Source organism: Corynebacterium sp. HMSC074E01 (genome assembly GCF_001808885.1).
Taxonomy (GTDB): Bacteria; Actinomycetota; Actinomycetes; order Mycobacteriales; family Mycobacteriaceae; genus Corynebacterium.
In genome coordinates, this window is record NZ_KV794844.1 from 41183 (window position 1) to 124981 (window position 83799).

Consider the following 83799-nt stretch of genomic DNA (forward strand, 5'->3'; position numbering starts at 1 on the left):
CTCCTCGCCGCACCACATCATGCTCTTCCATTACGGCGAGTACATCGGCACCGCCACCGCCGAGCCCTATGCCTTCTCCCCCGACGTCGAGCAGGTTAACGGCAACGAGATTTCCGTGACCTATCACTGGCCGCAGGAAGGCGACGCCAACGCCGCGCCGACGGGCACGTCAAAGGCTAACTTCCGCTGGGATGAAGCCCAGAACAAAGTCTTCATGAGCGGCGACGTTCCGCCTAGCTAAGATAAAACCAGCCGTGTGCCTCGAGGTGAGGCACACATTCTATGGAAGGAACACCCATGCTCCGGTCTGCTTCTGCCCTTGTGGGCGCTGCACTCATGTGCCTCCCGCTCGCCGCCTGTTCCCAGGAGGAGCAGGGCGAGGCGGACACCCCGATGTTTAGCGCGGTCCGCAACAGCCCGACGAGCGTTGCTGCCGAAAGCCCCACGGAAGAGGCCGCAAGTCCGGAGCCCACGAGCAACCAAGCACCTGCCCCGAATGAACCAGACTCCTGCGAAGACATTGACGCTGAAGAGGCCTATCAATCAGGCATTGGCACCATCGCGCCGTGGAATGGCTTTGGTTGGGGGCGGCCTTCTTCCTCAGAGTTTGAACCCTGCGCGGATTTGAGCTGGCTAATCATCGCCATCGAGGGTGCTACGGCCTCCTCGCCGCACCACATCATGCTCTTCCACAAGGGTGAATACCTCGGCACCGCAACTGCCGAGCCTTATGGCTTCTTCCCCACCATCGAGCGCGTGAATGACGCTGAAATCGCCGTAACCTACCACTGGCCGCGCGAGGGCGAAACCACCGCTGGCCGCACCGGCGAAACGCATGCCGGCTTCCGCTGGGATGAGGGCCAGCAAAAGGTGATCATGAACGGCGACGTCCCGCCCGTATAAAACCCTTTCTCACGGGGACAAGACGGCTAAAGTGTGACACGGCTTCCTGTGGAAGCTGTGTCTGCCGCCCCGTCTTGAAGGAGTTCCCTGCGTGACTGATAACAACCCCTGGGCCCCGCCAAGCAACGAGGGACCGGAACGTCCTGCACGCTCGGGGAGCATCCTTATCATCGCCCTTATCGTGCTCCTTGCGGTCATTGCTGGTGTCACGTGGTTTCTGATGTCACGCTCTTCTTCCGAAACCACGGAGCAGGAGGCGCTCTTTACACAGGTGGCCCCAAGCACCACCACAAGCGCTGAGTCCGGCTCAACAAGCAGTAAAGCCCGCACTACAAGCGTTGAGACGAGCACTGCGAAACCCGTGACGTCAAAGAACAAACCTCAGGACAGGTGCGGTACGGCAGCTGAGAAGACCAGGGACGGTATTCCTCGCCCGATGACGCTGTTTTGTAATGACGACTGGCTCTACCTCGCCTCAGAAAACAGCTCCTCTTTTTATCTCTATTCCTGGGGCGGTGGAGAATGGGTTCCCTATAAGAACGACGATGTCGATGACACCTCGTCGATCAAGTGCTGGGATGCTGACCGCCTCAAGGCCGACAACGTCCCGACACAAATCATCGACGACATCCCTCTCTGCGCAGACAACACTGAGAACGTAGAAGCTCAGGAAACCTGCGATGGCCGCTACATCCTCATCGTGGACTCCCTCCTCGTCCCTTATGGCGAGTCACCGCAATCCGAAATCGACCGCGTGAAGTCCCACTACGCCGGGGTCAACATCATGCCGGGAACGGCGTGCAGCTCGCTGCGTTCGGAACACGATGGAAAGCAAGTTTATGCGGCCTACTACGACGCCGGACACAGCGTGGATGAGGTCTGTAAACTCAAAGCGCGATACGGTGGCAACGCCCGTTCGCTCAACAACAATGCAGATTTCAGCGATCCCTGCTAACCCCTCGAAAGGACTTTTCGCCTCGTGGCACACTACAGCCTCTATAGCTCCCTCAACCTTGACCCTTCCGCTGATTCCGCGACCCTGACCTCGGACATCGAGCGCCGCCTCGCCGCGACTGACCCTTCCAACGCCGCGCTTTACGACGAACTCTCCACCGCCCACAGCATCTTCTCCCGCCAAGACCGCCGCGAGCAGTATGACCGAGCTATCGCGGATCCCTTTGGCCCCGAGGTGGACGTCGCCCGCATCCGCGAGATCGCCACGTCCGGCTCGGGCGTGCAGCTCATGCCGCAGCCTTCGACCGCCCAGGCTTCCGGCTCCTCCAGCTTCAATATTGACTTCTCCTTCCCCGTGGAGCCCTCCCGTCAGCGCGCCCAGTCGATTCAGTGGTGCATCGTGTGGGGTCTGCTGGCCTTCATGTGGATTATCTCCACCATTCGCGGCCTCGGCGCCCTCGCGGAGGTTGGCAACGCCAGCGGCGTCGAACTCCTCTACGGCGCTGATGACTACGTCGACGAGGCCAGCTCCGCCGGTGCCTTCTTCTTCATGGTCGCCGGCGGCACGCCGGTGTACCTGATGATTGCGGAGTTCATCTGGTCCTTGCGCAAGACCTTGGGCCGCAAGCAGGCCGAGAAGAACGCTTAAAACGCCGAAACCCGCGGCCATAAAGCCGCGGGTCAACGGGGGTATTAACGCAGGCGCTGGCCCACAAAGCCGGCGGCAAGGGTGTTGCCGCTGGACTGATCGATGAGCAAGAAATTGCCCACCGCGCCGCGAGCAGCGTAGTTCTCTACCGGCAGCTCCGCTTGTGTTTGGACAGAGATGTAAGCGATGTCATTGAGCGCCGCGGACTCCGGAGCCTCAACATCCGCCACGCCGTCTAGGTCGAGGATGCGGTCCACCGATGCCACGCGCGCCTTGACCAGCGCGGCACCATAGCGCAGCTTCACCATCTGTCCCGCGCGCAGCTCCTTGTCTGTGAGGACCACCGCGGTGGCGGCGAATTCGCGCACCTCCTCCGGGCGCTGCGAACCGGCGATGAGATCACCGCGAGCCAAGTCGATATCGTCGGCCAGCCTAAGTACCACGGAATCCCCGGCGCGCGCTGCCTCATCCGAGCCAAGCGGGCCGTCGGTGCTATCAATCGCGGTGACCGTCGAGGTCCGCCCGCCCGGCAGCGTCACCTCATCCCCCACCGCCACGTGCCCGGCTTTCACGCGCCCGGCATAACCGCGGTAGTCGGTTGCGTGCTCGCGGATGACGTACTGAATGGGAAAACGCAAGTCCAGGTCGTCGGCGCGGCCGGTGGCTACAGGGACGGTCTCCAGCGTTTCGAGGACCGTCGGGCCCTCGTACCAGTCCATCGTGGTGGAGCGTTCCACAACGTTATCGCCCTTGAGCGCGGAGATCGGGATGACGACCGATTCCGTAATGCCCAGGCGCGCCGCAATGTCGTGGAACTCCGTCTCAATCGCGCGGAAGGTGGCCTCGTCATAGTCCACCAGGTCGATCTTGTTCACGCCCAGAATCACGTGGCGCACGCCCAGGAGTGCTGCGACGTTGAGGTGGCGGCGGGTTTGTTCGACGACGCCATTGCGGGCGTCGACAAGCAGCACCACCACCTGGGAGGTGGACATGCCGGTGACCGTGTTGCGCGTGTACTGCACGTGGCCGGGGGTATCGGCGAGGATGAAGGTGCGCTTATCGGTGGCGAAGTAACGGTAGGCCACGTCGATGGTAATGCCTTGCTCGCGCTCGGCGCGGAGGCCGTCGACAAGCAGTGAGAGGTCCATGCCGTCGAAGCCACGGTCGGCAGAGGAACGCTCCATGGACTCCACCTGGTCCGCCAGCACGGACTTGGTGTCGTAGAGCAGGCGGCCCACGAAGGTGGACTTGCCGTCATCGACGGAACCGGCGGTGCACAGGCGCAGGGTATCGCGCTGCTTGAGCGCGCCGACATTCGGTGCGAGGGTAGTCGTCATCAGAAGTAGCCTTCCTTCTTGCGGTCCTCCATGGCGGACTCGGACAGTTTGTCATCGGCGCGGGTGGCTCCGCGCTCGGACAGGGTGGAAATGGAAATTTCCGCGAGCACCTCATCCGGCGAGGCAGCGGTGGATTCCACGGCACCGGTGCAGGACATATCCCCCACGGTGCGGTAGCGCACGGTGCGGGTCTCCAGCGGCTCGTCCTCGCGCGGGCCGCCCCACTCGCCCGGGGTCAGCCACATGCCGTTGCGGTTGAACACCTCGCGCTGGTGCGAGTAGTAGATGGAGGGAAGCTTAAGGTTGCGCGCGCCGATGTACTCCCAAATATCGGACTCGGTCCAGTTAGAAATGGGGAAAACGCGGACGTTTTCGCCGGCCATCTTGCCGCCGTTGTAGAGGTCCCACAGCTCCGGGCGCTGGCGGCGCGGGTCCCAACCGCCGAAGGAATCGCGGATGGAGAAGATGCGCTCCTTGGCGCGGGCGCGTTCCTCGTCGCGGCGCGCGCCACCAAGGACGGCGTCGTAACCGCGCTCCGCGATTGTCTCCACCAGCGGCACGGACTGCAGCGGGTTGCGGGTGCCATCGGGACGCTCCTGGAGGTCGCCGCGGTCGATCCAGTCCTGGACGTGGGCGACGTGCAGGCGCGCGCCGGTCTCCGCGACGAGCTGATCGCGGAAGTCGATGACCTCCGGGAAATTGTGCCCAGTATCGACGTGGATGAGCTCGAAGGGCACGGTGGCCGGCGCAAAGGCGCGGCGGGCCAGCTCGAAGACGACGACGGAGTCCTTGCCGCCGGAAAAGAGCAGGCCTACCTTGTCGAATTGCCCGGCGACTTCGCGCAGGATGTGGAGGGATTCGTTCTCTAAGTCTTTAAGGTGTGGTGAAAGAGTCATTATTCGTGCAACCCGCATTCTGTCTTGCCGTCAGCGAAAACGCGCCCGGAGCGCGCGTCCTCGCCCTCGCCTACCGGGAAGGTCAACGGCGCGCAGCCGATGGAGCGGTAGCCCTGGAGGGTGAGGGGATGGATGATGAGGTCGTGTTCCTTGATATAAGCGTCAGTGTCATCGAGGTCCCAGGTAATAATCGGGGAAATCTTCAGCCGGCCCGTGCGGTCCAGGCTCAGCGCCGGCGCGGTGGCGCGGTGCTCGGAATCGGCGCGGCGCAGGCCGGTAACCCACCCAACATAGGGGTCCATGGCCATGTTGAGCGGCTCCACCTTGCGCATGCGGTTATAGGCCGCAACGTCGCGCGCATACAGGCGCGGGCCGTAAATCTTGTCCTGCTCCTCGGGGCTCAGCAGCGGGCGCACGGTCACCAGCGGCAGGTCCGCATAGCGCTTGGCGACGTCCCCCGCCACCCCCAACGTCTCCGGAAAGTGCCAGCCGGTATCGATAAAGAGTAGGTCGGCGTCTAAGTGGGCGCGGTGCGCGAGCTCGGCCAGCACGGTGTTTTCCATGGACATCGTGACGGCAAGCCGGCCCGGCGCGTATTCGGCGGCCCAGGCGGTAATCGTTTCGGCGGAGGCGTCGTGGAGCTTATCGGCCCACTCCTCGACGAGTTCCTGGTTGCGCTGGGCCACGGCAGGCTCGAGCGGCGCGGTGTCGCGGGTGCCTTCGGGGCTAATGCTGGGGTCACGGTAGTCGCCGCGGTCCAGCAGGTTAATCGGTTCGGTCATGACACCTCACATTAAAGGGAGGCGGGCGTGTGCGCAGCCCCACAGTGGGGTGCGAGGGCTGTGAGCTTGGGTAGTAGGGAGAATAAAAATTGGCCAGAATGAACCGAGCGGACTAGATTTACAGACTGGACAGTCTATTTCTACCGAACTGAAGGGGTTCTCATGCAGCGTGTTGCCATCGTCGGGGACGGCCCCGCAGCACTCTCCACCGCCGAGCGGCTCATCAAAGCCGGGTTGTGCGTGGACCTCTACTGCGAGCGCCCCGCGCCCTTCGGTTTGCTCCGCCGCTTCGCCGGACTCTCCGGCGCGGAATCCGCTGCCGCCCCCTGCCCGAAGGGGACAACGCCGCGCCTGCGGCTCATCGGCAATGTCCGCGTGGGCTATGGCCCGGACGCGGACATCAACCACTCGGATCTCAACCAGCTCTCCGCCTCCGGCGACCGCCACTTGGTTTTATTGGAGCTCATGGCCCGCGGCGTGGCCATTACAACGTGGGAGGGGCTGTGCCACCCCACCGACGACGTCGAGGATTGGGCCGCCGTGACGGCACAGGCGCAGCGGGCGCCGGTCTGCTTCTAGCGCGCGAGCGCGCGAGCTAAACGCGCGAGCTAATCGCTCGCGCATTGATACGGCTGCCAGTCCTCGTGCCACCGCACTCGCTAGACGCGCAAGCTAGACGCTCGCGCAGGGAAACGGATAGACTTGCGCGGTCATTGACCTTTGGCCATCCAGGCCGCTCACACGAAACGTTGGTCTATGGAACTCGTTCGCATCCTTTTATCCCGCTCCAAACCCTATACCGGCTACGTCATCGCGGTACTGCTCCTCCAAGCGCTCTCCACCGCGGCAACGCTCTACCTGCCTTCCCTCAACGCGAAGATCATTGACAAGGGCGTTGCCCAAGTTGACATCGACTACATCTGGCGCACCGGCGGCATCATGCTCGTCGTGGCCTTCGTCCAAGTCCTCGCCGCCATCGCCGCTATCTGGTTTGGATCCCGCACCGCCATGGGTCTCGGCCGCGACCTGCGCTCCGAAGTCTTCCGCCGCGTCACCCGTTACTCCGCCGAAGACATGAGCAACTTCGGCACCGCCACCCTCATTACCCGCGGCACCAACGATGTCCAGCAGATCCAGATGGTCTACATGATGATGCTCAACTTCATGGTTGCCGCACCGATCATGTCCATCGGCGGCATCATCATGGCCATTCGCGAAGACGCCGGCATGTCCTGGCTCGTCGCGGTGTCCGTCATCGTGCTGCTCGCTGCCATTTCCGTCATCATCGTCCGCCTCATGCCGCTCTTCCGCGCCTGGCAGGGCAAGCTCGACGTCATGAACGGCACCCTGCGCGAGCAAATCGCCGGCATCCGCGTCGTCCGCGCCTTCACCCGCGAGGAACACGAATCCGAGCGCTTCCGCACCGCCAACCGCGACCTGACCAACCTCTCCCTCAAGGTAGGCCAGCTGTTCGTCCTCATGTTCCCCATCATCACCGTCATCCTGAACGTGGCCACGGGCGCGGTTCTGTGGTTCGGCGGCCACCGCGTCGACGATGGCCTCGTGGAAGTCGGCTCCCTGACCGCCTTCCTGCAGTACCTGCTGCAGATCCTCGCGGCCGTCATGATGGGCACCTTCATGGCCATGATGCTGCCCCGCGCCGTCATTTGCGCGCGCCGCATCACCGACGTCCTCGAGCACGATCCCTCCATCGTCGAGCCCGCTACCCCGCTCACCCCGGAGCGCTCCGAGGGCGTGGTCGAGTTCGACAACGTCACCTTCCAGTACGCCGGCGCGGAAGCGCCCGTGCTTCACGACGTCTCCTTCACCGCCACCCCCGGCACCACAACCGCTCTCATCGGCGCGACCGGTTCCGGCAAAACCACCGCGCTGTCCCTCATCCCGCGCCTCTACCTCCCAACGAAGGGCCGCGTGCTTCTCGACGGCACCGATATCGCCGATATGGCACGAGGGGACGTCGTCAAGCGAGTGGGCCTCGTGCCGCAGAAACCGTACCTGTTTAGCGGTTCCGTGGCCTCCAACCTGCGCCTGGGTGCGCCGGAGGCCAGCGATGAGGAATTGTGGGCGGCGCTGCGCGTGGCGCAAGCTGACTTCGTTGAGGACCTCGACATGCACATCTCCCAGGGCGGCACCAACGTCTCCGGTGGCCAGCGCCAGCGTCTGTCCATCGCGCGCATGCTGGTGGCGCGACCGCTGGTGTACCTCTTTGATGATTCCTTCTCCGCGCTCGATGTCCTCACGGATGCCGCGGTACGCGACGCCATGCGGGAATACACCGCGGAGGCGACGACCATCATCGTGGCGCAGCGCGTGAGCTCGATTGTGGACGCGGATCAGATCCTGGTCATGGACGCCGGGCGCGTCGTGGCCCGCGGCACGCACGAGGAGTTGCTCGAGTCCTCCGAGACGTACCGCGAGATTGTGGAATCCCAGAAGACCTCGGAGGTGGCCTAAATGACTGAGCAGGATAACGCTACTTTGAATGAGGACACCACCGCCGAGCTCGAGGAGAAGACCGGCGAGAACGCCCCGCGCAAAGCCAAGAACTTCTGGCCCTCCGCCAAGCGCCTCTTTGGCCTGCTCGCGCCGTTCAAGGCGCAGCTTGTCGCGATTGCCGCGATGAATCTCGTGTGCGTGTTCCTCGCCGTGGCCGCGCCCAAGGTTATGGGCAAGGCCACCGACGTCATCTTCTCCGGCGTCATTTCCCGCCACCTGCCCGCCGGTATGACCAAGGAGCAGGCCATCGCCGCTCTGCGCGCGGGCGGGCAGGACAAGTTCGCGGACATGGCCTCCGCCATGGACTTGAACCCCGGCTTCGGCATTGATTTTTCCAAGCTGGGCACGATCATCGGCATCGTGATTGCGATGTACGTGGTGTCCTCGCTCTTCCAGTGGTGGCAGGGCTACCTTCTGAACTCGCTGGTGATGAAGGTCGTCTTCGATCTGCGTGAACGCATCGAGGCGAAGATCAATCGGCTGCCGCTGAACTACTTCGATACGCAGTCGCGCGGCGACCTTCTGTCGCGCACCACCAACGATGCCGACAACGTCCAGACGGCGCTGCAGCAGGCCATTTCGCAGCTGTTTTATAACCTGCTCATGGTCGTCGGCATCACGGTCATGATGTTCACCGTGTCCTGGCAGCTGGCCCTCGTGGCGCTGCTGGCGCTGCCGCTGACCGGTGTGGTCATCGGGGTCGTCGGCTCGCGCGCGCAAAAGCAGTTCAAGGCGCAGTGGAAGGCCACCGGTGACCTCAACGGGCAGGTCGAGGAAGCCTTCTCCGGCCACGACCTGGCGACCGTCTTCGGGCGCATCGACTCCATGACGGAGGACTTTGATAAGCGCAACGAGGAGCTGTTCCGCTCCGCCTCGCTGGCGCAGTTCCTGGCGGGCATGATGATGCCGATCATGCAGTTCATCTCCTACCTGTCCTACGTGGTCATCGCGGTGCTCGGCGCGCTCAAGGTGGCCTCCGGCAACCTCACGCTGGGTGGTGCCCAGGCCTTCATCCAGTACTCCCGCGAGTTCAACCAGCCGCTGGGCCAGCTCGGCGGAATGATGCAGCAGGTGCAATCAGGCGTGGCGTCGGCCGAGCGCGTCTTCGAGTTCCTCGACGCCGAAGAAGAGCCCGCCGAGGAGCCCACCTCCCGCTTGGGTGGGCGTGCGAAGGGGCTCGTGGAGTTCGACGACGTCAACTTCTCTTATGACCCCGACAAGCCGCTCATCCAGGACCTCAACCTGCGCGTGGAGCCGGGCCAAACCGCGGCCATCGTCGGCCCCACGGGCGCTGGCAAGACCACGCTGGTCAACCTCATCATGCGTTTCTACGACATCGATTCCGGCACCATCCGCCTCGACGGCGTGGACACCGCGCAGATCTCGCGCCACGAGCTGCGCTCCCAGGTAGGTATGGTGCTGCAGGACGCCGTCGTCTTTGAGGGCACCATCATGGACAACATCCGCTACGGCCGCCTCGATGCCACCGACGAGGAGGTCATCGCCGCCGCGAAGGCCACCTACGTGGACCGCTTCGTCCATTCCCTCCCCGACGGCTATGACACCAAGATTGACCAGGATGGCGGCGCGATTTCCGCTGGCGAGCGCCAGCTCATCACCATCGCGCGCGCTTTCCTGGCGCAGCCGGCGCTGCTCATCCTCGATGAGGCCACCTCTTCCGTGGATACCCGCACCGAGGTGCTCGTTCAGCAGGCCATGAATGCGCTGCGCGCGGACCGCACGTCCTTCATCATCGCGCACCGCCTGTCCACAATTCGCGACGCCGACCTCATCATCGTCATGGAAGAAGGCCGCATCGTCGAACAAGGCACCCACGCCGAGCTTCTCGACGCCCACGGCGCCTACTGGCGCCTCCACCAGTCCCAGTTCCGCGAGGACTAGCTGAATCCTGACTCACTGATTTCGGGGCTAAGGATTTAAGGTAGGAGGCACGCACAGCAGCAATTAAAGGAGCGCGCATGTTCGGCTGGGTTGCCATCGCCGCATCGATCCCGGTGTGGCTGTACTTCATCTACCGCCTGACGGCACTGTTTCGGTTTATCCGTTCCGGCGGTCCCACGCAGCTGAACCGCACCGACCGCCCCATGGCGCGCCTCGGCCGCGTGCTCATCGAAGTCTTCGGCCATACCCACTTCAAGGGCCGGCCGCTGGTCAATGCCGCGCACTGGCTCGTCATGGTGGGCTTCCTCTTCGGCGCCATCGTCTGGTTCGAGGCCTATATCCAAACCTTCGCGCCCGATAAAGGCTGGCCGTGGCTCAGCGACTGGCCGGTCTACCACTTCATCGAAGAGGTCCTCGCGATCGGCACCGTGCTGGGCATCTGCTTCCTCATTGGCGTGCGCCTGAAACTCGGCCACACCGAGCGCGGCAGCCGCTTCTACAACTCGCAAGTCTTCCCCGCACGCCTGGTGGAGGCCATCGTGCTCCTCGAAGGCCTGGGCATGCTCGCTGTCAAGGCCTCCGCCATCGCCACCTACGGCGGTGGGTCCCCGTGGGCTGATTTCTTGACGATGCGTGTGGCGGGGGTGCTGCCGACGTCGCCAAGCATGGTGCAATTCTTTGCCCTGGTGAAGCTGCTGACGGGCCTGGTGTTCATCGCATGCATCGCGCGCTATTTCCAGTGGGGCGTGATGTGGCACCGCTTCCTGGCGTTCTTCAACATCTTCTTCCAGCGCAACGCCGACGGTGAAAAGGCGCTAGGTGCTCTGCCCACGCCGGACTTGGAAGACCTCGAACCGGGAAGCTGGAAGATGCTTCTCGACGCCTCCTCCTGCACCGAATGCGGCCGCTGCCAGGACCTATGCCCCGCATGGAACACCGGCAAGCCGCTGAGCCCGAAGAAGCTCATGATGGACCTGCGCCAGGGCGCGCTGGATAATTACAACCCGCACGAGGGGCTCAACGTGTTGGCGATGGCGGGCACGATTGATGATGACGTCCTGTGGGCCTGTACCAACTGCGGTGCGTGTGTGGACCAGTGCCCGGTGGATATCGAGCACATCGACCACGTGGCGGACCTGCGCCGCTTCAAGGTTCTGGCGGAGTCCGACTTCCCGTCAGAGCTGACCGGGCTGTTTAAGAACATGGAGACGAAGGGCAACCCGTGGGGCCGCAACGCTTCGGAGCGGCGCACGTGGATTGATGAGGCGCGCGCCGATGGCATTGAGGTGCCGATTGTCGGCGAGGACGCGGAAAATTTTTCGGACCTGGAGTACCTGTTCTGGGTCGGCTGCGCGGGTGCCTACGACGACAAGGGCCGCGCCACGACGCGCGCGGTGGTGGACATGCTGCACACCGCCGGCGTGAAGTTCGGTGTGCTGGCCACGGGCGAGACCTGTACCGGTGACCCGGCGCGCCGTGCCGGCAATGAGTTCCTGTTCCAGGTGATGGCGGAACAGAATGTTGCCACGCTTAACGACGCCTTCGCCGGCGTCCCGAAGGGCCAGCGCAAAATCATCACGACGTGCCCGCACTGCTTCAATACGATCCGCAACGAGTACCCGGACTTCGACGGCCATTTCGATGTGCTGCACCACACGCAGCTGCTCAACCGTTTGGTGCGGGAGAAGCTGCTCGTGCCCGTGCCGCGTTCCCCGGAGAATCGCCGACCCGTTACGTATCACGACCCGTGCTTCCTGGGCCGCCACAACAAGGTCTTCGACCCGCCGCGTGAGCTCGTCGAGGCGACCGGTGCATCGCTTGCGGAGATGGACCACAACCGCGATGCGGCCTTCTGCTGCGGTGCCGGTGGCGCGCGCATGTTCATGGAAGAAAACCAGGGCAAGCGAGTTAATGAATTCCGCTCAGAGCAGGCCGTGGCGACCGGTGCCGAGCAGATTGCGACGGGCTGCCCGTTCTGCAATGTCATGCTGACGGGTGGCGTGAAGTCCATCGCGCCGCAGACACAGGTCAGCGATGTGGCGCTCATGCTGCGCGAAGCCATTGCCCCCTCTGGCGACCTTCCCGCCCCGCGCGAGAAGGCCTTCCTCGACACGCCTCGCCGCCTGCCCGTGGAAGATTCCGACGCGCCTTCCCCGGAAGCACCCGCTGCACAATCTGCCCCGACAAGCTCCCCACAGGCCCCCACCGCTGCGCCGTCCGCACCAAGCGCTCCCTCTGCGCCGCAAACACCTGCAGCGCCGACGCCACCTGCCGCCCCCAGCGCTCCTGCAGCACCCACTGCGCCGCAAGCTCCGTCCGCGCCAACCGTGCCTACTGCTCCAACGGTTCCTTCCTCCCCTGTCGCTCCGATTGCACCGGCGGCTCCGGCTGCCCCCAGCGCACCCGCCGCGCCGTCCGCACCCAGCGCGCCGCAAGCACCGGCAGCGCCTAGTGCCCCGGCTGCTCCTTCGACACCGCAGCCGCCAACCGCGCCCAGCACTCCTGCGGCGCCGTCCGCTCCGACACCACCGGCTGCTCCTTCGGCTCCATCCGCCCCTGGTGCACCAGCAGCGCCCAGCGCGCCGCAAGCACCGGCAGCGCCTAGTGCCCCGGCTGCTCCTTCAGCACCGAAGCCGCCGGCCGCGCCCAGCGCACCCGCGGCACCGAAGGCTCCATCTGTGCCAGACACGCCAGCGGCACCCAGTGCCCCGGCGGCGCCGAAGGCTCCGGGGGCGTCGGCAAGCAAGGGCGACTAGTGCGACGTCGGCCACACCACCAACGCTCGGGGTAGGCGTGCCTGATGACCCACAGGTACGCTCTACCCCATGCAAACTGACGTAACCTACGTCCTCGCCTCGGGCGAGACCAACTACACCAACTCGCTGGTGTCCTTCGCATGGATTATGGCGGTGGCGCTGTTGGCGCCGTTGGTGTCTCATGCCCTGGGCAAGAAGATGCCGGCCGTGGCGCTGTTGATTTTCTTCGGCATGCTCATCGGCCCATCGATGTTGGGCCTGGCCCATGAAGACCCCGGCATCGGGATGCTCAAGGAACTTGGCGTTGGCGCGCTGTTCCTGCTTGCGGGCTTTGAAATCGACCTCGCCAGCTTGAAGTCGAAAGAAGCCGCGACGGGGCTGTCCACGTGGCTCATCTGCATGGTGGTGTGTGGCGTCGGCGCGTACTTCCTCATGGATGACATTCCCGGCGCCATCGTCATGGCAATTGCTTTGACGTCGACGGCCCTGGGCACCATTACGCCGATGCTCAAGCAGGACAAGCTGCTTGGCACGCGGGTGGGCGATTCCGTGGTCATCCACGGCGCCATCGGTGAGGTCGCGCCGATTACCGCGATGGCGCTCCTTTTGGGAACGCGCTCCACGTGGACAACGATGTTGATTCTTCTCGCCTTCATCGCAATCGCGGTGGCCGTGGCCATCATGCCCTTTGCCATTACGACGCTCATGCCGTGGTTCAAGGACGCCTTCATCTCTGGTGCGGGTTCCACTAATCAGACCATCATGCGCCTCATCATTTTGATTCTGGCGATTCTCATGGCGGTCACGGCGGTCTTTGAGCTCGATATCGTGCTGGGTGCCTTCGCGGCGGGTATCATCCTGAACCGCATCGTGCCCGATGAGTTCCATAAGGGCTTGGAGAACCGCCTCGACGTGGTGTTTTATTCCATGCTCATCCCCGTCTTCTTCGTGGTCTCCGGCATGGCGATTGACTGGAAAGTCATCGTGAACGAACCCCTCAAGGTCCTCGGCATTCCGCTGCTCATCTTGGTCACCCGCGGCCTGCCGGTGTTCCTGCGAGAGAACATCCACCAAACCGGCTCCGACGTCGAAACCACCCGCGAGCGCATCCAGGTGGCTCTTTACGCGGCGACCGGCCTGCCCATCATCGTGGCGGTGATGACGCTTGCGGTGGGTTCGGGCATCGTCGATACAGAAATGGCCTCGATCTTCATCGCCGGCGGCGCGCTCACCGTTGCAATCTTCCCGTTCCTCTCCGGCCTCGTGCGCGAAAAGGCAGAGGAATAAGGCTGTTAAAATAGCTAATGTGACTAATCCTTTCAGCATGCGGCTTTCCGACGCCGAACGGACCGACGCCGTCAACGACCTCGCCCAAGCACTGGGTGAAGGCCGCCTCACCATGGATGAGTTCGAAGAGCGCACCGATGCGGTGATGCAGGCAACGACCCGCCGCGAGCTGGCAGAAGTTTTCATGGATATCCCCACCAAGGCCAGCAGCGAACTCAAGATCTACTCCCAAGGTGAGGTGGCCCGCGCCTACCAATCGACACGGAAGCCTCGCTTGGCCACGGCCATGGTGGGCTCCCTTGGCCTCCTTTTTGGCGCCATCGCCTCCTTCGGCGCCCTGTCCGGCGTCACCGCCGCACTGACTGGAACGGGCCTACTTTTCCTTATCCCCGCGTTGTGGATCATGCTCTACGTGGCCAAGGTGGGCCCGGAGTCCTGGCATCAGCCCTCCCCTCGCCAGATCGAGCGCCAGCGCATGCGCGAGCTCAAGGCCGCGGGCGCGGAGGAACGCGCGCAGATGCGGGCGTTGGAGCAGGCGCAGTGGGCGGAGAGGCGTCGCCAAGCAAGTGAAATCACCGGCGATGCGATGAATCTGGCCAAACGCAAGCTGGAGCAGTGGAACCAGAAGTAACATATCCGGCATGACACACAACCGGATTTTTGATCAATCCACCAAACTACAGGGCGTTGCCTACGATATTCGCGGCGAGGTTTCCACGGAGGCCGAGCGCATGGAGCTCGACGGGCATAGCATTCTGAAGCTCAACACCGGCAACCCGGCGGTGTTTGGTTTCGATGCGCCGGACGTGATTATGCGCGACATGATTGCGGCGCTGCCGACCTCCCAGGGCTACTCCACGTCGAAGGGTATTATTCCGGCGCGGCGCGCGATTGTAACGCGCTATGAGCTGGAGGATTTCCCCAGCTTCGACGTCAATGACGTGTACCTGGGCAACGGCGTCTCCGAACTGATTTCTATGGTCACGCAGGCGCTGCTTGACGACGGCGATGAGGTTCTCATCCCCGCCCCTGACTACCCCCTGTGGACGGCGGCGACGTCGCTGGCGGGTGGCACGCCCGTGCACTATTTGTGCGATGAGGAGGATGATTGGAATCCGTCCATTGAAGATATTCGCGCAAAAGTAACGGAGAAGACCAAGGCAATTGTGGTCATTAATCCGAATAACCCGACGGGTGCGGTGTACTCGCGTGAGACGCTGCAGAAAATCGTCGATGTGGCGCGCGAATATAACCTGCTGATTCTGGCGGATGAGATTTATGACCGCATTCTTTATGACGGTGCGAAGCACATTTCGATTGCCTCGCTGGCCCCGGATCTGCTGACGATCACGTTTAATGGCCTGTCGAAGGCCTACCGCGTGGCCGGCTACCGCGCCGGCTGGATGGTGTTGACGGGCCCGAAGTCCCATGCACGTGGCTTCATCGAGGGCTTGGACTTGCTGGCGGGTACGCGCCTGTGCCCGAATGTGCCGGCGCAGCACGCGATTCAGGTGGCGCTGGGTGGGCGGCAGTCCATTTATGAGCTCACTGGTGAGGGCGGGCGCTTGCTCAAGCAGCGCAATATTTCCTACGAGAAGCTCAATGAGATTCCGGGTGTGTCGGTGACGAAGCCGATGGGCGCGCTGTACTGTTTCCCGCGTCTGGATCCGGACGTGTATGAGATTCACGATGACTCAAAGCTCATGCTCGACATCCTGCGCGCCGAGAAAATCCTCATGGTGCAAGGCACCGGCTTCAACTGGCCCACGCCGGATCACTTCCGCGTGGTCACGCTGCCGTGGGCCTCGCAGTTAGAGAACGCGATTGAGCGCCTCGGCAACTTCCTGGTGAGCTACCGCCAGTAGCCCTGCACGCTACTGACGGCCAGGCTTCCCACGATCGGGCAGGCGTAAAGAGGCGCCGCTCGGCACACAAGCGTGCGCGCCCCCTGCCTCAAGCATTAGCGCTCGGGCGGGGCGGGGCTGCCCGGCTCGGAACGTGCCGGCGGCGTCACGAGTTCTGTGGTGCGGGGAGGGGCGTGTCCATAGCCCGCGCTTGCTGTCTCATGCTTGCGGATGCGCTGGGCACGCGGCGCGCGATGCGGGTGGGCCGGTTCACGCGGATCGCGGGGCCCAGCCGGTACCCATTTAATCTTGCCGTTTTCGCGCACGATCCGGCCCCGGCCCGGCAGGCCGTTGATGGCGTTGTGGTACTTGCACAGCGGAGTGAGGTTTTCGGGATTCGTCTCGCCGCCGTTTCTCCATTCTTTGATGTGGTGTATCTGGCAATAGTCGGCGCCGTCCAGGCAGCGATCCCAGGCACAGGTGGGTTGCTCACCGCTGGCCATGATGCGCTGCTTCTCCGAGGCGACGCGCTGGGTGCGGTGGAGTTCCACGGGGCCTTTGACGCGGTCAACGAGCATAACGAGGCCTTCTTCGGCGAACTCCCGCTCGATGAGCTCCTGACCAGTGATCTTGGCGCCGTTCGATAGCTGAATCACGATATCCCCGAGGTCCGGCGCTGCGGGCGCGGCGGAGTCGGGGCGCGGCGTGGACGGGTCGCCCAAGCGGCCCAGGATCTTGGCGTACTCGGGAAGCTCCATGACGGCGAGGGTCTGGGGTACGGGGCGGGCGAGACGGCCCTCGCGAAACGCAGCCGTAAACGAGCCGACCGGATCGTCTTCATCGATGTTGGGGCGCAAGTCCTCGATGAGCGCGGCCGGGGCCGTGAGCGTGAGCTTCGACAGCTCCTTGCCGCGGCGAATTGTCACGCCAGGCTTCGGCGTGGTCGGCGGGCTGAGCTCGCGAATGCGCTTGCGCGCATAGCGGGCCACGGCCTTCTCATCGCCAGTGATTCCGCACAGCTCAATGCGCAGATCCCACGCCTGGCGCTGTTTCTTCAGCCTTCCCGCGAAGCGTTCAATGAGAAGCAACGTGGGAAGGTCGTGCCCATTGGCACGGGCGGCCGCAACCGCACGCGCCTGTTTGCGGGTGAAGGCGGTGGAGGCAAAGTAGACGTCGAAAAGCGCCAGCAGAGAGCGTGCCGCAGACTCCGGACCCCACGCCCGGAGCTGCTCGAAGCTGAGCCCCGCAACGCCGGCGACAAGCTCGATGCCCGCCGCCTGGCTGCGAAGATGCGCTTCCACAAGGTTCATGCCAGCAACGCTAAACGCCCCACCCGCACCGCACAACGGCGCCGCCGCCAGCCTGTGGATAACTTGTTGATCGCGTCATCATTAGTTTTCTTTTTAATGAAACTCATTCACAATGATAGGCATGACTAACCTGAATCCGTGGCGTACTGGGCTCATCAGTTTTCTTAGCCTCACCGCTCTGATAACGCTTGCGGGTTTGTTTCTACTACGCCCCACCACCCCGCCATCCGAGCACACCAGCCCGGACTTTTCCACCACCTACGCCCTCAATCATCCACAAGTCGAAGGCACCGTCGAGACCGTGGATAACCACCTGTGCTCCGATCCCCACACGGGCCGCGCCTTCGATGAGGCCCCGCTCATCCCCGCCGAGGGCGACGACACCTCCTGCTCCCGCGCCCTCATTGACCTGACCTCCGGCGCAGACGCAGGCCGCAAGACGCAGCTCGTATTCTATGGCGTGGCCAGTGACCCGACCCTCCACCCCGGTGACGAGGTAATTCTGACAGTTTCCAGCGACGGCACCTATGCCTTCGCTGATTTTCAGCGCAATGGAAACCTTGCGTTGTGGGCTATCATCGCGGCCCTTGTCATCGTCGGCTTCGCCGCTTGGCACGGACTGCGCGCATTGGTGGGTCTTGTAATCAGCTTGGCAATCGTCTTCTTCTACCTCATCCCCTCTCTCATTGAGGGCCATTCGGCGCTGCCACTAGCGCTCGTGACCTGCGCGGCCATCCTTTTCCTCGCCGTTCCTCTCGTGCACGGCGTGAACTGGAAATCAGCCTCCGCCCTGGGAGGCGCATTGGTGGCGCTAGCGTTGTCGGGGGCGTTGGGGTGGGCGTCGATAAGCAGCACGGCGCTAACAGGCTCGAGCTCGGAAGATAACCTCAAGTTACTGCTCTACATGCCAGGGGTTTCCGTGGTGGGCGTGCTGCTGTGCGGGTTCATCATCGGCGCGCTCGGCAGCCTCAACGACATCGCGGTGGCGCAGGCCTCCACCGTGCGCGAGCTCCACGCCGCCGACCCCGCAGCCGGGCCCGGCGCGCTTTTCATGTCAGCCATGAAGGTGGGCCGCGACCATATCGCTTCCATGGTGTATACCATCGTGCTGACCTATACCGGCGCGGCCCTGCCCCTGCTCATGCTCATCACGGCGGCGCAGCGCCCAGCCCTGCAGATCCTCTCCAGTGACCTCGTCGCCACGGAGGTTCTGCGCTCCCTGCTGGGCGCGATGGCCTTGACACTTGCGGTACCGCTGACCACCGCGATTGCGGCGTTTACTGTGCCGGAAGGACGCGACCAAGCGCCTCGACGGTCCAGCCAGCCTCGCGCCAAGCATCGACGCTGAGCACGTTGCGCCCATCGATGATGTGGCGGCGGGCCACGAGCTCGCCGGCCTCAGCCGGGTCGAGGTCGCGGAATTCCTGCCACTCAGTAGCGAGGATGACCAGCTCGGTGTCCTTGAGCGCCTCGCTTGCCGACGCCACGTAGTTCAACGTCGGGAACACCTTCTTAGCGTTCTCCATACCTTGCGGGTCATAGACCGTCACGGCGGCTCCTGCTAGGGAAAGCGAACCGGCCACGGAGAGCGCCGGCGAATCGCGGACGTCATCGGAGTTGGGCTTGAAAGCGCAGCCCAGAACGGTGACGCGGTGGCCGAGGAGGGATCCGTCGAAAGCCTGCTTGGCCAAGTCCACGACGCGATCGCGGCGGCGCATGTTGATGGCGTCGACCTCACGGAGGAAGGTCAGAGCCTGGTCCGCACCCAGCTCGCCGGCGCGCGCCATGAAGGCGCGGATATCCTTGGGCAGGCAGCCGCCGCCGAAGCCCAAGCCCGCACCGAGGAATTTGCGGCCGATGCGTTCGTCGTAGCCGATGGCGTCGGCAAGCTTGACCACGTCCGCACCGGCAATCTCGCAAATTTCAGAGACCGCGTTGATGAAGGAGATCTTGGTGGCCAGGAAAGCGTTGGCGGAGACTTTCACCAGTTCCGCGGTCTGCAGGTCCGTCACGATGAACGGGGTGTTCTGCGCGAGCGGCTGGGCGTAGACCTCACGGGCAACCTCTTCGGCGTTACTTACACCGTCGGCGAGCCCTGCCTCGCCGACGCCGAGGACGATGCGGTCCGGGGTGATGGTGTCCTTGACGGCATAGCCCTCACGGAGGAACTCCGGGTTCCAGGCAATCTCCACGCTTGTGCCTTCCGGAGCGAGGTCATTAGCCATCTGCTGCAGCTGTGCCGCAGTGCCCACTGGGACGGTGGACTTGCCGAAGATGATGTGCTGGCCTTTGAGGCGCGGCACGAGCTCCGTGATGACGGCTTTCACGTAGGTCAGGTCCGCTGCATAGGATCCATGCGTCTGCGGGGTGCCCACGCCGAGGAAGTGCACGTTGGCGAACTCCGCGGCGTCGTCATAGCTGGTGGAAAAATCTAGGCGGCCGGCCTCGATGTTGCGCTCAAGCACCTCCGGCAGGCCGGGCTCGTAGAAGGGCACGCAGCCGTTCTTGAGAGCTTCAATCTTGTGTTCATCAACATCTACGCCGAGCACCTCGTGGCCGAGCTCCGCCATGCAAGCGGCGTGCGTCGCGCCTAGGTAGCCGGTACCAATCACAGTCATACGCATAACCGGGAATTTTAGGCGCGGTTGACCTGAAGCGCGCGGCGAGAACGAAAAGTTTAACGGAAGTTCAGATAGGATTTCGAGGGTGTTGGCCCGCGCTGCCCCTGATACTTCGAGCCCAACGCTCCGGAACCATATGGCGCTTGAGCCGGCGAAGACATCTGGAAGATAGCCAACTGTCCTACCTTCATGCCCGGCCACAGCGTGATGGGCAGGTTCGCGGTATTAGACAACTCCAGCGTGATGTGGCCACTGAAACCAGGGTCAATGAACCCCGCCGTGGAGTGCGTCAGCAGCCCCAAGCGCCCCAGTGAAGACTTGCCCTCGAGGCGGCCGGCCAGGTGAGCCGGAAGGGTGAACTTCTCCAACGTCGCGCCGAGGACGAATTCGCCCGGGTGCAGCACGAAGGCATCGCCCTCGGCCACCTCCACCTCGCTGGTGAGGTCCGGCATCTCTTCCTTCGGGTCAATGTGCGTGTAGCGCGAGTTATTGAACACGCGGAAGAACTTGTCCAAGCGCACATCGATGGAGGAAGGCTGAATCATCTCGGCGTCATAAGGCTCAACGCTCAAACGCTCTGAATCATCGGCGGAAATGGCGGCACGGATATCACGATCAGAAAGAAGCACGGTTGATAGTCTACCTCCCCACTGGGCCTTTTATGGCCTCGGGCGGCGGCGGTGCTAAGCTTTATGACGATGCACATTCTGCATTGCGCCGACGTAGTTTAATGGTAGAACTGCAGCTTCCCAAGCTGCTGGCGCGGGTTCGATTCCCGTCGTCGGCTCCACGTGTTTTACCAGTTCATGGACTAATTTCATACCTACAGGATGGACCATGACAGCCCCTATCTTCACGCCCAAAACCACAGCGGAGCTTCGCGCTGAACGTGAGCATGTACTTCAAGATCTTGCGCCCCGCACAATCGATGAGCTCCGCGAACAGCGCGCGGTTGATCAAATTTTAGCCATCGACGAGGCCACTCTGAATCGGTATGAAGCCCTGTGCTTCGTTATCGGCGACTAGACAGACACGTTTTCTCTCAGAGCTACATCGTCCCTAGCCTGAGATTCAAAAACTACCCCCACGTCAATACCAGGGCGTGCGGCAACAGACCCCCACACAGGCAGGACACAATGGGCAAGCACGAACCAGCGGAAAACACCGACGCACCCAAGAAAAAGGGCGTCAACCCCAACGCCATCATTGCGTTGATTCTGATCCTCGTCGGCCTCGGCGTCTTGCTCTACCCCGTGGTGGCCACGCAGTGGAACAACCACACCCAATCCCGCGCCGCGGAGGAATACGCCAAGCTGGAGAAGCAAGCCCCGCCTGAGGTCCTGCACACCGCGTGGGACGAGGCACAGACCTACAATGCCCAGCTGGGCCACATCAGTGTGGAAGACGCTTGGACCACCACCGATGACGAAGACTCTCCCGAGTACCAGCACTACCGTCAGTACCTGTCTGTGTTGTCGGAGACCGATGCCATGGGCCGCATCGTTATCCCCTCTATTGATTCCGATCTGCCCATTTATCACGGCACGTCGGAGAAGGCACTCTCCCGCGGCGCTGGCCACCTCTACGGCACGGACCTACCTGTCGGTGGCGTGGGGAACGGCGAGGGCAGGCACGCAGCGCTCTCTGCTCACACGGGTCTACAGAATGCCACGCTGTGGGACAATCTCACCAAGGTCAAGAAAGGTGATGCTTTCTATATTGCCGCCGGCGGCGAGAAGCTCAAGTACGAGGTGCACGATATTCGGGTCGTCGAGCCAGCAGACACCAGCTCGCTTCACCGTGAGTCTGGCCAGGACCTCGTTACGCTCATTACCTGCACTCCCTACGGCGTAAATACCCACCGCTTGCTCGTCACCGGCCACCGAGTGCCGATGGATCCGGAAGACGAGGCCGCATTCAACAGCTCGGGTGTTCACTGGCAGTGGTGGATGTGGGCCATCCTGGCTGCCGCTGCCATCATCGTGCTTCTGCTCATCTACTGGTGGCGCAAATATGTCAGCAACGCCAAGGACACCGCGCTTGACGACGACCCGCAAGACTCCTAACCGCCAATGAACATGCAATAAGGCCCGCCCTTCCCTGGAAGAGCGGGCCTTTTCTAAAAGTAGCCGCAAGCGGTGGTTCTATACCCAGCGGCGTCGCAAAGCGAGGCACCCTGCCGCGACAATAGCGGCACCAGCGAGAGCCCACAGGCCTACGCCCTCACCACCGGTCTTGGGCAGTGCACCCTTGGTGATGTCGGCGACCTGAAGGATGCCGACCTTCTTTACGCAATTGGCAGCAGTGTCGGACTCAGCGCACCTACTACTGGTGATAGCAGTTCCTCCGGAGAGCACCTTGATGACTGCATTGCCATCCTGATCCCACTCCGTCGAGAACTTGATTGGCGCGGGCAGCAGGTTATAGCCGTCCGGCGCCTTGGTCTCGATGAGGTAGTACACGCCAGGGGCATCCAAGCCTTCGAGCTTGACGCGGCCTGTGGTGGTGGTCGTGGACTGCTTCACTACGGGGTTAGCATCAGTATTGACGGTGCCATCCGCGTTGAGCTTCAAGTTGCCGTCAGCGTCACCACGGTGGACGGTGAACTGCGCGCCGTCGAGCAACTCGTCGGTTTGAATCTTGTCCGGCGCGGCTGGATCATAGCTAACCTTTTCAAGCAGGACATCCATCTGCTTGGTCTCCAGCGGGATACAAGAGGTGTCTTTCCAACCGCCCATCTCTGCCTCGTTCATGAGGCCAAAGTTGGGTTCATGTAGGCCATCCTTGGTGTAGCAGCGGGAGTTACCGGCAGGCTGACTCGGGTACCCGGCAGGGACGGATGTGCTATTCAATTTGGTTCGATCCAGCTTGAAGCGCACCGTCACCTCGTAGACGTGCTGCCCGGAGCTTCCATTGACGCCCTTGGGCTTAATGATCTTTGGAGTGTCGTTCTTGTTGAGTTCATACGGACCGGCCCCCTGGTACGACTGCGGCTGGCTGGTCTTGTTGAACTCGTCCTTGAAGACCACAGTGGCCCCAGTAACCGTGGCGGCACCAACGAACTTCGGGGTATCCGTCAGCTTTCCGTAGATCACCTCATTGGTGTCGAAGCCGGGAGCATCCGGGGCGGCTACTACGACGTTGTACTTCGCGGTATATTCATTCGCCGCACCAGGAACAGGTTGCGGTGCACTGTCGACAGCAACCTTGCTGAAGCAGGCTTCAGTAGCAACGTTGTCGCTACCGGCCTCACCATCAGTGGCTTGGAAAGCCACTTTGTTCGGGCTACACACCGTCTTGAGGTTGCCGTATTTATCCGTTCGCACCGGCGCAGAGACGACATACTCTACCTTCGCGTGTCCTGGAAGTGTACCAACATAGCCCTTCATGTATCGGGACTCACCGTCCGCTCCGGACGGGACAGTCATGCCTGCATAAATACCGGCCCCCGGGCCAATCTCGTTAGGCCCTGGATTACGCCCGTTGACGAGTGTGGATCCAGGCCCAAAGCCTTCGAACTTAGCAGTGGGACCGGAAGCATTCACCCCATAGTGAGTATCCGTTGGTAGGTACTCCCAGAACGTGCCTCCCGAGCTGGCGTTAGCTGTGGTGTTTTCCACCGAAATGGTCCAGAAAGTACGGACCTCGCCGTTTACCGCCTTGGTCTCGGAGCGTTGCTTCTTCACTGCAATGTTGGATTGCAGCGCTGGCGGCGGCGGCACCAGATCGGAAGCAGCATCCGTGTTAAATGAAGCAGGCAGGTTGTTCATTATGTTGACCAACTCGAACGTCGGACTTTCGGAGTCCGGGTTACTGATTTTTAGCTCAAAACCCAGCTGATTCGCAGCCGAACTACCCGATCCAAACCCTAGGTTTCCATTGGAATAGGTCCATGCCTTGCCCCACGAGGCGGAGGGGTTGGAGATAGTGCGCCCGTCCAAAGTCTTGATTCCCGTGAGATCCCAGGTCTTGACTGCCCCGGTCTGAGTATCGATGCGTTCAAGAATCAGCTTGTCGCCGGCCTGAGATCTACTCTGGAAGCCCCACATGTACTTCTGGGCTTGAGGGAGCACCGCCCAGTCCTCCGAAAAAGACTGCTGGTTTCCGAACACGCGTTTAGCAGTGACATTATCGACATCGATTCTATAAAGGCGCCGAGTACCAGAGGTAGACGTGTTAGCCACGAAGAAACCCTCGCTGGTATACACGCCCGCGTTAAGCAGATCCCGGTCGCTGCTCGTTTCGAAAGGGGTACCGGTGCTTCCGGACGTAAGGATAGGCCCAAGGTTATGTACCACACCGGTCGCCGGATTAATCTGCAGGAGATTTCCTGCAGGGTAGCAGGGATCACCATTTTGACCGCGAATCTGGCTTACCGCATAAAGCCAGTTATCACTCGAGTTGAAGGCGAGGGCGTTGTAAACCCACCGCGACTTTTCCCCCACCGACCGGAAGTCTTGGCCTTGATTTACTTGCCGGCTCAGGATAGAAGTATCTCGGCGAAGATCCTTTGGCTCACTGGTCACAACGTAGACAGGGCTACCGTCAGCAAATTCAGCTGGGGTGAGATCGCGCTTTGGCTGTCTGCTTGTAACCGGATCTTGGCACTCCTCTTTCGCAGGAACGGTGAAGGAAGCTGTAAACACTGTATCGGCTGGCCCGCGGTGAACACCCTTAAACTGAATCTGTGCGGTGCCGCCAATAGTAATCTGCGGCAGGATGACTTGGTATTCCTTGGCGCTAATCCTTTTGTAGGTCACCTTCGCCTCATACCAACCTCCGTTGGCACCGGTGTAATAGATCGTCAGGTCATCAGGGTTAGTCGATAAATAACTGTTAACGCTGGATTTGAGGGTAACCACCGTGCCTTGCGGAATGGACAGCTGGCCGCCAAAAAGCTCACCGGCCGGAATCTTAAAGTTCGGGATATAGCGGCTTCCCTTGAGCACGTATCCATCGTTTACCATCGTGATGGTGCGGTCGCCTGCAGCGTACGGGGTAATGTTCGGTGCTGCCATCAGGCGAGCTGGAGCCTCGTCAACGTCAGCAATTTCCAGCGGCTCAGTCACTTCCGAAGGAGCTTCTGGGGTTTCGCTGGATTCCGTTGAAGACGTGCTGGGCGTCTCCTCGGCTACTCCCCGCACATCGACGGACATCCCACTAAGTTCGGAATCCTCTGCGACCGCTGGGGTCTTCAATGAGAAAGCTGCTCCTGCTGGCACGTCAGTAGAAAGGCCAGTGATTCGGAAAGTCACTGAAGAGCTGGTTGATTTTACAACGAGGTTGTCTCCTTCGCGGACGGGGATCACTTCGCCGTCGATAGTCAGTGTGTAGGCCGAGCCGTCGAACTCCAGTCCTGCAGTCTCAACAGTGAATTCCAACTCCTCCACGGTTCCGGCGTCAACAAAGTGGCCTGCAAATGTTGCGGAGTCGCCAGCAGTCAGGCTCAGCTGGTCTGCAGAATCGAGCTCGGTGCGCAGAGCCGTGGTTTGTGCTTCGGCGACGGCACCAACGATTCCGGGCAGAGCAGCCGGTGCAGCAACACCAACAACGAGAGCCAGTGCAGCAATGAACGCCGCAAGAGCACGCCAGCGGTACACAACCGGCTCGACCGGATGAGAATCTGTCCAGGACATTAGCGTCCCTCGCTTTCTGAATTCTTCCTACGGCTAAAGGCAATCATCACGAAACCAGTGGCAATCAATGCCAACGCTGCGGCTACTACACCGATTACCTGTGCACCGGTCATCGCCAATGAGCCACCATTGCCCGACGACGTTACTGGGGTTGAGGTCTTACCGGCACTTGGAGTACCCGGCGGCGTTGTCTCGGGTTGGTGAGGTGGCTTCCCTGGTTTAGTCGGTGGATAGTTCGGAGGTGTTTGCGGGGTATCCGGGCGTGACGGCGGAGCGCTCGGAGCAGATGACGACGTGGGTGGCGTCGGCGTTTCACCCGGTTTGTGGGTCTTAGCCACGATTACTCCTGGTACTGGTTTCGGGTTATCTACCACCGTGTGGAATGGAACCGCCACCACAAACGGGTTTATCTCTCGGTAGGAATCATCCGGCGCTGTAGACGTCACCACATAGAAGCCATGAGCTAGACCATCAAACGTCACCTCGCCATTGGCATTGGTGACCAGATCCACGTGCACATCGGTGCGCCAATCACGAACCTCGTCGAGATTCGCGTTCCGTACGCGGGCTGCGTCGTCAGCGTTGGTCGGGTCCAAGCCGGCAAGCCGGTCCAGATGAATTGTGACACCTTGGATTTTTCCCGAGGGCGGCTGGCCATCGTCGTTGGGATTGCCTTGTGTCAGCCGGATTGTCACTGTATCCGTAGCCGAAGTGCGTTCCGCACCAGTGGACTGCTGCCCGGCAACCTGCACCGCTTCTGCAGCAACGACGCCCGGCCCTGCGAACACAACCGCACACGCTACTCCGACGGCAACCACTCGGGCCGACCATGCATTTGTCAACCTCTTCATCGCCTTACTCCCGCACGCTACTTTCCTTATTAATAACTTCTTGCACCCCGGTAGCCGCCTTCTGGCGACGCAGCCACCACACCAGCCAACACCCAATGACAATCACCGCAGCCAACAGCGCGTACATCCACCATTGCCAGCCCGGACCATGGGAGTTTTCAAACACCGACTCCTCCCCAGGCTCCATAGGAACCTGATGGCCACGCACCAGCAAGCGATGCGTGTTGATCCCGTACGGGGTGCACGTAATCAGTGTGACGTAATCCTGATCAGCGACTGGCCGTAGGCCATCTACCTCGCTCGGCAGCACAACTTGAATGTCGTCTACGACGTACTTCAATTTGTGGCCAGCAACCTGGATATAGAACACATCTCCCTCGGTGGCAGAGTCGAGGTGATCAAACATCGTCGAATTTGCCAGACCCGTATGCCCCGTAATGACGGAATGGGTTCCTGATCCACCGACCGGCAGGTCAGAACCATACAAATGCCCCAAACCACGCTGCAGTGTCTTATCTGCGGTGCCATGAAACACCGGAAGATCAACGTCTACTGCTGGGAACACGAGGCGGGCCATCGCTTCGGTCTCACCCAACTGCTTCAAATAAGCCTCATAGTCGGGATTGTCTACCCCGATACGGTTCAGCCACGGATCCAAGATCGGACCCGACGTATGTTCTTCGTTGTATGCATGTGCAGCATCCCACACCGAATCCTGCACCTGCGCCGGTGTCTCTTTATCCAGTCGCGCATATTCCTGCGCCACTCTTGAGGCGTTCCAATTGTTCCATGCGGTCGAGACCACTGGGTACAGCATCACCAACAACCCAACGACAACGATTACCGCCGGAAGGACTAGGCCTCCACGGCGCCTGTGCCGTCGGCCTGCATTTTGGCCTACCACCGTAGTCAACGACCCGCACCACCCAAAAGAATGTCCCACGCGCTAGCGCAGCGCGACCGGGATTACAACGAAAGAGAATGAAGGGGACTGAAGTCTATACCTAGCCCAGTCCCCTCACTGGGTCGAGCACCATATTTTGATTACCCGACCCGCAGCGCAGACCATCATGGACAGTCTGCGCCACCGGAACTATGCCCGGCTATTAGTTGCGCGCGGTACGACGAGCGAACCAAGCACCAGCAGCAACAATCGCTGCGCCAATAGCAGCCAGGATGCCCACACCGGCACCACCAGTATTCGGCAGGTTCGGGGTATCCTGCTTGACGTTGTCAACGTTAGCAACCAGAGTCACCGCGTCGTCACCTTCTCCGGTAGCTGCGATGTCCTTGCGGGTGAAGTTGATCTCCACCGGCTTGTCCAGCTTGGCGTAGCCAGCCGGAGCCTTGGTCTCCTTCAGACAGAACTTCTTGCTTGCCGGAACAACCTCCTTGCCATCCTCGAAGTCGGTGACGTGCAGGCCATCGATGGTGAAGGTACCGTCGGCGCCGGTGGTCCACTTTTTCGCGCCGTTTACCGTCAGCGGGTTCTCGAGCTTATCCTGCGCGGAGGCACATCGGTAGAGCTCGAACTCAGCGCCTTCCAGGACCTTGCCGTCCTTCTTAACAACCTTGAGCTTGCCGTGGTAGGTCACGACCTCGTCGGTCTGGTTCTTGACTTCCTTGCCGGTGTTCGGGTTATTGAAGATGACATCAGCCTGGTTCTTCAGCTCAGTGGTGTCGCCAACCGCCTTGCGCTTAACCTCGAAGGTCAGGGACATCTTGGCACCGGACTTGACCTTGGCAAGGCCCTGGTCGGTCAGCTTAACGACGAGCTTGTTTCCGTTCTCAGCCGGATTGTTGACCTCGTAGTCACCGGCACCCAGATCGGTCTCTCCAGCCTTGACCTCGGTGACCTTCTGGAAGTCCAAACGCTGATCCAGCTGATCCTCGAAGCGGAAGGCCGTCAAGCTCTTGCCCTCGCCCCAGGTCGGAGCATCCGCGTTGATGGTGTAGGTGTACGCGTCCTGGATGTTCTGATCTGCATCCTTGACAGTCTTCTCGGTCTTGGTTTCCGTGTTCTTCGGGTACGCAATGACGTCGTAGTTCCAGGCATCCGATGCCTCGTTAACCATCGGCACCGACACGATGAACGGAGCACCGGCAACGATGCCGGCCGGAGCGTTAGTTTCCTCTACCAAGTAGATGCCCAAAGGCAGATCAGAGAACTTCGCCTCACCCTCGCCGGCGGTGGTTTTCTCGAAGGTGGTATCGGTCTTATCTCCGTCCTTGACATCTGCAGCAGCCTTCGGGAACTTGGACCAGTCACCATTCTGCAGGTCGTAATTCAGCTTGGTGATCTTGTAGGTGACGCCAGCGAGCGGTTCGCCCGGAACGCCTTCCATCTTTTGACCGGTAGCTGCAGTACCAGACTCAGCACCCTTCTTCTTGAAGAGGGTAATAGAGCCCTTTTGGTTGAAATTGATGTTTGCCTTGTTCACGGCGCCCTGCTCAGCAGCAGGCTGTGCATCGACAGCACCGTCTTGCGCCAGGGCCCCCGGAGCGGAGATACCCATAGAGAGGCCAACGACGGCAGCGAAAGTAACCGAACGAGCGGTACGAGAGATCTTGTTCACGGAAACTGGTCCTTTACACGAGTTCTGAAATGAGGCACCGCGCCTCATTGGCTGTGTGCAATCCATTCCCCACGGTTCACGCACCATGACCTGACTCGTTGCTAAGAATCTTTCGCCTGCCGAGAGTAGTTTTCAGGTGGAAACGTCTACGCAGGCGCCAACCTTAACTAACGATAGCCTGTGGATTACATAACTAGATTCTATCCCAGCGTGTTGGGCAAAGTCCCCGACTAAAGCTCCTCCCCCGCAAAACCGGCTAAACTTCTCAAGAATCCGCACGGTCCACCCAAACGTGAAGACTCCTTCTGCAGTTCAACTAATGTTTTCGAGACGTCATCTAGTTTCGTGTGAAATTGAACACATTGCCCATTTAAGGGGGTAAGCCTGCTCGATTTTACACCCGTTACATAGAATGCAAGCTTCACGCAGGAGAGTAGCTTCCCAGAGAGCACCTTCCAACGACGACGAAACGAACCATATATGCTGCCAATACCACCAGATAGAACATCCCCTTTGATGACCCATAAAAGGAAGCGTCACCAAGAGCGCTCAAGGCACCCTGAACTCATTTAGATTCTCAGCCTTCAACAGCCCACGTACCAAAGAGTTAATTGCGTTAAGATTCCTGACAAGAGCTCTCTACGTACTCTGAGCCTCGTCGGCGGCACGAAGGAGCGCGGCGTAGGCGCCGTTGCGCGCGAGGAGTTCGGCGTGGGTGCCGCGTTCGGCGATGCGGCCGGCATCGAGGACGACGATCTGGTCGGCATCGCGGATGGTGGACAGGCGGTGCGCAATGACCAGGCGGGTGGCGTCCGCACCAAGCACTGCATCCTGGATGGCGCGCTCCGTTTCGTTGTCGAGGGCCGAGGTAGCCTCATCCAGGATGAGCACCCGTGGGCGGCGCAGCAGCGTACGCGCCAGCGAGAGGCGCTGTTGCTCACCGCCGGAGAAACGGTAGCCGCGCGAGCCCACGAGAGTATCCAGCCCGTCGGGAAGCGCGGCGATGACCTCGTCCACGCGCGCGGCGTTAAGCGCCGCCCACATCTGTTCCTCTTTGGCATCGGGCTGTGCAAAGAGGAGGTTCTCCCGCACGGTGCCGTGGATGAGGTAGGTCTCCTGGGAAACCACGCCTATGACCGCCGCGCGCTGCGCCGGTGGAATGTCACGCAGATCTACCCCGCCCAGGTGCACGGTGCCTTCGGTGGGATCGGCTAGGCGTGCCAACAGTGCGGCGACAGTGGACTTGCCGGAACCGGTATGCCCCACAAGGGCCGTGGTGGTGTGGGCGGGGATGGAAAGGGAGACGTCGCTCAGCGCGTCGGTGTCGGTGCCGGGGTAGCGGTAGGAGACGTGGTGGAGGGTGAGGGAGGCGTCGGCAAGCTGGGCGGGCCGGGTGGCCTCAGTGAGTTCGGGCTCCAGATCCAGGTACTCGAAGATGCGGCTGAACAGCGCCATCGACGCCACCCACTGCGCACCCACGTTGAGCAGGCCAGTAATGGGCCGGAAAATCTGGGTCTGCAGGGTGGAAAAGGCGATGAGCGTGCCAATCGTAATCCCCGGGCGCAGGCCAGCCACCAGGTAAATCAGGGCCGGCATCACGCCGAAGATGATTTGCGTCAGCGCCATGCGCCAGCGCCCGGCCAACTGCGACTCCAGCTCCAAACGGATGAGGGAACGCGAGGTCTTCTCAAACGAGCCATAGACCCGCTCCTGCGCGCCCAGCGTGGCCGCCAGGCGCATGCCGGAGACCGACAGGTTCTCCGAAATGGTCTGCTGCAACGTTGCCTGCGCGCGGCTGTTTTTCTCCATGAGGCTGCGGCGCAGCACGGCGGCGCGGCGGGTGAGCCACACGGCCGGCGGCAGCACCAGCAAGGACAGCAGCGACAGCGTGGGTGAGAGCGCGACCATCGCCACCAGCGTGGCCACCGTCATGGTGAGGTTGCTGGCCACGGACGTCGCCGTGGTGGTCACCATGCCGCGCATCGCCGCGATGTCATTGGTCAGGCGCGACTGAATCTCCCCACCGCGGTTGTTGGTAAAGAACTGCAGGGATTGGCGCTGCAGGTTGGCAAAGACCTGCGTGCGCAGCTCGTGCATGATGGTGTGCCCCACCCGCGCCGACAGGAAGGACTGAATAACGCCGATGGCCTGGGAGACCACGGTAATGGCCAGCATGCCGCCGACGAGCCACAGCAACAGCGTGGTGTCGTGCTCAGGAATCGCCTCGTCCACGGTGCGGCGCACGAGGAAAGGCTGCACCACGGTCAGCCCAGACGTCGCCATGATGAGCGCGACCACCAGCAGCAGCGTGCCGCGGTGCGCAGCGAAGAGGCCGGCGACGCGGCGGAAGGCAACCGGGTGCTGGGCCAGCTGATCGACGTCCGCCGGGTCCTTCACCGCGGTGTGCATCGGCCGAGTCATGGGCTAGCCACAAGTAACGATGGGCTGCGGGTCGTAGACCGTGGTGGTCGTCTCCCGGGAGATTTCCTTGCCGGACAGGTCCTTAATCACGCGGGTATCGGAGGTGGTAAAGCCTGGCGCGCCGGAGGAGGGCGAACAATCTTCGCTCACAGACTTGCGCTGCGGCTCGGTCTTGGCCCAGCGGCCGTTGTTGATGGACTCCACCTCGACAGTCTTCACGCCCTTGAAGCGCACGGTGATGTCGCTGCCAAAGTCGGTCTCAATGCGCACCGGGTGGTTCGAAGTGTTCTTGAACTGCAGGTCAATCGCGCCTTCATAGACGGTGGCCTCGCGGCCGGCCGGGTAGCGCGAGATGTAGTAGGAGTGCGGGGTGTGCGCGGTATCCTCCATGCCCGCGAAGTACGCGGCGTTGTACAAGGTGGTGGCGAACTGAGAGATGCCGCCGCCCACGGCCTTACCCGCGTGACCGTCGATGATGATGCCGGATTCCACATAGCCCTGCGCGGTTCCGCGCGGGCCGGTGTATCCGTTGAGGGAGAAGGTCTCGCCCGGGTTGACCACGGCACCGTTGACCTGCTGGGCCACCAGACGGATATTGGTGCCGGAGGCCCCGGAGAAGCCACCGGTGGAGAACTCGGACACGGTGTCATCGAAGGTGGCCTTCTCCGCCATCTCCGTGGTGAAGTCCGCGGGGTCCGGCTTGTAATCGGCGTCCCATTCGCGGTCGTCCTCGCTGCTCACACGGTCCTCGAAGCCCTCGAGGGTTTTCTCCCAGTCGATGATGGAGCCATCCACCGAGGGCGTGATCTGCTTGTCATTTCCGCTGAAGGAAATCTTGGCGTTGGTGCCGGGCACCTCGGAGCCTTGCATGCGCTCTTGGAAGAGCTCGCGCGCGCGGTCTTTGTCCACCTTGAGGCGCAGCTCGCCGTCTTCGGCGGCGATGGATACGAACTGGGAAATCTCCGGCTTGCGCAGGGTGCCGGCGGTGTTGTTCTCGCCCTTCAGAGTGAGCGGGTTATCCAGCGCGCGGGCGGCATCCCCGGTGCGCATGGCCTCAATCGCCTCATCATTAATCTGAGGCTCCACCACCATCGGCTCGACGTCTACGCCCTCGGGGTCGAGCCAGTGCTTTACGACGCCCTCGTGCAACTCCCCCTCTCCCACCGCCTGGCCGAGCTTGGGTTTGGTCTCTTTGAGGGAGCCATCGATAAGCTCCAAGTTTCCATCTTCCGGTTCGATCTTCAGATCGTTGCCAACGCGCTCGAGCTCCCCGGAGAGCTGATCTTCATCGACGTCCACGGCCACAGGGATTTCCTGGGTGGGCTTAATGAAGCTGTACAGGCGCGAGAAGGGGTTCAGGGAAGCGTCAGGAATGCCGTCGACGGCTTTCTGATAATTCAGGCTTAGGCCGGAGTCTTGGGGGATAAGCTGCGAGCTTTTCTCCCCGGCACGGATATCCACGGGCTGGGCTGCGACGTCCCCGAGTTCCTGCTCCAGCTTCTCCACTGCGGCAGTGCGCTCCATGCGGGAGATGTCCACGCCGCCAACCGACGTCGCGCGCGGAACCTTGTGCTGGTTGGCCATCACATCCCACGCATAGGCGATGCCGGCGATGAGTATCAGGCCGACGAGCACGCCAAGGGTGACGTGAAGCCCTTTGCGCCGCTGCTGCCTGTGTCCGATTGCCTTTTTCACGTGTACGAGATTAACGTCTGCCAGCTAGTTTTTACTAGTCGCCCTCCTGCTGGGCCACGACTTCCGCGGCCGCGTCGATGACCGCGTTGATGTCCTCGTCGGTGGACCACAGCGGCATATCGGCCCCGGCGGCCAGCGCCGCGGCCACGGCCTCCGGCACGCTGAAGTTCTCCGAGATGGAGGCCATTCCACCCAGGTCATCGGTGTAAATGGTGCCTTCGAAACCCAGTTCCTCGCGGGCTAATTGGTAGGCCCGCGGGTTGAGGGAGGCGGGTTCATCCCCCAACCCAGGCACCACGAGGTGGCCCATCATGAGCGCTGCTTCCGGAGCTTGTGGGAGGGCGGTATGAAAGGACACGAACTCGTGTCCGTACAGTTCTTCCAGTGGCGGGGTCACGGCCTCACCCAGGTGCGTGTCCCCGGAGGCGCGCCCGTGGCCAGGAAAGTGTTTGAACACGGCCTTCACGCCGGCGGCCTGCAGCCCGCGGGCAAAGGCCGCGCCATAATCGCCGGCGGCCTGCGGATCGGTGGAGAAGGCGCGGTCGCCGACGACCTCCAGGTCTCCCCCATCCACGTCGAGCACTGGTGCAAAGTCCACCGTCACGCCGTGGGCTCGCAGGCTGTGCCCGATTTCTGTGGCCAGGGCCTCGACCTCTTCTGGGCTATGCCCCTCCGCCATGGCCTGCGGGGAGGGATAGTCGCCCAAGATGTCGGAGAAGCGCTGCACGCGCCCACCCTCGAAGTCGATGGAGACCTCGAAGTCGCGGCCCATTTCCTCGCGCAAAGCGTTTACTCCCCGCGGGCCATCGCTGAGTAGCTCAGGATCTGCCCAGCTCGGGATAAAGAGCCCGCCCACGCCGGCTTCGAGCTTCGCGCGGGCATCCTCGTAGTTCAGCGCCGGCGGCATGAGTGTGGCGGCGGCGCGGGCGCGGACGTCCTCGGGCGCGGCTTCCTGTGGTGCCGCATCGCCCGACGCGGCGCTCGGGGCCGCGGCGCTGGATTTGCTGGGCGGGGCGTCGGAAAGCTCAGGCTCCGTACTGCACGCGCTTAGCGCACAGATAGCACTCAACAGGAGGGCGGGCATAGCTTTTTTCATGCCCACCAGTGTGCCTGAAGCACCCGCACGGGCAACAACCGGTTGTTAGGATGGCCACATGAATAACGGAGAGACCATGCTCATTGCCTATGACGGCTCCGACCGCGCCGACCGCGCCCTCGAGTACGCCGCGCGGCTTCTGCGCCCCACCGACGTCGAAATCCTCACCGCGTGGGAGCCGTCCGCGCGCCAGGCCGCCCGCGCGGTCAGCCGCACCGGGCTGCACCAATCCACGGTCTCACCGGACAGCGTGGAGGATGACCCGGCCTATGAAGAGGCCCTCGCCATCTGCCACCGCGGTATTGCCAAGGCCGAGTCTCTTGGCCTGCGCGGCCATGCCCACCTGGTGGAATCGGTGACGACGATTCAGAGCGCGATTGTTGACGCCGCCCACGAACTCGACATCGACGTCATCGTCACCGGAACCCGCGCGCTCACGGGCTTCCGCTCACTGTGGAATAACTCCACTGCGGAGTACATCGTGCGCAACGCGGGCCTGCCGGTGTTCATCGTTCCGCCGGAGAACGATGAAGAGGACGACGACGCCGCGGAGAGCCACTCCTAAAAGGCGGCATCGAGCTGCTAGAATCTGGCGCCATGGCATTCGACAGCGATTCACTCAACAAGCGCACCCTGGGCCCGGCCCTGGGCAGCGCGGTCGTTGGCGTAGCGCTGGGGGTCGTGACCATCCTGGGCATCGCGCAGTTCTCGCAGGCAGATGCCGTTCCAAACGATAATTCCGTCAAGGCCTCCGACGCCGTGATGGGCGGGCCGGAGTACGGCTCCCGCGAGTAGCGTGCGTGCACACATCGGGGGGCTTTTCTTTTTAGCCCTCGTGGTTCTGGTGCAGCCATGGGGGCTGACCGCCGCCGATACTAAGCACGACCTGGTGGCCAACCCCGCGCATTTCTTGCGCTGCGCGCTGCATGCTTATACCGATACTTTCACGCTGGGCCAGTTGCAGAACCAGGCCTATGGCTACTTGTTCCCGCAGGGTTTGTTTTTCCTGCTGGCGGACCCACTGCCGGATTGGATAGCGCAACGTGCGTGGTGGTTCCTGGTCTTAGCGGTGGGCTTTCTGGGCTTCTTCCGCGTTGTCCGGACAGTGCTTCCCACCGCGCCGGGCTATGCCGCGCTGATGGGCAGTCTGCTCTATGCGCTCTCCCCGCGCACGCTGACCACGCTGGGTGCGATTTCCTCGGAGACCTGGCCGGTTATGCTCGCGCCCTGGGTGCTGCTGCCTTTCTTGCGAAAGGGCGAACTGAGCTGGCGGGATGCCGCGCCCTCGGTCGTCGCCGTGGCCTGCATGGGTGCGGTCAACGCCACGGCCACGCTGGCGGCCTGCCTGCCGGCGGGTGTGATTCTGCTGTGGCGGCGCGCGGGCAAGGCTGGCCTGGTGTGGCTGGCCGGGTGCGCTGCGGTATCCGCGTGGTGGACTACCCCGCTGCTCATCCTGGGCCGCTATGCCCCGCCTTTTACGGAATTCATCGAGTCCGCCGGCGTGACCACGCGGTGGCTCAACCTGGCAGAAATCCTGCGCGGCACCACCAGTTGGGCGCCGTTTGTGGATACCGAGCGCGTCGCCGGCAATGAGCTGGCCACCGAGCCGGTCTTCGTGCTTGTCACCATCGGCGTTGCCGCCTTAGGCCTCATGGGCCTGGCCCGCCTGCCGCGCGAGTGGGCCTTCATGCTGTTGGTGGGTGTGGCCGTGCTCGGCACGCATGCCGCGTGGTATCTCGACGCGCTCGACGGCCCCTTGGCCGCGCTGCGCAACGTGCACAAGTTCGACCCGCTGGTGCGCATCCCGCTGGTACTCGGCGTGGCCGCGATTGCCGCCCGCGTGAGGTTGCCGCGGACGTTGACCCCGGGGCGTCGTGAAGCAGCGGGCCTTTTAGTGTGCCTCGTGGTGGTGGGCGCGACCGCCCCGGCGTGGGCGGGCCGGCTGCTGCCGAAGGGGGCGTACGAAGAGGTGCCAAGCTATTGGCAGGAGGCCGCTTCTTTCATGAACAGCCTGGATACGCGCGTGCTCATCTACCCCCCGGCCTCCTTTGCGCGGCAGGACTGGGGGTGGACGCGCGATGAGCCGGCGCAGCCGCTTCTCGACGTCCCCTGGGCCGTCCGCGACGCCGTCCCCCTCATCCCGCCCGAGGCGATCCGTGGCCTGGACGGTGTGATGGCGCAGATCGAGCGCGACCCAGCCACGGCACCCGTAGTGTTGCAGCGCCTTGGTATCGGGGCCGTCGCGGTGCGCCACGACCTCATGTCTGGTTCTTCGGAGCACATCCCGGGCGAGGTCCACACCTTCGGGGAGGTCGACGTCGTTGTGTTCGACCGCGACCTCTCCATGAACCTGGCGCCTGCGGATCCGCCGCGCGTGGCGGGCGGCGGGGAGTCTCTCGCGCTCCTCTCCGGTCCCCACGAGCTCGTCTCCTCCAACGCCGATATCGTCACCGACACACCCACCTTGCGCGACCGCAACTACGGCACGCTTTCCGGCCCGGTTTCCGCACCGCTGGCCCCTAGCGACCCATCGACGGTGCGCAACCGGCTGCGCGACTACCCCTCTGCTGGCCCGCTGACCCAGGTGGTGGAGCACGATGGCCGCGTCACCGCGTCCTCGTCTGCCGCGGATGCCTCTTCCTTCGGCGGGGCGAACCCGGCGCGCTCTCTCACGGCGGCCGTCGACGGTGAGAATTCCACCGCCTGGTGGCCAGCGCCAGGCGATTCCGGCTGGCTGGAGCTGCACTCCGATTCCACGTGGACCTCGCCCACGCTGCGGCTGATGACCACGGGCACGACTGAGGTGACCATCCACAACGGCGATTCCAAGGTGACGGTCACCATGGAGGCCTACCGCGCCCGCGATATTCGCGTGCCCGGCGCGCAGGCCTCCACCATCCGCATCGAGCCGCAGCGCCGCACCGGAATTGCGGAAGCCTCCATCGTGGATCAGCCCACCCCGCGGCGCATCGTCACCGTGCCCGATACCTCGCCCGATGCCGAGCAGTTCCTCTTCCAGCAGGACAACGAGCACATCCTCATCCGCTCCTTTACTACCCCGCGCGACATGACGGTGCGGGTCTCCGGTGAGAAGACAGTGCTTATCGACGGCTCCCCCCACGCCCCCAATTCCACCCTCGACCTGCCCGCCGGTCAGCACCTCGTGCGCACCACCGGCGACTGGGCGGCCCTGACCGATACCGCGTCTTCCCTGCCTGCGCCCCTCCCCGCCTCCTCGCGCGCAGCTTCCGAGGACAAAACCGGTTCCTCCGCGGACCTGGCCGCCGCCGCAACCGACCCATCCGACACCGGCTATACCCCGCTCGCTTCCGACGGCAACCACGACTTTGCTCGGCTCACCTCTGGTGAGCCCATCGAGCCCGCCGACCACGACCGCCTCCTCATCACCGGCCGTGCCTTCAACGAGGGCCTGCGCGGCGAGCTGCGCTCCCCCAGCACAGCCGCGGTCTCGACGCCAGGTTCAGCACAAGATTCAGCGCCGGACTCAACGCCTGCCTCCAGCTCGGAACCACTGCCCCTCGAACCGCGCTCCATCGATGCCGACACGCAGGCCTTCCTCATTCCCGCCGGTGCCGGCGGCACCTTCCACATGTCTTTTGCTGCCGACCGTGCCTATCGCGTCGGCCTGGGCCTCGGCGGCGCGCTCGCCGCGCTGACCACCGCGTTGTGCCTGCTCGTCATGGCCCGCAGTCCGCGCCCTCACTCCGCTTCCCCCGCCTCCGCTGCTTACACGGCACACAACACCGCCTCGTCCAGCCCTGCTACCCACTCGTCTTCCTCGGCGCGTGTCCTTCTAGCCCTGCTCATCGCGGCAACGATGGCTCTCGTCGCAGGTCTGCCCGGTGTTGCCGCCGCTGCCGCGGCGTGGGCTATCACCCGCTGGACCACGTTGCGCTCCGACTACTTGGCGGGCGCGCTGACCCTGGCCGCGGGCGCGATGCTCGCCCGCGCACCCTGGCCCACGGACGGCTACGCCGGCGACTCGCTTCTGGTGCAATTGCTCTGCGTCGCGGCTATCACGTGTGCCTGCTTCCCATCCCGCCGCACGTCCTAGGTACCCGGCCCCACCCCAGATGGTTTCCCTCAAAAGGTACTAGTCAAAAGGTGTCTTTGGGGGAAGGAAACCATCTGCGGCGGTGTAAAAGGTTTGTTTGGGGTCAAGTAAACCGTTTGACTAATGCCTTCTGGAAAATGCCATGAGTGAAGTGCCATCTACGGCCCCGCCGAGCCAGCAGAACCAATAAAACCAGCGGCGTTGGCAAGGGATCCTGAACCGCCAGAGCTCGCGGAATCGGCGGCGAGGCGCGGCAGCGAACGCGGAATGGTGATGCGGCCGCGAGCGAAGGAACGGATGAGGTCGCGGCCGGGGACCTCGACAAGCGCGTAGGTCGCAGCAGAAAGCACACAGCTAACCACCACCGTGAAGACCAGCACCACCGCGAAATCCCCGGCAGAGCCGGAGAAGGCAGACACGCCCAACAGCGGGAAGGCAATGGCCAGCACCGCTACGTGCCACATGAAAACACCATAAGACCAGCGGCCCAGCGCTCGCATCACCTCGGAAGAAAGCCAGCTTTCCCGCGGGGCCAGCGCCACCGGCACCACGATGCACGCCCCGCACACCGCCCCCGCCGCAATGCGCCGCGCAAACTCACCCGGTTCTGGATGCACCAAGCCCTGCGGGCCGAACCACTCGCGGCTGGCCAGCCACACGCAGCCCGCCGCCACCGCCCAACAGGCGGGACGCACAATCCGCCCAGCACGCAGGCGCACCTGCGCGGCCTCGGCCTCCGCGGCCAACATTCCCACCGCAAACCACGAGAAATACGCGGGCGGCCAAATCTGCGTATTGACATCGCCGGATTCATACCCGGCCACAAACGGCAGAAAACCCCAGAACAAACTCAGCACGCCAGCTCCAGCAATAAGCGCAACCCGCGGGCGCGCCGAGAGCTTATCCAACAACCACGCCAACAGCGGCAACACCGCATAGAAGGCGAACTCCACACACAGCGACCACAATTGCGTGAGCCCGGGAACCAGGCCATCGGCAATATAGAGCTGCGTACCGGTCAGGTTGGTGATGACTTGCGGGAGGGTTAAGGGGGAAGCGTCGGGAAGCAAGGCGAGCACGACCACCACACACACCAGATACAGCGGCGCCAAGCGCGCCACGCGGGAGAGCACGTACTGCCCCGCCGTGTGCACGTGCCGCCGGCGCCACAACAAGAAACCGCTGAGCACGAAGAAGACCGCCACCCCGTAATCCAGGCGCTCAGCCCAGGCCCAGCCGGTGGCCGTCTGAAAAGACACGTGCGTGACCACGACTGCCAATGCTGCCAGCGCACGCACGCCTTCGAGCTCAGGGAGAAAGCGCATGGCCCACTACGATACTATTTCTGCAGTGAATCCCTCGACCGATCGGAGCTGACGTGTTCCTTCGCTCCCGCCTAGCGCAGGTGACGATTGCCGCCGCGGTATTCCTCATACTCGGGTCCATCCTTCCGCCGCTGTACAACAACCAATCCCGCCCGCTGCCCAGGGACCTCAACCTAGAGATCCACGCGGAGCACGACGGAGCCACGTTCACCCGCCACACCACCACCGCCCCCGCGAAGAAGGATTCCGTGGCCCGCGCGCAGTCCACCGTGGACCTCACCTTCAACGGCGAGACCATCGCGCACATCACCGAGGAATCCCAGCTCAACCGCGAATCTACCTACCCGGTGGCGGGGCCGAACACGACGCAACACATCGAGCTTCCCGCCTTCGACGTGCAGGTGGAAGACCGGGTGGAGCGCGACGGCATCAGCTACTTCTTCCCCTCCGGCGCGGAGCAGCGCTCCTATCCCTTCTTCGATCCGCTCACCCAGGACACGGAGCCCATCGATTTCCTGCGCAATGAGAAGCTCGACAGCATCCCCACCTACGTCTTCCACCAGGATGTCGCGCCGGTCTCGCTCGGGGAGGTCTTCGCCTTCGCAGCCCACCGCTCCGGCCCCGCGGGCGATTTTTACTCCGCGGAGTCCTTGGAGCGCTACAACCTCAAGCCGAAATCACACGTCATCCTCGAGCCTTTCTACGCCGTGAGCCGCACGGTGTGGGTGGAGCCCACAACCGGCACCATCGTCAACGAGGAGGAGCACCCGCGCATCTTCTGGGCCACGGACGCGCGCCAGGCCCAGGCCATGGTCGATGCCGATGACACACACGAGCGTGCGCTTCTCGACGTCCCCCTCTCCTGGTCCGATTCCACCCGCACCGAACGCCTCGACTCTGTTCGCCGAGTCATCGACACGGTCAAGATCTTGAGCATTGTCAGCTGGCTGGGCAAGGCCATCGGCGTGGCGTTGTTGGCGGTGGCGGCCGCGATGTTCATGCGCCGCCATGCAGCGCAGAGCGCGTAGGCGCCCGTGGCTGTGTCCCGAGCATCCCTTGCGGTGCGCACTGCCCTCTGCGCCTGGGGCGTGGTACTCGTGCTCGCGGTGTGCTGGCCCTTCGTGCTGCCCGGCGAGTTCCTGTGGCGCGACATGGTGCTGCTTGACCGCCCAGCCCTGAGCGCCGCCGCCTTCGGCGCCGGTGACCTTCCCGCCCGCAATGCACCGCAGGACGGGGTGCTTGCCCTGCTCGGCGGGGCGTGGCTGGCCAGGGTCTTCATCCTTGCTGCCGCGAGCGCCTCGGCGTGGGTGGCGGGGCGGTGGGTGCGCGAGTCCAGCCCGTGGGCGGCAGCCGCGGCGATGGCGTGCGCGGTGGCCAATCCTTTTATCATCGAGCGCCTCCTGCAGGGCCAGTGGTCGTTGGCGGTCGCCGCCTGGCTGGCGCCCGTGATCGCGTGGGGTTGCCTCCATGCGCGCCCGCGCGTGGCGTGGTTGGCGCTGTGGGCCGCGTCCTTGACGCCCACCGGCGGCCTCTTCGGGGGGCTCATCGCGGTTGTCTGTGAGCGCGAAGGGCGAAGAAGATGGCTCTTCGCGGGCGGCTCAGTCTTGCTGTGGTTGCCGTGGCTAGTTCCAAGCCTCGTGGCCGGTTCGCCTACCACCCACGGCGACCCCGCCGCCCAGGCCGCGGCCTTCGCCCCGCGCGCGGAGGCCTACGTGGGTGCGGTCGGCTCGCTGCTCGGCTTCGGCGGCATCTGGAATGCCGCAGCAGTACCGGCTTCCCGCGCGCAGGGCTTCGCCCTGGCGGGACTTGCCGTCGCCGCCCTCGCTGTCCTGGGCGCTGCCCGCCTTCCCCGGCGCGAGCTGCGCCCGCTCGCGGCCCTGGCGGTTCTCGGCATGGGTCTGGCCATCCTCGGCGCGCTGACACCCGGGCTTACTGCCTTCGCCATCGAGCACATCCCCGGTGCAGGCCTGCTGCGCGATTCCTCCAAGCTCACCTTGCTCGCCCTACCGCTGGCCGTGGCGGGTATCGCGTCCCTGCGCCAGCTTCCCGCAGCACTCGCGCTGTGCGCCTGCCTGCTGCAGGCCCCCGATGCACCGCGGGAGCTCGCCGTGTTACGCCCACGCGAAACGGGCATCGACCGCCAGCTCGTCGAAGAGCTCGACGGCCGCCTGACCTTCTTCGCCGACCGCCCAGCCATGGTGCCGCTTGACGGCGGCATTGCCCTCGACCCCTACTCCAAGGCCGCCAACAAGCTCGACTCCGGCGAGCTCATCGTCGACGGTGTGACAGTGGATGAGCCATCGCCTCGCTACCTAGCGGCCGCCGATGCCTGGAACAACCGCGACCTCGACCGGATGGAGGAGCTCGGTGTGGGCGCGGTCGTCGAGGACGGCCGCATCGTCGCCACCACCAACGCACAACCGGCACCCGCCCCGTGGGGGCTTAGCGCCGCCTGGTGCGCACTTCCGCTTCTAGCAACTCTTCGAAGCGCGCACCGGTTTTCTCCCACGAAAAAGTAGCCGCCAACTCGCGTGCCGCGTTGCCTAAACGGTGGCGGAGGGAGGGGTCGTCGACAAGCATGCGCACCGCCGGCGCGAACTCCTCCTCGCGCCGCACCAGCACACCGGTCTTGCCGTCGATAACACTGTCTTGCAGGCCAAATGCATAACCTACCGTGGGCACCCCATGTTGGGCCGCCTCCATGACTGCCAAACCCCAGCCTTCTTTTCGAGACGGCATGAGGTGGACATCAGCGCGCGCGAGCAGCGCATGCTTATAATCCTCCGTCACCTGACCGCGGAAGCGCACGCGCTCCTCCACCCCGTGGGCGCGCGCATACTCGCGCAGGTGGGATTCCCACCAGCCGGAACCGATGACGTCGAGAAGCGCGCCCGGAATCCGCGCCACGGTGTCCATGGCATGCTCAATTTGCTTGTGCGGCACGAGGCGCGACAGCGTCACCAGGTGGATATCGGCCTCGCGCTCCAAGGTGGGCACGTGTGACGGCAGGGGGTCCACGCCGTTCTCAATGATGTGCGCGCCGTGAATCCCCAGCTTCTCCAGGTCGCGCTTCGAAGCCTCCGAGACCGTCACCCACGTGTTCTCACGGTAGATCCTTGGCACCACGCAGGATTCCAGGAACCACCCCAGCCGCGCCAGCACGGGCCCGGCCACCGGCCACTGCTCGCGGTGACAGTGATGCGTCAGGATGACCACGGGCGCGCGAGTGGCCAGGCGCGCGAAGAAGGGAATGCCGTTGTGGGTATCCACCACGACATCAGCGCCGCGCAAAGCGCGGCGCCCCAATAAAATCGACAACAGCGCGCGCGGATACACGCTGAACTTGGCCCCTGCGCGCGAGTAGAGCACGCCGTTGCGGCGCTCGCGCTTGGCGGCGTTCATGTGGCGCGCGGTGCGGAAGACCACCTCGTGGCCCTGGGCAGCGAGGTAGTGCCCGACGCGCTCGAGGTAGCGCTCGGAGCCGCCACCCTGCGGGTGGGTGGAATCGCGCCAGCACAAAAGAAGGATTTTCATGTCGAGGAACTAGCCTAGTGGGTTATGAAACGCACCCGTAGCTTGGCCACACTGCGCCGCTCCTGGCGGCTGCTGCGCTCCTTCCGTTTTGAGCAGACAGCACCCGCGATCTTTTATGGGGGGCTGGCTGAGGACACCGCCGCGCTTGTCGACGCCCTCTCCCGCGACCAGTCTTTGTCCCTCACCGGCGCGCGCGTGCTCGACGTCGGGGGAGGGCCCGGCTATTTCGCGTCGGCCTTTGCCCAGCGCGGGGCCAGCTATGTGGGGCTGGAGCCGGACGTGGGCGAGATGTCCGCCGCCGGCATCGAGGTGGCCCAGGCTGTGCGCGGCGATGGCACGCGCCTGCCTTTCGCGGATGACACCTTCGACATCACGTATTCCTCCAACGTGGCCGAGCACATCCCCAATCCGTGGGACATGGGCGAGGAGATGCTGCGCGTAACCAAGCCCGGCGGGCTGGTGATCGTGAGCTACACGGTGTGGCTGGGACCCTTCGGCGGGCACGAAACCGGCCTGTGGGAGCACTACGTGGGCGGCGAGTTCGCCCGCGACCGCTACACCCGCCGCCACGGCCACCCACCGAAGAACGTCTTCGGCACCTCGCTCTTTGCGCTCTCCGCCCGCGAGGGCTTGGACTGGGCGCGACGTGAATCGTCGCGTGGTTCGGAGCTCGTCGCAGCTTTCCCGCGCTACCACCCGTGGTGGGCCTGGTGGGTGCTCAAGGTGCCGGTGCTGCGCGAGTTCCTCACCTCTAACCTGGTCCTCGTCCTGCGCGCTTAATCCCCGAAAACGCCGAATGCTCCCCCGCAGGGGAGCATTCTTTAGATGCGAAGACTAGGAGGCAGACTCAACGCGCTCCTTGAGGGCGGAGAACTGGTCCCACACCTCAGACGGAACGCGGGAGCCCAGGAAGGTCAGGTACTCCTTGTTGTCTTCCATGTCGCCAGCCCAATCGGCCGGGTTCACGGCAAGCGCCTCGCGGACGTCCTCGATGTCGAAGTCCAAGCCGGTGAGGTCGATATCCTCTGGGCGGGCGGTGTGGCCCACGACGGTCTCAACGGCGTCGACGTTGCCCTCGATGCGGTCCACGATCCACTTAAGAACGCGGGAGTTCTCGCCGAAGCCCGGCCACAGGAAGCGGCGGTCCTCACCGCGGCGGAACCAGTTCACCAGGAAGATGGCCGGCATGCGGTCGCCGCCCTTTTCGCCCATATCGATCCAGTGCTGCAGGTAGTCACCGGCGTTGTAGCCCATGAACGGCAGCATGGCCATCGGGTCGTGACGCAGGGCGCCGACTTTGCCCTCAGCGGCAGCGGTCTGGCCAGAGGAGAGCAGGGCGCCGATCATGGTGCCGTGGTTCCAGTCGAAGGCCTGGGTCACCAGCGGGACGGTATCCGCGCGGCGGCCACCGAAGAGGATGGCGTCAATCTTGACGCCCTTCCAGTCATCAAACTCCGGAGCAGCAGACGGGCACTGCGTAATCGGCACGCAGTAGCGGGAGTTCGGGTGCGCCGCCTTGGTGGTGGAAGCCGGGGTCCAATCGTTGCCGCGCCAATCGATGAGGTGCTCCGGGGCCTCGCCCATTTCCTCCCACCAGACATCGCCGTCGTCGGTCAGCGCGACGTTGGTGAACAGGGTGTTGCCCGGCTCCATCGTCTTCATGGCAATCGGGTTGGAGTCGTAGTTGGTGCCCGGCGCCACACCGAAGAAGCCGTTCTCCGGGTTGACTGCGTACAGGCCGTCCTCGCGCAGCTTCATCCAGGCGATGTCATCGCCCACAACCTCAGCCTTCCAGCCCGGGATGGTCGGGGCGATCATGGCCAGGTTGGTCTTACCGCAGGCAGACGGGAAGGCGGCCGCGATGTGGTACTTCTTACCCTCCGGGTTGGTGAGCTTGAGGATGAGCATGTGCTCTGCCATCCAGCCCTCTTCCTTCGCCATGACGGAAGCGATACGCAGCGCGTAGCACTTCTTGGCCAGGATGGCATTGCCGCCGTAGCCGGAGCCGTAGGACCAAATCTCCTTGGTCGCCGGGAACTGCGTGATGTACTTCTTCTCGTTGCACGGCCACGCGACATCCTCCTGGCCCGGCTCCAGCGGAGCACCAACGGAGTGCAGGGCGTGGACAAAATCGCCGTTCTCACCAATCTTGTCCAGAGCCTGCTGACCCATGCGGGTCATGATGCGCATGGAGAGCACGACATAAGCGGAATCAGTAAGCTGCACGCCGAGCTTCGGGTCCGGGTCGCTGATGGGGCCCATGCAGAAAGGCACCACATACATGGTGCGGCCCTTCATGGAGCCACGGAAGGCCTCGGTCATCTCTTCCTTCATGGCTGCCGGCGGGGCCCAGTTATTGGTCGGGCCGGCGTCCTCGGCGGTCTCGGTGCAGATGAAGGTGCGGGACTCCACGCGCGCGACATCCGACGGGTTCGAGCGCGCCAGGTAGGAGTTCGGGCGCTTCTCCTCGTTGAGCTTAATCAGGGTGCCCTTCTCCACGAGCTCAGCGGCGAGACGGTCAGCCTCCTCCTGGGAGCCATCTACGAAGACGACCTCTTCCGGCTGGAAGAGCTCGACGCTCTCACTGATCCACGAAATAAGCTTCTCGTTCTTCGTGGGCAGTTCACCTACAAGGCCCTTAATGGTTGCGGTCATCTCACATTCTCCTGTGGTCGGTGTGGCCAGGGTGCTTTATATCGCCGAAGGTTTCCCCTATCGACGTTTCACCAACCAGAGTACGGATACTGGCGATAACAGAATGTGTAATACAGCCCACCCCGGTTATATCCACCCTGGTTAACCCGACTAACCCAAGGACAACGAAGTGTGAAATAGGGCACGCAACCACCAAAGATACCCCCGCACAGGGGTGGATTTTCTTTGGGTTGTCCATCCCGTACGCCCGTCCCGCTACCCCCACGGCGTCCTGTGTGGCCTCCACCTGGACGCCCCTCCGCCCTCCACGGCGCGGCACGTTGCCCCTCACCCCTGCTTAAGGGAACAATGTCAACTGATGAATAGTGCAGACTCCTCCCAGAATCCCGCCGCGCAGATGCCTCATGGCCGCGGCCTCCAGACGGATTTCAACGCCGAGTTCAACAATGATTTGGACTACCCACGCCTCGGCAACGTGACCTTCCGTCGCGGCACCCTCACTGACAACCAGAACGCCCTCTTCGAGGAGCACTGGCCTCAGTTGGGACGCCTGCTTGCCGACGAACCCCTCGACATCCCCGCCTGGTTCGGCCGCGAGGGGGCGAAGACCATCGTCGAGATCGGCTCCGGCACCGGTACCTCCACGGCTGCAATGGCCCCGTTGGAAAAGGACACCAACATAGTTGCCGTCGAGCTCTACAAGCCGGGCCTGGCCAAGCTGCTGGGCTGCATCGTCCGCAACGATATTGAGAACATCCGCATGGTCCGCGGCGATGGCATCGAAGTTCTCATGCGCATGTTCGCGCCCGAGTCCCTCGACGGCATCCGCATCTTCTTCCCGGACCCGTGGCCCAAGGCCCGCCACCACAAGCGCCGCATCATCCAATCCGGCACGCTCAACCTCTTCGCTTCCCGCCTCAAGCCGGGCGGCGTGCTCCACGTGGCCACCGACCACGCCGGCTACGCCGAGTGGATTAACGAGCTCGTCGAGGTCGAGCCTTCCCTCGACTACAAGGGCTGGCCCTGGCCGGAGTGCCCCATCCTCACCGACCGCCAGGTCATCACCAAGTTTGAGGGCAAAGGCCTGGATAAGGAACACGTCATCACCGAGTACCTGTGGGAGAAGAAGTAATGGCCGGAACCTACCTTCTGGTGTGGGACGCACCCAACATGGACATGGGGCTCGGCGCCATCCTCGGGGGGCGCCCCACCGCCGCCTACCGCCCGCGTTTCGACGCCATCGGCCGCTGGCTGGTGGACCTGGCCTTCGATAACGACGCCACCCCTGAGGCCGCCGTTTTCACCAACGTCAGCCCCGGCGGCGCCGACGTCATCCGCCCCTGGGTCGAGGCTATCCGCAACGTCGGCTTCGCCGTGTTTGCCAAGCCAAAGCTCCACGAGGACGATGATGTCGACCCCGACATGGTCGAATACATCAAGGCCAACCGCGAGAACCTCTCCGGTGTCATCGTGGCTTCTGCCGACGGCCAGAACTTCCAGCACCTGCTTGAGCAGCTCTCCGCTTCCGGCCTGCCCACCTGCGTGCTTGGATTCCACGAGCACACCTCCTGGGCGCTGACCCATCCCGATATCGAGTTCGTCGACCTCGAAGACATCGAGGGTGTCTTCCGCGAACCGCTGCCGCGCGTGAACCTGGACAACCTGCCTCCAGGCGGCGCCTGGCTGCAGCCTTTCCGCCCGCTGTCCGCGCTGCTTCCGGAGCGCGCGCCCGAGCACAGTTAGGAGCCGCATGTTTTATTCTTGGGGCCGCTTCTCCTATGCCCACCGCAAGGTCATCCCGCTCATCATCGTGGGTCTCATCCTCGGCCTCTTCTTCGGCTTCGGCACGCGCCTCGAGGAGCGCATGAGTCAGGAAGGCTGGGAGGACCCGGGGGCGGCGTCGACAAGCGCTGCACAGATCGAGCTCGAGACGTTCGGCCGCGATAATTCCGGCGACGTCATCCTGCTTTTCGACGACCCCGAAACCCACGCCGCCGAGGCCAAGGCCTTCCTCGACGAGCTCCAGACCCAGTATCCGGAGCAGATCGACTCCGTCACCAGCTACTTTGATAAGCGCAACCCGAACCTCATCACGCAGGACCACTCCACGGCCTTCGCGGCCATCGGGCTGAAGGGTGACGGCGAGCAGACGCTCAAAGACTTCCGCGCCATCGAGGATTCCCTGCACTCCAGCGGGCTGCCCGTGCAGGTAGCGGGTGCCACCGCGGTGGCTGACGCGCTGGATGAAGGCATGGCCAAGGACATCTCCCGCGCGGAGAAGGCCGCTCTGCCGCTCGTCGGGCTGCTGCTGCTGATCGTCTTCGGCTCCGTCGTCGCGGCCTTCATGCCGCTCGTCGTGGGCGGCCTGTCCATCTTGGGCTCGCTGGGCATCCTCTCGATCCTGGCTGGCTTCCAGCAGGTCAACGTGTTTGCACAGGCCGTCGTCACGCTGCTGGGCTTGGGCCTGGCCATTGACTACGGCCTGTTCATGGTCTCCCGCTTCCGCGAGGAGCTGGACAAGGGCCGCGATACCAAGGAGGCCGTGGCGATCACCACCGCCACCGCCGGCCAGACCGTGGTCTTCTCCGCCGCGATGGTGGCCGTATCCCTCTCTGGACTTTTCCTCTTCCCGCAGGCCTTCCTCAAATCCGTGGCCTATGGCTCCATCTCCGCGGTGGGCCTCGCCGCACTCCTGTCGGTGACGGTGCTGCCCTCGCTATTTGGCATGCTGGGCCCCAACATCGACAAGTGGACCGTGCGCAAGACTTCGCGCCGCGGGCGCCGCATCGAAGACACCTGGTGGTACCGGATGCCGCGCTGGGCCATGGGCCGCGCGGGGCTAATGACCACCGCCATCTGTGCGCTGCTCATCGCGCTGACCCTGCCGGTGCTGGGCGTGAAATTCGGCGGTATCAACGAGACCTACCTGCCACCCAACCAGGACGCGCGCGTGGCGCAGGACCAGTTCAACGAGCAATTCCCGTCCTTCCGCACCGAGCCGGTCAAGCTGGTGGTGAAGAATGCGACGAATGAGCAGCTTGTGGACGTCGTCATGCAGGCCCGCTCCATCCAGGGGCTTACCGAGCCGATGGGCCCGAAGACCGCGACCGTCGACGGCACCACCGTCCTCGGCGCCGGTATTCAGGACCGCGAGGACTACGCGCGGATCGTCCACGAGCTGGAGAACATTGAGGCACCGGAGGGCGTGGAGCTCTACGTCGGCGGCACCCCGGCCATGGAGGTCGAATCCCTCGACGCGCTCTTCGACACGCTGCCCTGGATGGCCCTCTACGTGGTGCTAGCCACCTTCATCCTCATGGCGCTGGTCTTCGGCAGCTTCATCCTGCCGCTGAAGGCCATCATCATGACGCTGCTCTCCCTAGGTGCCACGCTGGGTATCTTGACGCTCATGTTCGTCGATGGCCTCGGTTCCGACCTGCTCAACTTCACCGCCGGCCCGCTCATGAGCCCGATTTTGGTGCTCATCATCGCCATCGTCTTTGGTCTGTCCACGGACTACGAGGTCTTCCTGGTCTCGCGCATGGTCGAGGCCCGCCGCCGCGGCGCTTCCACGGACGAGGCCATCGCCGCGGGTACCGCGCACACGGGCGGCATCATCACGGCAGCCGCGCTCATCATGATTGTGGTGGCGGGGGCCTTCGGTTTCTCCGACATCGTGATGATGAAGTACATCGCCTTCGGCATGATTTTTGCACTGCTTATCGACGCCACCATCGTCCGCATGCTCCTCGTCCCCGCCGTCATGCACCTGCTGCGCGAGGACAACTGGTGGGCACCGCGCTTCCTCACACGCCTGACCCATCGCCTCGGCGGCGAGAACGCTCCGGTTGCCGAACCGGCCCTGTCCACCGCATCCGCTGCTGAGCCGACGCCCAGCGCCCCAGTGCTGAACAACGAAGAGGCCGCACCGACTGAACAGGCTGCGCCGTCCCCCGCCGTTACTACCGAGCGGGACGAGCCGCGTTCTTCGACTGGGTCCACCGAGCAGGCCGACGCGCCCCATTCTCCCGTGACTCCGGCAGAACAGGTTGAGGAGGCGTCGCCAAGCACGGCGAACGAAGCCGCCGTACGCGGGGACCGCAGCGCCGATACTGACGAGGAGCTCATCCCCTTCTCCGAGCTGGTCAAGCGCCTCAATTCCACGGATGGTCGATGAAGAAGAACTGGCTGACCTGGATAATCTCCCTGCTGATTCTGGCCGCGCTGGCGTGGTTCTTCCGCGACCAACTGGACTTCATCTCCGAGGGGCTACAACGCCTGCGCCACGCCGAACCTTTCCCCGTGGTGCTGGTGGTGTTCTTCGCGCTGCTGTCCATCGCGGGCATGGCGGAGGTGATGAAGCGGCTCATCGGCGCGGGCGGCGTCAAGGTGCCGCTGCGCGAGACCTACGCCATCACGCTGGCCTCCAATGCGTGGTCCACGACTCTGCCGGCGGGCCCCGCCTTTTCGGCTTTGCTCACCTTCCAGGTGCAGCGCCGCTGGGGTGCGTCCGTGGCGCTGTGCAGCTACTTCCTGTTTTTATCCTCGATCATTAGCTCGATGTTCCTCGCGCTCATTGGCTTGGGCGGGGTATTTTTCCTCAACGCGGATATGGCTCTGGGATCGCTGATCACCACGGTTGTCCTCATGCTCGCGGCGCTCGGGGGCATCTTCTGGCTGACCTCGCACCCGGTGACCCTTGAGCGCTGGCTGCGCAAGCTGCGGCCCGGCCCGAAGCGGGACCGTGCGATTCAAGAGGTGCGCAACTTGGGCGAGGTCCACCTTTCGCGTGGCCCCTTTGCTGTGGTTGCTGGGACGTCGCTGGTTCACCGCCTGGCCGATATGGCAGCGCTGTGGGCCTCCGTGTGGGCGGTGACCGGGGAGATTCCGTGGCTGCGCGCCGGTGCCGATGACACCACCCTGGCCGGTGTGGCCCTGGCCTTCCTCGCCGCGAAGCTGGCTGGCTCCGCACAGGTCACCCCGGGTGGTGTCGGCACGGTGGAGGCCGCGCTCATCACCCCGCTGGTGGCCACGGGCCTGACCGTGGTGCACGCCACCTCCGCCGCCATCATCTACCGGCTTATTTCCTTTGCGCTCATCACTATCATTGGATGGGTCATCTACTTCGCCCATTACGCCCGCGATGGCTTCTCTTACGCGGCGTTGAACCGGAAGGAATCCTAAATGCGCGTTGCCCCGCTTATCGACGTCCTCGCTCTCGCCCTCTTCGCCATCTTCGCCCGCCTGGCGCACGGGGGTCTGAGTTTTAGCTCCTGGGTTGATGCCTTCTGGCCGTGGACCGTGGGCGCGTTGGTTGGCTGGGTCATCATCATGGCGGCGAAGCTGAGCGGCCTGTGGAAGGAGGGCGTCGTCGTGTGGCTGAGCGCCATCATTGGCGGCATGGCCCTGTGGATGCTGGTCAACGGCCGCCTACCGCACTGGTCCTTCCTCATCGTGGCCACCGTGATGTCCGCGCTGTTCTTCTTTGGCTGGCGGGCCATCGCGGCCTTTGCTTCCCGCTCCCGCGCCTAGAATCTTTGCCATAGTCGGCTACCCGTCGACCTACTTTCACCCCTTTACGCCCTTGCAAATGAGCGTTTGAGCTGGGAGTTTAGCGTTCCGGTTGCGGGTCGGTTCGGGCCGGTTTAGTGTGTGTGGCATGAAGTTGGGGGACTTACTCGGGGTACTCGCTCGCGGCATGCACGTCGTGTCCTTGTGCGCTGGCCACACCCGTGAGGAGATGATGGCGCTGGGTGCGACGCCGCGCGTGGCGCGGCAGCTCGAGGGACTCCACCGCGTGTATTTTGGCCAGACTGCTTTCAGCGCCAAGCAGCGCCGCGCCCGGGAGACCGACCATGCGCTGGATACGCTGCTGCAGATTGAACGACACGTCGCGCGCGTCAAGAATTCGCGCCAGGCTTGGGACCTACGAGTGGAATTGTGCGCTACTCCGGAGAGTGAGATTGCGGACGTGGCGAAGCGCAGGCTCGCGGAGCTCACTCCCGAGCCCACTCCTGGCGTCCGCGTGCGACGCAGCACGGGCGGCATGCACAAGCTCATCATCACGGATCGCCCGCGCGCGATTGCCAATTTAGTGGGTACGCTCAAAGCCACATCAGAGGACCTGCTCAAGGCAGTCCACGAGGTCTTTTCCGGCAGTGGCGCGCCGAAGCCGGCATTGCATGCGCACGTCATTGTGCGTCTTGAGCAGCTGGACAAGATTGTGCGGGGCGAGGGCGATGACATCCTTCTGCAGGCAACCGACGGCGGCACGATGACGGGCGCGGAGTTCCTCCGCACGACGTTTGCCGAGCGCGGCTTCGTCTCCCTCTTTCACCCGGTGGAAGGGCCGGTCAATGTGTATTACGGCAGCCGCTTCGCCAACGATAAACAGCGGCTCCTGCTCTGCGCAGAGCATCCGACGTGCGCCTGGCTCGGCTGCACAAGACCGGCCGCGGAATGCCAGATGCACCACATCAGAAGGTGGCAGGATGGCGGGCCGACGAACCTCGACAATCTCGTGCCGTTATGTAAGTACCACAACGCCATCAATGACGATGACCCCGCCCGCCCCACGTATCGCGGACGCATCGATCGCATCGAGGGACGCATGGCGTGGCTGCCTCCCGACGGTAGACCGCCAGTCCCCCTCCCCAGCCCGGTCTGGGATTAAAAAAAGCCCCTCCGCAAGGAGGGGCTAGAAGCGCTGGCTTACTTCGAGCTCAGTGCGCCAACGTTCACGCCGGCCTGGTTGAGAAGCATGATGACGAGGTTGATGATGTCACCGCTGAGGTCAAGAACGCTAGAGAGCATTGGGTTTCTCCTTTGATTGAATTCCTAGTCTTTAGGCTTATCGGATAAAACAGGCTCACATGTTACGCCGAGACACAAAATTCAGCGCGATCCGCAGGCCTTCTTCGCCCGCCGCCAGGTTTAAACGACGCTAGAGCGGGGAGATGGTGTGCTTCTTGGGCAGGTCCTTCTCCTGCTTATCGGCAAGCTGGCGCAGCGCGCGGCGCAGGGCCAAGCGCGACTCGGAGGGCTTAATCATGCCATCGAGGTAACCGCGCTCCGCGGCGACATAGGGCGCGGTCATGGTCTCGTCGTAGAAGTCCATGAACATCTTCTTCGTCATGGCGCGCTGCTCCGGGGTCTCGGCAGCCTCGAGCTGCTTGCCTGCAATCATGACCACGGCGGCGGCCGAGCCCATCACTGCAATCTGGGCCGTCGGCCACGCCAGGTTGATGTCACCCGTCAGGTTCTTCGAACCCATCACGGCATACGCGCCGCCATAAGCCTTGCGCACAATGAGCGAGACCTTCGGCACGGTGGCCTCGACCACCGCAAACGCGAACTTCGCGCCGCGGTGAATCAAGCCCGCCTTCTCCTGGTCCACGCCCGGCAGGTAACCCGGCGTATCCACCACGAAGACCAGCGGGATGTTGTAGGCATCGCAAATACGGATAAAGCGCGCGCCCTTATCGGCGGCATCCGCATCGATACAGCCCGCTGAATGCATCGGGTTATTGGCCACAAAACCCACGGCCTTGCCATCAATACGGCCAAAGGCGGTAATGACGTTAGGGGCGTAGTTTTCTTGGATCTCGATGAGATCGTCATCGTCGCCAAGCTGCGTGAGCAGGTCCATCATGTCGTAGCCGGCGTTCGTGTCATCCGGCATGAAGGAATCTAGCTCAGTGTCTTCAGCCACCTCGTCATCAGAAGGTGCGTCGAAGACCGGGGACTCGTCGAAGCAGGTCAGTGGCAGGTGGTCGAGCAAATCGCGCACCATGTCGAAGGCCTCGTCCTCGGAGGGCACCACCACGGACACGTTGCCGTTGAGCTCCTGCTGGCGTGCGGAACCCAAGTCGTGGGAAGAGATCTCCTCGCCCGTGACCTCCTTGATCACGTTCGGGCCCGTCACGTACATCTCCGCCTCACCATCGACAGCGATGATGAAGTCCGTGGTCACCGGCGCATACACCGCGCCACCAGCGGACTTGCCCATCATGATGGAAATCTGCGGGCTGCGGCCACTAAGCGGCAGCTGGCGGCGGGCAATCTCCGAGTACATGGCCAGCGACGTCACCGCGTCCTGAATACGCGCACCGCCGGAATCCTGGATGCCGATGACCGGGCAGCCAATCTTGATGGCCAAATCCATGATGTCCGTGACCTTCTTGCCAAAGGTCACACCCACGGAACCGCCATAGACCGTCTTATCGTGCGCATAAATGCACACCGGGCGGCCATTGATGCGCCCGTGACCGGTGACCACGCCATCGGAGTAAATCGCATCCGGATCACCGGGGGTCTTGCCCAAGGCGCCGGTTTCGACGAAGGAGCCTTCGTCGAGAAGCGCGGCGATGCGTTGGCGCGGAGTCGAGCGCCCAGCCTCGTCGCGGCGCGCCCGGGAGCGCTCACTGCCGGGGTCCTGGGCGCGCTCGAGGCGCTCGCGTAGGTCCGCTAGCTTGTCAGCGGTACTAGTCACTTCCGAATCTTCTCCTCGATCCATTCCTCCATGTGCTTGCCCACGATACCGATTGCCGGCTCGTCGGGAACCGCCAGGTGGTCGCCCGGCAGCTGCACAATCTCCAGATCCTTCACGATAACGCCCCAACCGCCGTCCGGGTTAACTTCGGCATAGGCAGGCTCGAGTTCGATGGCGCCATCATGCATGCGCTCGGAGCGGAAGAGGATAACGGGCACGCTTACCGACGCCCACCTTCCCATATCCAGCGAGCCCAGAATCTGGTTGTCCACGAAGGAGGCGCGCTGGTGCTCCAGCACGCCCGCGGACAGGCCGTGTTCGGAGGCGTCGGTGGAGCTGAGGAATTCCGCGAGCATGGCCATGAGAGCGTCTTCGCCCACGGTCTCCAGCATCTCGTAGGGCGGCTCGAAGTCCAGGCCATAGGTCTTCTTGGCAAAGGCGGCGTAGCGGCCCCAGCGGGCCTTGGTCTCCTCCAGCGTCTTCGGGGCCGGATGCGCTGGCTGGGTGGTATCCAGCAGAGCGATGAAGGCGACCTCGGCAGTGTCCTCGCCGCGGGCTGCGCGCTCCTGCAGCTGGTAGGCCACCTCATAGGCCAGCGCGCCGCCGAAGGACCAGCCGCCGAGCACGACCTTGCGCCCACGCGCGTAGTGCAGGATGTCCTCGATATAGGCGGCGGCGCGATCCTCCAGGCTGCCCTCAATGCGCTCCACGCCGTAGACCGCGACATCCGCCGGCAAACGACGAGTCAGCGGCTGGTAGACCACGGTGGTGCCGCCGGCCGGGTGGAACATGAAGACGGCGGGGCCATCGGCCTCGCGCAGGACACGGATATTGCCCTCGACCTCAGTTTCCAGGCCCTCGCGGACGAGGTCCGCCAGGTTCTCCAGCGCTTCAGCTTCCTGAACCTGCTGCGCGGTGACCTCGATGCCGGCGCGCTCGGTGAGGCGCTCGGCAATCTTCTCAGCCACCTCATCGCTGACCTGCGGCAGCGCGGAGGTCACGCCGGCCGCGGCCTTGCCGGTGAAGGTGGCCCAGGTGCCGAAGACCATGCGCTCCGAGGCATCGCGCGGGGCGACGCCGACGCCCACGGTCGCTTCCTCGGCTGATTCCGCAGCGTCCTTCGCGCTCACCGCGGACGAGTCGGCGGGCGCGGAAGGTGCGTCGGCGGCTGCATCGGCCGGTGCCTGTGCGGCAGAACCGGGCTGCTCGGACACGGCCTCTTCAACCATGGTGATGACGTCGGCGAGGGAGGCGTCGCGAAGCGCCTGCACCTGCAGCGGCGGAATCTGGAAGTCATTCTCCACGCGGTTCTTGATGCGCATGCCCATGAGCGAATCCAGGCCCAGGTCAATGAGCGGCAGCTCGCGCGGGAGATCGGAGACGTCGTAGCCCATGGACTCCGACACGATGAGTGCCAAGCGCTCCTCCACGCTCTCCGTCGCCGGGTCCCAGCGCACGGCATCGGCGCCCACGTCGGGGTCCGCGAACTGCGGCGCGGTCACAGCCTGCGGCAGGCTCGGCTCCGGGGCCGCAGCGGGTTCGGCAAGGTTGAGAGTCGAGGCAAAGCCCTCCGCGACAAGCTTGGTGCTTGCTCCGTCCACGTAGTGCACCGCCAGCGACAGCCCGCCCAGCGTGCGGCGGACAATCGTGGTGACCTCGCCCTTCGCGGGCAGATCCAGGTGCTCCTCGCTTGCCGCGATGTGAGCGCCCGGGGTCACGGCCTCGGCTGCAGCCTCCAGGATGGCCAGCGCGCTCGGCGCCTGGTCGGCGTTCGTGGAGAACGCCACCGCGCCTTCCGGCAGGCTCACGCGCGCGCCCGGCAGACCAGACACACCAGAGGATGGCCGAGCGTTTGTCCAGAAACGCTGGCGACGGAAGCGGGTGTCCGGGGCGGCGACAAGCGCGCCGGAACCAAAGACCTTGGTGTAGGTCACCGGAGTTCCCGCGACGTAGAGCTTGCCCAGCAGGTCCAGCAGCGACTCGGTGGGGTCCACCTTGCGCTTCAGGCTGTAGAGCAGCTGCGCATCCGCCTTGCCCGCAGCAAAAGCGGTGGACATCAGGCCCATGAGTGCAATCGGGTTCGGGGAAATCTCAACGATCTGCATGTGGCCCGCCGCAAAGGCTGCCTCCGCCGCGTCCTGCAGGTAGACGGGCTTGCGGGTCATGCGGATCCAGTAGTCCTCATCGTGCAGCGCCGTACCGGGGCGGTAGACCTTGCCGCGGTCCACGGAGGAGAAGAGCGTCGTGTGTAGCGGACGGGTCTCGATACCAGCGATTTCCGCGTAGAGCTCACCCAGGAGCGGGTCGACGGCGGAGGTGTGGCCCGCGCCCTTGACGTTGAGCGCACGGGCGAACTTGCCCTCGCCCTCGAGGCGCTCCACCAGCGTGAGGACCTCCTCGCGCGGGCCGCCGACGGTGGTCATGCCGGGGCCGGTGTACACGGCAGGTTCGATGGAACCCGGAAGGGCGTCAATCTCCTCGGCGGAGAGCTCGACGACGGCCATGGCGCCCTGCTGATCGTCGGGAAGCGAGGCCTCGCCCTCTCCCATGAGGCGCGCGCGGTGGCAGGCGATGAGCATGGCGTCGGCCGCCGTGATTCCGCCCGCAGCATAGGCCGCGCCGATCTCACCCATGGACATGCCGATAACGCCGGCCGGGCGCACGCCGAAGGTGGCGAGCAGGTCCGTCAGCGCGATCTGGATGGCGGTGATGGCTACCTGCGCGGTTTCGGTGTTATAGGTCTGGGCGTCGTCGTGCACCAGCTCCAGAATGGACCAGCCGGATTCGCGCTGGACGATGGCGTCAAGCTCCTCCAAGCGCTCCTTGAACAGCGGCGAGATCTCGATCATGTCCTTGGCCATCTTGCGGTGCTGGGAGCCGAAACCGGAGTACATGAAGACTGGTCCGTGCACCGTCGGGGAATCCGCCGCGGCGATCCCGACGGAGACGGTCCCCTCGGAGACCTGACGCAGGCGCTTGACAGCTTCCTCGCTTGACGACGCCGTTACTACCGCACGCGAACGCCCATGGTTGCGGCGCGCGAGGGTGCGGGCCAGGGAGAGCAGGTTCGGGTTCTCCGCTTCGATGTAGTCCGCCAGGTGAGCCGCTGCCGCGGCGCGGCGGGATGGCAGCAAACCGGAGACCGGCAGGGCTACTGGCTGGCCCTCGCCGATGGCGACTTGCGGGGCATCCTGGTGGGTCAGCCCGCGGTAATCCGTAAGAACGACGTGTGCATTGGTGCCGCCGAAACCAAAGCCGGAAACACCGGCGATTTTCTGGCCGGAGTATTCAGGCCACTCGCGCGGATCCTCGACCACTTCGAGGTGCTCTGCGTCAAAATCGATATAGCGGTTGGGGCCCGCGTAGTTGATATTCGGCGGGATGACGCCGTGGCGCATGCCTTCGATGACCTTGATGAGGCCCACCACGCCGGCGGCGGACTCGGAGTGGCCGATGTTGGTCTTGGCAGAACCCAGCAGGGTCGGGTTCGCGGCCTGGCGGCCCGGGCCCAGAACGCGGCCGAGCGCGGTGGCCTCGATGGGGTCACCGAGGATGGTGCCGGTGCCGTGGGCCTCGACGTAGTCCACGTCCTGCGGGCGGATGCCGGCGTCGGCATAGGCGCGCTCGAGGACGTCGACCTGTGCCTCCGGGTTGGGGGCGGTCAGGCCGTTGGAGTGGCCGTCGGAGTTGACCGCGGTGCCCTTGATGACGGCATGGATGGTGTCGCCATCGCGCTCGGCGTCCTCGAGGCGCTTGAGCACGAGCACGCCCGCGGCATCCGCGCGGACGATGCCATCGGCATCATCGGAGAAGGCGTGGATGGCGCTGGTGGGCGAGGTAACTCCCAGTTCGCTAAAGCCGATGGAGGCGTGCGGCGAGGCCAGGATGTTCACGCCGCCGGCGAGTGCCGTATCAGCCGCACCCACGCGCAGGTCCTTAACCGCCTGATTGACCGCCACGAGGGAGGCGGAGCACGCGGTATCCACGTTGATGGAAGGGCCGCGCAGATCAAAAGCGTAGGACAAGCGGTTGGCAATGATCGCCGAGGACGTACCCGTCATGGCATAGGGGTGCATCTCCGCCGGGTCGGCGGTAATCAGCATGCCGTAGTCATTGTTGGTGGAGCCCATGTAGACACCGGTGGCGGTACCGCGCAGCTGGTTGGCGGGCACCCCGGCATCCTCGAGGGCCTCCCACGCCACCTCCAACAGAATGCGCTGCTGCGGGTCCATGTTGGCCGCCTCCAGCGGGGAGAGGCCGAAGAACTCGGCATCGAAGGAGGCGATGTCCTCGATGTAGCCGCCGTCGGTGTTTTGCTGCTCCATCTTCTCGTTGGTAATAGGGTCGGAGGAGTACTCCGACCAGCGCCCGACGGGCAGTGGACCGGTGCCCGCACGGCCCTCGACGAGCATGTTCCAGAACTCGTCGACGTTCTTGGCTCCCGGGAAACGGCCGGCATAGCCGATGACGGCGATATCGCCGCCCACGATGGCAGTCGAGCGCGGTGCCGCCGCTCCCGGCGCGCTTTCTGCCGGGGCGCCGGCTGCGCCGTTGACTAGGCGCTCAGCCAGCTGCGCAATGGTGGGGTACTCATAGGCCACCGTGGGCTCAAGTTTAATGCCGAGGAGGTTTTCTAATTCGCCGGAGAGGACTACTGCGTCACGCGAGGACAGCCCGAAATTCTCCAGCGGTTTGGTGTCCGTGATTTCCTCTGCCGACAGGCCGGTGGTCTGCGCAACCCAGGTGCGCAGCCAGCCACGAAGCTCTTCAACGGTCATAAATCTCTAGCTTTCTTACGCGGACTAAAAATATCTAACTCTGCATTCGATTTTGCGCAGCACAAAAGCGCGCACGTCGAAGCGTACATAGGGGTTATCGACCAATTATCTCACTTTGTTAACTTGGGTTTCATAACCGACATACCCACAAGCAGCGGCAACCCCCGCTCCGCGGTTGCGCGGGAACGGGGGTTTAAGCGACGTGGGCTTTAGGAAGCGAGGTAGCTCTTCTTCGCCACGCGGCGGGCAATCTTGCCCGAAGAGGTGCGCTTGATCTCATTAGCGTTGAACCACTGGATGACGGCCGGCGTCACGCCGTGGTGCGCGGAGACTGCGGAGCGGATGGCCTCAGAGGCGGCTGCATCATCGGCTGGGTTGGCACCATCGGCGCGCTCAATGAGCAGCACGAGCTCCTCGGTGCTGCCACCCTCCACAGAGAAGGCCGCGATGGAATCCGCGCGCACGTGGCCCGAGGCCTCCTGTACGGTGCCTTCGATGTCCTGCGGGTAGTGGTTACGGCCAGCCACCACGATGAGGTCCTTGAGGCGACCGGTGATGTAAAGCTGGTTATCCACGATTGCCGCCAGGTCACCGGTGGCCAACCAGTTGTTATCCTCCGGCGCGTTCGGCACGCGGGAGCCCTCCGCCAGACGCTCGCCCAGCGTGTTGTGGAAGGTCGAGGTGGTTTCCTCCGCGCGGTCCAGGTAACCGGCTGCGCGGTTATCACCGTGGAGCCAGATTTCGCCCACGCGGCCATCCGGCAGCTCGGTCTTGGTCTCCGGGTCCACGATGGTCAGGTGCTGCGCCACCACGCCCTGGCCGCAGGAGGCATAGGCCACGGAGTCCGCGGACTTCTCCACGATGACGGCCTCGCCCGCAGCCAAGCGCTCGCGGTCGAAGTGGGAAATGATCGGGCGCTCCGGGGTCTGCGGGGTAGTCACAATCAGCGAGGCCTCCGCCATGCCATAGGAGGGGCGCAGGGTCTCACGGCGCAGGCCGTATTCTTCCTTACCGAAGGTCTCCCAGAAGGAATTCACGGCGGACTCCGTGACCGGCTCCGAGCCGATCACGATGCCATCGACGTTGCTGAAGTCCAGCGTTTCACCTTCTGCCGGTGCGCCGTAGCGCGCGGCGAGCTCGAGGGCGAAGTTAGGGACCACGGCATAGGTTCCCTGCAGCTGTTCATCGATGGGCTGGCGCTTGAGCTGGTCAATCCACCGCTTGGGCTGCTGCACGAAGTCACGCGGCGTCATGATTTCCAGGTTGAGGCCCAGAATCGTCACGAAGGTTGCCAGGATGATGCCCATGTCGTGGTGCATCGGCAGCCAGGACACCACGCGCGCCGGCATCTTGATCTGCACCGCGGTGAAGATCTGCAGCACGTTGGTCATGATGTTGCGGTTGGTCAGCAGCACGCCCGCCGGGGTGCGGGTGGAACCGGAGGTGTACTGCAAGAAGGCCGGGTGATCGATCGGCGCGGTCTGCAGCGCAGCAAGAGCGGCCTTCCCCTCTTCCGTCTCCAACGGGTTCACCCAGCTCTGCGCCAGGGAATCCGGCAGAGAGTCAATCGAAATGATGCGCGGGCGCGCAGACGCTGGGCGGTCCGCGAAATAAGCCCGGTTGGCCGCAGCAGAAATGTTGTTGGTCAGCACGATCGACGGGTTTGCGTCACCAAAGACTGCCCGCAGGTGGTCGGTGTGGCCGGGCTCGTTCGGATCGTAGAGCGGAAGCGGCGTCATGCCCGCGTACATCGCGCCCAAGAAACCAAAGATGTACTCGGGAGAGTTGCCCGCCAGGATGGCCACGCGGTCCCCCATCTTGCCCACCTGCTGCAGGCGTGCTGCTACCGCCTTGATGCGGGTATTGACCTGGGAGCGGGTGATATCGCGCGGGGTGCCCTCCGGATTATCGCTAAAGACCCACTGGCGCATGACCGGGCGATCCGGGATTCCCGCCTGCTGCTCCGAGGCATAGACGTGTTCGGCGAGCCCCGCCAACGTGAGGTGAGGCGGCAGGGCAATGTTGCCCTTCTCGTCGAAGAACTGGCCGATCAAGGCTTTCAGGTCCATGTGGGAAAGCTCCTTTGTAGGGTAGAGAGGGGCACGCACCCCTACTTCACGTACTTTTGACATTGAAAATATCAGAAGAGATGTGCCGAGCGTTACATGGCGCGCGGTGAGGTGGCGTGCGGGGCCGTCGCCAAGCGCTAGTGCGCGTCGATGGTGTCCTTAGCCCACTGCGTGACCCACTGGTTGGTCGTGGTCCCTTCGATGACGTCCGGATTGTAGGCATACAGTGCATGAACGCCGTTGGCGTCGATGAGATCCCGGGCGCGCTCCAGTCCGTTGCTGACGTCCAGCGGTGCATCACAAATCGAGTCATTCGGCGCGCAGATTTGGAAGGTGCGGTCCGCCAGCTCTCCGAAGCCGTTGGCGCGCTCACCGCGCATCGTGGCGCCCGGGACGATGCCCTGAATCAACGTCGAGACCGGCTGCAGGGCAATCTCCGCGCCCACGCCGCCGACGTGCGCGCCCGGGTTAATGCCCACGCCGTCCTGGCGCCGCCCGTCCGCGATGAGTGCGACACCCGCCACGCTCTCTGCGGGCACGGGCCCGTTGCCGCCGCCGATTCGGTCCGCCACATCACCCGCGATGACCGCGCCCTGCGAAAAGCCACTCAGGATGAACTTCGTGTCCGGGCAGGTCTCGTGCATATAGGACAGCTCGCCCTCTAGGCGAGAGGTTCCCTCGTTGCGGGAATCGTCGTAGCTCATCTCGTGCTGCGCATTGATGTTCTTAAACTGCGCGGTATAGGGCAGCGTCCACACCTTGACGTCCTCGGGGACGTAGGCCTCCTTCAAGGGATTCGTGATCGACAGCATGAAGGAATTCGGGTTCGCGCCTGGGTTAATGGGATCGTCGTCCGCGGCGGATTCCCACGTTCCCGGCGCGGAGATGAATTCCACGCGCGGGCACCAGTCCGGTTGCTCGGGACTCGTGTCCCCCTCCTCCTGGGAGGGGGCGGGCTCCGCCAGGTTCCCTTGCTCTCCTTCCTCGCGGGTATTGAGGAAGTGGACCGCTCCCCCGCCAATCACGGCCAGGAGAACAACGACAGCAAGGACGGTGAGTGTTTTACGCATGAAGAAATTTCTACCTTGACAAGGCGCGGGATTGGCTGGAAAATCCCTGCCACATTACTGAGCGCAGAGCTTGTCGCCCTGCTCGGTGATGAGCTGGACTACGTCCTCGTGGCTGAGTTCCGTGCGGCCCTGCTCAATGAGCTGCCCGGCCACAGCCGGCACGGTGACGGCATCGCCCTGGCAGGAAGCCTGCGCAGCACCCACCAGTTGGTCTTCTACGCCGTCGACGTTCACGCCTTTCTCAGCCACTGCAGACAGGAAGTCTTGGTCCGGGCCTTGCGCGGGCGCGGGAGAGGGGATTTCGGAGATCTCGCGCGCACCGCGGTCTTCCGGTTCCTCGCCTGACGTTCGCTCGGCGGGTGCGGATGCAGAGCTTTCGGACGCCTTGCTTGCCGACGACTCACCACTCGCCGCCGAGGAGCGCTCCAGCGGCGCCACGGAGGTTTCGGTGGCATCGCCCTCGTCGACGGTGGCGGAACCGCAAGCGCTCAGCAAGGTACCGGCCGCAAGCAGCACCGCCGCACCAGCTGCTGCGGTGGGACGGGCAGAGAAAAGACGCATGGCAGTTCCCTACTTCTTATCTGCCTGGACCTGGCCCATGACCTCACGGATGACGCCGTGCTGGAAGGACTGGGTCAGCCCGCCTGCCGGAATGGAGGCGTAGTCCTTGGTGGGCCAGCCAAACTCGCCCTGCTCCCAGCCGTGCTTGCCCCACTCGTCGAAGATCTTGCCCTTGAGGATGTAGTGCGCGCCGGAATCCATGGACCAGTAGATGTTGCCGTGCTCGAATTCCTGGAAGAAGCCGCCGTTAACGGCCTTCTCCTCGCCCACCGGGTAGCCCAGCTCGGACTCGGCAGCCTTCAGCTCCTTGTACTTCGCGCCGATAGCACCGTGCACGATGTGGGTGGAGCCATCCGGGTTGCGGGTCAGCACGCCGTTCTCGAAGTCCTGGACCTCGCCCTCGCCAACCTTGCGCGGCTCGGATACCGGGTACTTGAGGTCGCCACCCTCGAAGCCGTTCTTGCCCCAGGCGTCGAAGAGCTCCTTAGAGATCGGCCAAGCACCGGTCTCCGGGGTCCAGTAGATGGAACCGTGCTCGAAGTGGACGTAGCGGCCGCGGCCGTCCGGGGTCTTCTCCTCACCGGTCTTCGGGAAGCCCAGCCAGGAGGTCGGGCCACCGAGCTCGGAGTAGCGGGCACCGATGCGGCCAATGACGGCGTGGGCACCGGTCTCCGGGGACCAGTAAGCGGTACCGGCCTGGAAGTCCTGGGCCTTGCCGCGATCGGCAACGTCATACTCGTTGTTCACGCAGTTACCGATGATGCCGGACTTGGTGGCTTCAGCGATAGCACCGATCGGGGTGCAGTCAGCGCCGCGGTCGCTCTTGTCCAGGCCGAGGGAGTCAGCGATGTAGGGCCAGGCCTCGGTCATCTCAAACTGCCAGTATTCCCAGCTGTGTACGCCGGTCGGGCGGAACTTGACCACCGGCTCCACGCCAGCGCGCTTGGCGTAATCAACGAAGGTCTGGGTGGACATGCGGGAGATGGCCTCTAGGCCCACGCCGGCCAGGTTGGCCTGACCCTTGGCCACCGAGCCGATCTGGCCATAGTCATCCTTGCCGTTGCCGGCGGAGACGTAGACCTTCATGTCCTTGAGATTCTCGATACCCAGCTTCGGATCGTGGTCGATCCAATCCTGGGAGTAGAGGTCACCCCACATGTTGGTGGAGGTGAATCCGCCGGCATCGGCCTGGGCGGCGGTAATTGCCTCCGGCATACCGGTGGTGGTGGTATCGAGGTAGCCCGAGAAGGAGCCGACGTACTTGAAGGCCCAGGGATTGCGCTCAGCCAGGTTCATGGCGGCGGTACCGCCCATGGAGATACCGGTGACGGCGCGATTGCCGTTGGAACGGTAGCCCTTCTCCAGAACCGGAATGAGCTCCCGCATCAGGAAGGTCTCCCACATGTAGTGCCTGCCGTTGTCTTCCTTCTGCCAATCTGAGTAGAAGGAGGACTCGCCGCCCACCGGCATGATGAGGTTGACGTTGCGGTCAGCATACTGGGAGATGATGTTGGTCTCGATGGTCCAGCCGGACTCGTCATCGCGGGCACGCAGGCCATCGAGCGCCCAGACCTCCGGGAAGGTCTTATCCGGGCTGGAGTACCAATCGCGCGCGAGCTGGATCTGCACGACCTGCTCCTTGCCCGGCATGGCAGCGGACTTGATGTAGACCTTGAGGTGGCGGTTGGTCAGGTACTCAACGCGGGAGACGGATACGCCCTCCGGCAGGCCCTCAATCTCCGGGTATTCGGTATCTACCGGGGTACGCTGCGGCGGATTAGAGGGAGCGAAAGAATCGGAGAGGTTGGAGCTGCCCAGGAGATCAGTAATGCCCTCGGTAGAGGAGCTTGAAGACTGCGCGTTGGCGATAGGCAGCAGCGCAAAGCCCACTGCCACAGCAGTAGGCAGTGCGGCGATGGTCAGGCCCTTGCGGGCTGCGGACGGGGAACGCAGGCCGGAAACTTTGGCGGACCGGCGGGGCTGAGTTGACGCAGTGTTCGGCATTGAAGAGTCCTTGTAGGGGTAAATCGAGATGCGGGCACGCGGTGCCGCAAGCGGGGCTCCGCAGGTTCCCCTCCTGCGGAACTCGCCGCCGCACGCGTGGTGAGCGGTCTAATGTGTTCTCAAGTTTAAGTTTAACTTGAGACTTTCGGTAGGGGGACACGCCCAGCAATCCAATGAAAAAGCCGCCGTACACAGTGGCACGGCGGCTAGGCAGTAGATACTTACCAGGCGTTCATTACGTTAAGCACCTGCGGCTTGGAGCGCTCGAGTTGGTATCCGAACTGCTCCCAGTTGTGCAGGCCCTGGGCCGGGTAGTTCGTCTGCAGGCGAACACCCGAAGCGCGGGCCCTCAGCTCCCACAGGCGGGTCGTGCCGTTAGCAAAGCCCTCCAGCGCCACGCCGGCCGCGATGTGCTCCGGACGGTAGCGCTGCTGATCCAGCGGCCCCGGGATGCCGGAGGCGGCGGAAACATACACGTCCGTTCCGTTCGCAGCCAGATCCGGGATCAGGTTGAAGGGGTCATTGCTGAAACGCTTCGGGCTGATGATGGAACCGTACATGGCGTTGATGTTGAAGCCGCCGGCGTCGAGAAGCGCGAGGCGCATAAAGGTCTGGGCACCCGGCAAGGTCGTGGTGAGGTAGCCGGAGTAAGACAGTGCCTGACGGAACTGCTCCGGGTGCTTGCCCGCGAGGGTAATAGCCGCGGTGGCACCCATGGACAGGCCAGCAATGGAGTTATTGTTGCGAGCCACGCCGAAGTTGCCCTCAAGGTAGGCCGGCAGCTCCTGCGTCAGGAAGGTCTCCCACTGGTAGTTGACCGGCTTGACCAGATCGTAGGTAGCCGGACCGTTCCAGTCCGCGTAGAAGGAGCCAGCGCCGCCCACCGGCATCACCAGGGTGATGTTGTGATCCACATAGGTGCGCGCGGCGTTGACGTCATTGACCCAGGCGTTGGTGGAATCGGTGGCGCGCAAGCCATCGAGCAGGTACAGACCCGCGTTACCGCCGTTCTTAGCGGGCTGGATCTGTACTGGGATGTTGCGACCCATGGCCTGGGACCACACGTCGCAGCGCTGTACCCAGTATCCGACGCGATCCCATTCGCAGGCGCCGGTGGCGTCTCCACGCAGCCAGTCACGGTGCGCGGCGGATGCTTCTTGCGTACCCGCGGTCACGACCAGGCCCAGAGCCACAGCGATAGCTGCCACCACTGAGAGGACCCGAGTCCGCAGGCCAGAGCTTAGTGAACTCATGTTTCTCCTTAACGTTTCTACTGCCACTAGTACATCGCCAACACGCCAGCGATAGTTACAGATCAATAACAGGAATCTTTCGTAGCGTAACGCACCCTGGCAATTTTCGCCTACCCATGGGGGTGCTTTCCAGCTCACGCCAAGCTAATGGACAGGATAATCGCTGGGATCATCGGAGAGCATGAGGGTGCGGCCCGAGGTCAGTGAGAAGGTTAGGTTCTTGAGGAAGCGCTCCCGGGTTAGGGGCTCGCTGTAGGAAGCGATGAGCTCTTGTACCTCTGGGCTTGCCAGCGCAGCGCGCGCCTGGCGGGTTGTGTCCTTGTCATACCACGGCGGGAGATACTCAATATCCGCGCCCGTCAGCGCAGCCTGCCACTCCACGTCGAGGTTTTTGTCGTGACCCACGCGCCCGCCTTCCTCACGGGGCATGCGCGCGGCCAGCGGCGTGGCCAGACCAATCGTGTCAAGAACCCGGACATTCAGCGGCGCGTTCATCGACGTCATACCCAAGTTCACCAGGTAGACCGTCGGCGGCTCATCCATACCCGGCTCGCGCCGAACGGTGAGCCAATTGAGAAGGTCTTTTTCCTCATCTTCCACATAGATGGTGGCCAGGGCATCTCCGCCCACCAGTTTCTTGCCGGCTTCTTCGTAGCCACGCATGAACTTCATCCCCAGGTAGTCTTTGGCCGAGCGCGGCGGGTAGCCAGCCTCGCGGTTGGTGGCATAGGTCCAGAAATCACGTTCGTCCACGATGGACAGCGGTTGCTCATAGGCCTCCCAGTCCGTCGGGTGCCCACGCAGCACGATGACGAAGGCCCACACCGCGCAGAAGGCCACTGCGAGCGAAGACACAAGACCCTTGAGCGGCAGAACAAACACGGGGAGAAGCGCAGCGAAGAGCGGCAGCAGCAGCATGCGGCCGTGCATGAAGTCACCGCCCACACGCAGCACGTACAGCACGTGCACCGCCGCGGCCCCCACCATCAAGTAGGTCACGGTGGTGGAGCTGCGCAGGGCTGCCGGGCGCAGCTGGGCACGGAAGGTCCACAGCGCCGCACCCGCCAGCACAAGAACGGGCAGGTACAGGGCATATGGCCCCACGAAATCCTGCAGGTAGTTCAGGCCGCTGTCCCACGCGCTTGACGACGCCGACTTGGCCACCGCCGTGTGCGGAGTCAACAGGCCGTAATAGCCCATGCGGAAGAATTGGTAGCCCGCCGGGATGGGCAGGGCCGCACCGAGGATCCCGAGCCAGACTTTCCAGTTGCGGTGCGCCGCCAAAAGCAGGAGTCCGGCAAGCCCGCCGTAAAGTGCGAACTCCGGGCGCACGAGCCAGGACAGACCAGCCCACAGCGCGAGCCAATAAGCACTATTATTCGTGCGGGATTGCGCCCAGTGCTGCAGCAGCGCCCAGAGGCCGGCGAGGTAGAAGATGGACAGTCCCCATTCCAGCCCGGAGGTGAAGAAATCACGGGCCGGGGGCAGTGCGAGGTAGACCAGCGCGCCTGCGGGAACCACGAGCGGTGCAGCAAACTGCCCCGATCGGTAGAAGGCCCGGGCCGTGGCCCACGCCCCCAGCACCATCGCCGCGACCGCCAGCAGGAGGCCCAGGTTGACGGCGATGGATTCCAGCGGGGCATTCGTTAGCCACCGCACGAGGAGGATGAGGTATTGCCACAGCGTGGAGGTATTGGCCTCCACGCGCTCGCCCGCGTTGAAGACAGGTCCATTGCCTTCCTCAAGGTTGCGCACCGTGCGCAGGACGATCAGGCCGTCGTCAGAAATCCAGCGGCGGGCGAAGCCACCCCAAAACGAGAAAACTCCGATCACGATAACCGAGGCCAGCGCGCTGAGCGCGGCTGCGGTACGTGTATCGGATTTTCGCATGAGGAGAGAGTCTAGCCCATCACTGCCGGCATGATGTAGACCGCCATGGCGATGCAGGCCAGCCACAGCAGAGCTAGGATCTGGAGGACGCGATCCTCCAGGGCAATCTCATCCGGAGCGCCGCCGTTGCCGCGGTCCACGTCGGCGGCATAGCGCAGGATCGCGATGGTAAACGGCACCATGGACACCTGGTACCACACGCTGGCCGGGCCATCAGACTCGTTGGAGAGCTGGAAACCCCACAGCGAGTAGGACATGACCACGGCGGTAGCGGCCAGGGTCCACACGAAGCGCAGGTAGGTAGGCGTATAGCCCTCCAGAGATTTACGGATCTTGGCGCCCGTGCGCTCCGCCAGAAGGATCTCCGAGTAGCGCTTGCCCGAGGCCATGAACAGCGATCCAAACGCGGCCACCAACAGGAACCACTGGGAGAGCACGATGCCCGCGGCCACACCGCCAGCCATGGTGCGCAGCATGAAACCGGAGGACACCAGGGCGATATCGATCACCGGCATGTGCTTCCACCCGAAGCAATAGCCCAGCTGCAGACCGATGTAGATGGCCATAACGATGGCGAGCTCTAGGCCGGCCGTGGCCAAGAAAGACAGGCCAATCGACCCGATGATGAGCACCGCCGCCATGATATAGGCCAGGTTCACCGGAAGAACGCCCGCTGCGATCGGGCGGAAGCGCTTCGTCGGGTGCGCGCGGTCCGCCTCCACGTCGCGGGCATCGTTGATGAGGTAGATGGAGGACGCGCCCATGCAGAAGACGATGAAGGCGAGGAGGACGTCGAGAAGCACGCGCGTGTGGAACAGCGACTCCGCGCCCGCAGCCGCAGGGGCTGCCAAGACCAGCACGTTCTTGACCCACTGCTTGGGGCGCAGGGCCTTCACCATGCCATCGGCGAGGTTTTTCGGCGGCTTGCGCTTGCGGCCGGTATCGATACCGGAGGTGTGCGGCTCAGAGTGGAAGACTCTCTGCTCACCGTCGTCGACGCGGTTAGGACGTTCGCTCATGCGGTCTTCCTTTCATAGCGATGGCATGCTTCCGCGGTGGCGGCTCCCAGCAGGGCGCCGATCGCCGTATCGGATGGGTAATGTACCCCGAGCACCATACGCGAGGCCATCATGACCGGCACACCAACGAGCGGTGCCGGGGTTCCCAGAACGTGCGCGGCGCCCACGAGGAACGCGCTTGTCGACGTCGCGTGGGAAGAAGGAAAGGACAGCTTAGAAGGGGTTTTCACGCCGACTTTGACGTAGTCATAGTCCGGGCGCTTGCGCCGCACAATGCGCTTGATCACAACGCTGGCCGCATGCGCCGTAAAAGCGCCCACGCCGACGGCTACCCACTGGCGGCGGCGCGCCGGCTTCTGGTAATTCACGGCGGCGCCCAGACCAGATAGAGCCAGCCAACCCAGGGCGTGCTCGCCGAAGTGACTTAAACCCCGCGCGGTGGGCAGAACGCCGGGCGCATCGAAGGCCGCATCCTGGATCTTCTCGAGGACACGGGATTCGGCGACAGAAAGCTTATTGGGCATCGAAGACCTTTCGCCAGGACTCACGGGAGGTCAGCTCCGGCAGGGCCGCGCGGTACTCCGCGCGCAAGTCATCGAAGTTCTCCTCGATTTCCTTAAGCAGCTCGCGGGTGGACTTCACCAGCTCGAGGGCCAGTTCGCGGTCGCGCTTGCGGAAGGCCACGCCGGTGCCGCCCGCGGTGGAGACGGTGGCGGAATCCACGCGGGAAAGCGTGAACCAGCGGGCCTCCTCCGGGGTGAGATTGAGCTGCGGTGCTTCGTGGTGCGCCGGGTCTTCCTTAGTGACCAGGTGCTTGGCGGACTTGATGAGCCACGGAATCTTCTTGATCTTGCCCAGGCGGCCGCCGATATTGCGGGTGGGCACGCCCGGCGCGCCGGTGGGCGCGGGCAGCTGATCCGCCGAATCGATGATGACGGCGTCCGGGAATTCCTTGCGGATTGCGGCGATGCGCGGCAGCGAGGACTCCAGGATGTCGAAGAGCTGATCCGGGCCGGCCAGGAAGTCCTTCATGGCCTCCAGCTGGATGGCCATGGTGGAGTACTCCATGCACATGGTGTGCTTGAGGGTGGACTTGAAGATGGATTTGGTAATCCCGCGTGCATCGCCCTCGTGGTAGAGGGCCGCCACGATGAGGCGGTTGCGCAGGTGGAAATAGGCCTGCCAGTCGATGGCATCGTCCTTATCCGCCCAGGCCATGTGCCAAATGGCCGCACCCGGCCAGGTCACCGTGGGGAAACCGTGGGCGGCGGCGCGCAGGGAGTACTCGGTGTCATCCCACTTGATAAACAGCGGCAGCGGCTGCCCAATGCTCTCCGCGACGACGCGCGGGAAGAGGCACATCCACCAGCCGTTGTATTCCACGTCGACGCGGCGGTGCAGCGCGCGGGAGTCATATTTCTTCGGGTCGAGGTGGGACTGGGCATCACCGATGGCGCGCAGCGGGTACTTGGCAAAGTCGTGGTCGTAGACGGCGTGCTCGGCCGCGCCCCACATGAAGTCGGCGCGGTTCACGCGCTCACCGGTAGTGCGCAGCTGGGAGCGCTCCTGCAGGTTGAGCATCTGCCCGCCCACGATGAAGGGCTTGGCTGCGTAGCGCGCTGCTTGGACAGCGCGAAGGATGGAATCCGGCTCGATGGCAATGTCATCATCCATGTAGAGGATGTACGGCGAGTCTGTGTTTTCCAGCGCCTCGAACATGATGCGGGAGTACCCACCCGAGCCGCCCAGGTTGCCCTGGCGGAACTCGCGGAAGCGCTCACCAAAGTGCGCAACGGCTTCGTCGTAGCCTGGTTCGTCCGCGGGGTGCTGGTTCCCTTGGTCCGGCATAAGGACGTAGTCGATGATGCCGTCCACCACCGGGTCCTCCGCCAACGCCTGCAGCGCCGCGACAGCATCCGTCGGGCGGTTAAAGGTCGGGATACCCACGGCGACGCGCTTCTCCTGCGCCGGATACTCGCTGCCGTCCGGCAGGAGCTGCGGGTTCGGGGCATGCGGGGCGCACCAAGCGGCGTCGCTAAGCACGGTGTCCTCAACGGCGGAGGCATCGAACCACAGCAGGCCGCCGTCCTCGAAGTTCTTCAGGGGCAGCTCAAACTCGTGGTGCCCGGTGGTCACCACGTGGTTGGCCACGGCGATGCGCTGGCCGTCCTGCTTGGAGCGGTACAGGGAGATGTTGGCCTCTCCCTCCACGTCCATGACCAGCACGATGGACTTCAGCTGGGACCAACGGCGCCAGTAGGCGGCCGGGAACGCATTGAAGTAGGTCTCGAAGGAGGCCTCTTCGCCGGCCGGGATGGTCACGGAAGTGCGGCCACTCCAGCTGAGGCGCTCGCGGTTTTGCTCGGACTCGATGAGGTAGAGCATGCGGACGTCGACCGGCTCGCCACGCTTGGGCAGCAGGATGCGCTGTACGGGTTCTAGCGTTTCGCGCGCAGCAGAATTGTTGGCAGTCACGATATCTTCGGTTCTCCACACAGATTTCGACAGTATTCAGAAACCAAGATTAGTGGTTAAGTACTGCTGCGCTGAGTTCCCACGCGGCTGAGAGCTAAGCCGTGACGGCCGCATCCTCCGAGATGGGCTCGATACCCAGGCGGTTAAGCATGTAGAGCACGCGGGCGCCGAGGTCATCGGCCAGCTCGCGGGTCTCCTCTACGGTTTCTACCGTAGCGATATCCCAAATCTTGATGTCCTTGCCGACTTCGTGCGGCGCCAAAAGGAAATCGACCTCGATGGTCACGAACTCGTGGCCGCAATTGTCAGAGGCTCAAGAGAGTGTCGAATCGGAGGGAGATTGAGAAAGTAGAGAACAATACTGACTAATTTTTCGCTAACTGACAACTATTAACTCTGTACAATAAGAAGGATACTCCTCATAGCAACACCTGATCAGAGTGTCTTTCTTCCTATTTCAGTCAGCTCAAAGAGTCGACTTTAGCGAACCTCTTCCCAACTGCTCCCCAAGTGAGATAAACGCCGGTACAAACAAGAAATGCTGCAAAAAGAACGCCAGCAAGGGAAAACGAAACCTTCAGAGAAATCCCCGCCATCACATGCCCCAATGAGGAACCAAGGATAGCCAGATGCAATGTAGAACTCAGCACAGCGAAAACTACCGACAAGGCCATTGACAAAGTCAAGTAGCAAAAAGGCAAGCCGATGAACCGTGCGACATTGATCATCGGAGTTGCAACACCAATTCGCGCGAGCCGCTCAGTGGTGACTTTAATCTGGTCCACCCCCCGCGAAAAAAGAAAAAACAGATAGCAATCCAACGAATAGCAAGGGAAGACCAAAGATGATAAGAAAATCCCAGTCTTGAATGCCCTGGCCAAACTGCTCTAATGCCAGCACCTCTGTCTGGGAAACCGACAACACAATAGCGGGAATGCCAAGCACGTAGCACAACGGGAGAACTATCGCCTTTGTCGCTGAATGAAGCTCGGCCGAAAGAGCACCAACTATTGAAACACCCGCAGCAATCTTCGAAAAAGACGCCAATAACCTTTCAAGAGAGACAACTACAAAAAGCACTGTTCGACTGCCCACCCGCGGAGTTGACAACCTATATAGGAACACCCCCGACGAGGTGACGAGAATCCCCTCGTCGCTGTCGGACGGCGGTTTCTCGACCGGTGGCCCGGCCTCCGGCAAACCTCACCCGCGGCCGCCCGGGCCCTGTCCATGGACAAGCCCGGTCTGGTGCCCCCCGGCGCCAACGACTTCCGGTGCCACCCCGGGACGGTGAATTGCCCGTCATCCTCATTCCCGGGACCGGGTCGTCGAACAGCTCATCGGTACCGATGCCTCGAACCACGGGCCCCGGGCGCACAGCGCAGCCGATCGCTTTGACGTCCACCCCGAGATGCGCCACGGATACTCCCGAAACGCCGGCAAACGAACGCGCTTGCCTGGGAACAGCAGATCTCCGGTTCCATGCTGCTGAATGAGCTGACCATCGGCGACATCACTCGACCGGGCGTGCGGTACACCTTCCTAGGCACGCGGCACGACAATGCCGTGCTCCCCCACTAAAACTCCTTCGTGCGGGAACCCGGCGTCACCAACATCACCGTCCAAGACGTGTGCCCCGCCCACCGCACCGAGCACTACGGCTTCAATTACGACCCTGTCGCCCAGGGCATCGTCGAGGACCCGCTGACCGGGACGGCGTGGCGGGACCACTGCACCGGTACCGGACCGGAGCGATAGTCCTCGACGGACGAGGATCAGGCGCCCGGGGAACTCCCCGTCCGGCACGCCCACGACTCGGCATAGCGGCCGCCCTTCGCCAGCAATTCATCGTGCGTGCCCCGTTCTGCGACCGTCCCGTCCTCCGAAAGCACGACGATGAGGTCGGCATCGCGGATGGTGTGCAGGCGATGGGCGACGACGATCACGGTGCGATCGCCGCGCAACGCCTCAATCGTGCCGACAATCGCCCGCTCAGTGGCCGCATCCAGCGAGGACGTCGGCTCGTCGAAAAGTACCACCGGGGAATCCTTCAGAAACGCCCGGGCGATGGCGACGCGCTGCCGCTCGCCTCCCGACAGCAGCGTCCCTTCCTCCCCCACCGGGGTATCCCACCCGGAAGGCAGCAGCTCCACGATGCGGTCCACCCCGGAACGCCGGGCGGCCTCGCGCAAGCGGTCCCCGTCACCGGGCCTGGAACCGAATCCGGGGTCGGCGAAGACCACGTTGTCCCGCACGGACGCGTCGAAAAGGAACGTCTCCTGGAACACCGGGGTCACCAGCGAGTTCACGCCGTCGGTGCCGATCCGAGGCAAGGGCACCCCGCCGATGAGGATCTCCCCCGAGTCCGGATCATGAAAACGCGACAGCAGCCGCATGACCGTCGTCTTGCCCGCCCCCGACGGTCCCACTACGGCAACCAGTGCTCCCTGAGGTGCACGGAAGCTGACGCCGTCGAGAACCTTCTTATCCCCGTACCCGAAGCTCACGTCGCGGAACTCCACGTCATGCCCGTCGGGCAGCTCCGGTGCGGCAGGTTCGGGAAGGGCGGGGATTGCCCGCAGGTCACGCAACGCAGCCAACGTGTTGCGGCCCGCACCGAACCCGCCGGACAACGCTCCCGCCGTGGTGATCGGTCCGGTGAACTGGACGAGCACGATGAGCATCGGCGCCAAATGCGTCGGCGCCATCCCACCCGTCGCGGCGACTGCCACGGCGACGATCACCGCCGCTGTGAACACCGCATGGACGACCGAACCCAACCGTCCGATGGCCGCCCCCTGCGTCGACGTCGCCTTCGCGAACGCATCGTGTTGGGCCCGGATCGCCTCATCCACCATCGCGTCCGCCGCCGAACCGTCGCCCGCGGCGCGAATCGCCTGCTGGCCGCGGGTGAACTCGATCAGCCTGCCGGAGACGGCAGCGACGGCGTCAGCATGCGCTTCGTCCGACTCCCCGCCGACCCGGCCAATGGCCCGGTAGGCGAAGAAGAGCACCGGTGCCGACGCGACAAGAACCAAACCGACGCGCCAATCCACCGCCAGAATTCCGAAGGCGATGACGGTCGGCGTAACCACCGCGGCGATGACGGGCCGCAGGATCACGTGCGGCACGGACGCCGCGAACGCGATACCCGACGACGCCATCTCCGAAAAGCGGCCGGCCGTGGACTTGGTGACGTACCCGAGTGGCAATGTCAGCACGCGTTCGCCCAGGGAACGCAGCAGGGACGACAGCACCGCTGCGGAATTCGCTCTGCCGACCGTCCCCGCGGCGAGGGACAGCACCGCATGGGCGGCCGCGAGGCCGGCGATGACGCCGGTGAAACGCCATGCCGTCGCATCATCTCCCTCGGCCAGAGCCGACAGCAGCGGCAGCAGCGCGACGAACGCCGCTCCCTGGGCCAGCGCGGCAAGCGTGGCCAACGCAATGAGCCACACCAGTGTCATTCTCGAGAGCCGATCCGTCATCGACCACAAGTCCCGAATCATCGGTTCCCTGCCTTTTCATCGTCTGATTCAGTGCCCCGCGGAGCGGATGGTTCGTCGTCGAGCGCGAACGCGCGCCACAGATCCCGGTAGCGGCCACCGCGCGCAAGCAACTCGTCGTGGGTGCCCGCCTCCGCGACCGCTCCCCCATCGAGAACGAGGATGCGGTCGGCGTTGCGGATCGTGCTCAATCTGTGCGCAATCACGATCACCGTCCGCGAACGAGCCAAACGCTCGATTGCGGACTGAATGAGGGCCTCGGAAGCCGGATCCGCGTAAGCGGTTGCCTCGTCGAAGATGAGCACCGGCGCGTCCGTGACAATCGACCTCGCGATGGCCACGCGCTGCGCCTCACCACCGGAAAAGGTCACGTCGACGTTGACCACCGAATCCAGGCCCTTCGGCAGCGCCGCGATGACCGTATCGAGGTTCGCGAGCTTCGCGGCCGCCATGATTTCGCCGTCGGTGGCGTCTCTCCTGGCCAGCCGGATGTTCTCCCGCAAGGGCAGCGTGAGCAACTGCGGATCCTGGAACACCACCGACACCGAACGGTGCACGTCGCGCACGGCGATGTCGCGAAGATCGTCGCCGCCCAGCAGCACCGAGCCTTCGACAGGGTCGTGGAAACGCGCCAACAGCCGGGCGACGGTGGACTTTCCGGAACCGGAGGACCCCACCAGCGCCGTGAGGGTCCCCGGTTCGAACGTCGCGGAAATCCCGTCGAGGACCCGCGGCCCATCCCCGTAGGAGAAGACCAGGTTCCGGACCTCGAGCGCGCCTCCGCGCGCGGGCACCGGATCGGCGGGCTCGGCGATCGGCGGCGTGCTCAGCACCTCCGCGATGGACTTCAGGGCGGCGATCCCCGCGATGATGGGTTCGGAGTTCATGGCCACCCGCACGATCGCCGCGGAGAGTCCAAGGCCGAGAACCAGCCCGGCGACGAGCCCCTCCGGTTTGCCGCCCGCGGTGTCCCTCAAAGCGAGGCCGGCGCCGCACACCACTGCGAGGACCGTGATCGGGGACGTCACCACGTCGATGAGCCCGAGATAGATGTTCGACTGCCGGGACCAGGCGGACCACGCGCGGACGAACGACGACGCCGCGGCATCGTAGCGGCCCGCGCCCTGGCTGGCGCGTCCGAAGGACTTCATCACCGGGATGCCGCGCACCAACTCGATGACCGCAGCCGTCACTTTTTCAGAGGCTCGTTCGTAGTCGCGCTGAAGACCGGCTCCGCGCGAAATCATCACGCCCATCAGGGCGAAGGTGACCAGCACCGGGACGACCGCCACCGCCGCGATCCGCCAATCGACCGCGACGAGCGCGATGAGGGAAAGCAGGGGAACCAGCACCGCCACCACGGTCTCGCCAACGGTGTGGCCCATGAGCTGGTGGACGGCCGCGACGTCCTTCTCAACCGACCCGATGATCCCCGACGAGCGCCGGGCGTCCAGCCAACCCAGCGGCAGCTTCCGGATATGGGCAACCAACCGGCGCCGGAGGTAGAGCTGCAGGTCGTTATCCGCCCGGTGCGAGAGCATGCCGGCGGCGCCGTCCGCAGCCATTCGCACCGTCGCGGCGACGACGATGACAACCACGGCCAACCACGTCCGATGCACCGGGGCCTCCGGGTACGTCATCGCGATGTCGATGATGCCGACCAGCGAAGCGACGGTAGCCACCGACGACAGGACGGACAACGCGACCACCGCACGCATCCGGGTCCGGATCGGGGCGAGCAGCGACCACGGGCCGACGGTCCCGTCCACGGCGCTCACTTCCCCGCCTCCCCGATCGCGCTTTTCTTCGCGAGAGTGCAGAAATACACCATGCCGGCGCGTGAGGCTCCGTCCAGCTTCAGCCCGTTGGCTTCGGCGAGGTCCTCGAGCTCGCTGCCCCGGAACACCCGGTGGCCCATCTTCGCCATGACGGCCATGTCGACCCGCTCGTTCACGTCGGGATCCTCGACGAACGTCTGCACGTAAGCGATGCCGCCGTCGGCGAGCAGCCCGGAGACCCTGCCGAGCGCGGCTCCCGCATCCTTCATTTGGTGGAGCGCGCCACACACCCAGATTTCACAGGCCCCGCCGGGCTCTCCCGCGAGCGGCGTGAGGATGTCGGCAACGTGGAATTCCGTCCGGGCCCCGAGCCCGTCGGCGGCGGCGCGTTCGCGGGCGATGCGGATCGCATTGGGCGACAGGTCGTAGCCGACGATGTTCGCCCTGCGATAGCGAGACTCAGCGGCGAGCGTGCGGGCGAGCCACCCGGTTCCACAACCGAGGTCGAGGACCCGGGCCGGCGCATCCGGCCCGGGATCCAGCGCACGGAGCTTCCGGTACACGGCAGCGACGTCCATCGGTTCGCGCGCATAGCGGCTTAGGAACCTCGGCTGGACCTTGTCCTCGTAGGCCGCGAGGAGCCTGCGGTTGTTCTGGACGATCTGGGCGATCGACTTCATCTGGTTCTGTCTCCGGGTATGTGGGCCGCGTCCACGCGGCGGTTTCGGGTTAGATGCTCGGATTCGCGGGCCGTCGTCGGCGGCGATGCCCCCGTGGACGTACCCGTCATGCAGACTCCCCCGGCCTCGTTTTCACGGCGATGCCCCACGCCGCGAGCACGGCGATACCAAAGAACCAGGCCGCGCAGACCACCAGACCCGCGGCCCCGGTGCCGTTGACGGCCTCGCCGGCCGCGGATACGGGGGGGTGCCCGGCGATTCCGCGCAGGAGGGGACGGAAGTGGTCGGCGGGCATGAGCACCGTGTTGACGAACATCGCAACGATGATTAACGGGATGAGGGCCACGGATCCCTGGGGGCTGGTGATGGAGAACGCGATGTACGTGCCGGTGCATGCGGCCGCCGCGGCAACCATCGCGCCGGTCACCGTGATCCTCCACCACCAGGACACCTCAGGGGGGCTGTCGGAAAGCAAGGCGGCCACCGCCGCGACGACGACCGTCATCGCCATGATCCGGATGAACTCGGCGATGATCCGTGCGGTCGGCACGGCCGCGTACGGTGCCGGCATGGTGATCAACCGCTCGTGGAGGCCATTGCTGCGTTCAACGAACACAGTGGACGATCCCGTGATGGCCAAGATGAACGCCCACGTCGTCACGACCAGGATGACCGCGTTCGGGAATTCGAACTCTCCGGTGAGCTGCCTGACCAGGCCACCGAACATGCGGTTGACGATGAACAGGTACACGAGCGGAGCAATGAACGTCATGAACCAGAAGTCAGGGCGCCGCAGCCAAGTATGGACGATGCGCCGCAGATGCACGAAAATGGCGTCGATCATGATTCGCTCCTCAAGGTGAACCGGCGGATGAACAGGACGATTCCGACGACCGCCGCGACACCGAGCCACAGGGCGGCCTCTTCCCCGGCGTGATCCGGGAAGGTGCCCGGGGACGCCGCCCTGATCACCTCGATCACCGGCGAAAAAGGCATGTGGCGCACGATGTCGCGCAGGGAGCCGTCCAAAGCGGTCGCCGGAATGAACGCGGTGGAGAACATGAGCAGCAGCATTTCCAGCGCCTGGATCGATGAGGCTGTCGACACCGGGGCGGGCACCATCAGGATCACCCCGTCCGTGACCAGGGACAGGACCGCGGCGGCGAGCAGTGACCACAGGACTGTCCACGCGACGTCACCGAGAGCCATGTCGAGGCTGCAGGACCACGCGACGACCAGCAGCGCCGCGATCGACGCGGACATCCGCAGCACATCGGTGGCGAGCCTGCCGGCGACATAGCCGCCTGTGGCCCCGGGCAACACGCGCACGCGGTCAACGAGCCCGGATTCGACGTCCTGTCCCACCGCCATCGCCGACGCCGCGGCGGTGAACATCGCCGCCTGGAACAGGCAGCCGCCGAGCACGAAACGCAGGTACCCGAAGCCGGATTGCCCTGCCGAGTACCCAAACACCGCGTACAGGCACAGCAGGAAGAGGGGAGGAACGACGAACATGGAGATCAGCGACGCGGTGTTGCGTCGCAACAGCAGCAGATCCCGACGGAGGAACGCCGCGACCGACGTCGCACTCATCGCGCCGCACCCCCTGCGTTCATCGATATGAATACCTCGTTGAGGGTGGGCGGCGACACGCTCAGCGAATCCGGCAACGCTTCCGAGGCCTCCATCGCCTGCGCCACCGCCTCGAGGACCTGCGGTCCGGGGTCGACGTCGAGGGACACCGACTTCCCCGCGACGCGGGCGCCGTCCAGGCACGTTCCTCCGAGGCAGCGGGCGAACGCCTCCGCCTCGGCGGTGGTGGCAAAGGACACGCGGAGCACGTGCGACCCGAAGTCGCGGCGCAATTCCTCCGGCGTTCCGCTGGCGACGATGCGGCGGTCCTTGAGCAGATGGACGTGGTCGGCCAGTGCCTCCGCCTCTTCCAGGTACTGGGTGGTCAGCACCAGGGTCATTCCGTCGTCCCGCAGTTGCCGGATGAAGCCCCACAGCTCTTCGCGGCTGACCGGGTCCAGCCCCGTCGTGGGTTCGTCGAGGAACAGCAGCCTGGGCACGACGCACAGCGACGCGGCGATGTCGAGGCGGCGCCGCATGCCACCTGAATAGGCCGACGCCAGCGTCGAGGCACTGTCTGCGAGCGAGAATTGCGCGAGCAGTTCCGTCGCGCGGGCGGCCGCGTCGGCGCGGTCGAGTCCGCGCAGACGCCCGAAGAACTCCAGGTTCTCCCGGCCGGTGAGGTTCTCGTCGATCGCCGCGAATTGGCCGGTGGTGGCAATGTCGGCGCGCACGCCCGCCGGGTCCTCTTTCACATCGCGCGAGAAGATGCTCACCTCGCCGGAGTCTGCGGTGATGAGCGTCGACAGGATTCGGATGAGGGTGGTCTTGCCTGCGCCGTTGTGGCCGAGGAACGACACGATCGACCCGGCGGGCACGGTGAAGCTCACGCCGTCGAGCACATGCTTGCGCATCCGGGCACCGCGCTTTCCCTTGCGCCCGCCGTCCGGCGGAGCACCTGCCCCGCCTTCGGGCGCGGTGCCGGCTGTGCCCGCAATCGGGTAGCTCTTCGTGAGGTCGCGGACGACGATCGCCGCACCCCGTTCAGCTTGATCCGTCATCGTTTCTCCTTTTCTTTGGTGTCGCAGTGGGCCGCTGCCGGCAGTGGCCCCGTGGTCGGGTTGTCATGCGGCGTTTCGATATGGATGCCTGCATCGCGGGCGAAGGCGAGGACCGGTTCGAGGAGCCGGGGGTGGCTGACGAGATCCCGGCACCCCGGCGCGACCGGCTTCCCCGCGACCGACGCAACGGTGGCGGCAGCAATCGCCGCGGTCATTTTGTAGGAACCTGGGCCGGTCGCCCGGACTACGGTCGTCTCGGCCGCCGGCCCCGCATCGCCCGCGCCGGCGTAGACGCAGCCCCAGAACGCCCGGATGAGCCCGCGGTTCTCCGAAACTTGGAAGATCACGCGATCGCCGGGGCCGATGCCGGCTTCGGCCAACCGAGTCGCAGCCGCCACCGCCTCCGCATGGACCCGGCCGTACGGGACGAGGACGTCCCGCCGACTCTCGACGAAGGTGATCCCCTTCTTCGTCTCATCGGCCTTGTCCCGAGGCACGTCGCTGATGGTCCGGATCGTGTTCACTGGTACCTCTTTCGGTTGTCGGCGCCATGCCGGTGCCGGGCGGACCGGGCCCGCATGGCGCGACCCGGAGGATGTGTCTGAAGGGTTGAAGCAACTGGGTGGGGCGCGTCTCCGTACAGGCTCGGAAACGCTCGCGGGCTCGGGGCCCGCCGGTTCCGGGTGCCCGTCAAGTCACTGCGGACACCAGGGCGGCAACGAAGGCCGCGGCGGACGCTGCGGCCGCGAAACCGTCACGCACTCGCCAGGGGTGATCGGTGCGGAAGGTACGCCGCGGATGGCGGCCGAAGTTGCGCATCGCCAGGGTCAGGGACAGCTTTTCGGCGCAGCGCACGGCGCTGACGAACAGGGGAAAGGCGATGCGCGCGGGCGTCGTCGCGCGAATGAAGCCGGAGCGGAAAGACTGCCCCGGTCGCATCGAGCGCAATCTAATCGCCCATGTCAGCTGGGGGATTTCGCTGCGCAGGAACGCCGCGATGCTCACCCCGGAAATCGCTATGGTGCACCATGTGTAGGGCACCCGGAGGCGTTGCACCATGGCGTCGAAAAGCTCCTCGACGCGCATACACGCGGAGACCAGGACCGTCCCCGCAAACACGGCCGTCAGTAGCAGTCCGTGATGGATGCCGTGGCGGACAGCCTCCGCCGGATCCCCACTGCCGTAGAACTCGGAGCGCCACCCGAGCAGGCCGAAGAACACCCCGATCAACAGGACGAGGAGGACCTTCCCCGCCGTCGCCCGAACGTCACGTTCCGCGATCGCAGCGAGTGCGAGGAACGCGACCCCCGTCAGAGCGAGAACGGCGTCTCCGCCGGAGAGCAGCCCGGCGACGAGGACGAGCATCACCGCCGCGACAATCGTGATGGCGTTCAACCCCGCGCGCCTTCGAGCGGCGGATCCACTGGTCCAGGGGCTTTCGTCCAAGGACGTCCGTGCGCCGGCCGCGGGCAGTGCGCGATCCCGCCGGGACGACTCCGGGGAAGCCGGCACGTCGGCTGCGGGACCGGACCAGGCGACCTTCCCTTCGGCGACGATGCTCGCCCGATCCGCCCACGTTCGCGCAGCACGGCGGTCGTGGCACGTGAACACAACGGTTCCGCCGGCCCCTGCGTATTCCGCTAGGGCATCCAGTACGATGCGCGAGCTCGGCGAATCCAGATGCGCCAACGGCTCGTCGAGAAGCAGCAAACGGCGATTGGCCGCCACCGCCAGGAAGATGCCCAACCGTCTTTTCTGTCCGCCCGACAGGACGAACGGCGAGACGGGGTCAAGTGCCCGGGGGCACAAGGCTTCCCGCAGTTTCCGCAGCTCATCGGCGCCGAGTGGTCCGTGCGGGTCCGTGCCGGCCAGCGCGGAGTCGATTTCCGCGGCGACGGTCGCGCGGGTGAACTGGTGCTCGGGGTTCTGGAACGCCAACGACGCGAAGGCGTCGGGGACGCGCCGGGCGGACGCGCCGTCGATCCGTATGTCCGCTCCCGCCTTCATCTGGCCCGACAGCACCGCCAGCAAAGTGGACTTACCGGCTCCGTTGGCGCCGACTAGAGCATGGATCTCGCCCCGTTCCAGTGTCAGATCAGCCCCGTTCAGGATCCGCTCCCCGCCCCGGGCCACGTTGGCTCCGGTCAAGGCCAGCAGCGGAACGGCATCCGCCTCCGATTCCGGATCGGCGCCATTCCCGGCTCCCCGGGACCTTCGCCGCCGGTCCGGACCGGGACGGTCCGGCGCCCCCGTGCCCGGCGTACTGGCGTCCGGCGTTCCGGCGGTCGCGGCCGTCGTCGCAATGTCCTTCACCGCGATGCCATCCGGCGCTCCGTGGGCGGCGACGCTCCCGTCCGCATCGAGGATCGTCACCGTGTCGACCCACCCGTCGAACGGGCGGAGGTCGTGCTCGATGAGCAGGATGACGCGCCCCGGGGCCCGCAAATCACGGATGGCGGCGAACAGCGACCGGCGACCGTCCTCGTCGACGTGGGCCGCGGGCTCGTCGAAGATCATGACCTCCGGCGCCCTGGCCACCGCACCGGCGATGGCCATCCGCTGGCGTTGCCCGCCCGACAAAGCCCACGGATCCTTCTCCGCGAGCTCTGACAGCCCGAGCTCTGATAGGGCCGCGGCTGATCGCTTGGCGACGATGTCGGCTTCCACGAGGGAAAACTCGAGGGCCATGGCCACGTCATCGACGACTCGGAGCGTGAGCACCTGCGTCGCCGGGTCTTGCCCGACGAAGGTGACTCGGTCCCCGTCCACGGGGCATTCGGTGCCGTCGACATCAACGATGTGCACGGATCCGGCATGGTCGATGGGGATGTGCGAGGGGATCAGTCCAGCGATGAGGTGGGCCAGGCTCGTCTTTCCGCATCCCACGGGTCCCGTGATGACATTGATCGTGCCGAAGTCGAAGGAGAGATCCACCATGTCGGGTGCCCATCGCCCATCGGCGTGCCGCACGCCAGCGCCACTGACCCGTAACCGGGCCGGGGCCGTCCCACGTGTCGCACCGGCGCACGCAGGTGCTCCGCCGGTCACTGGGTGACCCCGCGGCTGCGAAGCCCCTTTGCGACGGCAAAGCCCAGGACCAAAAACACCAGGCTCGATGCCAAGGCTACGGCGAAGCTGATCAGGGTCATGGGCGTGGTCGGCGAGTCGACGCCAACTGCGCGCGGGGCCATCGTTCCCATCAGCGCGGAGAACAACATCGCCGACGCCACGAACTGGGTACGCGTCCACCGCCGGTACAGGGTGACCATGAATGGAAGCTCGATGAGCAATCCTTCCATGATCAGCGCCCCGATCGCGGCGACGCCGAACGGGGTGGTCGCCGCGGACACGACGCCCATGGCAAGGCACGCAATGAGGCTCGCGCCAGGCTTGCGGACGACGATGAGGGGAACGACGCACTGCAGGAACCACAACCCGAGCGTCGCCGCGACGAGATAAACGTGGGCGATGCCGGCGAACACCTGCAGGTAGGTCAGGGGCACGACGACGAGAGACCCCGCGACGCCGATCGCGGCGGCGACGAGCATATCGCGGGTGGATGGTCGGCCACCCGCTGCGACCGGTGCGACGTGTACCAACCGCCCGTCGTCCGTCTGCGACGCCACCGCGTCGCCGTCGCCCGTCCCGTCCGGGCCCGCGTCCCCGACTCCCCCTCCGGAGAGGGGTTCTCTGGTCGATCCACGTTTTCTGTTCATCGTCGCCGCCTCGCTTCCGTTGCCGATTCCCGATCGGAACATAACTTGAAACAGTATTAGGTTAGGCAATCCTTATCAACTTATGCCAGACTCGAATTATTAACTTTGCCCCCGCTTCCCCCCATTACGTTGTTAGCAGTTCCACCTCAGGGCACCGAAGATTCATAGCCTGTCCACCCGATTGGGCTGGTTATGTTTATTTCCGGCCCCTCCGTCTGAAAGGACAGTGGAACTAGTCGCTGGCTTCGGTATGG

Annotated in this window: 64 protein-coding genes, 1 tRNA gene and 1 pseudogene; 28 read left to right on the plus strand and 38 right to left on the minus strand. The window is 63.9% G+C overall.

Annotation, left to right across the window (positions count from 1 at the left end; all coding sequences use genetic code 11):
* From HMPREF2537_RS04330 to HMPREF2537_RS04345, 4 genes are all read left to right on the plus strand, one after another.
* Positions 1 to 241 (plus strand): LppP/LprE family lipoprotein (locus tag HMPREF2537_RS04330; protein ID WP_148138137.1); only part of this gene is annotated, 241 nt, incomplete at its 5' end.
* Between the two features lie 56 nt (positions 242 to 297).
* The gene (locus HMPREF2537_RS04335) at positions 298 to 903 is read left to right on the plus strand and encodes an LppP/LprE family lipoprotein (RefSeq protein WP_070525818.1); all 606 of its coding nucleotides are present in this window, start codon (positions 298 to 300) and stop codon (positions 901 to 903) included.
* Between the two features lie 91 nt (positions 904 to 994).
* On the plus strand, positions 995 to 1858 hold the full coding sequence (locus HMPREF2537_RS04340) for a hypothetical protein (RefSeq protein WP_070525825.1): 864 nt from the start codon (positions 995 to 997) through the stop codon (positions 1856 to 1858).
* A 24-nt stretch (positions 1859 to 1882) separates the two neighbouring features.
* Entirely contained in the window at positions 1883 to 2506 is a 624-nt protein-coding gene (locus tag HMPREF2537_RS04345; RefSeq protein WP_070525827.1) for a hypothetical protein, read from the plus strand.
* Positions 2507 to 2550: 44 nt separating this feature from the next.
* On the opposite strand, the gene HMPREF2537_RS04350 is transcribed toward HMPREF2537_RS04345, so the two are convergent.
* The 3 genes from HMPREF2537_RS04350 to HMPREF2537_RS04360 are packed head-to-tail and all read right to left on the minus strand — an operon-like array spanning position 2551 to position 5521.
* Complete coding sequence (locus tag HMPREF2537_RS04350; RefSeq protein WP_070525829.1) at positions 2551 to 3843, minus strand: sulfate adenylyltransferase subunit 1; 1293 nt, start codon at positions 3841 to 3843, stop codon at positions 2551 to 2553.
* Entirely contained in the window at positions 3843 to 4739 is an 897-nt protein-coding gene (cysD, locus tag HMPREF2537_RS04355; RefSeq protein WP_070525831.1) for a sulfate adenylyltransferase subunit CysD, read from the minus strand. The genes HMPREF2537_RS04350 and cysD overlap by 1 nt, the downstream gene beginning before the upstream one ends.
* On the minus strand, positions 4739 to 5521 hold the full coding sequence (locus HMPREF2537_RS04360) for a phosphoadenylyl-sulfate reductase (RefSeq protein WP_070525833.1): 783 nt from the start codon (positions 5519 to 5521) through the stop codon (positions 4739 to 4741). The genes cysD and HMPREF2537_RS04360 overlap by 1 nt, the downstream gene beginning before the upstream one ends.
* A gap of 162 nt (positions 5522 to 5683) precedes the next feature.
* Between HMPREF2537_RS04360 and HMPREF2537_RS04365 the strand changes: the two genes are divergently transcribed.
* The 7 genes from HMPREF2537_RS04365 to HMPREF2537_RS04395 all read left to right on the plus strand — a co-directional run bounded on the left by HMPREF2537_RS04365 (position 5684) and on the right by HMPREF2537_RS04395 (position 15848).
* Positions 5684 to 6100 (plus strand): methylenetetrahydrofolate--tRNA-(uracil-5-)-methyltransferase, encoded by a 417-nt coding sequence (locus HMPREF2537_RS04365; protein WP_070525835.1) that lies wholly within the window; start codon positions 5684 to 5686, stop codon positions 6098 to 6100.
* A 177-nt stretch (positions 6101 to 6277) separates the two neighbouring features.
* A complete protein-coding gene (locus HMPREF2537_RS04370) occupies positions 6278 to 7996 on the plus strand; it encodes an ABC transporter ATP-binding protein (RefSeq protein ID WP_070525840.1) in 1719 nt (572 codons plus the stop codon).
* Positions 7997 to 9940, plus strand: coding sequence for an ABC transporter ATP-binding protein (locus tag HMPREF2537_RS04375; protein ID WP_070525842.1), 1944 nt, complete (start codon positions 7997 to 7999; stop codon positions 9938 to 9940).
* Positions 9941 to 10017: 77 nt separating this feature from the next.
* Complete coding sequence (locus tag HMPREF2537_RS04380; RefSeq protein WP_070525844.1) at positions 10018 to 12696, plus strand: (Fe-S)-binding protein; 2679 nt, start codon at positions 10018 to 10020, stop codon at positions 12694 to 12696.
* 69 nt (positions 12697 to 12765) lie between these two features.
* The gene (locus tag HMPREF2537_RS04385) at positions 12766 to 13983 is read left to right on the plus strand and encodes a cation:proton antiporter (protein ID WP_070525846.1); all 1218 of its coding nucleotides are present in this window, start codon (positions 12766 to 12768) and stop codon (positions 13981 to 13983) included.
* 19 nt (positions 13984 to 14002) lie between these two features.
* Positions 14003 to 14614, plus strand: coding sequence for a DUF1707 SHOCT-like domain-containing protein (locus tag HMPREF2537_RS04390; RefSeq protein WP_371326358.1), 612 nt, complete (start codon positions 14003 to 14005; stop codon positions 14612 to 14614).
* 10 nt (positions 14615 to 14624) lie between these two features.
* Positions 14625 to 15848 carry a pyridoxal phosphate-dependent aminotransferase gene (locus tag HMPREF2537_RS04395; protein ID WP_070525848.1) on the plus strand — a complete coding sequence of 408 codons (1224 nt, stop codon included), beginning with the start codon at positions 14625 to 14627 and terminating at the stop codon, positions 15846 to 15848.
* 95 nt (positions 15849 to 15943) lie between these two features.
* Here the strand turns inward: HMPREF2537_RS04395 and HMPREF2537_RS04400 are convergent, their stop codons facing one another.
* Positions 15944 to 17137: an HNH endonuclease signature motif containing protein gene (locus HMPREF2537_RS04400; protein WP_070525850.1), complete on the minus strand. Its 1194-nt coding sequence runs from the start codon at positions 17135 to 17137 to the stop codon at positions 15944 to 15946.
* Between the two features lie 121 nt (positions 17138 to 17258).
* Between HMPREF2537_RS04400 and HMPREF2537_RS04405 the strand changes: the two genes are divergently transcribed.
* Positions 17259 to 18485 carry a YibE/F family protein gene (locus tag HMPREF2537_RS04405; protein ID WP_070525852.1) on the plus strand — a complete coding sequence of 409 codons (1227 nt, stop codon included), beginning with the start codon at positions 17259 to 17261 and terminating at the stop codon, positions 18483 to 18485.
* On the opposite strand, the gene HMPREF2537_RS04410 is transcribed toward HMPREF2537_RS04405, so the two are convergent.
* Both HMPREF2537_RS04410 and dcd read right to left on the minus strand, forming a co-directional pair.
* Positions 18415 to 19761, minus strand: a complete 1347-nt coding sequence (locus tag HMPREF2537_RS04410) for a UDP-glucose dehydrogenase family protein (protein WP_070525854.1) — start codon at positions 19759 to 19761, stop codon at positions 18415 to 18417. The genes HMPREF2537_RS04405 and HMPREF2537_RS04410 overlap by 71 nt on opposite strands.
* A gap of 53 nt (positions 19762 to 19814) precedes the next feature.
* On the minus strand, positions 19815 to 20387 hold the full coding sequence (gene dcd, locus HMPREF2537_RS04415; protein WP_070525856.1) for a dCTP deaminase: 573 nt from the start codon (positions 20385 to 20387) through the stop codon (positions 19815 to 19817).
* 87 nt (positions 20388 to 20474) lie between these two features.
* On the opposite strand from dcd, the gene HMPREF2537_RS04420 reads away from it, so the two are divergent.
* The 3 genes from HMPREF2537_RS04420 (at position 20475) to HMPREF2537_RS04430 (ending at position 21824) form a co-directional block, all read left to right on the plus strand.
* Positions 20475 to 20548: transfer RNA gene (locus HMPREF2537_RS04420), tRNA-Gly, on the plus strand.
* Between the two features lie 47 nt (positions 20549 to 20595).
* Entirely contained in the window at positions 20596 to 20784 is a 189-nt protein-coding gene (locus HMPREF2537_RS04425; protein ID WP_070448130.1) for a hypothetical protein, read from the plus strand.
* A 110-nt stretch (positions 20785 to 20894) separates the two neighbouring features.
* Positions 20895 to 21824, plus strand: a complete 930-nt coding sequence (locus HMPREF2537_RS04430) for a class C sortase (RefSeq protein ID WP_070525858.1) — start codon at positions 20895 to 20897, stop codon at positions 21822 to 21824.
* 78 nt (positions 21825 to 21902) lie between these two features.
* On the opposite strand, the gene HMPREF2537_RS04435 is transcribed toward HMPREF2537_RS04430, so the two are convergent.
* The 7 genes from HMPREF2537_RS04435 to HMPREF2537_RS04460 all read right to left on the minus strand — a co-directional run bounded on the left by HMPREF2537_RS04435 (position 21903) and on the right by HMPREF2537_RS04460 (position 34033).
* The gene (locus HMPREF2537_RS04435; protein WP_070525860.1) at positions 21903 to 25394 is read right to left on the minus strand and encodes a prealbumin-like fold domain-containing protein; all 3492 of its coding nucleotides are present in this window, start codon (positions 25392 to 25394) and stop codon (positions 21903 to 21905) included.
* A complete protein-coding gene (locus HMPREF2537_RS12425) occupies positions 25394 to 26245 on the minus strand; it encodes a SpaA isopeptide-forming pilin-related protein (protein ID WP_083298966.1) in 852 nt (283 codons plus the stop codon). Before HMPREF2537_RS12425 ends, HMPREF2537_RS04435 begins: the two co-directional genes overlap by 1 nt.
* A 4-nt stretch (positions 26246 to 26249) precedes the next feature.
* Positions 26250 to 27158: a class C sortase gene (locus HMPREF2537_RS04440; RefSeq protein ID WP_049378962.1), complete on the minus strand. Its 909-nt coding sequence runs from the start codon at positions 27156 to 27158 to the stop codon at positions 26250 to 26252.
* A gap of 193 nt (positions 27159 to 27351) precedes the next feature.
* A complete protein-coding gene (locus tag HMPREF2537_RS04445; protein ID WP_070525864.1) occupies positions 27352 to 28821 on the minus strand; it encodes a SpaH/EbpB family LPXTG-anchored major pilin in 1470 nt (489 codons plus the stop codon).
* Between the two features lie 639 nt (positions 28822 to 29460).
* Complete coding sequence (locus HMPREF2537_RS04450; RefSeq protein ID WP_070525866.1) at positions 29461 to 31242, minus strand: ABC transporter ATP-binding protein; 1782 nt, start codon at positions 31240 to 31242, stop codon at positions 29461 to 29463.
* Positions 31243 to 31245: 3 nt separating this feature from the next.
* Positions 31246 to 32937 carry a VanW family protein gene (locus HMPREF2537_RS04455; RefSeq protein ID WP_070525868.1) on the minus strand — a complete coding sequence of 564 codons (1692 nt, stop codon included), beginning with the start codon at positions 32935 to 32937 and terminating at the stop codon, positions 31246 to 31248.
* Positions 32938 to 32971: 34 nt separating this feature from the next.
* Positions 32972 to 34033, minus strand: coding sequence for a glycoside hydrolase family 3 N-terminal domain-containing protein (locus HMPREF2537_RS04460; RefSeq protein WP_070525871.1), 1062 nt, complete (start codon positions 34031 to 34033; stop codon positions 32972 to 32974).
* A 58-nt stretch (positions 34034 to 34091) separates the two neighbouring features.
* On the opposite strand from HMPREF2537_RS04460, the gene HMPREF2537_RS04465 reads away from it, so the two are divergent.
* Genes HMPREF2537_RS04465 through HMPREF2537_RS04475 form a run of 3 tightly spaced genes read left to right on the plus strand, consistent with a single transcriptional unit; the run spans position 34092 to position 38108 of the window.
* Positions 34092 to 34598 (plus strand): universal stress protein, encoded by a 507-nt coding sequence (locus HMPREF2537_RS04465; RefSeq protein ID WP_070525873.1) that lies wholly within the window; start codon positions 34092 to 34094, stop codon positions 34596 to 34598.
* Between the two features lie 32 nt (positions 34599 to 34630).
* Positions 34631 to 34828: a DUF2613 domain-containing protein gene (locus HMPREF2537_RS04470; RefSeq protein ID WP_010188604.1), complete on the plus strand. Its 198-nt coding sequence runs from the start codon at positions 34631 to 34633 to the stop codon at positions 34826 to 34828.
* A 1-nt stretch (position 34829) separates the two neighbouring features.
* Positions 34830 to 38108, plus strand: a complete 3279-nt coding sequence (locus HMPREF2537_RS04475; protein WP_070525875.1) for an alpha-(1->3)-arabinofuranosyltransferase domain-containing protein — start codon at positions 34830 to 34832, stop codon at positions 38106 to 38108.
* A gap of 158 nt (positions 38109 to 38266) precedes the next feature.
* On the opposite strand, the gene HMPREF2537_RS04480 is transcribed toward HMPREF2537_RS04475, so the two are convergent.
* Positions 38267 to 39433 carry an acyltransferase family protein gene (locus tag HMPREF2537_RS04480; RefSeq protein ID WP_070525877.1) on the minus strand — a complete coding sequence of 389 codons (1167 nt, stop codon included), beginning with the start codon at positions 39431 to 39433 and terminating at the stop codon, positions 38267 to 38269.
* A gap of 53 nt (positions 39434 to 39486) precedes the next feature.
* Here HMPREF2537_RS04480 and HMPREF2537_RS04485 point away from each other — a divergent pair, with 53 nt between their 5' ends.
* Complete coding sequence (locus HMPREF2537_RS04485) at positions 39487 to 40461, plus strand: PorA family protein (RefSeq protein WP_070525879.1); 975 nt, start codon at positions 39487 to 39489, stop codon at positions 40459 to 40461.
* A 12-nt stretch (positions 40462 to 40473) separates the two neighbouring features.
* Entirely contained in the window at positions 40474 to 41952 is a 1479-nt protein-coding gene (locus HMPREF2537_RS04490; protein ID WP_083298968.1) for an MmpA family trehalose lipid delivery protein, read from the plus strand.
* On the opposite strand, the gene HMPREF2537_RS04495 is transcribed toward HMPREF2537_RS04490, so the two are convergent.
* The gene (locus tag HMPREF2537_RS04495) at positions 41876 to 42967 is read right to left on the minus strand and encodes a glycosyltransferase family 4 protein (RefSeq protein ID WP_070525883.1); all 1092 of its coding nucleotides are present in this window, start codon (positions 42965 to 42967) and stop codon (positions 41876 to 41878) included. The two genes, HMPREF2537_RS04490 and HMPREF2537_RS04495, sit on opposite strands and share 77 nt — an antisense overlap.
* Before the next feature lie 24 nt (positions 42968 to 42991).
* Between HMPREF2537_RS04495 and HMPREF2537_RS04500 the strand changes: the two genes are divergently transcribed.
* On the plus strand, positions 42992 to 43747 hold the full coding sequence (locus HMPREF2537_RS04500) for a class I SAM-dependent methyltransferase (protein ID WP_070525885.1): 756 nt from the start codon (positions 42992 to 42994) through the stop codon (positions 43745 to 43747).
* Between the two features lie 54 nt (positions 43748 to 43801).
* Here the strand turns inward: HMPREF2537_RS04500 and HMPREF2537_RS04505 are convergent, their stop codons facing one another.
* Positions 43802 to 45622 carry a phosphoenolpyruvate carboxykinase (GTP) gene (locus HMPREF2537_RS04505; protein ID WP_070525887.1) on the minus strand — a complete coding sequence of 607 codons (1821 nt, stop codon included), beginning with the start codon at positions 45620 to 45622 and terminating at the stop codon, positions 43802 to 43804.
* 358 nt (positions 45623 to 45980) lie between these two features.
* Here HMPREF2537_RS04505 and trmB point away from each other — a divergent pair, with 358 nt between their 5' ends.
* From trmB to HMPREF2537_RS04540, 6 genes are all read left to right on the plus strand, one after another.
* The gene (gene trmB / locus HMPREF2537_RS04515) at positions 45981 to 46754 is read left to right on the plus strand and encodes a tRNA (guanosine(46)-N7)-methyltransferase TrmB (RefSeq protein ID WP_070525890.1); all 774 of its coding nucleotides are present in this window, start codon (positions 45981 to 45983) and stop codon (positions 46752 to 46754) included.
* A complete protein-coding gene (locus HMPREF2537_RS04520) occupies positions 46754 to 47365 on the plus strand; it encodes an NYN domain-containing protein (RefSeq protein WP_070525892.1) in 612 nt (203 codons plus the stop codon). The genes trmB and HMPREF2537_RS04520 overlap by 1 nt, the downstream gene beginning before the upstream one ends.
* A 7-nt stretch (positions 47366 to 47372) precedes the next feature.
* Positions 47373 to 49799 carry an MMPL family transporter gene (locus HMPREF2537_RS04525; protein WP_070525894.1) on the plus strand — a complete coding sequence of 809 codons (2427 nt, stop codon included), beginning with the start codon at positions 47373 to 47375 and terminating at the stop codon, positions 49797 to 49799.
* A complete protein-coding gene (locus HMPREF2537_RS04530) occupies positions 49796 to 50806 on the plus strand; it encodes a lysylphosphatidylglycerol synthase transmembrane domain-containing protein (protein ID WP_070525897.1) in 1011 nt (336 codons plus the stop codon). Before HMPREF2537_RS04525 ends, HMPREF2537_RS04530 begins: the two co-directional genes overlap by 4 nt.
* The gene (locus HMPREF2537_RS04535) at positions 50807 to 51154 is read left to right on the plus strand and encodes a DUF3054 domain-containing protein (protein WP_046647585.1); all 348 of its coding nucleotides are present in this window, start codon (positions 50807 to 50809) and stop codon (positions 51152 to 51154) included. It abuts the gene before it with no gap.
* Between the two features lie 127 nt (positions 51155 to 51281).
* Complete coding sequence (locus tag HMPREF2537_RS04540) at positions 51282 to 52295, plus strand: HNH endonuclease signature motif containing protein (RefSeq protein ID WP_046647586.1); 1014 nt, start codon at positions 51282 to 51284, stop codon at positions 52293 to 52295.
* A 270-nt stretch (positions 52296 to 52565) separates the two neighbouring features.
* Here the strand turns inward: HMPREF2537_RS04540 and HMPREF2537_RS04545 are convergent, their stop codons facing one another.
* The 13 genes and pseudogenes from HMPREF2537_RS04545 to HMPREF2537_RS12645 form a co-directional block, all read right to left on the minus strand.
* A complete protein-coding gene (locus HMPREF2537_RS04545) occupies positions 52566 to 54113 on the minus strand; it encodes an acyl-CoA carboxylase subunit beta (protein ID WP_144014317.1) in 1548 nt (515 codons plus the stop codon).
* The gene (locus tag HMPREF2537_RS04550; RefSeq protein ID WP_070525901.1) at positions 54110 to 58891 is read right to left on the minus strand and encodes a type I polyketide synthase; all 4782 of its coding nucleotides are present in this window, start codon (positions 58889 to 58891) and stop codon (positions 54110 to 54112) included. The genes HMPREF2537_RS04545 and HMPREF2537_RS04550 overlap by 4 nt, the downstream gene beginning before the upstream one ends.
* Before the next feature lie 209 nt (positions 58892 to 59100).
* Positions 59101 to 60960, minus strand: coding sequence for a FadD32-like long-chain-fatty-acid--AMP ligase (locus HMPREF2537_RS04555; protein WP_046647590.1), 1860 nt, complete (start codon positions 60958 to 60960; stop codon positions 59101 to 59103).
* Between the two features lie 137 nt (positions 60961 to 61097).
* Complete coding sequence (locus HMPREF2537_RS04560; protein WP_046647591.1) at positions 61098 to 62030, minus strand: cutinase family protein; 933 nt, start codon at positions 62028 to 62030, stop codon at positions 61098 to 61100.
* Positions 62031 to 62084: 54 nt separating this feature from the next.
* Positions 62085 to 62591, minus strand: a complete 507-nt coding sequence (locus HMPREF2537_RS04565) for a hypothetical protein (protein ID WP_046647592.1) — start codon at positions 62589 to 62591, stop codon at positions 62085 to 62087.
* Between the two features lie 9 nt (positions 62592 to 62600).
* A complete protein-coding gene (locus tag HMPREF2537_RS04570) occupies positions 62601 to 64514 on the minus strand; it encodes an alpha/beta hydrolase-fold protein (RefSeq protein ID WP_371591545.1) in 1914 nt (637 codons plus the stop codon).
* A gap of 302 nt (positions 64515 to 64816) precedes the next feature.
* Complete coding sequence (locus HMPREF2537_RS04575; RefSeq protein ID WP_070517730.1) at positions 64817 to 65848, minus strand: alpha/beta hydrolase; 1032 nt, start codon at positions 65846 to 65848, stop codon at positions 64817 to 64819.
* Between the two features lie 144 nt (positions 65849 to 65992).
* Positions 65993 to 67738, minus strand: coding sequence for an arabinofuranosyltransferase AftB family protein (locus HMPREF2537_RS04580; protein WP_070517731.1), 1746 nt, complete (start codon positions 67736 to 67738; stop codon positions 65993 to 65995).
* Between the two features lie 11 nt (positions 67739 to 67749).
* Positions 67750 to 68757, minus strand: a complete 1008-nt coding sequence (locus tag HMPREF2537_RS04585; protein ID WP_070525906.1) for a decaprenyl-phosphate phosphoribosyltransferase — start codon at positions 68755 to 68757, stop codon at positions 67750 to 67752.
* Positions 68754 to 69281: a phosphatase PAP2 family protein gene (locus tag HMPREF2537_RS04590; RefSeq protein WP_070525908.1), complete on the minus strand. Its 528-nt coding sequence runs from the start codon at positions 69279 to 69281 to the stop codon at positions 68754 to 68756. Before HMPREF2537_RS04590 ends, HMPREF2537_RS04585 begins: the two co-directional genes overlap by 4 nt.
* A complete protein-coding gene (locus tag HMPREF2537_RS04595; RefSeq protein ID WP_070525909.1) occupies positions 69271 to 71232 on the minus strand; it encodes a glycosyltransferase in 1962 nt (653 codons plus the stop codon). Before HMPREF2537_RS04595 ends, HMPREF2537_RS04590 begins: the two co-directional genes overlap by 11 nt.
* Positions 71233 to 71326: 94 nt before the next feature.
* Positions 71327 to 71482 (minus strand): annotated as a pseudogene (locus HMPREF2537_RS04600) (protein tyrosine phosphatase); the annotation flags it as partial.
* Between the two features lie 521 nt (positions 71483 to 72003).
* On the minus strand, positions 72004 to 72312 hold the full coding sequence (locus HMPREF2537_RS12645) for a hypothetical protein (protein ID WP_141761409.1): 309 nt from the start codon (positions 72310 to 72312) through the stop codon (positions 72004 to 72006).
* Between the two features lie 510 nt (positions 72313 to 72822).
* On the opposite strand from HMPREF2537_RS12645, the gene HMPREF2537_RS12780 reads away from it, so the two are divergent.
* Positions 72823 to 72990 carry a hypothetical protein gene (locus HMPREF2537_RS12780; protein ID WP_154762579.1) on the plus strand — a complete coding sequence of 56 codons (168 nt, stop codon included), beginning with the start codon at positions 72823 to 72825 and terminating at the stop codon, positions 72988 to 72990.
* 17 nt (positions 72991 to 73007) lie between these two features.
* On the opposite strand, the gene HMPREF2537_RS04605 is transcribed toward HMPREF2537_RS12780, so the two are convergent.
* The 9 genes from HMPREF2537_RS04605 to HMPREF2537_RS04645 all read right to left on the minus strand — a co-directional run bounded on the left by HMPREF2537_RS04605 (position 73008) and on the right by HMPREF2537_RS04645 (position 83377).
* Complete coding sequence (locus tag HMPREF2537_RS04605) at positions 73008 to 74699, minus strand: ABC transporter ATP-binding protein (protein WP_246820239.1); 1692 nt, start codon at positions 74697 to 74699, stop codon at positions 73008 to 73010.
* A 38-nt stretch (positions 74700 to 74737) separates the two neighbouring features.
* Positions 74738 to 76516 (minus strand): ABC transporter ATP-binding protein, encoded by a 1779-nt coding sequence (locus HMPREF2537_RS04610; RefSeq protein WP_070525915.1) that lies wholly within the window; start codon positions 76514 to 76516, stop codon positions 74738 to 74740.
* Entirely contained in the window at positions 76513 to 77196 is a 684-nt protein-coding gene (locus HMPREF2537_RS04615; protein WP_070525917.1) for a class I SAM-dependent methyltransferase, read from the minus strand. The genes HMPREF2537_RS04610 and HMPREF2537_RS04615 overlap by 4 nt, the downstream gene beginning before the upstream one ends.
* A gap of 106 nt (positions 77197 to 77302) precedes the next feature.
* Positions 77303 to 78040 carry an ABC transporter permease gene (locus HMPREF2537_RS04620; RefSeq protein WP_070525920.1) on the minus strand — a complete coding sequence of 246 codons (738 nt, stop codon included), beginning with the start codon at positions 78038 to 78040 and terminating at the stop codon, positions 77303 to 77305.
* Positions 78037 to 78789 carry an ABC transporter permease gene (locus tag HMPREF2537_RS04625; RefSeq protein WP_070525922.1) on the minus strand — a complete coding sequence of 251 codons (753 nt, stop codon included), beginning with the start codon at positions 78787 to 78789 and terminating at the stop codon, positions 78037 to 78039. The genes HMPREF2537_RS04620 and HMPREF2537_RS04625 overlap by 4 nt, the downstream gene beginning before the upstream one ends.
* Positions 78786 to 79829, minus strand: coding sequence for an ABC transporter ATP-binding protein (locus HMPREF2537_RS04630; protein WP_070525924.1), 1044 nt, complete (start codon positions 79827 to 79829; stop codon positions 78786 to 78788). The genes HMPREF2537_RS04625 and HMPREF2537_RS04630 overlap by 4 nt, the downstream gene beginning before the upstream one ends.
* Positions 79826 to 80353: a hypothetical protein gene (locus HMPREF2537_RS13025; RefSeq protein ID WP_246820241.1), complete on the minus strand. Its 528-nt coding sequence runs from the start codon at positions 80351 to 80353 to the stop codon at positions 79826 to 79828. Before HMPREF2537_RS13025 ends, HMPREF2537_RS04630 begins: the two co-directional genes overlap by 4 nt.
* A 166-nt stretch (positions 80354 to 80519) precedes the next feature.
* Positions 80520 to 82766: an ATP-binding cassette domain-containing protein gene (locus HMPREF2537_RS04640; protein ID WP_230310884.1), complete on the minus strand. Its 2247-nt coding sequence runs from the start codon at positions 82764 to 82766 to the stop codon at positions 80520 to 80522.
* A gap of 107 nt (positions 82767 to 82873) precedes the next feature.
* The gene (locus HMPREF2537_RS04645) at positions 82874 to 83377 is read right to left on the minus strand and encodes an ECF transporter S component (RefSeq protein WP_227485914.1); all 504 of its coding nucleotides are present in this window, start codon (positions 83375 to 83377) and stop codon (positions 82874 to 82876) included.
* Positions 83378 to 83799 lie beyond the last annotated feature (422 nt).

What these genes read in the sequence shown, in the direction of transcription:
- HMPREF2537_RS04470 (WP_010188604.1), top strand. Translation starts at nt 34,631, where the DNA reads ATGGCATTCGACAGCGATTCACTCAACAAGCGCACCCTGGGCCCGGCC.
- HMPREF2537_RS04555 (WP_046647590.1), bottom strand. Translation starts at nt 60,960, where the DNA reads ATGGACCTGAAAGCCTTGATCGGCCAGTTCTTCGACGAGAAGGGCAAC.
- HMPREF2537_RS04535 (WP_046647585.1), top strand. Translation starts at nt 50,807, where the DNA reads ATGCGCGTTGCCCCGCTTATCGACGTCCTCGCTCTCGCCCTCTTCGCC.
- HMPREF2537_RS04395 (WP_070525848.1), top strand. Translation starts at nt 14,625, where the DNA reads ATGACACACAACCGGATTTTTGATCAATCCACCAAACTACAGGGCGTT.
- HMPREF2537_RS04550 (WP_070525901.1), bottom strand. Translation starts at nt 58,891, where the DNA reads ATGACCGTTGAAGAGCTTCGTGGCTGGCTGCGCACCTGGGTTGCGCAG.
- HMPREF2537_RS04495 (WP_070525883.1), bottom strand. Translation starts at nt 42,967, where the DNA reads ATGAAAATCCTTCTTTTGTGCTGGCGCGATTCCACCCACCCGCAGGGT.
- HMPREF2537_RS04575 (WP_070517730.1), bottom strand. Translation starts at nt 65,848, where the DNA reads ATGAGTTCACTAAGCTCTGGCCTGCGGACTCGGGTCCTCTCAGTGGTG.
- HMPREF2537_RS04585 (WP_070525906.1), bottom strand. Translation starts at nt 68,757, where the DNA reads ATGAGCGAACGTCCTAACCGCGTCGACGACGGTGAGCAGAGAGTCTTC.
- HMPREF2537_RS04335 (WP_070525818.1), top strand. Translation starts at nt 298, where the DNA reads ATGCTCCGGTCTGCTTCTGCCCTTGTGGGCGCTGCACTCATGTGCCTC.
- HMPREF2537_RS04375 (WP_070525842.1), top strand. Translation starts at nt 7,997, where the DNA reads ATGACTGAGCAGGATAACGCTACTTTGAATGAGGACACCACCGCCGAG.
- HMPREF2537_RS04630 (WP_070525924.1), bottom strand. Translation starts at nt 79,829, where the DNA reads ATGACGGATCAAGCTGAACGGGGTGCGGCGATCGTCGTCCGCGACCTC.
- HMPREF2537_RS04425 (WP_070448130.1), top strand. Translation starts at nt 20,596, where the DNA reads ATGACAGCCCCTATCTTCACGCCCAAAACCACAGCGGAGCTTCGCGCT.
- HMPREF2537_RS04400 (WP_070525850.1), bottom strand. Translation starts at nt 17,137, where the DNA reads ATGAACCTTGTGGAAGCGCATCTTCGCAGCCAGGCGGCGGGCATCGAG.
- HMPREF2537_RS04410 (WP_070525854.1), bottom strand. Translation starts at nt 19,761, where the DNA reads ATGCGTATGACTGTGATTGGTACCGGCTACCTAGGCGCGACGCACGCC.
- HMPREF2537_RS04480 (WP_070525877.1), bottom strand. Translation starts at nt 39,433, where the DNA reads ATGCGCTTTCTCCCTGAGCTCGAAGGCGTGCGTGCGCTGGCAGCATTG.
- HMPREF2537_RS04640 (WP_230310884.1), bottom strand. Translation starts at nt 82,766, where the DNA reads ATGGTGGATCTCTCCTTCGACTTCGGCACGATCAATGTCATCACGGGA.
- HMPREF2537_RS04430 (WP_070525858.1), top strand. Translation starts at nt 20,895, where the DNA reads ATGGGCAAGCACGAACCAGCGGAAAACACCGACGCACCCAAGAAAAAG.
- HMPREF2537_RS04365 (WP_070525835.1), top strand. Translation starts at nt 5,684, where the DNA reads ATGCAGCGTGTTGCCATCGTCGGGGACGGCCCCGCAGCACTCTCCACC.
- cysD (WP_070525831.1), bottom strand. Translation starts at nt 4,739, where the DNA reads ATGACTCTTTCACCACACCTTAAAGACTTAGAGAACGAATCCCTCCAC.
- HMPREF2537_RS12425 (WP_083298966.1), bottom strand. Translation starts at nt 26,245, where the DNA reads ATGAAGAGGTTGACAAATGCATGGTCGGCCCGAGTGGTTGCCGTCGGA.
- HMPREF2537_RS04370 (WP_070525840.1), top strand. Translation starts at nt 6,278, where the DNA reads ATGGAACTCGTTCGCATCCTTTTATCCCGCTCCAAACCCTATACCGGC.
- HMPREF2537_RS04460 (WP_070525871.1), bottom strand. Translation starts at nt 34,033, where the DNA reads ATGAAAAAAGCTATGCCCGCCCTCCTGTTGAGTGCTATCTGTGCGCTA.
- HMPREF2537_RS04380 (WP_070525844.1), top strand. Translation starts at nt 10,018, where the DNA reads ATGTTCGGCTGGGTTGCCATCGCCGCATCGATCCCGGTGTGGCTGTAC.
- HMPREF2537_RS04360 (WP_070525833.1), bottom strand. Translation starts at nt 5,521, where the DNA reads ATGACCGAACCGATTAACCTGCTGGACCGCGGCGACTACCGTGACCCC.
- HMPREF2537_RS04500 (WP_070525885.1), top strand. Translation starts at nt 42,992, where the DNA reads ATGAAACGCACCCGTAGCTTGGCCACACTGCGCCGCTCCTGGCGGCTG.
- HMPREF2537_RS04580 (WP_070517731.1), bottom strand. Translation starts at nt 67,738, where the DNA reads ATGCGAAAATCCGATACACGTACCGCAGCCGCGCTCAGCGCGCTGGCC.
- HMPREF2537_RS04530 (WP_070525897.1), top strand. Translation starts at nt 49,796, where the DNA reads ATGAAGAAGAACTGGCTGACCTGGATAATCTCCCTGCTGATTCTGGCC.
- HMPREF2537_RS04520 (WP_070525892.1), top strand. Translation starts at nt 46,754, where the DNA reads ATGGCCGGAACCTACCTTCTGGTGTGGGACGCACCCAACATGGACATG.
- HMPREF2537_RS04465 (WP_070525873.1), top strand. Translation starts at nt 34,092, where the DNA reads ATGAATAACGGAGAGACCATGCTCATTGCCTATGACGGCTCCGACCGC.
- HMPREF2537_RS04590 (WP_070525908.1), bottom strand. Translation starts at nt 69,281, where the DNA reads ATGCCCAATAAGCTTTCTGTCGCCGAATCCCGTGTCCTCGAGAAGATC.
- HMPREF2537_RS04620 (WP_070525920.1), bottom strand. Translation starts at nt 78,040, where the DNA reads ATGATCGACGCCATTTTCGTGCATCTGCGGCGCATCGTCCATACTTGG.
- HMPREF2537_RS04435 (WP_070525860.1), bottom strand. Translation starts at nt 25,394, where the DNA reads ATGTCCTGGACAGATTCTCATCCGGTCGAGCCGGTTGTGTACCGCTGG.
- HMPREF2537_RS04605 (WP_246820239.1), bottom strand. Translation starts at nt 74,699, where the DNA reads ATGACACTGGTGTGGCTCATTGCGTTGGCCACGCTTGCCGCGCTGGCC.
- HMPREF2537_RS04625 (WP_070525922.1), bottom strand. Translation starts at nt 78,789, where the DNA reads ATGAGTGCGACGTCGGTCGCGGCGTTCCTCCGTCGGGATCTGCTGCTG.
- HMPREF2537_RS04350 (WP_070525829.1), bottom strand. Translation starts at nt 3,843, where the DNA reads ATGACGACTACCCTCGCACCGAATGTCGGCGCGCTCAAGCAGCGCGAT.
- HMPREF2537_RS04405 (WP_070525852.1), top strand. Translation starts at nt 17,259, where the DNA reads ATGACTAACCTGAATCCGTGGCGTACTGGGCTCATCAGTTTTCTTAGC.
- HMPREF2537_RS04615 (WP_070525917.1), bottom strand. Translation starts at nt 77,196, where the DNA reads ATGAAGTCGATCGCCCAGATCGTCCAGAACAACCGCAGGCTCCTCGCG.
- HMPREF2537_RS04540 (WP_046647586.1), top strand. Translation starts at nt 51,282, where the DNA reads ATGAAGTTGGGGGACTTACTCGGGGTACTCGCTCGCGGCATGCACGTC.
- HMPREF2537_RS04645 (WP_227485914.1), bottom strand. Translation starts at nt 83,377, where the DNA reads ATGCTCGTCGCCGCCGCGATCGGCGTCGCGGGGTCTCTCGTCGTCGTG.
- HMPREF2537_RS04565 (WP_046647592.1), bottom strand. Translation starts at nt 62,591, where the DNA reads ATGCGTCTTTTCTCTGCCCGTCCCACCGCAGCAGCTGGTGCGGCGGTG.
- HMPREF2537_RS04385 (WP_070525846.1), top strand. Translation starts at nt 12,766, where the DNA reads ATGCAAACTGACGTAACCTACGTCCTCGCCTCGGGCGAGACCAACTAC.
- trmB (WP_070525890.1), top strand. Translation starts at nt 45,981, where the DNA reads ATGAATAGTGCAGACTCCTCCCAGAATCCCGCCGCGCAGATGCCTCAT.
- HMPREF2537_RS04525 (WP_070525894.1), top strand. Translation starts at nt 47,373, where the DNA reads ATGTTTTATTCTTGGGGCCGCTTCTCCTATGCCCACCGCAAGGTCATC.
- HMPREF2537_RS04450 (WP_070525866.1), bottom strand. Translation starts at nt 31,242, where the DNA reads ATGACTCGGCCGATGCACACCGCGGTGAAGGACCCGGCGGACGTCGAT.
- HMPREF2537_RS04505 (WP_070525887.1), bottom strand. Translation starts at nt 45,622, where the DNA reads ATGACCGCAACCATTAAGGGCCTTGTAGGTGAACTGCCCACGAAGAAC.
- HMPREF2537_RS04560 (WP_046647591.1), bottom strand. Translation starts at nt 62,030, where the DNA reads ATGCGTAAAACACTCACCGTCCTTGCTGTCGTTGTTCTCCTGGCCGTG.